At 57.6% G+C, this 104,839-nt stretch carries 97 protein-coding genes, 1 tRNA gene, 1 rRNA gene and 1 pseudogene (1 of these 100 running past the window's edge); 54 read left to right on the forward strand and 46 right to left on the reverse strand.

Annotated elements, in window-relative coordinates; genetic code table 11:
- A protein-coding gene (gene tauD, locus EE949_RS21735) for a taurine dioxygenase (RefSeq protein WP_122666194.1) crosses the window boundary here: on the forward strand, window positions 1-32 show its final stretch. The gene continues 802 nt to the left of window position 1, outside the view; 32 of the gene's 834 nt are visible here — the last part of the coding sequence; the start codon falls outside the window, past its left edge; it ends in the stop codon at window positions 30-32.
- A 1-nt stretch (window position 33) separates the two neighbouring features.
- Here tauD and EE949_RS21740 read toward each other — a convergent pair whose 3' ends face one another.
- From EE949_RS21740 to EE949_RS21750, 3 genes are all read right to left on the reverse strand, one after another.
- Window positions 34-705, reverse strand: a complete 672-nt coding sequence (locus EE949_RS21740) for an RraA family protein (RefSeq protein ID WP_122666195.1) — start codon at window positions 703-705, stop codon at window positions 34-36.
- A gap of 170 nt (window positions 706-875) precedes the next feature.
- Window positions 876-1,694 carry a transporter substrate-binding domain-containing protein gene (locus EE949_RS21745; protein ID WP_122666196.1) on the reverse strand — a complete coding sequence of 273 codons (819 nt, stop codon included), beginning with the start codon at window positions 1,692-1,694 and terminating at the stop codon, window positions 876-878.
- 19 nt (window positions 1,695-1,713) lie between these two features.
- Window positions 1,714-3,030: an OprD family porin gene (locus EE949_RS21750; RefSeq protein ID WP_122666197.1), complete on the reverse strand. Its 1,317-nt coding sequence runs from the start codon at window positions 3,028-3,030 to the stop codon at window positions 1,714-1,716.
- A 344-nt stretch (window positions 3,031-3,374) separates the two neighbouring features.
- Here EE949_RS21750 and EE949_RS21755 point away from each other — a divergent pair, with 344 nt between their 5' ends.
- The 6 genes from EE949_RS21755 (at window position 3,375) to EE949_RS21780 (ending at window position 10,130) form a co-directional block, all read left to right on the forward strand.
- Window positions 3,375-4,616, forward strand: a complete 1,242-nt coding sequence (locus EE949_RS21755) for an alpha-hydroxy acid oxidase (protein WP_122666198.1) — start codon at window positions 3,375-3,377, stop codon at window positions 4,614-4,616.
- 184 nt (window positions 4,617-4,800) lie between these two features.
- On the forward strand, window positions 4,801-5,889 hold the full coding sequence (locus EE949_RS21760; RefSeq protein WP_122666199.1) for an LLM class flavin-dependent oxidoreductase: 1,089 nt from the start codon (window positions 4,801-4,803) through the stop codon (window positions 5,887-5,889).
- A 78-nt stretch (window positions 5,890-5,967) separates the two neighbouring features.
- Window positions 5,968-6,936, forward strand: a complete 969-nt coding sequence (locus EE949_RS21765) for an aliphatic sulfonate ABC transporter substrate-binding protein (RefSeq protein ID WP_122666200.1) — start codon at window positions 5,968-5,970, stop codon at window positions 6,934-6,936.
- Window positions 6,937-7,483: 547 nt separating this feature from the next.
- Window positions 7,484-8,479 carry an aliphatic sulfonate ABC transporter substrate-binding protein gene (locus tag EE949_RS21770; protein ID WP_122666201.1) on the forward strand — a complete coding sequence of 332 codons (996 nt, stop codon included), beginning with the start codon at window positions 7,484-7,486 and terminating at the stop codon, window positions 8,477-8,479.
- Window positions 8,480-8,581: 102 nt separating this feature from the next.
- On the forward strand, window positions 8,582-9,415 hold the full coding sequence (locus EE949_RS21775) for an ABC transporter permease (protein ID WP_122666202.1): 834 nt from the start codon (window positions 8,582-8,584) through the stop codon (window positions 9,413-9,415).
- Between the two features lies 1 nt (window position 9,416).
- Window positions 9,417-10,130 (forward strand): ABC transporter ATP-binding protein, encoded by a 714-nt coding sequence (locus tag EE949_RS21780; RefSeq protein WP_122666203.1) that lies wholly within the window; start codon window positions 9,417-9,419, stop codon window positions 10,128-10,130.
- Window positions 10,131-10,261: 131 nt separating this feature from the next.
- On the opposite strand, the gene EE949_RS21785 is transcribed toward EE949_RS21780, so the two are convergent.
- The 3 genes from EE949_RS21785 to EE949_RS21795 all read right to left on the reverse strand — a co-directional run bounded on the left by EE949_RS21785 (window position 10,262) and on the right by EE949_RS21795 (window position 12,920).
- A complete protein-coding gene (locus EE949_RS21785; protein WP_122666204.1) occupies window positions 10,262-11,077 on the reverse strand; it encodes an ABC transporter ATP-binding protein in 816 nt (271 codons plus the stop codon).
- A 2-nt stretch (window positions 11,078-11,079) separates the two neighbouring features.
- Window positions 11,080-11,940, reverse strand: coding sequence for an ABC transporter permease (locus EE949_RS21790; protein WP_122666205.1), 861 nt, complete (start codon window positions 11,938-11,940; stop codon window positions 11,080-11,082).
- Window positions 11,941-12,110: 170 nt separating this feature from the next.
- Window positions 12,111-12,920: a class II aldolase/adducin family protein gene (locus EE949_RS21795; RefSeq protein WP_122666206.1), complete on the reverse strand. Its 810-nt coding sequence runs from the start codon at window positions 12,918-12,920 to the stop codon at window positions 12,111-12,113.
- A 320-nt stretch (window positions 12,921-13,240) separates the two neighbouring features.
- Here EE949_RS21795 and EE949_RS21800 point away from each other — a divergent pair, with 320 nt between their 5' ends.
- Together EE949_RS21800 and EE949_RS21805 are read left to right on the forward strand one after the other, a co-directional pair.
- On the forward strand, window positions 13,241-14,137 hold the full coding sequence (locus tag EE949_RS21800) for a TauD/TfdA dioxygenase family protein (RefSeq protein WP_122666207.1): 897 nt from the start codon (window positions 13,241-13,243) through the stop codon (window positions 14,135-14,137).
- A 215-nt stretch (window positions 14,138-14,352) separates the two neighbouring features.
- Window positions 14,353-15,039, forward strand: coding sequence for a peroxiredoxin-like family protein (locus EE949_RS21805; protein ID WP_122666208.1), 687 nt, complete (start codon window positions 14,353-14,355; stop codon window positions 15,037-15,039).
- A gap of 158 nt (window positions 15,040-15,197) precedes the next feature.
- Here EE949_RS21805 and EE949_RS21810 read toward each other — a convergent pair whose 3' ends face one another.
- On the reverse strand, window positions 15,198-16,148 hold the full coding sequence (locus EE949_RS21810; protein WP_122666278.1) for a D-isomer specific 2-hydroxyacid dehydrogenase family protein: 951 nt from the start codon (window positions 16,146-16,148) through the stop codon (window positions 15,198-15,200).
- Between the two features lie 395 nt (window positions 16,149-16,543).
- Window positions 16,544-17,851: an LLM class flavin-dependent oxidoreductase gene (locus EE949_RS21815; RefSeq protein WP_122666209.1), complete on the reverse strand. Its 1,308-nt coding sequence runs from the start codon at window positions 17,849-17,851 to the stop codon at window positions 16,544-16,546.
- A gap of 356 nt (window positions 17,852-18,207) precedes the next feature.
- On the opposite strand from EE949_RS21815, the gene EE949_RS21820 reads away from it, so the two are divergent.
- On the forward strand, window positions 18,208-19,107 hold the full coding sequence (locus EE949_RS21820) for an AEC family transporter (protein ID WP_122666279.1): 900 nt from the start codon (window positions 18,208-18,210) through the stop codon (window positions 19,105-19,107).
- Window positions 19,108-19,158: 51 nt separating this feature from the next.
- Here EE949_RS21820 and nanR read toward each other — a convergent pair whose 3' ends face one another.
- The 3 genes from nanR to EE949_RS21835 form a co-directional block, all read right to left on the reverse strand.
- On the reverse strand, window positions 19,159-19,851 hold the full coding sequence (gene nanR, locus EE949_RS21825; protein ID WP_122666210.1) for a transcriptional regulator NanR: 693 nt from the start codon (window positions 19,849-19,851) through the stop codon (window positions 19,159-19,161).
- Between the two features lie 65 nt (window positions 19,852-19,916).
- On the reverse strand, window positions 19,917-21,125 hold the full coding sequence (locus EE949_RS21830; RefSeq protein ID WP_122666211.1) for a hypothetical protein: 1,209 nt from the start codon (window positions 21,123-21,125) through the stop codon (window positions 19,917-19,919).
- A complete protein-coding gene (locus tag EE949_RS21835; RefSeq protein ID WP_122666212.1) occupies window positions 21,122-21,850 on the reverse strand; it encodes a hypothetical protein in 729 nt (242 codons plus the stop codon). The genes EE949_RS21830 and EE949_RS21835 overlap by 4 nt, the downstream gene beginning before the upstream one ends.
- A 162-nt stretch (window positions 21,851-22,012) precedes the next feature.
- On the opposite strand from EE949_RS21835, the gene EE949_RS21840 reads away from it, so the two are divergent.
- From EE949_RS21840 to EE949_RS21855, 4 genes are read left to right on the forward strand one after another with little or no spacing between them, the layout of a single operon-like run.
- Window positions 22,013-22,762 carry a DUF2291 family protein gene (locus tag EE949_RS21840; RefSeq protein WP_122666213.1) on the forward strand — a complete coding sequence of 250 codons (750 nt, stop codon included), beginning with the start codon at window positions 22,013-22,015 and terminating at the stop codon, window positions 22,760-22,762.
- A gap of 3 nt (window positions 22,763-22,765) precedes the next feature.
- Window positions 22,766-24,364 carry a sugar ABC transporter ATP-binding protein gene (locus EE949_RS21845; RefSeq protein ID WP_122666214.1) on the forward strand — a complete coding sequence of 533 codons (1,599 nt, stop codon included), beginning with the start codon at window positions 22,766-22,768 and terminating at the stop codon, window positions 24,362-24,364.
- Entirely contained in the window at window positions 24,364-25,464 is a 1,101-nt protein-coding gene (locus EE949_RS21850; protein WP_122666215.1) for an ABC transporter permease, read from the forward strand. Before EE949_RS21845 ends, EE949_RS21850 begins: the two co-directional genes overlap by 1 nt.
- A 22-nt stretch (window positions 25,465-25,486) precedes the next feature.
- Window positions 25,487-26,452 carry a D-ribose ABC transporter substrate-binding protein gene (locus tag EE949_RS21855; RefSeq protein ID WP_122666216.1) on the forward strand — a complete coding sequence of 322 codons (966 nt, stop codon included), beginning with the start codon at window positions 25,487-25,489 and terminating at the stop codon, window positions 26,450-26,452.
- 840 nt (window positions 26,453-27,292) lie between these two features.
- Here EE949_RS21855 and EE949_RS21860 read toward each other — a convergent pair.
- The 9 genes from EE949_RS21860 to ptrR form a co-directional block, all read right to left on the reverse strand.
- Window positions 27,293-28,333 carry a Gfo/Idh/MocA family protein gene (locus EE949_RS21860; RefSeq protein WP_122666217.1) on the reverse strand — a complete coding sequence of 347 codons (1,041 nt, stop codon included), beginning with the start codon at window positions 28,331-28,333 and terminating at the stop codon, window positions 27,293-27,295.
- A gap of 89 nt (window positions 28,334-28,422) precedes the next feature.
- Complete coding sequence (locus tag EE949_RS21865; protein WP_122666218.1) at window positions 28,423-29,292, reverse strand: phosphogluconate dehydrogenase C-terminal domain-containing protein; 870 nt, start codon at window positions 29,290-29,292, stop codon at window positions 28,423-28,425.
- A 4-nt stretch (window positions 29,293-29,296) separates the two neighbouring features.
- Window positions 29,297-30,103, reverse strand: coding sequence for a sugar phosphate isomerase/epimerase family protein (locus tag EE949_RS21870; RefSeq protein ID WP_122666219.1), 807 nt, complete (start codon window positions 30,101-30,103; stop codon window positions 29,297-29,299).
- A complete protein-coding gene (locus EE949_RS21875) occupies window positions 30,088-30,912 on the reverse strand; it encodes a triose-phosphate isomerase family protein (protein ID WP_122666220.1) in 825 nt (274 codons plus the stop codon). The genes EE949_RS21870 and EE949_RS21875 overlap by 16 nt, the downstream gene beginning before the upstream one ends.
- Window positions 30,909-31,379 (reverse strand): ribose-5-phosphate isomerase, encoded by a 471-nt coding sequence (locus EE949_RS21880; RefSeq protein WP_122666221.1) that lies wholly within the window; start codon window positions 31,377-31,379, stop codon window positions 30,909-30,911. Before EE949_RS21880 ends, EE949_RS21875 begins: the two co-directional genes overlap by 4 nt.
- Window positions 31,372-33,135, reverse strand: a complete 1,764-nt coding sequence (locus tag EE949_RS21885) for a dihydroxyacetone kinase family protein (protein ID WP_122666222.1) — start codon at window positions 33,133-33,135, stop codon at window positions 31,372-31,374. The genes EE949_RS21880 and EE949_RS21885 overlap by 8 nt, the downstream gene beginning before the upstream one ends.
- A gap of 3 nt (window positions 33,136-33,138) precedes the next feature.
- Complete coding sequence (locus tag EE949_RS21890) at window positions 33,139-34,497, reverse strand: MFS transporter (protein WP_122666223.1); 1,359 nt, start codon at window positions 34,495-34,497, stop codon at window positions 33,139-33,141.
- A gap of 343 nt (window positions 34,498-34,840) precedes the next feature.
- A complete protein-coding gene (locus tag EE949_RS21895; RefSeq protein WP_122666224.1) occupies window positions 34,841-35,182 on the reverse strand; it encodes a hypothetical protein in 342 nt (113 codons plus the stop codon).
- Between the two features lie 370 nt (window positions 35,183-35,552).
- Entirely contained in the window at window positions 35,553-36,428 is an 876-nt protein-coding gene (gene ptrR, locus EE949_RS21905) for a putrescine utilization regulator PtrR (RefSeq protein ID WP_122666225.1), read from the reverse strand.
- A 101-nt stretch (window positions 36,429-36,529) separates the two neighbouring features.
- Here ptrR and EE949_RS21910 point away from each other — a divergent pair, with 101 nt between their 5' ends.
- The 3 genes from EE949_RS21910 (at window position 36,530) to EE949_RS21920 (ending at window position 40,922) form a co-directional block, all read left to right on the forward strand.
- The gene (locus tag EE949_RS21910) at window positions 36,530-37,921 is read left to right on the forward strand and encodes an aldehyde dehydrogenase family protein (protein ID WP_122666226.1); all 1,392 of its coding nucleotides are present in this window, start codon (window positions 36,530-36,532) and stop codon (window positions 37,919-37,921) included.
- A gap of 349 nt (window positions 37,922-38,270) precedes the next feature.
- On the forward strand, window positions 38,271-39,830 hold the full coding sequence (locus EE949_RS21915) for a sensor domain-containing diguanylate cyclase (RefSeq protein WP_122666227.1): 1,560 nt from the start codon (window positions 38,271-38,273) through the stop codon (window positions 39,828-39,830).
- Between the two features lie 222 nt (window positions 39,831-40,052).
- Entirely contained in the window at window positions 40,053-40,922 is an 870-nt protein-coding gene (locus tag EE949_RS21920) for an isocitrate lyase/PEP mutase family protein (RefSeq protein ID WP_122666228.1), read from the forward strand.
- A 31-nt stretch (window positions 40,923-40,953) separates the two neighbouring features.
- Here the strand turns inward: EE949_RS21920 and EE949_RS21925 are convergent, their stop codons facing one another.
- The gene (locus tag EE949_RS21925) at window positions 40,954-41,544 is read right to left on the reverse strand and encodes an NAD(P)H-dependent oxidoreductase (RefSeq protein WP_122666229.1); all 591 of its coding nucleotides are present in this window, start codon (window positions 41,542-41,544) and stop codon (window positions 40,954-40,956) included.
- Between the two features lie 90 nt (window positions 41,545-41,634).
- Here EE949_RS21925 and EE949_RS21930 point away from each other — a divergent pair, with 90 nt between their 5' ends.
- Together EE949_RS21930 and EE949_RS21935 are read left to right on the forward strand one after the other, a co-directional pair.
- Window positions 41,635-42,237 (forward strand): TetR/AcrR family transcriptional regulator, encoded by a 603-nt coding sequence (locus EE949_RS21930; RefSeq protein WP_122666230.1) that lies wholly within the window; start codon window positions 41,635-41,637, stop codon window positions 42,235-42,237.
- Window positions 42,238-42,248: 11 nt separating this feature from the next.
- Window positions 42,249-43,958: an amidase gene (locus EE949_RS21935; RefSeq protein WP_122666231.1), complete on the forward strand. Its 1,710-nt coding sequence runs from the start codon at window positions 42,249-42,251 to the stop codon at window positions 43,956-43,958.
- Between the two features lie 258 nt (window positions 43,959-44,216).
- On the opposite strand, the gene EE949_RS21940 is transcribed toward EE949_RS21935, so the two are convergent.
- The 5 genes from EE949_RS21940 to EE949_RS21960 all read right to left on the reverse strand — a co-directional run bounded on the left by EE949_RS21940 (window position 44,217) and on the right by EE949_RS21960 (window position 49,781).
- Window positions 44,217-44,849 carry a response regulator transcription factor gene (locus tag EE949_RS21940; protein WP_122666232.1) on the reverse strand — a complete coding sequence of 211 codons (633 nt, stop codon included), beginning with the start codon at window positions 44,847-44,849 and terminating at the stop codon, window positions 44,217-44,219.
- A complete protein-coding gene (locus EE949_RS21945) occupies window positions 44,842-45,864 on the reverse strand; it encodes a sensor histidine kinase (RefSeq protein WP_122666233.1) in 1,023 nt (340 codons plus the stop codon). The genes EE949_RS21940 and EE949_RS21945 overlap by 8 nt, the downstream gene beginning before the upstream one ends.
- Window positions 45,865-45,986: 122 nt before the next feature.
- Window positions 45,987-47,291, reverse strand: coding sequence for an ABC transporter ATP-binding protein (locus EE949_RS21950; protein WP_122666234.1), 1,305 nt, complete (start codon window positions 47,289-47,291; stop codon window positions 45,987-45,989).
- A 10-nt stretch (window positions 47,292-47,301) separates the two neighbouring features.
- Window positions 47,302-49,056 (reverse strand): ABC transporter permease, encoded by a 1,755-nt coding sequence (locus EE949_RS21955; RefSeq protein WP_122666235.1) that lies wholly within the window; start codon window positions 49,054-49,056, stop codon window positions 47,302-47,304.
- Between the two features lie 233 nt (window positions 49,057-49,289).
- The gene (locus EE949_RS21960) at window positions 49,290-49,781 is read right to left on the reverse strand and encodes an Lrp/AsnC family transcriptional regulator (RefSeq protein ID WP_122666236.1); all 492 of its coding nucleotides are present in this window, start codon (window positions 49,779-49,781) and stop codon (window positions 49,290-49,292) included.
- 130 nt (window positions 49,782-49,911) lie between these two features.
- On the opposite strand from EE949_RS21960, the gene EE949_RS21965 reads away from it, so the two are divergent.
- Window positions 49,912-51,375 carry an L-lactate permease gene (locus EE949_RS21965; protein WP_122666237.1) on the forward strand — a complete coding sequence of 488 codons (1,464 nt, stop codon included), beginning with the start codon at window positions 49,912-49,914 and terminating at the stop codon, window positions 51,373-51,375.
- Between the two features lie 85 nt (window positions 51,376-51,460).
- On the opposite strand, the gene EE949_RS21970 is transcribed toward EE949_RS21965, so the two are convergent.
- From EE949_RS21970 to EE949_RS21985, 4 genes are all read right to left on the reverse strand, one after another.
- Window positions 51,461-52,444 carry a 5'-nucleotidase gene (locus tag EE949_RS21970; RefSeq protein WP_122666238.1) on the reverse strand — a complete coding sequence of 328 codons (984 nt, stop codon included), beginning with the start codon at window positions 52,442-52,444 and terminating at the stop codon, window positions 51,461-51,463.
- An 80-nt stretch (window positions 52,445-52,524) separates the two neighbouring features.
- Entirely contained in the window at window positions 52,525-52,806 is a 282-nt protein-coding gene (locus EE949_RS21975; protein ID WP_122666239.1) for a HigA family addiction module antitoxin, read from the reverse strand.
- Between the two features lie 14 nt (window positions 52,807-52,820).
- The gene (locus EE949_RS21980; protein WP_122666240.1) at window positions 52,821-53,099 is read right to left on the reverse strand and encodes a type II toxin-antitoxin system RelE/ParE family toxin; all 279 of its coding nucleotides are present in this window, start codon (window positions 53,097-53,099) and stop codon (window positions 52,821-52,823) included.
- 660 nt (window positions 53,100-53,759) lie between these two features.
- A tRNA-Ser gene (locus EE949_RS21985) sits at window positions 53,760-53,847 on the reverse strand.
- A gap of 122 nt (window positions 53,848-53,969) precedes the next feature.
- Between EE949_RS21985 and EE949_RS21990 the strand changes: the two genes are divergently transcribed.
- The 7 genes from EE949_RS21990 (at window position 53,970) to EE949_RS22020 (ending at window position 58,229) form a co-directional block, all read left to right on the forward strand.
- Entirely contained in the window at window positions 53,970-54,641 is a 672-nt protein-coding gene (locus EE949_RS21990; protein ID WP_087265237.1) for a Bax inhibitor-1/YccA family protein, read from the forward strand.
- Window positions 54,642-54,743: 102 nt separating this feature from the next.
- Window positions 54,744-55,136, forward strand: a complete 393-nt coding sequence (gene tusD, locus EE949_RS21995; protein WP_122666241.1) for a sulfurtransferase complex subunit TusD — start codon at window positions 54,744-54,746, stop codon at window positions 55,134-55,136.
- A 1-nt stretch (window position 55,137) separates the two neighbouring features.
- Window positions 55,138-55,500 carry a sulfurtransferase complex subunit TusC gene (gene tusC / locus EE949_RS22000; protein ID WP_122666242.1) on the forward strand — a complete coding sequence of 121 codons (363 nt, stop codon included), beginning with the start codon at window positions 55,138-55,140 and terminating at the stop codon, window positions 55,498-55,500.
- Entirely contained in the window at window positions 55,500-55,796 is a 297-nt protein-coding gene (gene tusB / locus EE949_RS22005) for a sulfurtransferase complex subunit TusB (protein ID WP_122666243.1), read from the forward strand. Before tusC ends, tusB begins: the two co-directional genes overlap by 1 nt.
- Window positions 55,793-56,128, forward strand: coding sequence for a TusE/DsrC/DsvC family sulfur relay protein (locus tag EE949_RS22010; protein WP_122666244.1), 336 nt, complete (start codon window positions 55,793-55,795; stop codon window positions 56,126-56,128). The genes tusB and EE949_RS22010 overlap by 4 nt, the downstream gene beginning before the upstream one ends.
- Window positions 56,125-57,126 carry a glycosyl transferase family protein gene (locus tag EE949_RS22015; protein ID WP_122666245.1) on the forward strand — a complete coding sequence of 334 codons (1,002 nt, stop codon included), beginning with the start codon at window positions 56,125-56,127 and terminating at the stop codon, window positions 57,124-57,126. Before EE949_RS22010 ends, EE949_RS22015 begins: the two co-directional genes overlap by 4 nt.
- A gap of 95 nt (window positions 57,127-57,221) precedes the next feature.
- Complete coding sequence (locus EE949_RS22020) at window positions 57,222-58,229, forward strand: glutathione S-transferase family protein (protein ID WP_122666246.1); 1,008 nt, start codon at window positions 57,222-57,224, stop codon at window positions 58,227-58,229.
- Between the two features lie 112 nt (window positions 58,230-58,341).
- Here the strand turns inward: EE949_RS22020 and cysG are convergent, their stop codons facing one another.
- The 6 genes from cysG to ftsK form a co-directional block, all read right to left on the reverse strand.
- Entirely contained in the window at window positions 58,342-59,736 is a 1,395-nt protein-coding gene (gene cysG / locus EE949_RS22025; protein ID WP_122666247.1) for a siroheme synthase CysG, read from the reverse strand.
- Window positions 59,737-61,017: a serine--tRNA ligase gene (gene serS, locus EE949_RS22030; protein ID WP_122666248.1), complete on the reverse strand. Its 1,281-nt coding sequence runs from the start codon at window positions 61,015-61,017 to the stop codon at window positions 59,737-59,739.
- A gap of 16 nt (window positions 61,018-61,033) precedes the next feature.
- Window positions 61,034-61,408, reverse strand: a complete 375-nt coding sequence (gene crcB, locus EE949_RS22035) for a fluoride efflux transporter CrcB (RefSeq protein WP_122666249.1) — start codon at window positions 61,406-61,408, stop codon at window positions 61,034-61,036.
- Window positions 61,408-62,730: a replication-associated recombination protein A gene (locus tag EE949_RS22040; protein WP_122666250.1), complete on the reverse strand. Its 1,323-nt coding sequence runs from the start codon at window positions 62,728-62,730 to the stop codon at window positions 61,408-61,410. Before EE949_RS22040 ends, crcB begins: the two co-directional genes overlap by 1 nt.
- 19 nt (window positions 62,731-62,749) lie before the next feature.
- Window positions 62,750-63,373: an outer membrane lipoprotein chaperone LolA gene (gene lolA / locus EE949_RS22045; protein ID WP_087265247.1), complete on the reverse strand. Its 624-nt coding sequence runs from the start codon at window positions 63,371-63,373 to the stop codon at window positions 62,750-62,752.
- Window positions 63,374-63,446: 73 nt separating this feature from the next.
- Window positions 63,447-65,849 carry a DNA translocase FtsK gene (gene ftsK, locus EE949_RS22050; RefSeq protein ID WP_122666251.1) on the reverse strand — a complete coding sequence of 801 codons (2,403 nt, stop codon included), beginning with the start codon at window positions 65,847-65,849 and terminating at the stop codon, window positions 63,447-63,449.
- Window positions 65,850-66,387: 538 nt separating this feature from the next.
- Here ftsK and aat point away from each other — a divergent pair.
- The 3 genes from aat to infA all read left to right on the forward strand — a co-directional run bounded on the left by aat (window position 66,388) and on the right by infA (window position 68,159).
- Window positions 66,388-67,101, forward strand: coding sequence for a leucyl/phenylalanyl-tRNA--protein transferase (aat, locus tag EE949_RS22055; RefSeq protein ID WP_122666252.1), 714 nt, complete (start codon window positions 66,388-66,390; stop codon window positions 67,099-67,101).
- Between the two features lie 31 nt (window positions 67,102-67,132).
- Window positions 67,133-67,840, forward strand: coding sequence for an arginyltransferase (locus EE949_RS22060; RefSeq protein ID WP_122666253.1), 708 nt, complete (start codon window positions 67,133-67,135; stop codon window positions 67,838-67,840).
- 100 nt (window positions 67,841-67,940) lie between these two features.
- Window positions 67,941-68,159, forward strand: a complete 219-nt coding sequence (infA, locus tag EE949_RS22065) for a translation initiation factor IF-1 (RefSeq protein WP_002553999.1) — start codon at window positions 67,941-67,943, stop codon at window positions 68,157-68,159.
- 258 nt (window positions 68,160-68,417) lie between these two features.
- Here the strand turns inward: infA and clpA are convergent, their stop codons facing one another.
- Both clpA and clpS read right to left on the reverse strand, forming a co-directional pair.
- Entirely contained in the window at window positions 68,418-70,688 is a 2,271-nt protein-coding gene (clpA, locus tag EE949_RS22070) for an ATP-dependent Clp protease ATP-binding subunit ClpA (protein WP_122666254.1), read from the reverse strand.
- A gap of 30 nt (window positions 70,689-70,718) precedes the next feature.
- Window positions 70,719-71,081 carry an ATP-dependent Clp protease adapter ClpS gene (clpS, locus tag EE949_RS22075; protein WP_122666255.1) on the reverse strand — a complete coding sequence of 121 codons (363 nt, stop codon included), beginning with the start codon at window positions 71,079-71,081 and terminating at the stop codon, window positions 70,719-70,721.
- A gap of 221 nt (window positions 71,082-71,302) precedes the next feature.
- Here clpS and cspD point away from each other — a divergent pair, with 221 nt between their 5' ends.
- The 23 genes from cspD to nuoN all read left to right on the forward strand — a co-directional run bounded on the left by cspD (window position 71,303) and on the right by nuoN (window position 97,972).
- Window positions 71,303-71,578 carry a cold shock domain-containing protein CspD gene (gene cspD, locus EE949_RS22080; protein WP_122666256.1) on the forward strand — a complete coding sequence of 92 codons (276 nt, stop codon included), beginning with the start codon at window positions 71,303-71,305 and terminating at the stop codon, window positions 71,576-71,578.
- Window positions 71,579-72,020: 442 nt separating this feature from the next.
- The gene (locus tag EE949_RS22085) at window positions 72,021-74,249 is read left to right on the forward strand and encodes an NADP-dependent isocitrate dehydrogenase (protein ID WP_122666280.1); all 2,229 of its coding nucleotides are present in this window, start codon (window positions 72,021-72,023) and stop codon (window positions 74,247-74,249) included.
- A 171-nt stretch (window positions 74,250-74,420) separates the two neighbouring features.
- Window positions 74,421-74,867 carry an NUDIX hydrolase gene (locus EE949_RS22090; protein WP_122666257.1) on the forward strand — a complete coding sequence of 149 codons (447 nt, stop codon included), beginning with the start codon at window positions 74,421-74,423 and terminating at the stop codon, window positions 74,865-74,867.
- 60 nt (window positions 74,868-74,927) lie between these two features.
- The gene (gene mnmA / locus EE949_RS22095) at window positions 74,928-76,058 is read left to right on the forward strand and encodes a tRNA 2-thiouridine(34) synthase MnmA (protein WP_122666258.1); all 1,131 of its coding nucleotides are present in this window, start codon (window positions 74,928-74,930) and stop codon (window positions 76,056-76,058) included.
- Window positions 76,058-76,678: a high frequency lysogenization protein HflD gene (hflD, locus tag EE949_RS22100; protein ID WP_122666259.1), complete on the forward strand. Its 621-nt coding sequence runs from the start codon at window positions 76,058-76,060 to the stop codon at window positions 76,676-76,678. Before mnmA ends, hflD begins: the two co-directional genes overlap by 1 nt.
- Before the next feature lie 130 nt (window positions 76,679-76,808).
- Window positions 76,809-78,179, forward strand: a complete 1,371-nt coding sequence (purB, locus tag EE949_RS22105; protein WP_122666260.1) for an adenylosuccinate lyase — start codon at window positions 76,809-76,811, stop codon at window positions 78,177-78,179.
- Window positions 78,180-78,263: 84 nt separating this feature from the next.
- Window positions 78,264-79,430, forward strand: a complete 1,167-nt coding sequence (locus EE949_RS22110; RefSeq protein ID WP_122666261.1) for a cupin domain-containing protein — start codon at window positions 78,264-78,266, stop codon at window positions 79,428-79,430.
- Window positions 79,423-79,848 (forward strand): GNAT family N-acetyltransferase, encoded by a 426-nt coding sequence (locus EE949_RS22115; RefSeq protein WP_122666262.1) that lies wholly within the window; start codon window positions 79,423-79,425, stop codon window positions 79,846-79,848. Before EE949_RS22110 ends, EE949_RS22115 begins: the two co-directional genes overlap by 8 nt.
- 154 nt (window positions 79,849-80,002) lie before the next feature.
- Window positions 80,003-80,743, forward strand: a complete 741-nt coding sequence (locus tag EE949_RS22120) for a secretin N-terminal domain-containing protein (protein ID WP_122666263.1) — start codon at window positions 80,003-80,005, stop codon at window positions 80,741-80,743.
- Between the two features lie 518 nt (window positions 80,744-81,261).
- Window positions 81,262-82,587: an isocitrate lyase gene (aceA, locus tag EE949_RS22125; protein WP_027899399.1), complete on the forward strand. Its 1,326-nt coding sequence runs from the start codon at window positions 81,262-81,264 to the stop codon at window positions 82,585-82,587.
- Window positions 82,588-83,032: 445 nt separating this feature from the next.
- Complete coding sequence (locus tag EE949_RS22130; protein ID WP_027899398.1) at window positions 83,033-83,446, forward strand: NADH-quinone oxidoreductase subunit A; 414 nt, start codon at window positions 83,033-83,035, stop codon at window positions 83,444-83,446.
- A gap of 10 nt (window positions 83,447-83,456) precedes the next feature.
- Entirely contained in the window at window positions 83,457-84,131 is a 675-nt protein-coding gene (locus EE949_RS22135; protein ID WP_032627858.1) for a NuoB/complex I 20 kDa subunit family protein, read from the forward strand.
- A 72-nt stretch (window positions 84,132-84,203) separates the two neighbouring features.
- Window positions 84,204-85,985: an NADH-quinone oxidoreductase subunit C/D gene (gene nuoC / locus EE949_RS22140; RefSeq protein WP_122666264.1), complete on the forward strand. Its 1,782-nt coding sequence runs from the start codon at window positions 84,204-84,206 to the stop codon at window positions 85,983-85,985.
- An 8-nt stretch (window positions 85,986-85,993) separates the two neighbouring features.
- On the forward strand, window positions 85,994-86,491 hold the full coding sequence (nuoE, locus tag EE949_RS22145) for an NADH-quinone oxidoreductase subunit NuoE (protein ID WP_032627860.1): 498 nt from the start codon (window positions 85,994-85,996) through the stop codon (window positions 86,489-86,491).
- Complete coding sequence (gene nuoF / locus EE949_RS22150) at window positions 86,488-87,843, forward strand: NADH-quinone oxidoreductase subunit NuoF (protein ID WP_122666265.1); 1,356 nt, start codon at window positions 86,488-86,490, stop codon at window positions 87,841-87,843. Before nuoE ends, nuoF begins: the two co-directional genes overlap by 4 nt.
- 132 nt (window positions 87,844-87,975) lie before the next feature.
- A complete protein-coding gene (nuoG, locus tag EE949_RS22155; protein ID WP_122666266.1) occupies window positions 87,976-90,690 on the forward strand; it encodes an NADH-quinone oxidoreductase subunit NuoG in 2,715 nt (904 codons plus the stop codon).
- On the forward strand, window positions 90,687-91,694 hold the full coding sequence (gene nuoH / locus EE949_RS22160; protein WP_095097525.1) for an NADH-quinone oxidoreductase subunit NuoH: 1,008 nt from the start codon (window positions 90,687-90,689) through the stop codon (window positions 91,692-91,694). Before nuoG ends, nuoH begins: the two co-directional genes overlap by 4 nt.
- Before the next feature lie 11 nt (window positions 91,695-91,705).
- On the forward strand, window positions 91,706-92,254 hold the full coding sequence (gene nuoI, locus EE949_RS22165) for an NADH-quinone oxidoreductase subunit NuoI (protein ID WP_017123831.1): 549 nt from the start codon (window positions 91,706-91,708) through the stop codon (window positions 92,252-92,254).
- A 10-nt stretch (window positions 92,255-92,264) separates the two neighbouring features.
- Window positions 92,265-92,774, forward strand: coding sequence for an NADH-quinone oxidoreductase subunit J (nuoJ, locus tag EE949_RS22170; protein ID WP_027899391.1), 510 nt, complete (start codon window positions 92,265-92,267; stop codon window positions 92,772-92,774).
- On the forward strand, window positions 92,771-93,079 hold the full coding sequence (nuoK, locus tag EE949_RS22175; RefSeq protein ID WP_027899390.1) for an NADH-quinone oxidoreductase subunit NuoK: 309 nt from the start codon (window positions 92,771-92,773) through the stop codon (window positions 93,077-93,079). The genes nuoJ and nuoK overlap by 4 nt, the downstream gene beginning before the upstream one ends.
- Window positions 93,076-94,929 carry an NADH-quinone oxidoreductase subunit L gene (gene nuoL / locus EE949_RS22180; protein WP_122666267.1) on the forward strand — a complete coding sequence of 618 codons (1,854 nt, stop codon included), beginning with the start codon at window positions 93,076-93,078 and terminating at the stop codon, window positions 94,927-94,929. The genes nuoK and nuoL overlap by 4 nt, the downstream gene beginning before the upstream one ends.
- Window positions 94,930-94,968: 39 nt before the next feature.
- The gene (gene nuoM, locus EE949_RS22185) at window positions 94,969-96,501 is read left to right on the forward strand and encodes an NADH-quinone oxidoreductase subunit M (protein ID WP_099271223.1); all 1,533 of its coding nucleotides are present in this window, start codon (window positions 94,969-94,971) and stop codon (window positions 96,499-96,501) included.
- Window positions 96,502-96,508: 7 nt separating this feature from the next.
- Window positions 96,509-97,972: an NADH-quinone oxidoreductase subunit NuoN gene (nuoN, locus tag EE949_RS22190; RefSeq protein ID WP_122666268.1), complete on the forward strand. Its 1,464-nt coding sequence runs from the start codon at window positions 96,509-96,511 to the stop codon at window positions 97,970-97,972.
- A 71-nt stretch (window positions 97,973-98,043) separates the two neighbouring features.
- Here the strand turns inward: nuoN and EE949_RS22195 are convergent, their stop codons facing one another.
- From EE949_RS22195 to EE949_RS22220, 7 genes and pseudogenes are all read right to left on the reverse strand, one after another.
- On the reverse strand, window positions 98,044-99,108 hold the full coding sequence (locus EE949_RS22195) for an AI-2E family transporter (protein WP_122666269.1): 1,065 nt from the start codon (window positions 99,106-99,108) through the stop codon (window positions 98,044-98,046).
- 293 nt (window positions 99,109-99,401) lie between these two features.
- Window positions 99,402-100,223, reverse strand: coding sequence for a methyl-accepting chemotaxis protein (locus EE949_RS30335; RefSeq protein ID WP_430735932.1), 822 nt, complete (start codon window positions 100,221-100,223; stop codon window positions 99,402-99,404).
- Between the two features lie 36 nt (window positions 100,224-100,259).
- Window positions 100,260-101,081 (reverse strand): annotated as a pseudogene (locus EE949_RS30340) (cache domain-containing protein); the annotation flags it as partial.
- A gap of 175 nt (window positions 101,082-101,256) precedes the next feature.
- On the reverse strand, window positions 101,257-102,582 hold the full coding sequence (locus tag EE949_RS22205) for a sensor histidine kinase (RefSeq protein ID WP_122666271.1): 1,326 nt from the start codon (window positions 102,580-102,582) through the stop codon (window positions 101,257-101,259).
- Window positions 102,579-103,250 carry a response regulator transcription factor gene (locus tag EE949_RS22210; RefSeq protein WP_122666272.1) on the reverse strand — a complete coding sequence of 224 codons (672 nt, stop codon included), beginning with the start codon at window positions 103,248-103,250 and terminating at the stop codon, window positions 102,579-102,581. Before EE949_RS22210 ends, EE949_RS22205 begins: the two co-directional genes overlap by 4 nt.
- Window positions 103,250-103,555: a PepSY domain-containing protein gene (locus EE949_RS22215; RefSeq protein ID WP_122666273.1), complete on the reverse strand. Its 306-nt coding sequence runs from the start codon at window positions 103,553-103,555 to the stop codon at window positions 103,250-103,252. Before EE949_RS22215 ends, EE949_RS22210 begins: the two co-directional genes overlap by 1 nt.
- Window positions 103,555-103,863, reverse strand: coding sequence for a PepSY domain-containing protein (locus EE949_RS22220; RefSeq protein WP_122666274.1), 309 nt, complete (start codon window positions 103,861-103,863; stop codon window positions 103,555-103,557). Before EE949_RS22220 ends, EE949_RS22215 begins: the two co-directional genes overlap by 1 nt.
- Before the next feature lie 198 nt (window positions 103,864-104,061).
- Here EE949_RS22220 and queD point away from each other — a divergent pair, with 198 nt between their 5' ends.
- Window positions 104,062-104,418 (forward strand): 6-carboxytetrahydropterin synthase QueD, encoded by a 357-nt coding sequence (queD, locus tag EE949_RS22225; protein ID WP_080238016.1) that lies wholly within the window; start codon window positions 104,062-104,064, stop codon window positions 104,416-104,418.
- Window positions 104,419-104,759: 341 nt separating this feature from the next.
- Here queD and rrf read toward each other — a convergent pair.
- A 5S ribosomal RNA gene (gene rrf / locus EE949_RS30345) occupies window positions 104,760-104,839 on the reverse strand; the annotation flags it as partial.

Here is a 104,839-nt window from a genome sequence, read left to right on the forward strand (position 1 = left end):
GGGCGACGATTCTGGGTGATGTGCCGGTTTGATTCAGAGGTCGCAACCGGCGGCTAGCAGAGCATTGATTACCCAACTGCGATCATTGCGCTCTTCGGCAATGGCTTGCAGTTTTGCCTGCTCGGCAAGGTGCCTGGCATTGGCTAACTCATACACGGCATCAACCTGATCGAACGGCACGCACAGCACGCCGTCCGCGTCACCAACGATCAGGTCTCCAGGTTCAACCACCATGCCGTCGATTGCGATTGGCACGTTGATTTCGCCCGGACCGTTCTTGTACGGCCCTCGGTGAGTCACACCTCGGGCATACACCGGAAAATCTTTGGCCGCAATGCTGCCCGTGTCACGCACAGCACCGTTGATGACCACGCCGGCGAGCTGTTTTTTTTGAGCGAAGGTGAGCATCAGCTCGCCGATCAACGCGTTGGTCAAATCGCCTCCGCCGTCGACCACAATCACGTCACCGGGCTCGGCGATGTTCAGCGCATGGTGCAGCATCAGGTTATCGCCCGGCCTGCATTTAACCGTCAGCGCCACGCCCAGCAAGGCTGCGCCGCGATGATAGGGCCGTAACCCGGCACCGCCTGCGGTCATGCGCTGCATTGAATCGCTGATATTGGCCACCGGCAGATTCCGGTAACGCTCGACCTGCTCTGCCGTCACCGCACGCTGACGGTTGAGGACTCTGAAGCCTATGGGCATGTTGGGGTTTCCTGTCCGTTCCTGTCATTGCGTCCTGACACCACACTATCGCGCAGTGAACAGGATCGTTGTAGGTGCTGCCGAAGGCTGCGATGGCGGTGTATCAGAATGAATGCCTTCGCAGCCTTCGGCAGCTCCTACAAAATCGTGTCTATTCAGTAGGTGATGTTTTATTCACCCCGATATTTCTCATGCAACGCCAACAGCCCCGGCGACGGAATCATGCCGTTGCGCTTGCCGGTTTCGATCAGCCAGCCACTGCGGTGCCAGTCACGGACAATGGCGTCGATTCTGCCCTGAATATCGTGCTCGCCCTTGCGCACCCAGATCACCGATTGCAGTGGGTCACGGTCTGCTGGCAACGGGATTTCGTAGTCGGCCCACTCCGGGTTGGCCAACAGTGCCTGCAGGGTCGGGCTGACATGCACCGCTGCCACACAGCCATTGCCCCGCAGGGACAACAGCGACTCGGACTGGCTGCGGAACGCCTTGATTTCAGCGCCATAGGTGCCCCGCAGCCAGTTGATGAAGTTGCTTCCCTGAGACACGCACACCGGCTTGCCGCGCAGGTCTTCCCAACGCTTGATACCCGCGTCCTTGCGCATCAACGCGGCTGCGGCGATTTCCTCATAAGGCGTCGGCACGTAATCAAGCATTTGGGCCCGATCCGGCGTTAGGTTCATGTTGGCGATCAGGATGTCGACCTTGCCTTGCTGCAGGAACTGCACACGGCTCGGTGCCAATACCGGGACCATGTCTACTTTCACCCCCAGACCATCAGCCACCCCCTGGGCCAGTTCGACGTTATAACCCTTGGGTTCGCCGGTTGTGGGATCCAGGGTGCCAAACGGCAAACCACTGACCATGATCCCGACGCTGATGACATGGCGCTGCTGGATTTTGTCCAGCGTCGCATCGGCGTGAGCGACACCGATGCCTGCCAGAAGCGCGGCGCCGAGCAACAACGAACTAACGTTTTTTTTGTACATGACAGGTCACCTCAAGGGATTAAAACAACGCCAGGGAATAACTGACGATGACGCGGTTCTGGTCCTGATCACGCTGACTGGTGACGCCGGAACGCAAGGCTGCGTTGCGCCAGGTAAGACCCAGCCCTTTGAACGTACCGGTCGGCACTACATAGCTGACGCTCAGGTCACGTTCCCACTCATGCCCTGCCCCAGCCGCTTTGATGTTGCTGCCACGCAGATATGAAACAGAACTCTTCAGGCCCGGCACGCCGATTTCGGCGAAGTCGTAGCCGTACTGGCTGACCCAGGTTTGCTCGCCAGCACGCTGAAACTTGCCGATCTGCTTATTGGTGATCAGATACGCCGTCGCCCCGTCGCCCTGATTCAGGAAAGGAAAGTCACTGTTGCCGTTGACCTGCTGATAGCCCGCACTGAGTGCATGCCCGGCCAGGCTGTAGGTAAACAAAGCGCTCCAGGTCCGGTTATCCACCTCACCTGAAGTACCTGGGCGGCCAGACGCGCGATAACCTGCCAGCCGTCCTTCCTGACTGGCGTTCTTGCCGTCTGAATCACTGAGGAAGTAACGCAGATCGGTTTTCAACTTGCCCGCTGGCAACTCAAGGTTGTGAGTCAGGCCAAAGAAGTGCTGGGTATAGAAGTCTTGCAGATTGCCGTAGTAATACTGCGCCAGCAGGTCCTTGCTGATCCGGTAATCCGCGCCGCCGTAATAAAAGGCATTGCTGCGCTGACCGGTACGGCTGTTGGAGCCGGAAATAGACAGCGAATCCGCGCTGGTGGAGTTGCGCCCCTTGGCGTATTCAAGCTTGCCGCCGATCAGCGTCAGGTTGTCGAATTCCTTGCTGGTGATCTGCCCGCCTTCGAATGTCTGCGGTAACAGGCGACCGTCGTTGTAGGTCACGACCGGCAACTTGGGTTGCAAGGTGCCCAGGCGCAGTTCGGTTTTCGAAAGTCGAACTTTGCCGGTCAACCCCAGACTGCCGAACTGGTCGACCGCACGATTATCGCTGTCACTTGGAAACACTGCGCCACCGGAAGAACTGCCAGAGTTGTAAGCCGTGCCTTTACCCGAATCCAGTTTTATCCCGACCAGCCCCAACGCATCGACACCCACACCGACAACACCCTGAGTAAAACCGGAGGTGTAATCAATAATAAAGCCCTGCCCCCACTCTTCCTGCTTTGAAGGTTCGGCCGCACCGTCTCTGTTATCACCATTGAAATAATAATGTCGGGCCGTCACCGTCGCTTTACTGTCCTCGATAAAACCCGCCGCGGCGGCCTGTTGTGCAAACAGGCCCGCCGCCACAGCGGCCGTGAGTGTTGACTTGAACATTTAACATTCCTTGATAACCCGGACACATCGGGAGCGCCCGTGCAGACAAACCAGCCTGAACACCCCGACCTTGAGGCCCCGCACGCTAAGGACACGATCTTGCAAAACGAAATACTCAGATCACATAAGTTTATAACCCGGTTCGTTATAAGCGTCTGTCAAACGCCTATAAGCAGTGAAATTACGGACTGCGTAACAGGCGCTGAAACTTCATTCCATTAATTGATTAACAAGCGTGATATATCGCGGTGGATCGGTAATATAAGTTCACCCGCGGACAACCGCATACTGTTTGCCGAGTTCAATGCGTTGCTTCTTTAAAGTCATCTGGATAATCAACTCTCATGTCGACCCTGCCCACCACCACTGCCCCCTCACCATCGAGTTCAACTGCGGCACCTCGCAAAGTACTGAAAAAACTGCTGCGTCTCGATGACTTCGAAGCAGCCGCCCGGAAACACCTGCCGCGACCGATCTTCGGTTATGTGGCCGGTGCGGTTGAGGACAATGTTTCGCTGAAATGGAACCGTGCCGCGTTTCAGGACTATGGTTTCGTGCCGCGTGCGCTGGTGGACATTTCCCGACGCACACTGACGACAGAACTCTTCGGCCACCGCTACGCAGCACCGTTCGGCATAGCCCCCATGGGCATCAGCGCTTTGTACGCCTATCGCGGTGACGTGATCCTGACCCAGGCCGCAGCAGCCGCCAACCTGCCGATGATCATGAGCGGTTCGTCGCTGATACCGCTGGAAGAGGTGATAAAGGCTAACCCACACGCCTGGTTCCAGGCTTATCTGCCAGGTGACGAAGCAAGCATCGTGGCGCTGATCAAACGCGTCGAAAAAGCCGGTTTCAAAACTCTGGTGATCACCGTCGACGTCCCCGCTCCGGCCAATCGCGAAAACAATCTGCGCGCTGGTTTCTCTACGCCGCTACGGCCAGGCCTGCGCCTCGCCTGGGACGGCCTCAGTCATCCCGAATGGCTGTTCGGTACATTCTTCAAGACGCTGCTGAAACACGGCATGCCGCACTTCGAAAATAATTACGCCCACCGTGGTGTACCGATTGTCTCGTCACATGTGGCCCGGGATTTCGCGCCGCGAGGTCATTTGAACTGGGAGCATTTCAAGCTGATCCGCGCGCTGTGGTCCGGCACGCTGATCATCAAGGGCATCCTGCACAAAGCTGATGCGATCAAAGCCCGTGAGCACGGTGCCGACGGCATCATTGTCTCCAACCACGGCGGCCGCCAGCTGGATGGCGCAGTCGCCCCGCTGCACGTCTTGCCGGCAATCGTTGAAGCCTGCCCCGGCATACCGGTCATGCTCGACAGCGGGGTGCGACGCGGTACGGATGTGATCAAGGCGCTGGCACTGGGGGCGCGTTTCGTCTTTGTCGGTCGGCCCTTTGCCTTCGCCGGGTCAGTGGCCGGGCAAGCCGGTGTCGAGCATGCGATCAAGCTGCTCCGCGAAGAGGTGTCGCGCGACATGGCGATGCTCGGGGTCTGCTCTATTCCGGAAATCGGGCGGCACTTGCTGATGCGCAGGCAGTCGTCCGGGTTTACGCCAGTTGATCCACGTTAGAAAAATTCAGAACGCGGATCCTGAGGCATGCAATACATGCAATATTTTTATAATAACCTTAGTTCAAAATAGAATTTCACAGCTCACTTCTATAGCCATATGTTGCAGGTACGGATTCAGTTTTCGGGATAAACCAACCCGAGCGTTCCCCCCTATACGTTATGAATACAAGAAGGAGCTGTTCATGAGCATCGAATTCATCGGCTACATTGCTACCCAGCCCGGCTCGGAAATCCACCCGCGCAGCGGCCCGACGATCCAGCCCGAGTACGTGGCGAAAGTTGCCAAGGCCCATGAAGATGCTGGTTTTGACCGTGCGCTGGTGGCTTACCACTCCAACAGCCCGGACAGTGCTTTTGTTGCAGCCCACGCCTCCAGCGTCACGACAACACTCAAATTCCTGATTGCCCACCGGCCTGGCTTCATTTCGCCAACCGTGGCGGCGCGTCAGTTTGCAACGCTTGACGTGTTCAACGGCGGGCGCACCGCGATCCATATCATCACCGGTGGTGACGACAAGGAACTGCGCGCCGACGGCAGCCATATCGGCAAGGACGAGCGTTACGCCCGTACCGATGAATACCTGGGCGTTGTTCGCCAGGAATGGACCAGCGAAAAGCCGTTCGATCACAAAGGCGAGTACTACCAGTTTGAAGGCGCACACTCGCTGGTGAAATCCCCGCAACAGCCACACATCCCGGTGTATTTCGGAGGTTCCTCGCCTGCGGCCATCGCCGTGGCGGGCAAGCACGCCGATGTCTATGCGCTGTGGGGCGAGACTTACGAGCAGGTCCGTGCGGTCGTCAAAGAAGTCCGCGCCGAAGCGGCCAAGCATGGTCGGACGGTGCGCTTCAGCCTGTCCCTTCGCCCTATCCTGGCGGAAACCGAAGAGAAAGCCTGGGCCCGTGCCGACAGCATTCTGGAACGCGCCAAAGCCATCGCCGAAGGGAATGGCTTTGTGCGTCGCGAGCCGCCGAACGAAGGCTCTCGCCGCCTCCTGGCTGCTGCTGCGCAGGGTTCACGCCTGGACAAACGCCTATGGACAGGCATCGCCGGATTGCTGGGCGCGCAGGGCAACTCGACGTCACTGGTCGGCACGCCAGAGCAGGTCGCCGAGGCACTGCTCGATTACTACGACCTGGGCATCACCACCTTCCTGATTCGCGGTTTTGATCCGCTGGACGACGCTATCGACTACGGCAAGAAACTCATCCCGCTGACCCGCGAACTGGTGGCCAAGCGTGAGCGTGAGGCTCAGGAAAAAGTCGCCTGATGACGCTGCAAAATTTCCAGAGGGCGCAATAGCGCCCTCTTCTTCGTCTGCAATTACTTATCTGTTTTCGAGAGTGCCATGCCGAAACCGCTATTGAATATTCGCCTGCGTCGCCCGCTGCTTGCAGGCCTGGCCATTGCCGCCGCGTGGACGCTGGTGCTGCCAGCCCAGGCCCGGGAAACCGTGCGCATCGGTTATCAGAAATCCTCGACGCTGATCACCGTATTGAAAACCCAGGGCACGCTGGAAAAGGCCCTGAACGATGCGAACATCGACGTCAGTTGGCATGAATTCCCCAGCGGTTTGCCGCTGCTGGAATCGTTGAATATCGGCAACGTCGATATCAGCGCCGATGTCGCCGATACCGTGCCGATCTTTGCTCAGGCAGCTCAGGCCCGACTCACCTACTTCGCCGAAGAGACCCCGTCGCCTTCTGCTCAGGCCATCGTGGTGCCCAAGGATTCACCCATCAAGGAGCTGGCCGACCTGAAAGGCAAGAAAGTCGCCGTGACCAAAGCAGCCGGCACGCATTACTTGCTGATCGCAGCCTTGGCCAAGGGCGGTCTGAAGTTCTCTGACATCCAGCCAGCTTACCTGACGCCTGCAGATGGCCGTGCCGCGTTCGAAAACAACAAGGTTGATGCCTGGGTGACCTGGGAACCCTTCCTGACCAGTGTGCAGCGCCAGTTGCCCACCCGGACTCTGGCGGACGGCACCGGCCTGGCCAGTTACAAGCGCTACTACCTGACCAGTACGCCGTACGCAAAGGCCCATCCGGAGGTGCTCAAGCTGGTGTTCGATCAATTGCAGAAAGCCGGTCACTGGGTCAAAGGCAACCCGAAAGAAGCCGCTGCCCTGCTCGGCCCGCTGTGGGGCAACCTTGATCCGGCCACGGTAGAAATCGCCAACAGCCACCGCACGTATGAAGTGCGCCCGGTGAAGGCAGACCAACTGGGCGAACAACAGAAAATCGCCGACGCGTTCTTTGCAGCAGGCTTGCTGCCAAAAGCAGTGGATGCCAAGGATGTGGAGATCTGGAAGCCTTAATTACCAAACTCATGCAGGAGCAGTGCTTGTGTGGGAGCGGTGCTTGCCCGCGATAAACGATAACGCGGTGTGTCTTATGACCGCGTCTCATGCATCGCGGGCAAGCACCGCTCCCACACAGACTGTGTGAAAACTACTGCAGGCTGGGCACCTTCGGTGCTACGCGCACAATACTGCGTTAAAAACAGGCGAAAAATGCTCATTTAGAACACTAGAGTCGGACGCGACCCCGGCCGTTTTTCGCCTGTTTTTGCCTTGTCTTGCCGTCGCTCGCTACGTTTTCACACAGTCTGCACAGGTCCTACGCCAGCCCATAGATTTTCGATGGTCCGCCTGACAACTGTTGCCCCAGCAACAGTCGCTCAACAGACTGTTCCTCCACCGACAGCAAACCCGTGCTGCGCCCCTTCCCAGCCCCTGTATTTCAACTCCCGCCCCTTTGGCACAGAGCCTGCAATATTCCTTTTAAGCAGGAAGCCGATCAGCTGACTGCCATTTTTATGAATAAGAAAAACCTTTGATATCGCCTTGCCTGGAGCTGTTCCAAATGAACGCTAAAACCTTGTTTTCCTTTACTCGCGTAAAGCTGTTGATCGGCGCCGGTGTGCTGGCTCTGGGCATGAATCCCTTGGCCTTCGCAGCAGAAACTGCCCCGGCGGAAGTGAAGCTCGATTACGCCTATTACTCACCAGTGAGCCTGGTGCTCAAGCATTTCGGCTGGCTGGAAAAAGCCTTGCCGGATAGCAAAGTGGGTTGGGTGTTAAGCCAGGGCAGTAATCGCTCGCTTGAATACCTGAACAGCGGCGGCGTGGATTTCGCTTCCTCGGCCAGCCTGGCAGCCGTACTCAGCCGCGCCAATGGCAGCCCGATCAAGTCGGTGTACGTCTACAGTCGCGCTGAGTGGACCGCGTTGCTGGTGCGCAAGGATTCGCCATACAAGACCATAGCCGACCTCAAAGGCAAGAAAATCGCTGCCACCAAGGGCACTGATCCTTACCTGTTCACCTTGCGCGCCCTGCAGCAGGCAGGCCTGAAAAAGGACGACGTGGAGCTGGTGCACTTGCAGCATCCGGATGGCCGCACCGCGCTGGAGAAAGGTGATGTCGACGCGTGGGCCGGTCTTGATCCACACATGGCTGCCAGCGAAGTCCAGGCGGGTTCGCGCCTGCTGTATCGCAACAAGGACTTCAACAGCTATGGCGTGCTGAGCGTTACCGAGAAGTTTGCCAAGGAACATCCGCAGACCATCGAAACGGTGCTGAGCGCTTACGAAAAAGCCCGTGAATGGTCGGTCAAGCACCCGGATGAACTGGCCGAATTGCTGGCCAAGGAATCCGGCCTGCCGCTGGACGTTGCCAAGCTGCAACTGACCCGCACCGACCTGAGCACCCCGCAGTTGAGCGGCAAGGATGTCGCGTCCTCCAAGGGAGCAGCGCCGATTCTGGTGTCTGAAGAACTGGTTCGCCGTGGTGTGAATGTTGACCAGGTCATTGATCAACTCATTGATCCCGGCTTCAGCAAGACCTTGACGGCGAGTAAGTAAAACCCAGAGCTGCTTCATTCCCCTTGTGGGAGCCGGGCTTGCCCGGCTCCCACAGGAGTAATGCATTTCAGTTCAGATGGATATGTTTAGTTAGAGCCCTCCATGAACAGCAAAAGCAAAGACCTGCCAGCGCCTCTCGCGCTGCCCCCTCCGACATCCGGCGCTGCATGGAAGCGACGTGGCAAAGGCCTGGTGCTGCCGCTCCTGATCATCGTTTTTCTGGAGATTATCGTGCGCATCGGCTGGCTGCCGTCGTATCAGATGCCTGCGCCCAGCGAGATCGCTCTGACCCTTGGCGACCTGGCTGACGGGCCGTTGTGGAAGCACATCAGCGCCAGCCTGTTGCGGGTGTTGATCGGCTTCGCTATCGGCACCAGCCTTGCGTTGATTTTCGCCGCGTGGGTCGGTTTGAGCCGTGAGGCTGAAGCCTATCTGGAACCTACGTTTGCAGGCCTGCGCTCGATCCCCAGCCTGGCCTGGGTGCCGCTGCTGCTGTTGTGGCTGGGCATCGACGAAACCTCAAAAATCGTCCTGATTGCCATTGGCGCCTTCTTTCCGGTGTACCTCAACGGCGTGGCAGCGATTCGCAATATCGACCGCAAGCTGGTCGAAGTCGGCCAGATGTATGGCTTCAGCCGTGGTCGCCTGACCCGCCGCATTCTGTTGCCGGCCGCCCTGCCCGGCCTGTTTACCGGCTTGCGCAGCGGCATGAGTCTGGCGTGGATGTTTCTCGTCGCAGCAGAGCTGATCGCCGCCACCAAAGGCCTCGGCTACCTGCTCAGCGACGGCCGGGAAACCTCACGGCCTGACATCGTGCTGGCAGCCATCATCGTATTGGCCGTACTCGGCAAAATTAGCGATGGCGTTCTGGCAGGTCTAGAAAAACGCTTCCTGGCCTGGCGCGACACGTTCAGTGGTCAGGGCACCGGAGATTGAGATGACTGAAGTACTTTTGGATATCAACGTTCAACGCAAATCGTTCGGCAGCACCACGGTGCTGCACAACGTGCATGTAAAACTGCACGAACGGGAAGTCATCAGCCTGCTGGGCCCCAGTGGCTGCGGCAAGAGCACACTTTTACGGATCGTCGCCGGACTGGAAAAAGACTATCAGGGTGAGTTGAACCGCACCGCTGAAGAAGTAGCGTTCGTGTTCCAGGAGCCGCGTCTGATGCCGTGGCTGACGGTTGAGCAGAACATCGGCTTCAGCGACGACAAGCACTACGACAAGGAATGGGTCGCGCAGTTGATCGAAGAGGTGGGTCTGAATGGGTTTGCCGACGCGCTGCCAAAAGCGCTGTCCGGTGGCATGGCGCAACGGGTGGCCATTGCCCGCGGGCTTTACTCACATCCCAAGGTCTTGTTGCTGGACGAACCTTTCAGCGCGGTAGATGCCTTTACCCGCATGAAGTTACAGGACCTGCTACTCCAGCTTGCCCAGCGGCATGCGATTGCCCTGTTGTTGGTGACCCATGACGTGGACGAGGCGCTGTATCTGAGTGATCGGGTGCTGGTGATGGGCAACCGGCCAAGCAATATCCGTCAGGAGCTGGCCGTGGAACTGGCCCACCCGAGGGATCGACGCGATGCCGTATTGGCGAGCCTCAAGGCCCTGTCGCTGACAGAATTGCAGCAGGCGCATGTGATTTGAGGAATGCAATGTCCCGCTGAAATGCAATTCTCTGTGGGAGCGAGGCTTGCCCGCGATTGGGTTTACAGATTATCGCGGGCAAGCCTCGCTCCCACAGGGGTCATGTATTCACAAGTACAGCCTTAAGAGGCTCACCGGACATTCGCAAACCGGCGCAGATTATCCTGCACCGCAGGCGCCTCTACAGCCTCGTGAGCCGCTGCGCTGTCCACACCCAGCAAGCCCAGCAACCGCGCACGAATCGCCTGAAACCCGGCCTGTCCGGTACTGCGCTGGCGCTGAAGGTCGATGCGCACTTCTGCGGCGATCTTACCCTGTTCCAGCACGATAACCCGATCAGCCAGCAGAATCGCTTCGTCCACGTCATGTGTGACCAGCAACACCGCCGGGGTGTGTTTGCGCCAGAGCTCGACGATCAACTGATGCATGCGGATACGGGTCAGCGCATCCAGCGCGGCGAATGGTTCATCGAGCAACAACAACTTGGGTTCACGCACCAGGCCTCGGGCCAACGCGACGCGCTGCGCTTCGCCACCCGACAAGGTCGCCGGGTAGGCGTTGACCCGATGGGCCAGGCCTACCTCAGTCAACGCCTCCAGCGCTCGGGCATGCGGGTTCTTGATATCCAGCCCCAGCACGACGTTTTTCCAGGCGTTTTTCCAGGGCATCAACCGTGGTTCCTGAAACACCGCAGCCCGTGCCAAAGGCACCCGTAACTGACCGCTGTCGATAGAGTCCAGTCCCGCCAGGGCACGCAGCAAGGTGGTTTTACCCGAGCCGCTGGCCCCCAGCAACGCGACGAACTCACCGGGTGCGATGTCCAGATTCAGCTCGTCGATCACCTTCTGCCGACCAAACTGGCGAACCACATTTCGCAGTTGCACCGGCGCAGCTTCCGCTGACGGCACAGGATTCGAATGAGGGTGTAAAACGTCCAGAGCAGCCATGGTCAATTCCTTGCGAAAGTGGGACGCCAGGCCAGCGCATAGCGCTCCAGCGTGCGAATGATTGCATCGATGACCAGCCCCAGAATGCTGTAGATCAACAGGCAGATCACGATCACGTCGGTGCGCATGAAGTCACGGGCATCGCTGGCCAGATAGCCGATCCCGGCCGTGGTGTTGATTTGCTCGACGAACACCAGCGCCAGCCAGGAAATGCCGAGGGAGTAACGCAGCCCGACGAAAAACGACGGCAGAGAGCCGGGCAGGATCACGTGCCAGATCAGCTGACGCCGGTTCAGGCCCAGGGTGTTGGCCGCCTCGATCAACTTGGGGTCGATGTTGCGAATACCGGAGTACAGATTGAGGTACACCGGGAATGTGGTGCCGGTGACAATCAGGGCGATTTTGGTGAACTCGCCGATGCCGAACCAGAGGATGAACAGCGGTACCAATGCCAGCGAAGGGATGGTGCGCAGCATTTGCATCGGCGAGTCGAGAATCACTTCGCCCTTCTTCGACAGGCCGGTAATCAAAGCGGCCACGACGCCGATGGCAACGCCAATGCTCAGCCCCAACAGCGCCCGTTGCAGCGATACCCACAAATGAGTGCCTAACTCGCCTGACTCGATCATCGCCCACAACGTGCCGCCAATTTGCGACGGTGCGGCGATCACCCGACTGGGCAGCAGACCGAGTTGCGAGGCCAGCTCCCAGAGCAACAGCAAGGCAATGGGGCTCAGCAGACGCACAGCAAAGTCGGGCGCTTTCCAGCGTCCCCGACGTGACGAAGCCTCAACTCGCGGGGCTTTATCGACGATCAGAAAACCGCCTTCCGAAGCGTGTGAATCCAGCGTTTTTTCGGACATGGTTTTCTTCCTGGGACGAGCGTTACGTCAAACCTCACATCAAGTGCGGATTTGAAACAAATACTCTGTAGGAGTTGCCGAAGGCTGCGAAGTATTCATCCTGACATACCGCGATCGCAGCCTCCGGCAGCTCCTACAGGTTCAATATTTGCCGAGAGATAGCACGCGCATCACTCCTTGTAAGAGGTATCGCTGCGCTCCAGTTCACGAATCAGGGCATTCCAGTGACGGGCTACGCCAGGGCCATGACCATCAGCGAAGACCTTGGCCTGTTCTTCGACCCGGGCCACAACTTCAGCCGGTGGATAGATCAGTTCGTCATTGCCCGCCGATTGCGCCGCCACCTGAATATTGCAGGCATATTCGAGACGATGCAGTTGCTGGAAAGCGTGCTCGACACTCACACCGCCGGTCAGCAGCCCGTGGTTACGCAAGATCATCACGCTCTTGTCGCCCAGATCCGCCACCAGTCTTTCGCGCTCATCCAGGTCCAGCGCCACGCCCTCATAGCCGTGATAAGCGATACGACCCGAGAAGCCCAGCGAGTGTTGAGAGATAGGCAGCAAACCGCTTTTTTGTGCAGAAACAGCAATGCCGTCACGGGTATGAGTATGCAAAACCGCGACCAGATCATGGCGGGCGGCGTGAATCGCACTGTGGATCACGTAACCGGCGTAGTTGATGCCCAGGCCGGTAGGGTCATCGACAATGGTCCCGTCGAGATCAACCTTGACCAGATTCGATGCACTGATTTCGTCGAAGAGCAGACCGAAGGCGTTGATCAGGAAGTGCTCTTCCTTACCCGGTACACGAGCAGAAAAATGCGTGTAGATATGGTCAGTCCAGCGCTTCTGCGCAGCCAGCCGGTAAGCCGCTGCCAGTTTGACCCGTACCTCCCACTCCTCCGGCGATACGCGCTCACGGACACTGCCGGAGCCAGACTGTTGGGATTGAAGAGGCAAGGAACTGACATTGCTCATGGGGCTGCTCCGTAAAAATGCGGGACCGACAGATGCGGTACGTGTGGGAGCAGCCTAAACGCACAAGAAAGCATTTAAAAAGCACATTTTAATCTAAGCTAATTATTAAATTTACTGATTTTGAAACGCACGTCGCGTCGCTGGACTGAAATCAGTAAATGCATTTTTGTTCTATGTTAATCATAAAAAAATAGCATATTAAAAATAATCATTATGCTTACATAGCCCTAAGCTGTTTTGACATTCACAGCAACGTCCTTACCCGACCCCTCTCCAGGCGGAGGTTAACCCTTAACAACAAAAGAGAGGTCCCACCCGCCATGTCCGCGATTCTTGAACAGCCGACCCCAGCCCCAGCTCGTCAGCAACCGCCGCTCCAGATCGTAAGATCCCTGCAAGTCACCCGCCTGGAACCGAGCATCGGTGCCGAGATTAGCGGGGTCGACCTGACCCAGCCGCTCACTGCTGCCCAACGCGACGAAATTCGCGCGCTGCTGCTGGAACACAAGGTGATTTTCTTCCGTGATCAGAACATCAGCACCGAGCAACAGATCGCCTTTGCCAAGGCCTTCGGCGAGCTGTACGAGCACCCGACCACGGAAAAGAACGATGCCAGCAAACCCTATGCACACCTGATTCAGGCTCAGGATGCACGCGAGCTGTACGGTCCGAAAACCACGGGGCGTTGGCACACCGACACCAGTTGGCTACTGAAACCTACATTCGGTGCGGTACTGCGGGCGGTGGATCTGCCGGAGGTCGGTGGCGATACGGTCTGGGCCGATGCGGGTGCGGTATATCGGGCGCTGCCGGACGCGCTGCGCGAAGAAATCGACACGTTGTTCGTGGTTCATGACTTCAAGAAATCTCTGGACGCCGTGGGCTACGACTATCCGATCCTCGCCCATCCACTGGTGCGTACCCACCCGGAAACGGGCGAAGACAGCCTGTTCATCAACTTCTCGCAAAACCCTTCGGTGATCGGCTGGGAACCTGAGCGCAGCAAGCGGTTGATTGAACGCCTGCATCAGGAATTCAACAAGCCCGAGCATCACGTGCGCTTCAAATGGCGCGAACATTCCATCGCCTTCTGGGACAACCGCTCGACCCTGCATTACCCGGTCTACAACTACGGCGACTATCCGCGACGCATGGAGCGCGTGCTGATTGCCGACGATGACATCCCGCATCGGGTGCGGCGTGCGGCTAACGCCTGAACCAAACATTCAAGCCAGGTGACTCCTTGTGGGGGCGCGGCTTGCCGGCGATAAGGCTGGACGCGGTTCACTTCAGACCGCGGTGAACTTATCGCAGGCAAGCCATGCTCTCACAGAAGTGCGCGCAAGCAACATCTGCATGCCCCAAGGAAGCCGCTGTCATGCATAAAAGCAACCCCCTTCCCCAGTAAAAACTGACATCAGGAGCATCGACCATGAGCGAATCATTGAACCAACTGTTGGCAGACCTGCATGCCGAACGCCTCGCCAGCTGGGCGCCGGAAGCCTTGCAGGTCAACATCAACCAGCGTCAGACCCTGGTGGATGCCGCACAGCATGCACGCTTTGTGCAACGCGGCGATCCAGTTCCGGATTTTCAGCTACTGAACGTCGAGGGCGGCACCCTGACGCGTGAAAAGCTCAGCGCCTACGGCCCCGCAGTGCTGATTTTCTTTCGCTTCGCGGGGTGCCCGGCGTGCAACATTGCCCTGCCGTATTACCAGCGCCAGTTGTTCCCGAAACTGCAGGCCTTGGGTGTGCCGCTCGTGGCCGTCAGCCCGCAAATACCGGCGCGGCTGATCGAGATCAAGCAGCGTCATGATTTGCAGTTTCAGGTCGCCACCGACAAGGACAATACCCTGGCGCGACAGCTGGGCATTCTCTACAGCTTCGACGAAGCTTCGCGCAAGGCAGCATTGAGCAAGGGTGGTGGCGGTATCGGTGAAGTCACGGGGACAGGCACCTGGGAGCTGCCGCAACCGGCGGTGGTGGTGATTGGTCAGCACGGTGAGGTGATCTTTGCTGAAGTCAGCCCGGACTGGCTGGTCCGTACCGAAGCCGAGGTGATCGTACAGGCGGTCAGCGAAGCGCTGGGTGAACGCGAGGTACAGATCGCGGTTTGAAATTGAATGCGGTTCTGTTTGTAGAAAACGCTGATCCCTGTAGGAGCTGCCGAAGGCTGCGATGGCGGTGGGTCAGGATAAATGCTTCGCAGCCTTCGGCAGCTCCTACAGAAAGTGCATTTCAATTCAATGATTTGCATTTTTTTGAGGAGCTCGCCTCAATACCCCCGCTTGAAATCCACCTGCTCAGCCAATGGCTCGCCTTTGTGAAAGCGCAACAGGTTACTCACAAACTGATCAATCACATTGCCCCACAGGTCGCCGGTGGCCGGAGAAACGTGCGGCGACAGCCTGATTTTCGGGTGGCTGTAGAACGGATGATCAGCTGGCGACGGTTCCTTCTGCGCGACATCCAGCGTTGCCCGACTCAACTGCCCCGCATCCAGTGCTGCCACCAGAGCCTCCTCGTCCACCAGGCTACCCCGCGCGATGTTGATCAGGTGCAGGCCCGGCTTGGCGTGACTCAACAGCTCGGCGTTGACCAGATGCCGCGTATCCTCCGTAGCGGGGGCCGCGACGACCACATGATCAGACGCCGCAAACAATGCCTGAAGACTCTTCGCGCGCTCGACGCCCGGTACATAAAACGGCTTGCCTGAATGATTGGTCGCAATCACTTTCACGCCCAATGCCTGGGCCCGAATAGCCAGCGCACTGCCAATCGCACCAAAGCCGACAATCCCCAACACGCTGCCACTGACCAACTGCAGGGAATGTCGCTGCCACTGCGCAGCCTCGGAGATCCACACTTCAGGGAAACGCTTGGCGCTGGCAAGAATCGCCGCCAACGCAAACTCCGCTACCGCCACCGCAGACGTGCCACGGGCCGACGTGACCTGCGGCACTTCGAACAGCCATTCCGGGTAAGTATCGATGCCGGACGAAGACAGATGAATCCATTGCAGGTTGAACGGCCAGCCCTCAGGGCGTGGTGGTTTCTCGCCGCTGCCCGCACGGAACACCGGGCGTGCCAGCAAAATAGTTGCTTCGGCAGGAATGGAGTCGGGCGTACCGGTGCCAATCGGCACGAATGTGTACTCAGGCAAACGCTGGCGCAGCAGCTCGTTGACCTCTTCGTCATGCTGAGTGGCGATTACGATCTGTGTCATGAAAACCTCGTGACTAAAACGCGAGGTGGCACGCACGGCCACCCGTTCATGGTCGACGGCCATGAGGCCGGACTGAGCATGAACATAAGCGTTGAATACGGGCCTGTGAAATGCCAATGCGATCTAAACTAATATTATTTTTTGTTATCACTTTATTTTTTTATATCAACATATGGCATTAATATGCCTCTTCCGAGATGAACCCGGTCCTGTAGGAGTGAGCTTGATCTGGGCCGCATCCGGACGATGCGGTGCGTCAGCGAAAATGTGCTGCCTGACCCGATGCAATCGCGGGCAAGCGCGCTCCTACAGCTGAAAAGCATCCCAGTCCGGGTAGTTTTTCCTGTTTGATGAGAGCTCGCGGACTCCTACAGAATCGGCCTCAACCTCGAAGACTACCCGTGCCGATTAGCCGGAATGGGCAAACCAAGGTGTTCGCGCAGGGTGCTGCCGGTGTACTCCTCGCGGAACAACTTGTGCTTGCGCAGAATCGGCAGCACGCCGTCGATGAAATGCTCCAGGCCTTCCGGGAAGTAAGCCGGCATCAGGTTGAAACCGTCAGCGGCCTCCCCTTCAAACCAGGCGATCAATTCGTCGGCCACGGTTTGCGGCGTACCGACCACAATTTTGTGGCCGCGGGCACCGGCCGCCAAATTGCAGATCTGTCTGAGGGTCAGGCCATCGCGATGGGAAAGATCCAGCAGCAACTGAGCACGGCTTTTCATGTTTTGTGGCAGCGGCAAGTCGGGTAAAGGCTGATCAAGGTCGAAACCGGACAGGTCGTGGCCGAGACGATCAGCAACCATCAACAGTGCGGCTTCCTGGTCAGTCCAGCTTTGCAACTGATCAAAGCGTGCCTGCGCCTCAGCGGCCGTCGCGCCAAGGATCGGCATCACGCCCGGCATCACCAGACAATGCTCCGGCCTGCGACCATGAGCGACGACCTGGCCTTTGAGGTCGCGATAGAACTCCTGAGCCTCTGGCAGGCCCTGCTGAGCGGTGAAGACCACTTCACCGATCCGTGCGGCCAATGCCATGCCTGGCCCGGACGAACCGGCCTGAATCAATACCGGATGACCTTGCGGCCCGCGCGTTACGTTCAGCGGCCCGGCGATGGAGAAGTACTCGCCCTTGTGATCAAGCCCGTGCAGTTTGGCCGGATCGAGAAACACGCCGGAATCCCGGTCCTGTACATAGGCGTCATCTTCCCAGCTGTCCCACAGCCCCCGCACCACATCGACAAATTCTTCGGCGACGGCGTAGCGCTGGGCGTGGTCCGGATGGGTCGCGCGGGTGAAGTTGGCGGCACTGTCATAGCCGGTGGTCACGACGTTCCAGGCAGCTCTCCCGGCGGATAAATGATCCAGCGTGGCGAACTGCCGGGCGATGGTGTAAGGCTCGCTGTAAGTGGTGGAGGCCGTCGCCGCCAAACCGATTTTCTCGGTAATCGACGCCAGCGCGCCAAGCAGAGCGACCGGCTCCAGGCGCACGATCATCGAAGGATGTTCCTTGCCGTTGGTGACCAGTTTGTCGCCAAAAAAAACCATGTCGAATTTGGCTCGCTCAGCCGCCAGGGTCAGTTGACGGATCAACGGGAAGTTCTCACTGCCCGCCTGAGCACCAGGGTATCGCCAGCCAGCGGAATGGTGACCGGCAGCCTGAATGAACAGGCCCAGACGCATGTGTCGATCTTGCTTGCTCATGGAAATCGGCTCAGCAAAAGAGTAATGGAAGTGGTTTTATGCATAGAACAAAAAGGAATAAAAAGCAAACACAACAACAGCTTTTATAATAAAAACAAATGATCGCGACTGTCCATGCCCTCTGCCGGACTCGCACAGTAGACAAAGCCTTATGCGGGGCCGAATTTCTGTAGGAGCTGCCGAAGGCTGCGAAGCATTTCATCCTGGACTACCGCGATCGCAGCCTTCGGCAGCTCCTACAGTTCCTGCGTTTGCCGCGCGACAATGTGGTGACAGGATCAATCGCACCCTCAAGGTAGGAAACCAGACCATCCGCGGTAATAATGCCCGCACACTTTCTGCCGGAGCCTTCTGCCGTGGCTGTTCCGCAAGCTATTTTGCCGATCTTTCTGTTGATTGTTCTGGGCTACTTCCTGCGTCGTCGTGGCACGTTGTCGGCGGAGAGCAACAAGGCCTTCGGCGAACTGGCATTCAAGCTTTTCATGCCGATGGTGCTGTTCATCGGCATGGCCAAGGCGCCGCTGCATGAAGGCTTGAACACCACGATTCTGGCGGCCTATTTCATACCGGCGCTGATCGTCTTTGCCGGGGTCAATCTGGTTGCTCACTGGCGCATCGGGCATCCGACGCCCTTTGGTCTGACCGCAGCGTTCGGCAATAACGGCTTGATGGGCATCGCGCTGGTGGCCAGTCTGTTTGGCAACCCCGGTCTGGTGCTGCTGTTCACTATCCTGGCGGTGCATAGCCTGTTGTTGTTCAGCTTTCAAAGCCTCTACAACAGCCTCGCCGGTGATGAACCGTTCAGCGTCAAAACCCTGGTGGGCAGTCTGGCAAACCCAATGATCATCGGATTATTGCTCGGCGTGCTGCTCAATCTGTCGGGCCTGACGATGCCGCTGTGGGCCGAGCACCTCACCACCTGGCTGGCCCAGGCAGCCCTGCCCTGCGCCCTGATCGTGCTCGGCGGCAATCTTGCGGGTTACCGCCTGCGACCCAGCATCGAGGCCGTCGGTATTACCGTTGCCAAATTGCTGATCATGCCGGTGCTGGTGTTGGTGACCTGCATGATCATCGGCATCAGCGGTACGCCGCGAGCGGTGTTGATGCTGATGGCAGCAACACCTTGCGGTTTGAACGTGCTGGGCTTTTCACGCACGCAGGAAGACGTGCAAAAAACCAGTTCGGCGATTTGCCTGTCGACGCTGGTGTCGGCGGTGACCATGCCGGTCTGGATGTGGATCGAGAGCTGGGTTTGATTGACGGGAGGCAGACCGGGACGCCTGAAGAAGCTGCGTCCCGGGAAGGGCTTACTCTTCGGCGCGCTTGACCAGATGATCATGCATGGCGCGCTCGGCGCCTGCAGGATCATTGGTTTTGATGAAACCGAGAATGACTTCGTGTTCCTTGATGGTCATTTCCCGGCCTTTGAAACGCAGCATGTCCTGACGGTAATCCGCCATCCATTCGAGAATTGCCCGAGAGATGGCGACGTAGATCGGGTTGCCGGAAATTTTCGCGATTTCGCCGTGGAATTCCATGTCGGCCGGAATAAACTCATCGGTCTCACGGTGCTTGTGCATTTTTGCCAGCGCCGACTCCAGCCGGGCGACATCAGCAGGCGTGGCCTTTTCAGCGGCCATTTTGACCAGTCCGGTCTCGAAGAAGGTACGCGCCTGTCGGAGATGATCAACGTTTTTCGCCGAACTCGACAACAAATGACGCGCTGCCAGATCAATCTGGCTGATCATCGAATGCATGTCCACACGACCGACTTTGGCTCGCTCGCCATGCTGAATACTGATCATGCCCATGCCGGCCAGGCGCTGCATGGCTTCGCGAACGACCGGGCGGCCCACGCCGAAGGTTTCCATCAGTTCGCGCTCAGCAGGCATCTGATCGCCCGGCTGAAGGTTTTCCTCTTCAATGAGACCGATCAGTTGCTCAAAGACGATGTCGGAAAGCTTCTTGCGTTGAATCAGGCGTTTCTTGATCTCTGGCATTACTGAAGGTGGCTCCATGGAATGCATCACGTGAAATGCATAAAAAAACGGCAACGATGACGCGATTATAATCCAGGCTCGCGGGCGAGGTGGCAGTCGATTAACGCCACCGCCCATGGCCTCAGCACCAACGCTGCTTCGTTATCGATCGGTTGCAACGCACTGAAAAAGTCGGGATCGGACAGTGCCTGTTGGCAGGTCTGTTCATCCAGCAACCTTGAACCCGTCACTCGCATCGCGTCCAGCGTAACCTCCTGAGGTTTCGCGCTCAGATTGGCCAGCCATAGTCGCACGTTACCCTGCGCGCCCTGCAACCAGCCGAAGGCAATAACCTGCGCAACGGATGCGTGAAAGCTCAGGGCCTGTTTGCCCCGCGCCCGAGCGAGACCTTTGAGCACGTGAAACACCGGCCAGTATTGATGCGTGTGTGCGACCGCGAATGGCTCATTGACCGCCCATAAGGCAATTGCGTTCACTGCGCTGACGTGTGCGGCGTGATAATGCGCCAGTGTCCAGGCGGCAGCGAGCAAGCTGGTTTGTCGGGGATCCTGATTGCTCAGGGTCAATCGTTCGCGCTTCGGGTTAGGGGTGAGTTGCCCGCCATAAGGATTGCGCCAGGCACCGATAGCACTGGTGGTGATGCGATAGGGCTTGCCTGATGCCAATTGCAAACCGGAGCGGAATACGTCGGGCAATGCCTCCAGTGACTGCACCAGTGAATAGTCGTCAGCAGCATGTACCAACGGCGAGGTGGCGTGGGTCAGGTAGTCAAAACTGTCGCTGGCCGGTCGGCAGCGGTTGAGCTCCGTGAAGAACGTCGGGAAGCCACCACCGATCAGCATCTCCGGCAAATACTCCCGCGCCAGTACCGCGACCTGATTCGGCGTCAGGCCCTCTGGCCAGCGTCCGTCAGGTTGATAGCTCTCAAGATACGCCGCAGGCGTGAGCAGAATGCCGCGCACCGCTGCCGAGCTGCCGCGGATCCGCTCAGCCAGCGTCGAAAGCTGCGCGTGCGGCCGTTGATCGTCAACGACCACCAATAGCCACACGTCTGTAGCTGCATTGGCGCACAACTCCAAGGCGCCACGCAGTTGATCAAAAGCAGCGGCGTCACGCAGGTCCACCAGCAACTCCAGATGCGCACTATGAAGTTGCTCGATCAGCTTTACTGCGCCGTCTGTATCGTCCAGACGATTGTTGACCCACAGCCCCTGCCCTAACGCCGGAAATGGATGGTCGGCGTGGCCTGCGTAACGAACAGAAACCGCATTCATGCGTACACCCCGGAGTGGTCCAGCAATGACAGGCTGATGCTTTGTTCGATAAGCTCGCCTTTGCCTAATCGATAAGGACAAGGCCACGTCAGCGGCCGGTTATAGGTCTTGAAAGAGGCGTCACACCAATTGCGCTGATCCTCCATCTCGAATACGTCACCACTGAAATCCCATTGCAGCTTAAGGCCCGACGCCGGCGAGTGAACCAGCCGCCGGATATCAAGGAACGGCTGGCCGGGCGCAATCAGGTCGGGGAACGTACCGTGCTCAATGCTCCCGTCGCTATGGGTCACACTGACCGGGGAGTTCACTACGCCCTTCAGCGGGTGCAGCAGCATCAGACCTGCTCGACACGTCACGAAGTTCTCCAGGGCCTGCAAGCGCGCGCGCACCCAGATGCCCCGCAAGCCGACATTCATATCGACCCACCACTCCAGCAAGGGAACGCCATCGATACCGGCTACGCATCCGTCGACGATCTGTCGCCAGCCCTGATCGTCGGCAAAGGTTTCGCAAGCACGCTGATGCAAGGAATGAGTGCCCCAGAACTCGTCACGGATCACCAGGCCGACGCTGCGCAAAACTTCCGTATCACCCAGCATCACGCCACGTAATTGGGGGCCTTGCACGCGAAAGCGAAAAGCAGCCGCTGACGTTTCCATACTCTCGACATCAGGCTGATCCGTGCCATACAGACGCAGGGAGAGCGAACTTGATGCTGCCATCGGGGGCACTCCGTAGGTTCTTGTTATAGGTGCACACCGACAGATTCACGGTGGTCGGAGGCGCTCAAATTAGACTAGCAGCACTGGTATGATGATGATATATAGTGATGACAGAACCTCCTGACAAATACAAAAAAATCGCTATAAAGCGAGGAGCGTTGCATGAGCTTAGTGTCGTCTGGCAAAAACCCGACTGTATCTACGCGCAACCTGTCGGCCATCATTCTGTTGGTTACGGCGGTCGCCATATTGCTGACGACGTCGGTCCTCAATGGACCGCTGCTCAGCGTCCGCCCTCTTGACCCGCTCACCGGCAAAGTCATCTTCAACGATGCCCGCTCTGCCAACGCGCAGGGGCAAAATCAGAAATTCGCCCTCGCGAGCTTTGACGCCGAACACTACGTGGCCGAGCAATGGTCGCCTGATGTCGAAAGCGTCGTGGCAAAAAATACGGCAGATCTGGCTGAGGTACTGAACGCGATCAATCAGAACGCGAGCGAAGCCAGTAACCGTTATGCGGTGCCCCACAAGGCTCAATCAAAAAATTACATCGTCAGTGGTCGCGCTCGCGTTACAGAGGTGAACACCAAGTCGCCCATGGGGCTGCTGAGCCTGGAATTAGTCGATAGCTCACTGACCAGCACGGCAAAAATCCAGTTGCTGACCGGGCCCTTGGTCATCAGCACCGCGTTGCGCGATGTGGCCAACAATATGTCGCTGAACAACTTCACCAATCAGACGCAATATGCGGATGTGGCCGCGGCACTCAACAAGAAGGCCCTGGCACAGGCTTATGCAGCAGCCCCGGTCGCCGGGCTGGCGGGTAAAACCATCGAATTCACCGGCGTGTTCAACCTGCAGTCGCCCTCTTCGGTACGCATCGTGCCGATCAGCCTCAAGGTGGAGGAGTAGATCATGCTGATCGCTTCTCAGATTCAATCTGCTCCGGCGTTGCGTCTGGAAATGCACGCGCGGCAAATCAGCAAGGTCTATCAAGGCACGACCGCGCTCAAGGCTGTGGACTTCGACGTGGTGCATGGCGCAGTCAATGTGCTGATCGGCGAAAACGGAGCGGGCAAGTCAACGCTGATGAAGATTCTGGCCGGTATCGAAAAACCCACCTCCGGCCAACTGTTCAGTGGTGATCAGCCACTGACACTGAGCGATCCACGCCAGGCCATGGCGTTGGGCATCGGCATCGTGCATCAGGAACTGAACCTGTGCCCGAACCTTAGCGTGGCGGAAAACATGTTTATCGGCAAAGAGCTGCGAGCCAGCTTTGGCCGGGTTCGCCATACCGAACAACGCCAGCTGGCTCACGCCACTTTGAAACGTATGGGCCAGGACATTGATGTCGATGCGCTGGTGCAGAACCTGAGTATCGGCAAACGGCAGATCGTCGAGATCGCCAAGGTGCTGGTCAGTGACGTGCGCGTGTTGATTCTGGATGAGCCGACTTCTTCGTTGAGCGAAGCCGAGGTCGAGATTCTGTTCTCGCTGATCAGTGAGCTGAAGCAGCAAGGCGTGTCGATCATCTACATCTCGCACCGCCTCGAAGAGCTGATCGAAATCGGCGATTACTTCACCGTGCTGCGTGACGGCGCGCTGGTCGGCACGGGTACCCGCGACGAGGTCACCGTTGACTGGTTGGTGGAGCGCATGATTGGCCGCCAGATGACCACCGAATTACGCGCAGGCTGTGGGCCCGAGGTTCACGAAAATCAGCCGGAAATGCTGCGGGTCAGCGACCTTGAGGTGGCCAGCGAACGAGGTTCATTGCTGCTCAACAAGGTTTCATTCAGCGTCAAACGCGGCGAAATCGTCGCGTTTTATGGACTGATGGGCGCCGGACGCACCGAACTGTTCGAAACCCTGATCGGCTTGCGCAAGGCCATTGGTGGCCAGATTCAGGTCAACGGTCACAGCCTGCCGCTGGTTCAGGACATTGCCGGGCGGATCAAGGCCGGGATTGCTCTGGTCCCGGAAGACCGCCAGAAGCTGGGCCTGGTCAGCGGTGCTTCAGTGCGCGACAACCTGTTGCTGGCCAATCTCTCCCGATATAGCCGCTTCGACGGTCTGGCAAACCCGCCCATGGATGCTGACGTCGCCCACATGATCAGCGAGCTGCACATCAAGACCGAGAACGCTGGCGTGGCCATTTCTTCACTGTCCGGAGGCAACCAGCAGAAAGTTGTAGTGGGCAAGAATCTGCTGACCGAACCCCATGTGCTGCTGCTTGATGAGCCAACCCGCGGCATTGATATCAAGGCCCGTCGCGAGCTGTTCGACGTGCTGGACCGATTGGCAAAAAGCGGTCTGACGATCCTTTACGCGTCCAGTGATCTGAAAGAAATCCTCGGCGGCGCCGATCGCGTTCTGGTGATGTGCCAGGGCCGGATCACCGCCAACCTGCCCCGCGGACAGCTGTGCGAAGCAAGCCTTGTCGCGTTCTCACAAGTGGTACGCAAAGATTCCGCGGCGGCGCCCAACCCGAATAAGAAGGAGATCGCCTGATGGCCGAGTCACTGTCACTGCATGCCCGCAAACCTCACGCGCTGAGTCTGCGTTCGCTGCCATTGCTGTTGCTCAAGCTACGCGCCTATCTGGCGTTGATGCTCCTGGTGATTCTGTTCGCCTCGATTGCGCCATCGTTTCTTTCCGCGCGCAACCTGGTGATTGTTGCCGAACAGGTCGCCGTGTTTGCCATCCTCGGTATCGGCATGACCTTCGTCATTCTGGCAGCCGGTATCGACCTGTCAGTGGGTGCAATCGCCGGGCTGGCGGCGATGGTTGCCGGTAGCCTGATCGCCGAAGGCTTGCGTCTTCCATGGCTGGGGGTCGCGGTGTTTGGCAGCATCCCGGTGGTGTGCATGGTGACTCTCGCGCTTGGCACATTGGTAGGCGCCGTCAATGGCTGGTTCATCACCCGCCTCAAAGTCACGCCGTTCATCATGACCCTGGGCATGCTCTACATGGCACGCGGTGCTGCACAACTGGTGTCCGGCGGTGCGACTTACGGCGACCTGGGCGGTCAGGCTGAGTTGAACAACACCGGCTTTCTGCTGCTGGGCACGGCACGAGTGCTGTCGGTGCCGGTATCGATCTGGCTGATGATCATCCTGACGCTGGTCGCGGTTTACGTCAGCCGCAAAACGGTATTCGGTCGCCAGGTGTTCGCCATTGGCGGCAATGAACGCACTGCCGAGTTATCTGGCGTGCGGGTCAACCGGGTCAAACTGGGCACCTACGCAATTTCCGGCTTCTGCGCCGCGCTGGCCGGTTTGATCATTGCTTCGCGTCTCGGTGCAGCCAACCCGGCTATCGCCACGTCTTATGAACTCAACGCTATTGCCGTCGTAGTGCTGGGCGGCGCGTCGCTGTTCGGCGGGGTCGGCACCATTGGCGGCACCATCATCGGAGCATTTGTGCTCGGGGTGCTAAGCAACGGCATGGTGTTGGTAGGGATTTCCGATTTCTGGCAAACGGTCATCACCGGCGCGGTCATTGTGCTGGCGGTGGTCGTCGACCAGTTGCAGCGGCGCGTGGAGAAATCCAGCGCTGAACGCGAGGCCAAGGCCCAGGAAGACAGGGGGAAGGCAGTCGCTAACCTTTAATCAGCAAGGGATGACAATAACAATGAAAATCCGCTTCTCTCGTCAGATGTTTTCACTGGCTGCGCTGTCGCTTTCGATCTGCGCCGCCCACGCCACTGCCGCCGACTTCAAGCCTGCCGAGCATTTGATCGTGATCATCACGCCCTCGCCCAGTAACGCGTTTTACAAGGCAGAGTCGGACACGGCAGAGGCCGCCGCGAAAAAACTCGGCTATCGGACCAAAGCCCTGGTGCATCAGGATGATCCGGATATCCAGCTGCGGCTGGTGCAAACCGCCATCGGTGACAACGCCAGCGCGATCATCCTCGACAACGCTGGCTCCGACGCGTCCATTGCGGCGGTGAAACGTGCTCAAGAGGCAAAAATCCCGACGTTCCTGATCGACCGTGAGATCAACGCCAATGGCGTGGCAACTGCGCAGATTGTTTCCAACAATTCTCAATGTGCGACGTCGGTGGCCGAGTTTTTCGCTGATCAGGTGGGCTTCAAAGGTGAGTATGTGGAATTGACCGGGCGCACTTCGGACGTCAACGCTCACGTACGTTCCGAAGGGTTTCACCGTGTGCTGGATCAGATCCCTGACCTGAAAATGGTTTCGCAGCAATCGGCTAACTGGGACCAGACTCAGGGTTACAACGTGATGCAAACCATCATTCAGGGCAATCCGAATATCGTCGGTGTGCTGGCGGGTAACGACACTATGGCGTTGGGGGCGGCGGCCGCGTTGAAAAATGCGGGCAAGAGTGAGGTGATCGTGGTGGGCATCGACGGTAACCCGGATGTGGTACGTCAGATCGCTGCGGATGGCCCGATCGTTGCGACCGGGCTGCAGCAGGCGACGCAAATGGCAGCCATGGCTGTGGAGCAGGCCGATCAGTTTCTGCGCACGGGTAAGACTGATAAACCCGAGAAGCAATCGGTGGATTGTGTGTTGGTGACCAAAGAGAACAGCAAGCAGGTGCGTGATGGCGGGTTCGGGATGCGGTGACTGCTTCTACCCCGCCATCGGCATAGGTATTACATACCGTTGATTTGAAGGTTGGGTACATATCCGTTGCAGCGGTAGTGGCTGATATTGGTTGCGCCCTTACGGCGCGTCACTTTTGGGGCCGGAAGCCGGCCCAGCCAAAAGTAACCAAAAGGCCTTTTCCCCACCACTCGGCACCTCGCTGTCGCTCGGTGTACCCGCCCGCAGATCCTGAACCGTGGGCCGCCGCAATGGGCCATCCATGGCCCGGTGCGGCTAACCCGGCGTCCTTGCCCCTCTTCAACTCAAGAGCGCCCCACGCTTCAGAATCTGCGTTCGGCCAGCGTGGTTTAACGGGGCGCCCAAAATCAAAAGCGCGGCGGCCTGACAGCCAACCTGATTTGTGAACTTACCTATCTTCTTCTGGAGCTGCCGAAGGCTGCGAAGCGTTGTGTCAGACAAGGCCTGTGTTGGCTGTGCTGACGTCTCGCGAACAAGTTCGCTCCTACCGGTCCGAGGCGATCCTGCTGCTTTTGATCTGCTTTTGATTTTGACCTTAGGCGCCCCGTTAAACCACGCCGGCCGGAATTCGACATTGCTGCGTGGGGCAAACCGGCAGGGATGCCGGTTTAGCCGCCTCAGGCCATGGATGGCCGGTGGCGGCGACCCCGCGCAGCAATGTCGGATTACGGGTATGCCGAGCGACAGCGAGGCACCCAGTGGTGGGGCAAGAGCGTTTTGCTTACTTTTGCGCTCCATCAAAAGTGAGGCGCCGTAAGGGCGCAACCAATACCAGCCGTTACCGAAGAGATGGATATGCACACAATGAAAGATGCGCCACTCAGAACACGAAGATAAAAATCACCCCCAACGCTGCGGCCTAACGGTAGTGCCCTTTGCCGCCGACTCATACGCCGCCTCCACCAACGCCTGGGTATTGAAATTGTCACTGCCACAGGTTTCAGCGGGTGTCCCGGACCGCTGATTCACTAACCACTCCCGCTGCAGACGCAAGACACTTTCCTGAATCGCAAACCACGGCGCCTCAGCCCAGCCCGGGATGCTCGGCGTAACATCAAGCAAACGCGTCACACCCTCGGCGTGTATTTGCAGACTGAAATCGGCCAGCAACCGCAGCGAGCCTTTCTCGCCATCGATCTCCAGCAGACTCTGCGGAAACGGGTCTTTTTCAACACGCGTGGCATAGCTGAGATCCACCACACTGGTGACACCGGAATCATGGGCCAACAACAACGTGGCGACGTCCTCGCCGTTGATGACCGGATTGACCCGTCGGGTTTCGCAGGTCAGACGGCTGACATCGCCGAACAGCGCACGGGAGATATCCAGCACATGGACCCCCAGGTCTTCGATGATGAAGCGCGGAGTCTGGGCCAGATAAGGTTGCAGGCGATACACATCGAACCCGCTACGAAAACTGATGCGACCAAAAAACGGCGTGCCGATCACACCCGAGCGCAGCTGTTCGATAGTCGCGCGGATCGCCGCCTGCCAACGGAAATTCTCATGCACGGTGAGGCTGACCCCGTGCTCGGCACAGGTATTGATCATCACTCGGGCGTCATCAAGGGTCAGCGCGAATGGCTTTTGGCAAATCACCTGAACACCGGCCAGAGCCGCCATCAACACCAGCGGTTTATGGGCAACCGGCGGTGTCACGATGTCGACGAAATCGAGTTGCAACTCATTGAGCATGACTTGCGCATCGGTGAACTGCGCTGCGCCGGGATGATGGCTGGCAAAAGCAGCCAACCGTTCGGCATCGTTGTCGCACAAAGCAACTATTTCCACGCCCTCCAGTTCCTGCCAGGCGCGCAACTGGTTAAGCGCAAAAAATCCGCAGCCGATCAAAGCGCCACGCAACGGTTTAGCGTTCGGCATAAAAACTCCTGTTCAGCCGGATAGACAGAAACAAAAACGCCCGGAGGTATGAGCCCCCGAGCGCAACGTTAGCGGTTAACCCGGGTTTATCAAGCAGCGTCGGCCTTGCGCACCGCATCGATCTTGAGCATGCGGGCGATGATCAGATCCAGCTCCTTCTCATCGAAGATCTTTTTCCAGTCCGGCTTGATGATTTGCTCACGGCCGTAATCGATGGCGATCAGACAGGCATCCGAAAATGGATTGGTGCTGCGGAAAGCCACCGCCAAGGCGATCTGGATGTGCCCGTACAGCATGGCTTTGGCCGCGGCTTCCGGCACGCCAATGCGGTTAATGGTTTCGTCCAGCGCTTCCTTCATGAAGCTGCCAACCATGCACGCCACGGTTTCGACCAGCGTCGGTTCGAGGTAAGCCAATTGCTTGACCGTGACCCAGTGCACTTCCCCCACTGGCCCGTACATCACGGCGATGATGTTGGCCAACTCGGAACGCTGTTTGTCATTGCCGGTTTCGAAGGCAGCACACACGTCCTGAATCGCGGCGGTGCCACCAAAGGCGTCGGCGTGCTCTTCTTTGGTGGTGCGCTCCAGGAAAACCGAGGGGTGGCACGGATGAGCCACAGCCTGGTGAATCCCGTCACGCTGGGCCAACAGCCCGGCATAGGAAGCAGCAGGGTCGAGTGTCAACAAGATCGCGCCGTTTTTCATCTGCGGTACCACCAGCCCGGAGACGGTTTCCAGCGCGACATCTGGCACAGCGAGGATAACCACATCAGCGTGAGGCACCACTTCCTCGGTCACCGACAACTGCCGTCCGGAGGCCAGAATCTGCTCCTGCGCCCGGGGCGAGTTTTCACAGTAGGTCACACTGTAATGGCTGCCTTGCAGGTTCTTGGAAATGCGCATGCCCATCTTTCCGCCAGCGCCCACAATTGCAATTTTTTTGAGTTCGTATGTCATGGGGTCACTCCTCGCTTTGCTTAGCATTCAGGTAGTTCAGGTTGTGTCGGGTCCACTGATCTTCGAGCGCGCAGGTTGTCGCGGCATCTGATTGCCATGGCAGCCAATGCTCGATGATCTGGTTGATGTTGTTTTGTTCAGGATTCACTTTCGCCCGCATGTAGTCGTAATCCAGCAGGCCCTCACCCATCGGGCAGCCCGCGAAGGTGAACCCCACCCAGCCATCGCGCCGGGAGAAATTGAAGTCCTTCACGTGCAGGTTCAGCACTCGCTGAGCGGTCATGTCGATGACGTCTTTCGGGTGTTCCAGCGCTGCCACGCAGTTGCCTGGGTCCAGGCAGATGCCGAGCCACGGACTGTCGACACGCTCGACCGCATCGAGAATGGTCCGCGTCGGTACCTGCTCGTAGGTTTCCAGGGCGAGCTTCACGTCCTGCTCGACAAAGCGTGGCATTACCGCTTCCAGCAAACCGAACGCTTGGTCCGGGCTCGGCTTATAGCTATTGCTGTTGAACATGCTGCGCAGCAAGCGAACATCGAGCACCTGGGCGATTTGCAGATATTTGATCAAGTGCGCGGTTTCCAGCCCGCGAGTGCCCAGTTCCAGAACGATCCCAAGCTGATCAGCCTGGGATTTAAGGGCCTGAAGCTGCTCCGTCGAGAACGCTTCAATGCCCCGGTAATCGCAGATCTGGAATACACCGGCGCCGAGTTCAGCGGTGTGTTGCAGCATTGCCGACAGGTCCATCGGGCACGGTACCCGCTCGGAACCGCGCCAGAAAAACGAATAAGTACTCAGGCCGATTGCCATTGCTTAGCCTCCTGCGAGGTCGCCACGCTGCGTTCACACACGCGCACCGCCTCTTCGAGAATCGATTTGAAAGCTGCGGGGTCGTGGGCAAAACGGCCGAGAAAAAGACCGTCGACCTGAGCGCCCAACTGGCTGAGCAGCCCCGGTCCGGCACTGCCGCCGTAGATCACCCGCGCGTTACTCAGGCCCTCACCGGCAAGGCGACTTTTCAGTTGCGCGCAGACGCTGCCAATGTAATCCGGCGAAGCAGCCTGACTGGCGCCAATGGCCCATTGCGGCTCGTAGGCAAGAATCAGATCACCCAGCAGACCTGCATGCCTTGCAGCGCTCAACGACGCTTGCAGTTGTTGCATGCAGACCTGCACGGCATGCTCGATCCCCCTGTTATCTGCCTCGCCCAGACACAGCACCGGGGTTAGAAAATTGCGCCAGGCAGCAGCTGTTTTGTCAGCGATGTTCTGATCAGTTTCTGCGAAATAGCGGCGTCGTTCGGCGTGACCGATCTCCACCACCTGACAGCCCATTTCCTTGAGCACCGCCGGGCTGACTTCACCGGTGTAGGCGCCCTCGTCTTCCCAGAAAACGTTCTGCGCGCCGACCTGAGCACTGCCCGCGAAAATTTGCAGAGCGGGCGCCAGCATTGGAAAGCTCGGGATAATGAATATCTCGACCGCGCCACTGCGCACGTGCGCCTGTTGCTCAATGTGCGCGGCAAGGGCTGCGCACCAGTCCAGCGTGCGCTGGTAGCCGAAATACATCTTCAGGCTGACGCCGAGCGTCACCACCGGGGCGCGTGTAGAGGCATTCATCTGGCGCTCACTCGCTCGTAATCGCTCAAGGTCTTGACCTTAAGAGCCGATGCCGAAGTTTCGTCAAAGTGATAGGTCAGCCACTCCTTGAGCAGACGCCGGGCCAGTTCCAGGCCAATCACACGCTGACCGAATGTCAGCACTTGAGCGTTGTTGCTAAGGATCGCGCGCTCGACTGAAAAACTGTCATGTGCGGTGACTGCGCGGATGCCGGGCACTTTATTGGCAGCAATCGCCACGCCCAGCCCGGTGCCGCAAATCAACAGTGCCCGATCGGCGAGCCCTGCCGCGACTTTCTCGGCAGCTGCGATAGCCACCAAGGGATAAGACGTGTGGCTTTGGGCATCAACACCAACGTCCTCGATAAACTCCACCAGTGGATTGGCCAGTAAATCGCGTTTGAGGGCTTCCTTGTATTCGTAACCGGCATCATCGCAACCGATAACGATGCGTATTTTGTCACTCATGGACTGTCTCCTCGGAACGGCTGGACGCGCGAATGCCAGCCAGCAGCACCGGCTCGATCGCATTGATAATCAGGGAAAGGGAAACCGCACCGGCATCCGGAGTACCGAGGCTTTTTTCAGCCAGCGGCCGCGCACGACCGATCCGTGGCCGCAGCTCAGCCGTGGCGGCAGCGGCCTCTTCGGCGACCCGTGCAGCGACGCTCCACGCTTCGCCCAGCTCAAGACCGCGCTGTGCTGCTTCGCACAGCGCCAGGCTGAATGGCACCAACACATCCACCATGGTTTTATCGCCAGGCTGGGCCTTGCCGAAATGCATGATGCCCTCGCTGGCTTTGCGTATCCCTTCGGCCACCAGATCTGCATCCGGATCAAGCCGGTCACCGAGTGTGGTACCCAACGCTGTCAAGGCAACGCCCCACAGTGCACCGGAGGTGCCACCGGCTTTATCGGCCCAAGCGTCTGCCGCACAGCGCAGCAACGTGCCTGCGCCGCAGTCGAGGGCCAGGATTTCCCGCGCCTTGGCGACCGCAGCCATGACCCCGCGCTGCATGCCAATCCCGTGGTCGCCGTCACCGGCTACGGCGTCGATGCGACCGAGTTCGTCTGCATGTTCCAGCACAGTGGCTTCGGCCCTTTCCAGAGCCTGCAACACGCATTTGGCCGAGCGGCGGGATTTCATGCTGGCGGGAGGAATGACCTGTTGCTCGACCAGTTGCAGGTCGAGAACATCCGACTGTTTAGCCAGTAATACCGAGCCTTTCCGGTAGGCAGGCGTCGAGACTGGCGCACGCCAGAAAAGCTCCAGCTCTTCATCCAGCCAGCACAGGGTCAGGGACACTCCGGCCATGTCGAAACTGGTCACCAGCTCGCCGACCTCGGGCTCAACCACTGTCAAACCTGCAGTGTTCAGCAACTGTGCAACGCGCCGGTAAACCACAAACAGCTCTTCATACTTCACGCTGCCCAGACCGTTGAGAATCACCGCAACGCGCTGACCTTGCGCCTTGTCGATGCCGTTCGGCAGCTCATCAAGCAACGCGGCGACCAGTAATTGAGCCAGTTCGTCAGCCGTCGGCACCGGACCCTCATCGATACCCGGCTCGCCGTGGATACCCATGCCCAGCGCCATTTTGCCGTGAGGCACGTTGAACAGAGGCTGATCGGCCCCCGGCAGCGTACAGCCGGAAAAAGCCACGCCCAGTGAGCGAGTGCGATGGTTGGCATGCCGCGCTACACGCACAACTTCGTCGAATTCATAACCGGCTTCAGCAGCCGCGGAAGCGGCCTTGAAAACCACCAGATCACCGGCAATACCCCGGCGTTTATGCAACTCTGCGACAGATGCACTGGAGATGTCGTCGGTGACGGCAATCACTTCGCAAGGGATGCCTTCCGCGTTGAGACGATCTCTGGCCAAACCGAAATGCAGCACGTCTCCGGCATAGTTGCCGTAGCCCAGCAATACGCCGCCACCTTTGTGCGCAATGCGCGACACGTTGTAGATCTGCTGCGCCGAGGGCGAAGCAAACAGGTTGCCCATGACCGCCGCATGGGCGAGCCCCTGCCCCACCAGCCCGGCAAACGCCGGGTAGTGCCCGGAACCGCCGCCAATCACCACCGCGACCGAACCTGCCGGGGTATCTGTGCTACGCACTACCCCTCCTGGAACCTGACGAACCTTGTCGCCGTGTACCGCAACAAAGCCCTCCACCAGTTCACCGGCAAAGGCTGAAGGCTGATTGAATAAACGCGTCATTTATTATTCTCCCTGTGTGACAGGTTGAGGCCCGGCCATATTCGCGGCCGGAGCGACTCTTCGTTGGCTACCGAGCGCGACCATGAGAATCGCCGACATCAGCATCAACCCACCGACGACAAACATCGGCACGGTATAGCCGCCGGTACTTTCCTTGAGCATCCCGGTGACAAAACCTGCGGAGAAGCCAGCAACGTTGCCCACCGTGTTGATCAGCGCCACCGCAGCAGCGGCGGAGGCACCGGTGAGAAACTGAGTCGGCAAGGTCCAGAAGTTGGGCAGCGCAGCGAAGATCGAGCAGGCGGTGATGGTCACCACTGCAACCGTCGTGGCGGGCGAACCCATGGCCAGCGCCAGAGGGATGCTGACTGCGCCGGTCAGCGCCGGCAGTGCAACGTGCCAGGTACGGCAGCCACGTTTGGTCGCGTCACGTGACCAGAAGTACAAGGCCACTGCAGCGGGCAGATAAGGAATAGCGGTGATCAGCCCCTTCTCGAAGACGGTGAAGGTGGTGCCGAACTGCGCCTGGAACCCACCAATAATCGTGGGCAGGAAGAACGACAACGCATACAGGCCGTAGATGAAACCAAAGTAGATCAGGCACAGCACCCATACGCGGCCGTTCAACATTGCGCGGCCTACGCTCAGGTGACCCTGGCTGGATTGGGTCTGCTGCTGTTCACGCTCAAGCTCACCTTCCAGCCAGGCCTTTTCTTCGCTGCTCAGCCATTTGGCATCGGAAGGCTTGTCCACCAAGTAGTACCAGGCGATGAAGCCGACCAGAATCGCGGGCAACGACACCCCGAGGAACATCACTCGCCAGCCCGCCAGACCGAACAGCCCGTCATGCCCGATGAACCAGGCCGCCAGCGGCGCGCCAATCACCACGGTGAGCGGCTGCGCCAGATAAAACAGCGAGAGGATTTTGCTGCGGTAGCGCGACGGCACCCACAGGCTCAAATAGAGAATCGCACCGGGGAAGAAGCCCGCTTCGGCCACGCCCAGCAGCAAGCGCAAGCCGTACAGCCCTTCAATGCTGCTGACCCAGGTGAAAAGCAGCGACACGATGCCCCAGGACACCATGATCCGCGCCAGCCATTTGCGGGCACCGAAGCGATGTAGCGCCAGGTTGCTGGGCACTTCAAGAAGGATGTAGCCAATGAAAAAAATCCCGGAAGCAAGGCCGAACTGCGCGATGGTCAAGCCCAAGTCCTGGGTCATGCCATTAGGGCCTGCAAAAGAGATGGCCGTGCGGTCCAGGAAGTTGATGAAAAACATCAACCCCACGAACGGTACCAGCCGGAGTGAAATCTTGCGGATGGCCGATTTCTCGACGCTTTGGGATGCGGAGACAGTTGACATGTCGTTTCTCCGACTCATCTACGGCGAGCGCTAGCACGCTTGCTGATGTGATGAGGTGATTTCTTATTTTGATCGCTGTAAGGCAGCGATTTCACCTAAGCCAGGGCGCTTGGCGAAGCGACTGACCTGGCTAAAGGTTTAGCATGCACATTTTCATTTGTATACTGTGATGATGGTATGATCTCTATACCTCGACCACAAAACGCTTTCTCTTGGCTTCGAAACCATTGAGTTTGAGCGGCCGCGACTAAATCGAACCGCTTGTCAAAAAATGAAAAGGAGTGAGGATCAATCAGCAGGCAGGAAGCTTACGTCTATGTCGCGGGCAACACTGAGTCCGCCGTTACAGGCACTCCTGCGCCGCCTGCTCGAAACTGGAAGGCGTGAAACTGGAAGCCAGCGGTCGACGCTCGTACAAGAACACCTTTCCTCCTGTCGGGGCTTTGTAAGCCTCGATCACGTTGTCTGCTGCAATAGCGCTGGAGACCACAATTCGATAGTGGCGCTGGCTTTGTGACAACGTCGGCGTGAACTTGCGTTCCTGTAACTTGGGCACCAGGCAGTCCGTGTATTGCTCGGGTGACTTGGCCGTTTGCAATACGCGGGTCGGCTGATTGGGCGCAGAAGCACAGCCAGTCAGAAGAGAAACGGCAAGTGCTGAAGTACAAAAGAGAGAGAGACGCATTAACGAAATCCTGAATAACAAATCTGCCAAAGGGCAGGGTTTCCAATGCCGGGTATTTTCCGGATTTATTCAGGAAACAGAAGTTTTAAGTTGTGATGTTGAATATTGTTTAGAACGATAGTTTGAAACAGGCCTGTAAAAGCCAACTTATTGGCGAGACCCAATATCTGAGTCCGCCTGTTTGATGTTTCGCCAACAAGTTGGCTCCTACACAGACTGTGTGAAAACGTAGCGAGCGACGGCAAGACAAGGCAAAAACAGGCGAAAAAGCGGAGTCTAGGTGTTCTAAATGAGCATTTTTCGCCTGTTTTTAACGCAGTATTGCCGAGCGCAGTAGTTTTCACACAGTCTGTACAGGTCATGCATTTAATTACTCTTGCTGAACCACGCCCCGCTCCTCCAGCATCCGCACGAACATGGTCAGGCTGCGCGATACGGTGCCTTTGCGCCATACCAGCCAGGTGCGTAAAAACCGGAACGCTTCTGCCATCGGCCAGACGCTGACGGTGGTGCAGCCCGGCATGCTCTGCAACATGCTGCGCGGCATCAACGCCAGGCCGGCACCGGCGCTGACGCAGGCAAGCATCCCGTGGTACGACTCCATTTCGAATATTTTGCCGGGCACCGCTGCGTCAGCGGCGAACCACTGCTCGAAGTGATGGCGGTAAGAGCAGTTGGAACGAAAGGCGTAAATATTTTCGCCGCTAACGTCCAGCGCTCTGCCGATCGGTGCATGGTTGAGTGGCGCAATCAGCACCATCTCCTCCTCGAACGCGGGTACACCTTCAAGTGCCGGGTGCAAAACCGGGCCATCGACAAAGGCCGCCACCAGCCTGCCCGCCAGTACGGCATCAATCATGGTGCCAGACGGGCCCGTGGACAGATCGAGTTCAACCTTCGAGTACTGCTGGTTATAGGCGGCCAGCAATTCGGGAATCCGCACCGCCGCCGTGCTCTCAAGCGAGCCAAGGGCAAATGATCCCTGGGGTTCTTCACCGGCAACCGTGGCGCGAGCCTCTCCCACAAGGTCGAGAATACGTCGCGCGTAATCGAGAAAGCTCCAGCCTGCTGGCGAAAGACGCAAGCGGCTTTTTTCCCGGATAAACAGATCCACGCCCAGATCCTGCTCCAGCTGTTTGATCCGGGTGGTCAGGTTGGAAGGCACGCGATGGATGTGTTGCGCCGCAGCGCTGATGCTGCCCTGCTCGGCAACAGCCTTGAACATTTCCAGCTGGACCAGATCCACACCATTCTCCTTTTGTGAAAGATACGCTCAGTATTATTCAGTTTTCATAAAAACTACAGCACCGTAATCTGAACGCATTCCCCACCCAACAGGACGGTGCAATGACTACTATCTCCAGCGTTACCCATGCCATCTCGGTCAACCCCGCCAACGGCGAGCAGATCGGCCATTATCCTTTTGAATCCGATGCGGCCCTCGGCGGCGCCTTGTCCCGGGCGTCCAGCAGTTATGCCACATGGCGCAAAACAGCCGTTCCAGATCGCGCTCAGTTGATGATCGCTCTGGCCAAAGCCTTGCGGGACAACGCCGCCAGCATGGCAAACATGATCACCCAGGAAATGGGCAAACCGATTACCCAGGCTCGGGGCGAAATTGAAAAATGCGCACAACTGTGTGAGTGGTACGCCGAACACGGCCCGGCCATGCTTAGCGCCGAACCGACTCTGGTTGAGGGCGGTAAAGCACAGATCGAGTACCGCCCTCTCGGCCCGATCCTCGCGGTGATGCCGTGGAATTTCCCTGTCTGGCAGGTGCTGCGTGGCGCGGTTCCGGTGCTGCTTGCCGGCAATACCTATGTCTTGAAGCATGCACCCAATGTAATGGGCAGCGCCTACCTGCTGCAGGACGCGTTCAAGCGTGCAGGTTTTGCAGACGGTATTTTTGAAGTCATCAACGTGACGCCAGAGGGTGTTTCCAAAGCGATCGCCGACCCGCGTATCGCCGCTGTCACCCTGACGGGCAGCGTACGTGCCGGTATGGCGATCGGGGCTCAGGCCGGGGCTGCGCTGAAAAAATGCGTGCTGGAACTGGGCGGCTCCGACCCGTTCATTGTGCTCAATGATGCGGATCTGGACGAAGCGGTTAACGCCGCCGTTGTCGGACGTTTCCAGAACAGCGGGCAGGTCTGCGCAGCAGCCAAACGCCTGATTATCGAGGAAGGTGTGGTGGAGGAATTCACCCGCAAATTCGTCGAGGCGACACGTCGGCTTTCAGTGGGCGATCCACTACTGGCAGACACCTACGTCGGCCCGATGGCCCGTTTCGACTTGCGTGACGAGCTGGACGGCCAGGTGCAGGCCACTCTTGGTGAAGGCGCAACGTTGTTAATCGGTGGCAAAAAAACAGAAGGCTCTGGCAATTTTTACGAGCCGACGGTTTTGGCCAACGTTACCGACCAGATGACCTCTTTCAAAGAAGAGTTGTTCGGCCCGGTCGCATCGATCATCACCGCCCGTGACGCTGCCCATGCATTGTCACTGGCCAATGACAGCGAGTTCGGCCTCACCGCGACTGTCTACACTCGCAACATTGATCAGGCTCGCAAAATGGCTGATGAACTGGAAACCGGAGGCGTATTCATCAACGGTTACAGCGGCAGCGACCCCCGGGTAGCCTTTGGCGGCGTGAAGAAAAGCGGTTTTGGCCGCGAGCTATCACACTTTGGCCTGCGCGAATTCTGCAACGCACAGACCGTGTGGCTGGATCGTCGCTAAGCGCCTGGTGATTTGTTCTACCCCGAGCAGCGCCTATCAGGTTTGCAATGACCTGAACCCATGAACTGCCCCCCAAAGGCTGGACGAGGTGTCCAGATTCTGGGGGGCAGTTCAGTTGCACCTTCCCCTCGCTCAAATCTGTTTGAGGCATTACTGGTAAACCGTGAAAGGCAGTTGCATGATGCGCGGGCCAAAACACCCGGTCTACGGACATTCGTTCAGCCCCTTCCAATGATTAAGGAGGTTAAACGCAAAATGCACCATCCGCAGGCCCCCTTGTCCTAATCGAACAACGTTCATTTCAAGTCAACCACGCCGTTGCATGTCTGCAGGTTTGAAGGAGATGTTAATGCTCGGACGCAGCTCGCCAGAGCACGAGTCAGCAAGCCCTGTCGAAATTTATGCGGCGAAAGCAATGCGAACCGGAGCGACATTTCGGCTCACGGTCATCTTCATGCTGGTTGTGATCCTCGCCTTTCTGAGCGTTGAAGGTTGGCGCACATGGCGAGACTATCGTTCCGCCTTCGCCTCTGCGCAGGACTCAGTCACCAACCTTGCACGCGCAACCGCACAGCACGCCGAAGATGCCATACGGCAAGTCGACGTGTTGACAGCGGCCCTTAGCGAACGAGTGGAAGGCGACGGGTTAGAGCATATCGATGTCCCGCGTATCCATAAGCTGCTGGTTCAGCAATCCAGAATCATGCCGCAACTGCATGGCCTTTTTATCTATGGCCCTGACGGACAATGGGTAGTGACAGACAAAGAGGTGACGCCTGAAACCGCAAACAATGCTGACCGGGATTATTTTCAATATCACCGCACTCACAATGATCGCAGCGTTCGTATCAGCGCCGTCGTGCGAAGTAAATCAACCAACGACCTGATCATCCCTATCTCTCGTCGCCTGAATAACAGTGACGGCTCTTTTGCCGGAGTGCTGCTGGGGACAATCAAGGTCAGCTATTTCGTCGATTATTACGGCGACTTCAAAATTGATGACAAGGGAGCACTGGTTCTGGCCATGCGCAACGGAACCATTCTGGTCAGGCGTCCCTTTGTTGCATCCGTGGTCGGGCAAAGCCTGGCGAACAGCGAGATTTTCAAATCCTACCTGCCCAACTCCAACGAAGGCATCGCCGCCGTCAAAGCCGTGGTGGACGATACCGAGCGCCTTTACGGCTACAGAGCACTGAGTACTTATCCGTTAGTGGTGGAGGCAGGTCTTTCGCGGGAGTCGATTGTTGCGCCCTGGCGGCTTGATCTGCTGAAAAGTGGATTGATTCTGCTGTCGTTAATTATCGTGCTGTCGATCTTTGCGCTCATTGTCTTGATCCAGTTGCGTCAGAGAATGGCCATGGAACGGGAGATCCGGGATGCTCACCAGACCATGCGGGATATGGCGCTAACCGACAGCATGACCGGGCTTGGAAATCGCAGGCGACTGGACAGTGCATTACTGGATGAGATTCGTCTGGCCAAACGGCAGAACACGTCTCTGGCGCTGATCATGCTCGATGTCGATTACTTCAAACGCTACAACGATCAGTACGGACATGCCGCTGGCGATGATTGCCTGACCGCTGTAGGTGGCGCTATCCAGCAAGCCGTTCAGAGGCCAGGGGACCTTGCCGTCAGGTACGGCGGCGAAGAGTTCACCGTGTTGCTGCCCAACACCGACAAGGCAGGCGCAACACGGGTGGCGGAAGCAATTCTGGAATCGATCAGGGCGTTGAATATCGAACATGTCTCACACCCTTTTGGCAAGGTGACGGCCAGCGCGGGTGTAACGGCCAGTCAGCCAGGCCGCGAAGAGGTAACACCCGCCAGTTTGCTGAAGGCAGCGGACGGCTGTCTTTATCAGGCGAAACAACAGGGGCGCAACTGCTGGTGTTCCGCCGTAGGCTGATCATTCATATTGAAAGTCGAGCGCGGCAATATTTGTCTTGATGCCTGGATCACGTTAGGCGGAGGATATGAAGCAAGGCTTCTCCCTACCGGTAGAACCCCTGCCAGGCCTGCATCATGCATTTGGCGCATAGGGCATTCTCAAACGTCATAACCCTATATTTTCCTGCATGGTAGTCTCGCGCCACTACGAATATGAAGAAGCCTAGAATCAGGAAACGTCATGCCCAGAATGTCCCACTTGGCGCTGCGCCAAAATTTTCGAGCGCTGCTCGCCTCACAAACCTGCTTCGAAACCGCTTCAGTCTTTGATCCGATGTCTGCACGCATCGCCGGAGATCTGGGTTTTGAAGTCGGGATACTGGGAGGTTCAGTGGCGTCGCTGCAGGTATTGGCAGCCCCGGACTTTGCGCTTATTACGTTGACTGAGTTCGCTGAACAAGCCACCCGAATTGGCCGTGTTGCACAGCTTCCCTTTATTGCCGATGCCGACCACGGCTACGGCAACGCCCTGAACGTGATGCGCACTGTTGAAGAGCTTGAGCGCGCGGGCGTGGCGGCTCTGACAATTGAAGACACGCTTCTGCCCGCGCAGTTCGGTCGTAAATCGACAGACCTGATCACCATCGAAGAAGGTATCGGCAAGGTCAAAGCGGCGCTGGAAGCACGCATTGATCCCGAACTGTCGATCATTGCCAGAACGAACGCCGGTGTCCTGCCGGTCAAAGACATCATCGAACGCACCCTGGCTTATGAGAAAGCTGGTGCCGACGGGATTTGCATCGTCGGTATCAATGATTTCGAACACCTGGAACAGATCTCGGAACACCTCTCCGTGCCGCTGATGCTGGTGACCTACGGCAACCCGCAGCTCAATGACATGCAACGCCTGGCCAGTCTGGGCGTCCGCATAATCGTCAAGGGCCATGCTGCCTACTTCGCAGCAATCAAGGCGACTTACGATTCACTGCGCGCCCAGCGTCAGGTGACCCACAGCACCTCGAACCTGAGCGCTACGGAACTGACTCACACTTACACGCAGCCTGAGAACTACGTGGCCTGGGCGAAAGAGTTCATGGACGTCAAAGAGTAATCCAGACCCGGAACGGCCCCAGGGGGAACCCTCACCCTGAGAAGATAGCGCTGCCTTTCTGATAGGCAGCGTTCAGGTGGACGGCCGGATCCTGGGTTTCGGAGTCCAGCATTAGCCCGGAGGTCACGACCTTCGCCCCGCAATAATCAAAGATACCGTGATCAATCTGCGTTCTGATCGCCGAGGCGTAGCCATGACGCTCATAGGTGCCGGCATCAGCGCCCCCTACTCCCACCAGATGCACCCTGAGACCGCCCAGCTTCTTGATCAGCTTTGCATCTGAGCTGAAGTCAAACGCCCAGCCGTTGGAAAAGACCCGGTCTATCCAGCCTTTAAGCAGCGCAGGCATGGACCACCAGTAAACCGGGTAAACGAGGATCAAGGCGTCTGCCGCGTCGATCCGTGCCTGCTCGGCAATGACATCTGCGGGTGCAGGCCCTTCCCTTCGGTGGACGGCACTGTCAGCAGCGGTGAAGCGAGGGTCGAATCCCGAGGCCGACAGATCAACTACTTCCGCAGTGTTTTGCGAATCAGCGTCGGTGATGCCCTTTGCAATATGCCTGGCGATGCTGTGAGTCAAAGAGCTCGTATCAGGGTGGCTGACGACAATGAGTGCGTGCATGCGGAAGCTCCAATGCAGATGATTGCTGATGAGTGCTGATAGCTATATACTTTTCGTACATTAACTTTAAGTTACCTTTGGTATATAAGCATGTCAAGCCAACCTTCAGCCTCGAAACCGCGCCAACGGATGTCTCGGGAAGGTCGCTTGAGCCAGTTACTGGAAGTCGCGTGGCAGATCGTTCGCGAAGAAGGCACTGAAAGCCTGACGCTTGGCCACCTCGCTCAAACAGCCGGTGTCACCAAGCCCGTCGTCTATGATCATTTCCCGACTCGCCCACTGCTGCTGGCGCGGCTCTATCAGGATTTCGATGCGCGCCAAACCGCCCTGTTTGACGAAGCACTGTGCAACGGCGACGCGAACGTGCAAGCCCGCGCCAGAGTGATTGCCGACTGTTATGTCGATTGTGTGCTGCTACAAGGTCGCGAGATTCCCGGGGTGATTGCAGCGCTGAGCAGCTCCCCTGAGCTTGAGAAAATCAAGCGTGATTACGAGCAGATCTTTATGAATAAGTGTCGCGCGGCCTTGGCCAACGACAGCAAGAACAGTCAGATTACGAATGCTCAAATGCGCGCCATGCTCGGCGCTGCCGATGCGCTGTCGAATGCCGCCGCCATGGACGAGATTTCCGCGGAAGAGGCTAAGTCAGAACTTTTCGAGATCATTCTGGCCATGACTAAAAGAGTTCATTAAGTGAGAACCCAATGATCAACGTCACAGAAGTTTCCATCGCAGCCCTGCGTACTGCGCTTGAGTCAGGACAGACCACCGCCGTCGAACTGGTCGGTGCCTACCTTGCAAGGATTGACGCCTACGATGGCCCGGACACGGCCACCGCACTGAACGCCGTTGTGGTTCGCAATCCAGAGGCAATGGCGGAGGCCCAAGCGTCGGATGCGCGTCGGGCAAAAGGTCAGACGCTGGGGCCGCTCGATGGTATTCCCTACACCGCCAAAGACAGTTATCTGGTCAAGGGCCTCACCGCCGCTTCAGGCAGCCCGGCATTTGCCAGCCTGATTGCCCAACACGATGCGTTCACCATTGGCCGCCTTCGTGCAGCGGGAGCCATTTGCCTGGGCAAGACCAATATGCCGCCGATGGCCAATGGCGGCATGCAGCGCGGTGTGTATGGCCGCGCCGAGAGCCCGTATAACGCTGACTACCTCACGGCACCGTTTGCTTCCGGCTCATCGAACGGCGCAGGCACTGCTACTGCCGCGAGCTTCGCCGCATTCGGCATGGCAGAGGAAACCTGGTCGAGCGGCCGAGGCCCTGCCTCCAACAATGGTCTGTGCGCCTACACGCCTTCGCGCGGAGTCATATCGGTACGCGGTAACTGGCCATTGACGCCAACCATGGACGTGGTCGTGCCTTATGCGAGGACCATGGCGGACCTGCTGGAAGTGCTCGATGTCATCGTCGCAGAAGATCCCGATACGCGTGGCGATCTCTGGCGTTTGCAGCCTTGGGTAACGATCCCCAGCGTTGCTTCGGTACGTCCGGCGTCTTATGCCGAGCTAGCGGCGGACACGAAGATCCTTGCGGGCAAACGTTTCGGCGTCCCCCGCATGTACATCAATGCTGACCCAGAAGCAGGCACCTCAGAAAAACCGGGTATTGGCGGCCCGACCGGCCAGCGCATCATCACTCGCCCGTCAGTCATCGATCTGTGGCAAGAGGCACGCAAGACGCTTGAAGCGGCCGGAGCGGAAGTGCTTGAGGTGGATTTCCCGCTGGTGTCGAACTGCGAAGGTGATCGTCCAGGTGCGCCGACGGTGTTTACCCGCGGGCTGGTCTCCAAGGAGTTTCTCCACCATGAACTGTGGGATTTGTCAGCCTGGGCTTTTGATGAATTCCTGCGTGCCAATGCCGACCCTGCATTGAACCGGCTGGCCGATGTCGACGGTGCGAAAATTTTCCCCCATGACCCCGGCACCCTGCCCAACCGCGAAGACGATCTGGCCGCCGGCATGGACGAATATGTGCGCATGGCCGAGCGAGGGATTACCCCGTGGAATGAGATCCCTACCCTGCCTGACGGGCTTAGGGGGCTGGAGCAGACGCGTCGCATCGACCTGGAGGACTGGATGGCAGGCTTGAAGCTTGATGCCGTGTTATTCCCGACGGTGGCGGATGTAGGTCCGGCGAATGCCGATGTCGACCCGCACTCCGCCGACATTGCCTGGAGCAACGGCGTGTGGGTTGCCAACGGCAATCTCGCCATTCGCCACCTCGGGGTGCCGACCGTTACCGTTCCCATGGGCGTAATGGCAGACATCGGGATGCCTGTGGGCCTCACCTTTGCGGGGCGCGCATACGACGACTCGAACCTGCTGCGCTTTGCCTCGGCCTTTGAGTCGACCGGCAGCAAACGACTGATCCCGCCGCGGACACCGGCATTGAACGAAGAGTGACCCTGTGAGACCAGCGTTGCGCCCCACCCCGGTCACTTCTACAGGAAAAAGCGCTCCAAGTCGGGTCGCTATATTTTGTTCGACAGGAGGTTGCCGGGTGTCACTGACACCACGCTGTCGCGCAGCAAACGGGTGACCTTGTAGGAGCTGCCGAAGGCTGCGATGGCGGTATGTCAGGAGAAATGCTTCGCAGCCTTCGGCAGCTCCTACATAAAGCGCATTTCAGCGTTTTGCCTGATAAAAGCCGCCTTAAGGCAGTCAACTATCGGCTTTCAAACGCTCCGACATTTTGACCAGCGTCGCCAGCGAATCAGCGTCCATTTTGCGCATCAGTGCGCCCCGTCTGACTTTCACGGTGATTTCGCTGACACCCAAGCGGGCAGCCACCTGCTTGTTAAGCAGGCCTGAAACGACCAGCGCCATGACCTCACGCTCGCCGTCAGTCAGGCTGGAATGACGCAGCTTCAATTGAGAGACCAAGGCCGCGGCCTCTCGCGCTTGCTTATCCTGACTCAGGCCAAGACTGATGGCGTCGAGCAGATCCTGCTCACGGAACGGCTTGGTCAGAAACTCGATAGCACCCGCCTTCATGGCTTTCACAGACATAGGGATATCACCGTGACCGGTGATGAACACCACAGGAATCGAAATCCCCAGACGCACCAGCTCCCGCTGAAAATCCAGACCGCTCATGCCCGGCATACGGACATCCAGCACCAGGCAGGCTGGCACATCCGGCAGTGTCGCCTCCAGGAACTCGCGTGCCGAGCCGAACGCCATGCAGGCCAGGCCGGTAGAGGCCAGCAAGTCCTCCAGTGACTCACGCACCGAGCGATCATCATCGACGATGTAAATCATCTCGGCGGTGCTTTGAGCGGCAGTTTCAGGCATCGGATTCCCTGGCAACAGTTGGCAGTGTGAAATGAACAGTAGCGCCCCAAGGCAAATTACTCGAGGCCCAGATACGACCGTCATGCGCCTCGATGATGGAGCGACTGATGGCCAGGCCCATTCCCATCCCTTCAGGGCGGGTCGTGTAAAAAGCATCGAAAACCCGCTCGCAGTCATCCGGCAACACACCGTTGCCTTGATCAACGACGGAGAACCGCAACTGGTGAGGCGAGTCGAGCACGACCTGGCAGTCCAGCCTTCGCCGCTCAGGCCCCACTTGACGCATCGCGTCCACAGCATTCATGGCGAGATTAAGGATGACCTGCTGAATTTGCACTTCATCGGCAAGCACCGGAGGCAGGCCTTCTTCAACCTCTACGTGCAACGCAATGTCGTGCTCCGCCAACTCTCCAGCCATCAGTCGCAGCGCCCCGTTGAGCGTGTCCTCGACGTTAAGCCATTGTTTGGCAGGCGCCTGATGCCTTGCCATGCTACGCAACCGGGTAATAATTTCGCTGGCCCGGTGCGTGTCAGTGATCACGCGCTCAATCGCCTGCCGGGCTTTCGGCAGATTGGGTGGGTCCGCTGCAATCCAGCGCAGACAAGCGCTGCAACTGTTAGCCGTGGCAGCCAAAGGCTGATTCAGTTCGTGTGCGATAGAGGCGGCAAGTTCGCCCAGCACGTTGACCCGCGCAACATGCGCCAGGTGCGTGCGTGTTTCGTGCACTGTGCGAATGGCAGTCGACAAGCGCAGCGCCAGGTACGTGGTGCAGGCAATGGCCGCGAGACTGATCAGCACATTGATCAGCCCTGCCTCGGTATCACCAAAACGAGTGAAACGGTAACTCACAATCGTCAGCGCCATACAGACGACAGATACTCCCGCCACCGCGCGCGCAGGCAAAAACCTTACCGCGATCAGCACCACGATGGTTTGAAAAACCCCGACCGCAATTTCAAGGTCAGTCACCGTGTCGATTGCAGCAATACCTGATGCCAGCGCAAGTAGCAGCATCAAACGAAGCGTCAACCGGGTTCGTTTCACTGGATTACCATCGTGTGTCACCGTTATCTGGAGGCCAAAGGCAGAGTGTATAGCGCCCGCCGGGGACTGTTTACCGAAGAAGATGAATCCAGTCAGGAAGGGTTGTCGAGGCTGAATTGATCCGCCACATCATCGTAAGCAAAAAGCTCGGCATAGCGCCCCCACTGCGTGACACAGTCCAGCGTCACGGCTGCATCGCTTTGTGACATGAAATCTTCAAGCTCGTCACGAAAACGTCTCGCCGGTGCTGTCCGCCCAGGACGATCATCAAGCACCCTGCGTATATGGCTAACCAGCGGCACATACTTGAGCAGGTGCTGGGCAAACAGCTGCTTACGCTCATCCACATCCGATTGAGCGTAACGTCGCCCGGCCGCCAGAAGCGTGATATCGCCTTCCTGCATTTCAGCGAAACGCATTAACTGCAGCACTTCGGCGACGGGCAAAAGGTCTCCCGAGGTGTAACGCAACGCCGTTGCCAACTCGCGTAAATCGGCCTGGCCATTAAAGGGAGAGTTGTCGACCGCCTCGATCAACCCCGCCAACGCGTTGGTCGAAGTCAGCGGCAAGACCATGCCGATACCGTTGCCGGCAAAGGGGCTTTCGCGCAGTGAATGCACAGTATTACCGCCTGCCATGCGTGCATAAATACTTTCGACCAAGGCCTGAAAGCCAGGGTCTGCGCGGTTACGGGGCTGAGCCAGAGCGACCTCAACCTCACACACGATCCGCCCTGGATTGGAGGACAGAATCAGTATCCGGTCGCACATCAACACGGCTTCTTCGATGTTGTGGGTGACCATTAATATTGACTTGATCGGCATCCGGCCCTCGCTCCAAAGGTCGAGCAAATCAGTGCGCAGCGTTTCAGCGGTCAACACGTCCAGTGCCGAGAACGGCTCATCCATCAGCAGGATATCGGGGTCGACCACCAGCGCACGCGCCAGCCCCACGCGTTGGCGCATGCCCCCTGACAACTCTTTCGGGTAGGCACTCTCGAACCCGTCGAGGCCGATCATATCGATCGCGGCCAGTGCCCGACGGCGTCGCTCCGGCGCTGCAACGCTCAACGCCTCAAGACCGATTTCCACGTTCTGCAGCACTGTCAGCCAAGGGAATAACGCGAAGCTCTGGAACACCATGCGTACTGAAGTCGAGACTCCCGGCGCGTTTGCCGGAAATGCGACCAGCCCCGAGGTCGGCGAAACCAGCCCTGCAATGGAGCGCAGCAAGGTGGACTTACCCGACCCGGAGCGCCCCAGTAACCCGATGACCTCGCCATCGTTCAGGCGCATGGCCACATCGTCCAGCACGACTCGCCGGGTACCGCCTGCAGTACCGTAGACATGACCTAGCCCCTGCACGTCTACCAGACAACGTTTGTCGATCACTTCCATTGGATTGCCCTCAATCAATTCGAAGCCGGCGTTCGGCGAAGCGGTACAACGGTCGCCATAGCAGGCTGTTAAAACCGACCACAAAAGCAGACATCACTACAATGCCCAGCGCCACCCGCTGGAAATCACCGGCGGCAGTCGCCTGAGCGATGAACGACCCCAGGCCCGACGCATACAGATGGTCATCACCCCATGACACGGCTTCGGCGACGATACTGGCGTTCCACGAGCCGCCTGCTGCCGTCAGCGCGCCGGTCACGTAGTAGGGAAACACACCCGGCAGCGCGACTTTTCGCCACCATTGCCAGCCACGCACACGAAACACCTTCGAGGCTTCGAGCAAGTCGGTCGGCAAGGCGCTGGCACCGGCAATAACGTTGAAAAGGATGTACCACTGAGTGCCCAGTATCATCAGCGGCGATAGCCAGATATCGGGGTTAAGCTTCAGGGCGACAATCGTGACCACTGCAAACGGAAACAGGATATTCGCCGGAAACGCTGCCATTAATTGCGCGATGGGCTGCAAGCGTTCCGCCCTGCGTGGATTCAGGCCGATCCATACACCGACGGGTACCCAGACCAAGCTGGCAAGCACAATAAGCACCGCCACTCGCGCCAGCGTAGCGAGCCCGAGGCCAAACACATTGATCACCTCATCCACGCCCAGCATGCTGCCAATAAAACCTGTCAGTTGATAGATGCCGGTCAGGCCTGCAGCAACCACCAGCGCTATCCAGGCGATATCAGTGAGGCGGCGAAACCGGGCGTCGAGCTTTAAAGCGAGCCTGAAACGACCTTGTCCGAACATCCGTCCTGCAGGCAGCCAGTCGCGGATGCTTTGCAGAATCGCAAACAAAAACGGCACTAGGCGTGTCGACCTGAGCAGGTCATAGACCTTGGAACGGGGGCGCTTGTGTGAGGCGGTCTGCTCGAATCGAAACTTGTCCGCCCAAGCCACGATCGGCCGGAAAAACAGCACGTCATACAGCACGATGACCGCAACCATGGCCACCACCGCCCAACTGATCGCCGCTAGGTCTTTGTGCTGGATTGCGAGCGCCAGCCATGAACCGATGCCCGGTAAATTGACGGTGCTGTCGCCAACGGTGATGGACTCGGAAGCGACGACGAAAAACCAGCCTCCCGACATCGACATCATCATGTTCCACACCAGCCCCGGCGTCCCGAAAGGCAGTTCTACCTTGATGAACCGTTGCCACGCGGAAAATGAAAACTGTCGGCTCACATCATAAAGATCGTTGGGCACTGTCCTGAGCGACTGGTAGAAACTGAACGTCATGTTCCAGACCTGGCTGGTGAATATGGCAAAAACAGCTGCGCACTCCAGCCCCCATTGCTGGCCAGGAAACATGCCCATGAAGAACACGACCGTAAATGTCAGAAAACCAAGAACGGGCACCGACTGAAGAATGTCCAGCGCCGGAAGAATCACCATCGCGGCCTTGCGGCTTTTAGCGGCCAGCGTGGCGATAACCACCGAAAAGATCACCGATGCAAACAACGCCGCAAACATGCGCAAAGTGGTGCGTAAGGTGTACGCAGGCAAGTGCGCCAGATCGAGCGACATTGGCACTGACTCAAGCACACTGATGGGCTGATTCATTTGAATCGCGCTGTAAAAGACAAACGTCGTCAGCAGCACGATGGCAGCAACGACGGTACCTTCCGCGAACAGTGATACGGAGCGCTTTTGCAGCGGATTACGGACCGGCGCTCTCGGAGATAAGGGCAGGGAAAAACGCATAAATAAAGCCTCTGTCGCGCTGTCCCGGCGTGCTGCATCTGCCACGTGGAGATGCAGAGCGCCCGGCACAACTCAGTCAACTATGCAGGGTTGCTCAGTCCGGCAAAGCTTAAGCAATGGCTTTGACCTGATCGACAGAAACTAAGGACGTAAAAATATACGTTGGTATAGCGAGGAGGACGTCGTGCTTTCACACTCAACAATGACGAATCGCGCCAATAGGGTTCAAGAAACTAATCATTTGAACAAGGCACTTCCAGCCCCACTTTCAAACGATCCAGTGCAACCATGGTTTTGAACCATCTGACATTCGGATTCTCGGCAAACAGCCGCCGTGAAAGCGACTGGTATTCCTGCATGTTCGCAACATTAACAATCAACACAAAATCTGCTTCGCCCGTGACGTAATAACACTGTTGCACTTCGGGCACCGCGAATGACTTCTTCATCGCCTCCAGCACGCTGATGTTGGTGCTGTCAGTCATCACCTCGACAACGATAGTGATGGGCTTGCCGACACGCACAGGATCAACAACGGCTACGTACCCCGTGATCACGCCATTTTCTTCCAGACGCTTGAGGCGCCGCTGCACTGAGGCTGGGGAAAGATTGACGTGTTCTGACAGCACGCGCAAAGGCGTGGTGTTGTCACGCTGGACGATTTCAAGAATCGCACGATCAAATCCATCGAGAACGTGGGGCACGGCAGTAGTCAGTCTGGACATGATTTCGACGGCGAGAAAATTTCCCGAAAACTACCATAAACCAACAAAAAGTTATCCACGCCAAAGAAATATTATCTCGCTCGCTCCTGCTGCTCAGGAGAGGCCGGAAATACTTAAAGGATAATTTGGCATGTGGACACTGGTGCACCTCTCCCCTGTATTGCTGGTGATGATTACGCTCATGGTTTTGCGCCGCCCACCGGTTCAGGCGGCAATTGCGGGAACCGTACTGGTCGCCGTTCTTTGGCTCGCGGGTGCGGCGGATACATTGCAGGCCGACACCCTGGTTGCAGCATGTCGGGATACAACGGTGCTGTTTCTCAGTACCGCGTTCGTCATCGTGCCGGGTATGGCCTTCGTGATACTTATCGAAAGGTTGGGCGTCAATCGGGTTCTCAGCCAATGGGTGCAGTCCCTGGGATTAAACCGTACTCAGCAAATCGTATTTATTGTCCTAGGGTTAGCACCACTGCTTGAAGCTATGACTGGCTTCGGCGTATCGCTGATCGCGACGGTGCCCTTGCTGCTCAGCCTTTTCGAACGTCGCGCTGCGTTGCGCATTGCCCTGACAGGCATGGCAATCATGCCGTGGGGAACACTCGGCCTTGCGACGGTGATCGGTGCTTCGCTGGCTCATCTGGATACGGCAGCACTTGCGTCCACTTCGGCGCTGACCAGCTCGCTGGTGTTCATGACCCTGGGTGCCGTCGCGCTGACGCTGGCCGGTGCGAAAGGAGTACGGGCCTTCGCAGCGCTGGGCATATACTCGGTGCTGTTTGTCGGCGTGTTGTATGGCGCGAGCCGCTTGTTGGGACCAGAAGTCGCCGGTATCAGTGCGGGTTTCACCGTGGCGTTGACGCTGCTGCTGTGGGCCTTATACCGCACGCATTCCGAGGGTGGTGAAATCAAAGGGATGCGCTGGCCGCGAGAGGCGTGGCCGTATCTGGCGCTGATCGTCTGCATCGTGACATTGAAGTTGATAAGCGCCGCCACACACTGGGAAGAACACTGGCGGGTGCAAGGGGCGCAAGTGATGTGGAAGCCGCTGGCCTCCCCGGGCGTCGCCCTGACGTTGGTCGTGATCTGCCTGATGCTTCGCACCCAGCAATCACACGCCGTGACAATGAGTGAAAGTAGACTGCTTCGCGGACTGGCAGCACGTACCAAGCGCCCATTGCTGACCATTTTCTTCTTTCTTGCCATGTCCCAGATGATGGTCAAAGCGGGGTTTCTGACCGGTCTGATAAACATGCTGACGGGCCTGACGCCCTCGGCAGTCATGCCGCTGATTGCAGGCTTCGGCGCGCTGTCTGGCTACATGACGGGTTCCAACGTAGGTGGCAACGCCATCTTCATGCCTGCTATCGCGCTACTGCCCGATTCGTCCCGCTTGCTGATGGCAGCGGTACAGAACAGTGCGGCCGGTCATGCAGCGTTAGGTTCCCTGTCGATCGTGATGCTGGTGCTCGGCCTCGCGAAGACCAACCCACAGGAGGAAGGCGAACTGGTGAGATTCGGCTTCGGACTGGTCTGCCTCAATACTGCGATGGTTCTACTGGCTGCGCTGTTTCTATCTACCTTGGTGCTGGATTAAGCCCACTCACGTCAAAGCCCTGACAGGTTCAGGGCTTTTACGTACTCCGAAAGCTGCGAGGCAATAGCTGCGCCGGACAGAAGCTTCAAATAACGTCTTCAATCGCCTGACTGTTACTCGCCACAGGCAACTCGGCAGGCCCCTGATTGGTAATCCCAAACGGAATGTGAACCGAAGGTGCCACCGCACTCGCCGACTTCAGGTGCCCGGACTGGTCATCAAAGAAGATGTGTGGCTTCAGTACTGCAAGCACCTTGCCCTTTTCGATACCGCCCAGGAAGAACGCATCGTTGGCCATCACGCCCCAACTCTTCAGGGTGTTCAGCGCACGCTCATGTGACGGCGCATTGCGGGCCGTCACGATGGAGACCCTGATGCGGTTTTCATAATCAGGATTGAGTTTTTTGTGTTGTTCTTCAACCGACTGGATCCTGGCCATCCGGACCATGAACTCCTTCAGAGGGCCAGGGTTGTGTGGCTCCATCACGTTCTTCACTTCGTGTGCATGGAATTCCACCAGGCCGGACGACTGCATGACCGTCTCAGCCTCATCCCCCGCCAGCACGCCATCAAAGTCGAAAGCGATACGCAGTGTTTTGTCGTCCTCATCGTCATCAAACTGCGAGTCCAGAACCTGACCTGCGGGATGCCCGGCCTTGATCGCAGCCTCCACATCAGCTTTGTTGCCTGACAGAAACAGCGCAATGTTCAACGCCGGAATGTATTCATACGGCGAGCGCCCCTGCATGAAAATAGCGCGCGTCATCCCCAACCCGTAATGCTCGATGGTCTTCATCACCCGCAAGCCCGTGTCCGGATCGTTGCGGGACAACAGCACCACCTCGACCAGTGGATCAGACGGATCACTGCTCAAGTCATTCAGCGACAGCAAACGCTTGATGAACGGAAAGGCGATCCCCTTGGGGAGCGGATTGTTCAGGTTCTGCTCCTGAAACTTTCGATACTCCTCTTCGCCCTGACTTCGAAACACTGCGTCCGAATCCAGCAGATCAAAAACGGCGCTGGAGGCAACGCCGATGACCAATCGATTGTCCAGCTCGTAGGGCATTGGGGTTCTCTTTGGTGGGTTCGGTGAGGGAATGAGGAACTCAGGATACTCTGACTTCTTTCGATTCAATATCACCTACTTCAGGCTGCAACAAGCCGATCTACATCAGGCTGCTGACGATGCTCCGCCTGCCACAAATCGTAGTTGAGCTGAAGACCTAACCAAAAACGTGCAGTACTCAAACCTGCGCGCTCTAGCCGGACCGCAAGATCCGGGCTGATTGGAGACCTCCCATTCACAACTCGCGAAAGCATTTCCCGAGAGAAATGCAGACGCCGGGCCATTTCGGCGATCTTGATATTCAACTCCGGCAGCATCTCATGAAGCATTTCGCCGGGATGGGGTGGATTGTGCATGGCCATGGTGGCCCTCCTTATTAGTGGTAGTCGAGGTAATCGACCAGTTCGACGTCCGTGTCGATGAATCTGAAAATCACCCGCCAATTGCCACTTACCGTCATCGACCAGAATCCGGCCAATTGGCCCTTAAGCGGATGCAGGCGGTAGCCTGGCAACATCAGCTCAGAAGAACTGCTGGCCTCATCCAAAGCACCGAGCACCAAGCGCAGACGCTTTACATGATCAAGCTGAATGCCCTTTGTCCTACCTGTTTCGTAGAAAGCCTTCAGGCCCTTGTGTTGAAAGCTTCTTATCATCGTCCGAGCCTAGAGTGTGAAACGATCATTCACGGTTTGCAAGCATTGATACCTTCAGCCTGGATTGAGCCGAGTCGGTGATGGAGACCCTTGGCATGCAGGGTGGATGGCAAAGAAATCACCGTGCAGCATTAAATTGAGTGGTGTTTTGGGAGCAGGAAGCACAACCTCTGCACCGCGCAAAAGGTAGCCTAAATCAGGCTCGGACAAGTCTCGGAATGCCGTGAGAAAACTCTGCTTTCGAAGGTAAATCAAACCGCACACTTTGAAGACGGGGAGAAGGCCATCCCTGATTAGCTCTCAAGGGGGCTACGCGTTCAGCGTCGACAATGCGCGGCAAAAAGCAGCGGAGCAGGCCATCAACGTTCCGGGTCGTGAATGGGTAGAAAGCATCTGAAGGTCTCCGCCCCAAGGCGGCCAGGGTGATTCACTACATTGCTGAAGCCAGCAAGCTCTGAGGGCGTACTGAAAAACGCTCCGCTGAGACGTTTTGCCTACGGGCAGAAAAATCGTCAAGTCGACGAGATAGTCGCGAGATTAGAGGCCTGATGTGTGACGCAGCTTATAAATGCGGAACGACTACGTGGATTACCAGCCTTGCACCACCAAACCCCACAAACGAAAAAGCCCTGAATAATCAGGGCTTTGACGTATCTAAGATGGCGGAAGCATAGAGATTCGAACTCTAGGACCTGTTACAGTCGGCAGTTTTCAAGACTGCTGCCTTAAACCACTCGGCCATACTTCCGTTTGCATTGCGGGCGCCATAATACCGGAATGAAACAAGCTGTCAAACTCTCTGTATGGCCGTTTGCAGGCTGTCTGTTATGATCTTTGCAACTCAACATTTCAACCACTAGGAGTTTCGCCATGCGCGAACAGGATTACGCAGTTAATAACGGCGTGCAGGCCGATCAGCTAGAGGTTAGCCGCGTCCTGCGCAACACATACGGCCTTTTGGCTCTGACCCTTGCTTTCAGCGGTGTCATGGCTTTTGTAGCGCAGCAGATGCGCGTTGGCTATCCGAACATTTTCGTGGTGCTGATCGGTTTCTACGGTCTGTTCTTCCTCACCAATAAACTGCGCGACTCAGCGTGGGGCCTGGTGTCGGCATTCGCGTTGACCGGTTTCATGGGTTTCATCCTTGGCCCGATCCTCAACCGTTACCTGGGCATGCAAGGCGGCGCTGAAGTTGTCAGCTCGGCATTTGCCATGACAGCACTGGTGTTCGGTGGTCTGTCGGCCTACGTGCTGATTACCCGCAAGGATATGAGCTTCCTCGGTGGTTTCATCACCGCTGGCTTCTTCGTCCTGCTGGCAGCGGTACTCGCGAGCATTTTCTTCCAGATCAGTGGTCTGCAGTTGGCGATCAGCGCTGGCTTCGTGCTGTTCTCGTCGGCCTGCATTCTGTTCCAGACCAGCGCGATCATTCAGGGTGGTGAGCGTAACTACATCATGGCGACCATCAGCCTGTATGTTTCGATCTACAACCTGTTTGTCAGCCTGTTGCAGATCTTCGGCATCATGAGCCGCGACGACTGATCAGTTGCTCTGCTTTAACAAAAAGCCCGCCTAGCGGGCTTTTTGCTGTCTAGTGCTCGTGAATTCTTTATCATTGGCCAAGTTTTCCGTTCAGAGCCTGTCATGAAGTTCGCGATCAATCTTTTCAGCGCAGCCCATGCGCCCTCCTCGCGCCGCGCACTGCTGTTTGCTCAGGCGGCGCTGGCCGGGGGGCATGAGATTGTACGGCTGTTTTTCTATCAGGACGGCGTCCACAGCGCTTCGGCCAATGTCGTGACGCCTCAGGATGAACACGACCTGCCCTCCCAATGGCGTGACTTCATCACGCAGCATCAACTGGATGGCGTGGTGTGTATTGCCGCCGCGCTGCGTCGTGGTGTGCTCAATGAAGAAGAAGCGCAGCGCTATCAACGCCCCGCTGCCAACCTGCTTGCCCCGTGGGAATTATCCGGGCTCGGCCAGTTACACGATGCGGCGCAAACTGCTGACCGTGTGATTTGTTTCGGAGGGCCTTGAAATGGCTAAATCAATGTTGATCATCAGCCGCCAGGCGCCATGGTCCGGGCCTGGTGCGCGTGAGGCGCTGGATATCGTGCTGGCCGGTGGCGCCTATGATTTACCGGTTGGACTGTTGTTTCTGGATGACGGCGTCTTTCAGCTGTTGCCGGATCAGAATGCCAAAGCTCTGCAGCAGAAAGACCTGACCGCCAACCTCAAGGCGCTGTCGATGTTTGGTGTCGAAGATATCTACGCCTGCGGCACCAGCCTTGCCGAGCGTGGCATCCTGCAGGAAGCGTTGGATGAGGAAATCATTCAGTTGCCGCAATCCGCTGAAATCTCCGCACTCATTGACCGCTACGACCACGTGATCACTATCTGATGTCGACTCTGCACGTTTTATCTCATTCGCCCTTCACTGATACTCGCCTGACCAGTTGCCTGCGCCTGCTCGGCCCGGCAGACGCTGTGCTGCTGTGCGGCGACGCCACTTACGCGCTGACCGACTCGACCGCTCCGCTTCAAGCCTTGCAAGCGCTAAGCGACAACGCAGTGTTTGTGCTTGAGGAAGATATTCACGCGCGAAGCATGGCCGCGCCAGACTGGGTCAACGTCGTCGACTATCCAGGCTTCGTCGAACTCTCGATTCGCTTCGACAAGGTCAATACGTGGCTATGAACGAGCTGAACGTGGCCGGGCAAATCATTGCTCTGGATAAAGATGGATTTCTGCAAAACCTTGATGACTGGTCAATGGAGGCTGCTCAGGCCTTGGCCAGCGTTGAAGGTATTGAAATGAGTCCCGAGCATGTCGAAGTACTGCTGTTGCTAAGAGATTTTTACAGCGAATTCCAGCTGTCACCCGCGACCCGGCCGTTGATCAAATACACCGCTCTGAAACTCGGTCCGGAAAAAGGCAACAGCATGCACCTGAACCGCCTGTTCAACGGCACTCCCGCCAAACTCGCCGCCAAGCTGGCGGGCCTGCCCAAGCCGACTAATTGCATATGAACGACTACGCCCCTCTCGTCCTTGAAACACCCACCGAGCATCCATTCGCCCAATTCGTCCGTATTCTGGGCAAAGGCAAGCGTGGAGCGCGCAATCTGACCCGCGAAGAAGCGCGAGAGGCCATGGGCATGCTCCTCGACGAAAAGGTCGAAGACAGCCAGCTGGGTGCCTTTCTGATGCTGCTGCGCCACAAGGAAGAAAGTGCAGAGGAACTGGCAGGCTTCACTGAGGCACTGCGCGAGCGATTGAACGCCCCGCCATTGCAGGTCGATATCGACTGGCCTACTTATGCGGGCAAGAAGCGCCACCTACCCTGGTACCTGCTGGCGGCCAAGTGCCTGGCACAGAACGGGGTGCGGATCTTGATGCACGGCGGCGGCGCACACACGGCCGGACGTCTTTACACCGAACAATTGCTGGATCTGCTGGGTATTCCGCTGTGCCGTAACTGGCAAGCTGTGGATGAGGCGTTGCAACAACACAACATAGCGTTTTTTCCGCTGGGCGACTGGGCGCCACAGCTGCAGCGCATGATTGATCTGCGTAACACGCTTGGGCTGCGTTCGCCGATTCACTCCCTGGCCCGCATCCTCAACCCCCTGGATGCCCGCTGCGGCCTGCAAAGCATCTTCCACCCCGGTTATCAGAGCGTCCATCGCGATGCCAGCGGCTTGCTGGGCAATCACACGATTGTGATCAAGGGCGATGGCGGTGAGGTGGAGATCAACCCGGACACTATCAGCCACCTCTACGGCACCACGGCAGGTGAGCCATGGGATGAGGAATGGCCTGCACTTTCTGATCGCCGCCATGTAAAGCCGGCGACTCTGGATCCGCAGCAGCTCGTGGCGCTCTGGAAAGGCGAAATCGAAGACAGCTATCCGCAGCTGGCATTGATTTCAACCATGGCGCTGGCCCTGCGAGGGCTGGGATTGCCTCGTTCAGAAGCCTTCGCTCAGGCTGAATTGTTCTGGAAAAACCGGAACACATCGATTTAACCGATCATTACTGCCCAACCTTTGCGCTATTTGTTCGAACGAATCGGCCTAGACTCTTCTCCAAAGCATGTAAGTACATTATTTTGGAGTTTGATATGGGCCTTCTTGTCGAAGGACGCTGGCAAGACCAGTGGTACGAAAGCAGCAAAGATGGGGCGTTTCAACGCGAACAGGCGCAACGCCGTAACTGGATCACCGCAGACGGCCGACCTGGGCCTTCAGGCGAAGGCGGCTTTCAGGCCGAAGCCGGGCGCTATCATCTGTACGTATCGCTGGCCTGCCCTTGGGCTCACCGCACGCTGATTTATCGCAAGCTCAAAGGGCTGGAAAGCCTGATCGACGTTTCCGTGGTCAGCTGGCTGATGCGCGAACACGGCTGGACCTTCGATACAGAGAAAGGCTCAACCGGCGATCCGCTCGACGGCCATGAGTTTCTCTATCAGCGTTACCTCGCCGATACGCCGGACTATACCGGCCGGGTCACCGTGCCTCTGCTGTGGGACAAAAAACTGCAACGCATCGTCAGCAACGAGTCCGCGGAAATCATCCGCATGTTCAACAGCGCGTTTGACAACCTGACCGGCAATCGTCTGGACCTCTACCCGGGCGCTTTGCAGTCGCCGATTAATCAGCTGAATGAGCGAATTTATCCAGCGGTCAACAATGGCGTGTACCGCGCAGGCTTTGCGACCTCTCAAGCTGCGTACGAAGAAGCGTTTGATGACGTATTTGCCGAACTCGATGTGCTGGAGAAGCTGCTGGGCGAGAAGCGCTACTTGACTGGCGAATACCTGACGGAAGCAGACGTGCGCCTTTTCACCACTATCGTGCGCTTCGACCCGGTGTATCACGGCCACTTCAAGTGCAATCTGCGGCGGATTTCGGACTATCCGAATCTGAGCAACTGGATGCTGGAGTTGTATCAGTGGCCCGGCATCACCGAAACGGTGGACTTCACGCACATCAAGCATCACTACTACGAGAGCCACGGCACCATCAACCCTACCGCTGTCGTGCCAAAGGGCCCGTTGCAGGACTTGAGCAGAGCGCATGATCGTGAGCGACTGACCGGGCGCGGTATCTGGCATAAAACCGGCGCGTAAACCCGGCGTTAAGCGTGCCAAATCACTGTAGGAGCTGCCGAAGGCTGCGAAGCATTCATCCTGGCATACCGCAATCGCAGCCTGCGGCAGCTCCTACAGGCAAGGCATTAAATCAGACCGTCGCCTGAGCACCTTCAAACCACGCGAGTTTTTCGCGCAACTGGACTACTTCACCCACGATCACCAGCGTCGGCGCATGGACCTCATGCTCCGCCACCATCCGCGGCAAATCAGCCAAAGTACCTGTAAACACCCGCTGGCTGGAGGTGGTGCCCTGCTGAATCAATGCTGCCGGGGTATCAGCGGATCGACCGTGCTTGATCAGTTGCTCACAGATGATCGGCAGACCGATCAGCCCCATATAGAACACCAGAGTTTGCGCGGGTGCGACCAGATCGCTCCACGGCAAATCACTGGTGCCGTTTTTCAAGTGTCCGGTGATGAAACGCACGGACTGTGCGTGATCACGATGGGTCAGCGGAATACCGGCATACGCCGCACAGCCACTGGCCGCGGTGATACCCGGTACGACCTGGAATGGAATGCCGTGAGCTGCCAGTTCCTCGATCTCTTCACCGCCACGGCCGAAGATGAACGGATCACCGCCCTTCAAACGTAGAACGCGCTTGCCCTGCTTGGCCAGATCAACCAGTTGCTGGTTGATCTGGTCTTGCGGAACTGCATGATCAGCACGGCGCTTGCCCACATAGACACGCTCGGCATCGCGTCGGCACAGATCGAGAATCGCCGGAGCCACAAGACGGTCATACAGCACCACATCGGCTTGCTGCATGAGGCGCAGTGCACGGAAAGTCAGCAAATCCGGATCACCCGGTCCCGCCCCCACCAGATAGACCTCACCCGGCGCATGCGGCGCATCACCTTCGATCTTGGCGATCAGCAGACGCTCGGCTTCAGCGCCCTGCCCGGCCAACTGCCGGTCAGCAATCGGCCCCTGGAAAACCTCTTCCCAGAAGGCACGACGCTGAGTGACGTCCGGAAACAGGTTTTTAACCTGAGTCCGGAAACGTGCAGCCAGACCGGCCAATTGACCGTAAGTGGAAGGAATCCAGGTTTCCAGCTTGGCGCGAATCAAGCGCGCCAGCACCGGAGCGTCGCCGCCACTGGACACGGCAATGACCAATGGAGAGCGATCAACGATCGCCGGGAAGATCACGCTGCACAGTGCAGGAGCATCGACCACGTTGACAGGCACACAACGCTGCTTGGCGTCCTGAGACACCTGAGCGTTGAGAGGCTCGTCGTCGGTGGCAGCAATGATCAGCACGCAGCCGTCCAGATCACTGACGTTGTAGCCACGCAGAATCAGATGCCCGCCACTTGTCTCAACCAACTCGCGCAATTGCGGCTCGATCTCTGGCGCAACAACGCGCAACACAGCACCGGCTTCGGCAATGAGGCGGGATTTGCGCAATGCAATCTCGCCACCGCCCACAACCAACACTTGGCTGCCACGCAGGTTATGGAACAGCGGCAGAAATTCCATTTAGCCGATGACCTCAAGCCCGCCCATGTAAGGCTTGAGCACTTCTGGAACACGGATGGAACCGTCGGCCTGCTGGTAGTTTTCCAGCACGGCGACCAGCGTCCGGCCAACTGCCAGGCCCGAGCCGTTCAGGGTATGAACCAGCTCAGGTTTGCCGGTTTCCGGGTTACGCCAGCGAGCCTGCATGCGGCGCGCCTGGAAATCACCGCAGTTGGAACACGACGAAATTTCGCGGAACTTGTCCTGGCTCGGGATCCAGACCTCAAGATCGTAGGTCTTGACCGCACTGAAACCCATGTCGCCGGTGCACAGAGCCAATACGCGATAAGGCAACTCCAGCAACTGCAGAACACGCTCGGCGTTGGCGGTCAGGCCTTCCAGGGCTTCCATGGATTTTTCCGGCTCGACGATCTGCACCATCTCGACTTTGTCGAACTGGTGCTGACGGATCATGCCGCGGGTATCACGCCCCGACGCGCCCGCTTCGCTACGGAAGCAAGGCGTGTGGGCGACGAACTTCATCGGCATCTGTTTGGCGTCGATGATTTCACCGGAAACGATGTTGGTCAGCGACACTTCCGCGGTCGGGATCAGATACAGGTCTGCCTCGCCTTCACGGGAAATCTTGAACAAGTCTTCTTCGAACTTCGGCAACTGACCAGTGCCCTGCAACGCAGGCGCCTGAACCAGATAAGGCGTGTAAGCCTCTTCGTAGCCATGCTCGTTGATGTGCAGGTTGATCATGAACTGCGCCAGCGCACGGTGCAGACGCGCGATAGGGCCACGCAACAAGGCGAAACGCGCGCCGGACAGCTTGGCGGCGGTTTCAAAATCCAGCCAGCCGTATTTCTCGCCCAGCGCAACGTGATCCTGTACCTGAAAGTCGAACGAGGCAGGCGTGCCCCAGGCACGAACTTCAACGTTGCCGTCTTCGTCTGCGCCAACCGGCACCGATTCGTGAGGCAGGTTCGGCATGCTCAGCAGCATCGAGTCCAGTTCGGCCTGAATACCGTCCAGCTCTTTTTTACCGGTGTTGAGCTCTTCGGCCATACGGTCGATATCAGCCATCAGCGGTGCGATGTCTTCGCCGCGTTGCTTGGCCTGACCGATGGACTTGGAACGGGCATTACGCTCGGCCTGTAGCTGTTCAGTACGGGTCTGAACGGTCTTGCGCTGAGCTTCCAGCGCTTCGATGCGGGCAACGTCCAGTGTAAAGCCACGGGAAGCCAGGCGATCCGCTACGTCCTGAAGTTGGGTACGTAACAGTTTGGAATCGAGCATATCGTTCTCTCGTTTATCAAAGTCTGGTCAGGGACAGGCCAACCCACGTCGCGAGCAGCCCGCCGAACACGCTGATACCGGCATAGCCAAGGGCTAACGGCATTTGCCCGCTTTCAAGCAGGCGCAGTGTATCCAGTGAAAAGGATGAAAAGGTCGTAAGACCACCAACAAAGCCGACTATAAGGCCGGCGCGAATCTCGATCGGTACTTCCGGGCGCAATAGAAAAAGGCCATAGAGGACACCGATAATCAGGCAACCGACGAGATTGACCGCCAGGGTTGCCGTGTAAAAATGCTTTGGCCAGTTCGCACTAACCCAAGTGCCAGCAGCGAAGCGCAATAATGTACCAGCGATACCGGCAATCGACACCGCAAGAATGGTTTTGAGCACTACTTTCTCCGCTGACGAGGGCTGGCAGCATCCAGAGCAGCCAGATGCTTGAGCTTTTCACCGATTTTCAGCTCCAGGCCACGGGGCACCGGCTGGTAATAATGGCGCGGTTCAAGGTCATCAGGGAAGTAATCCTCACCCGCAGCGTAAGCATCCGGCTCGTCATGGGCATACCGGTACTCTTCACCATACCCCAGTTGCTTCATGAGCTTGGTAGGCGCGTTGCGCAAATGCAGCGGGACTTCCAGAGAGCCATGTTCGGTCGCTTCGCGCATCGCAGCCTTGAACCCCATGTACACCGCATTGCTTTTTGGCGCGCAAGCCAGATAAACAATGGCCTGAGCCACCGCCAGTTCGCCTTCCGGACTGCCCAGACGCTCCTGAACATCCCAGGCAGACATGCACAGCGGCAGCGCGCGTGGATCCGCATTGCCAATATCTTCACTGGCCATGCGCACTACGCGCCTGGCCAGGTACAAGGGGTCGCAACCGCCATCAATCATCCGCGCAAACCAGTACAAAGCTGCGTCAGGGTTGGAGCCGCGAATGGATTTATGCAAGGCAGATATCTGGTCGTAAAACGCTTCGCCGCCCTTATCGAACCGACGCCGACTGTCGCCCATCAGGCTTTGCAGCAGCTCCAGACTGATCTCCGAGCCGTCTTCAGCCAGGTCCGACGCATTTTCCAGCAGATTCAGCATGCGCCGACCGTCACCGTCGGCAGCTGCCATGAGCATGGCGAAACCTTCATCGCTCAGACTCAACTGATGCTTGCCCAGACCGCGCTCTTCGGTCAGCGCCCGACTCACCAGCTTGCGCAGCGCTGCCTCATCAAGGCTCTTGAGGACATAGACCCGGGCCCGCGACAGCAAAGCATTGTTGAGTTCGAACGACGGGTTTTCAGTAGTGGCGCCAATGAAGATCAGCGTGCCGTCTTCGACGTACGGCAGGAATGCGTCCTGCTGGGACTTGTTGAAGCGGTGCACTTCGTCGACAAACAAGATAGTGCGACGGCCGTATTGCCCGGCCTGTTGCTTGGCGACTTCTACCGCCTGACGAATTTCTTTAACGCCGGCGAGCACAGCAGATACCGTCTCAAAGTGCGCATCCGAGACTTTCGCCAGAAGCCGGGCCAGCGTGGTCTTACCCACACCGGGAGGCCCCCAGAAAATCATCGAATGCAGAGCCCCCTGCTCCAGCGCCTCACGCAGAGGTTTGCCGTGAGCTAACAAGTGCTCCTGACCGACGTACTCATCCAGATTGGTCGCACGCAAACGTGCGGCCAGCGGCTGAGCAATCGGTTCACTTCGAAACAGGTCCATGGACAACCGTTAAAACCTCTTATTCCTGAATGACGTCAGCGCCTTTCGGAATCTGGAACTGGAATTTGCTCGCCGGGATCGCCTCATTGGCTTTCACGCCGGTGAACAGGATATTGGTGCGCTGGCCCACGCTGTCGATCAACTGCATGTCATTGATGACGCCGTTGCGGAACGACAGGCGCAGGCTGTCGAACAACGTGTCCTTGGTTTTTGGCTTGAGGGTGAAGTCAATCACGCCGCCTGCTTCTTTGGCTGTGATATCGAAACTTTCGCTGATCTTCGACACATCACCGGACAACAAAAGTGCTGGCGTCTGCGTCAGGCGCTGGTCGAGGGTCTTGATGGTGACCTGCTCCAGGTCCGGATCCCACAGGGAGACCTTCTTGCCGTCGGAGACCATCAATTGCTCCTGAGGAGCATCGGTGTGCCAGTTGAACAAACCCGGACGCTGCAAAGCCATCTCACCGGACGTTTCCTGTAACTGCGTGCCGCCGCCATCCAGGGTCAACTGGGAGAAGCGCGCGGTCAGGGTTTTGGACGTTTCCAGCAACTGGGTCAGGCGTGCGACGTCCTTGCTGTCGGCATGTGCCGGAATCGCGGAGAAAGTCAGTGCTGTTACCAACAACATGCGGATTAGACGCATGGGAGCCCTCATAGAGTTCGGTGGAGTCCCGCCAGCGTTGAAACGCTGGCGAGGCATTGATGGGACAGCGCGATCAGTCGCGCATCGGGCCCGGCGCGATCACTTCACGCGAGCCGTTGGTGTTCATGGAGGTTACGACGCCAGCCATTTCCATCGCCTCGATCATCCGGGCGGCACGGTTGTAACCGATCTTCAGTTTACGCTGCACGGCAGAAATCGATGCCCGGCGGCTTTCCAGTACGAACTTGACCGCCTCGTCATAGAGCGCATCACTTTCGCTGTCTTCGCCCCCTTCACCGCTACCGCCGTCGAAGCCGCTACCGGCCTCCTCGACACCTGCAAGAATATCGTCGTTGTAATCCGGAGTGCCACGCAGCTTCCAGGCTTCCACCACGCGGTGTACTTCATCATCGGAAACAAACGCGCCATGGACTCGAATCGGCAAGCTGGTGCCCGGCGGCATGTACAGCATGTCACCGTGGCCCAACAGTTGTTCCGCGCCGCCTTGGTCGATGATGGTCCGCGAGTCGATCTTGCTCGACACCTGGAACGCCATACGCGTCGGGATGTTCGCCTTGATCAAGCCCGTGATCACATCGACCGAAGGACGCTGGGTGGCAAGAATCAGGTGGATGCCTGCCGCACGTGCCTTCTGGGCAATACGCGCAATCAACTCTTCGACCTTCTTGCCGACGATCATCATCATGTCGGCAAACTCATCCACAACCACGACGATGGTCGGCAGTTTGGTCAACAGCGGTGCTTCGTCATGAATACTTTCGCGCTTGTAGAGCGGGTCTGCCAGCGGCGTACCTGCGTCCTGAGCTTCCTTGACCTTCTGGTTGAAGCCGGACAGGTTACGCACGCCCATCTTCGCCATCAGCTTGTAACGACGCTCCATCTCGGCAACGCTCCAGCGCAATGCGTTGGCAGCGTCTTTCATGTCGGTTACAACCGGGCAAAGCAGATGTGGAATGCCTTCGTAAATCGACAGCTCAAGCATTTTCGGGTCGATCATGATCAGTTTGGCGTCTTCCGGGCCGGACTTGAACAGAATCGACAGGATCATCGCGTTCACGCCCACGGACTTACCGGAACCGGTTGTACCGGCCACCAGCAAGTGCGGCATTTTGGCCAGATCGGTGATCACCGGCTTGCCGCCGATGTCGTGCCCCAGAGCCAATGTGACGGGTGACTTGGCGTTGTCGTACTCGGGCGTCGACAGTACTTCAGAGAAACGCACGATCTGCCGGTCTTCGTTGGGGATCTCGATACCGACGGTGGTCTTGCCCGGGATAACTTCAACGACTCGAACGCTGGTTACCGCGAGCGAACGCGCCAAGTCCTTGGCCAGGTTGGCGATACGGCTGACCTTGACCCCTGCTGCTGGCTGAATTTCATAGCGGGTAATGACCGGGCCGGGATGGATCGAGTCCACCGACACTTCGACGCCGAACTCCTTGAGCTTGATTTCCAGCAAATGGCCAACTGCGGCCAGTGATTCGGGTGAATAGTTGAGCTGTTTCTTTTCTGCCGGATCGAGGATCGATATCGGTGGCAGCGTTCCTTCTACGGCGCTATCCACGAACAACGGCGCCTGTTTTTCCTTCATGACGCGCTTGCTGGGCTCGGGTGCCTTGGGCGGCGCTGGGGCGATAACCGCAGGTATATGCGTCTCACGCGCGGTCATGTGCTTGCTCAGCGCCTGTTCGCGCTCAATCAATCGCTCTTTGGCTTTGGCTTGCTCGCGACGATCAGTGGTGGCTGGTGCAACCACTTCGTTGACGCGCTCATCCACTTCACGCAGTTGCGCAACCATCTGCTTGCGCTCGTTACGCGCCGCCCACCAATTGTTGACGGCGTCGTAGAACAACTCGAACAAGTCGAGCGTGATCTTGCCCGTCACGTCCATGACCTTGAACCAGGACAGGTCGGTAAACACCGTGAGGCCAAACAGGAACAAGGCGATGAACAGCAGCGTACTGCCCTGGATGTTCAGGGCTTTCTTGGCCATATCACCGAGAACTTCCCCCAGTACGCCACCTGCCGAACCCGGGAAACCTGCCGCGAAATGAAAGTGGATATGCGCCAGTGCGGCACCGGCAAGTACCAGAAATACCAGGCCGATCAACCGCCAGGAGAACAACCAGCCGCTCCATTGCCACGGCTCATGGCGATGGCGGAACACCTGATACGCCTTGACCGCCAGCAACAGTGGAAAAATATAGGCAAAGTAACCCAGCACCATGAACAGAATGTCGGCACAGAAGGCGCCAGCACGACCGGCCGCGTTCTGAACCTCGACCGAACTGCTGGTATGACTCCAGCCGGGATCGTTCTGATCGTAAGTCAGCAACGCCATCATCAAATACAGGCACAGCGCGCCAAAGGCGATCAACGCACCTTCCTTGAGCCGGTAGTGCAATTGCTGCCGCCAAAGCGGAACGGTGCTGGATACTGCGGTGGATTTCTTCAAAACGCTTTTATTCCTGCGCTAGAGCGCGAACATCTGGTGATTGACTACCAACGACTGCAGTTGTGAAACCATTTGCCAAGCCATATAGCTTGAACGGCCGACTGCAAAGCGGGCATTGTACGGGTTTGTACGCCTGATGCCACGATAGCGTCCTGCCTTGTAAACCACTGGCTAGCCGGGTAGTTTCAGCCTGAATCGCCGGACTGAACTCACCCGTGGCCATTGAGCAAACCGGTACAAGCGACAAAACACTAGTCTGGCGTGGGCGAAGCCCTTCTTCAAGCACCGTCGCAAACGCTCAATTTGAGCATGCATTTTCTTTCGTGACAAAGACTTATGCCGCATTTTTAACCGAACGATCAGTTTTCGAAAGCAACCTCAGGCACTGCCCCGGCACAGAACCGCTGCATGACGTGCCACCGGTTCAAACCCTGGGTGACAGTTGCCTGTGACGGACGACCGATTATGACCACGAGTGCCGCAGGGAGTTGCAGTAGCGCGACGCCCCTGCCCTCCCCTTCTGCAAAGTACCGACCTTATGCTGACCTGGCTAAACCGTGAAAACCTGAGCTTCCCGCCATTGGAAAAAGCCTTGCGCGAACCCGACGGCCTGCTTGCTGCGGGCGGCGACCTTTCTCCCGAGCGGCTGGTTCAAGCCTATCGCCATGGCTGCTTCCCGTGGTTTCAGGATGAGCAGCCCATTCTCTGGTGGTCGCCAGACCCCAGAACCGTGATCTTCCCCGATGAACTCCACGTTTCGCGCAGCCTGGCCAAGGTGATGCGTCAGGAACGTTTTCGCGTGACCTTCGATCAGGACTTCGCAGCAGTGATTCGCGCCTGCGCCGGACCACGCGCCTATGCAGACGGAACCTGGATTACCGGCTCCATACAGGCCGCGTACATGGAATTGCACCAGCGCGGCTATGCTCACAGCGTTGAAGTCTGGGAGAACGACGTATTGGCAGGCGGGCTTTACGGACTGGCAATGGGCAAACTTTTTTTCGGTGAATCAATGTTCAGTCGGGCCGACAACGCCTCCAAAGTCGGCTTCGCCACACTGGTCGAACGCTTGAAAGCCTGGGGCTTTGTTTTGATTGACTGCCAGATGCATACCAGCCACTTACAGAGCTTTGGTGCCCGTCCTATTTCGCGCAAGGAATTCTCCGACTACCTGCGTCAGCATCTGGACCAGCCTAATGACGCCGACTGGCTGCCTAGGCGAGTTCAGCAGGCTGACATACACTCTTACTAAGGATTTATTTTTTGGCTACAGGGGGGCAATCATGACAGAGCTGGCACGGCTGAAGTTTTATGCCACTCAACCCCACTCGTGCAGCTACCTGCCGGAAGAGCAGGCTACGACGCTTTTTCTGGATCCCAGCCAGCCGATGGATGTGCAGGTTTACGCGGATCTTTCGGACATGGGATTCCGCCGTAGCGGTGATCACCTTTACCGGCCGCACTGCCAGAATTGCAGCGCCTGTGTGCCCGCGCGCATCCCTGTCGATCTTTTTACACCCAACCGGCAGCAGAAACGCATCTTCAAACGCAATGCGGACATCGAAGTGCGCAGCGCCAAGCCGCGCTTCACTGAAGAATATTTTGACCTTTACCAGCGCTATATCGAACAAAGGCATGCCGATGGCGACATGTTTCCACCCAGTCGCGATCAATTTTCGACTTTTCTGGTGCGCGACCTTCCCTTCTGCAGATTCTATGAGTTCCGCGTAGATAAACGCCTGCTGGCGGTGGCCGTTACCGACATGCTACCCAACGGACTTTCGGCCGTTTATACGTTCTATGAACCCGCCGAAGAGCGCCGCAGTCTGGGGCGCTACGCCATTTTGTGGCAGATCGCCGAAGCGGCACGCCTGCAACTGCATGCGGTGTACTTGGGCTACTGGATAAAGAACTGCCAAAAGATGAATTACAAGACCCAATATCGGCCCATCGAGCTGCTCACAAACCAAAGATGGATCACTCTTTATTGAAGACCTTGGCTTAACCGGCATTTTTCGGGCACAATGCACGCCGCTTTTGCCTGGCGCCACTTGCACCGGGCCACTCATTAGATACCGAGGGCTTTACTGCATGTCGAAAGAAGACAGCTTCGAAATGGAAGGCACTGTCGTCGACACCCTGCCCAACACCATGTTCCGTGTGGAGTTGGAAAACGGGCACGTCGTAACCGCGCATATCTCCGGCAAGATGCGCAAGAACTACATTCGTATTCTTACCGGTGACAAGGTGCGTGTTGAACTGACGCCCTACGACTTGAGCAAAGGGCGCATTACTTACCGCGCCCGTTAAGCAGGTCTTAACAAAAACGCCCGGCACCTGCCGGGCGTTTTTGTGTGCCCGGGTTTTGTGGAAAACTCGTCACTCAGCAGGTGCTGCCGAAGGCTGCGAAGCATTCATCCTGATACATTGCCATCGCAGCCTTCGGCAGCTCCTACAGACGTCAGACTTACCGCAAGACAGCGCGGCGCCATCGACACCACCAATATGAACTCAACAAAAAACCCCGCACCTCTTTCGAGATGCGGGGCTTTTCATGAAGCGTGAGACTTAAGCCATTTCTGCTGTGGTTTCGAAGTCAAAGGTGATTTCACCATCCTTGAAGTCGATATGTACCACGCCACCATGCTCGGAGAGTTCGCCGAAGAGAATCTCTTCCGCCAGCGGACGCTTGATCTTGTCCTGAATCAAGCGCGCCATTGGACGGGCGCCCATTGCGGCATCGTAACCACTCTCGGCCAGATAACCTCTGGCGGCGTCGGTCACCTCCAGCAGCACGCGCTTGTCTTCCAACTGCGCCTGAAGCTCGGTGAGGAACTTGTCCACCACACTTTTGATAACCTCATGGCTGAGGCGACCAAATTGAATGATGGTGTCCAGACGGTTGCGGAACTCAGGCGTGAAGCTCTTCTTGATGACTTCCATTGCATCAGACGAGTGGTCCTGATGCGTGAAGCCGATCGAAGCCCGAGCCGCCGACTCAGCACCCGCGTTAGTGGTCATGATCACGATCACGTTGCGGAAGTCCGCTTTACGCCCGTTGTTATCAGTCAGCGTACCGTGATCCATTACCTGCAACAGCAGGTTGAAGACTTCCGGATGCGCTTTCTCGATTTCATCGAGCAACAGCACGCAATGTGGCTGCTTGGTGATTGCTTCGGTCAGCAGACCGCCCTGATCAAAGCCTACATAACCTGGCGGGGCACCAATCAAGCGTGAAACAGTATGCCGCTCCATGTACTCGGACATGTCGAAGCGCACCAGTTCAATACCCAGAGCCTTGGCCAACTGACGAGCGGCTTCGGTCTTGCCGACGCCGGTAGGACCGGCGAACAGGAAGGAACCCACAGGCTTGTCAGGCGACTTCAAACCAGCACGGGACAGTTTGATCGCAGTGGACAGCGAATCGATCGCTGCATCCTGGCCAAACACCGTCAGCTTCAGGTCACGCTCCAGATTTCTCAGCAACTCCTTGTCGGAGCTGTTGACGTGCTTAGGTGGAATCCGCGCGATTTTCGCCACGATGTCTTCAACCTGCGCCACCTCAATCCGTTTGACGCGTTTCTCGACAGGCTGCAGGCGCTGGTAAGCGCCCGCCTCGTCAATCACGTCAATGGCTTTATCCGGCATGTGACGGTCGTTGATATAGCGTGACGCCAGCTCAGCCGCAGCGCGCAGGGCCTCATCACTGTATTCAATACTGTGATGCTGCTCAAAGCGGCCTTTCAGGCCTCTGAGAATACCGATGGTGTCTTCAACGGACGGCTCCGACACGTCAACCTTCTGGAAACGACGGGCGAGAGCCCGATCTTTCTCGAAGATGCCGCGGAATTCCTGGAAAGTTGTCGAACCGATGCAACGAATATCGCCCGACGACAGCAGCGGTTTGAGCAGATTCGAAGCATCCATCACGCCACCGGAGGCAGCACCGGCACCGATAATAGTGTGGATCTCGTCAATGAACAGGATCGCATGCGGACGTTTTTTCAGCTCATTGAGCAGCGCCTTGAAGCGCTTTTCAAAATCGCCGCGGTATTTGGTACCTGCCAGCAACGCTCCCAGATCGAGAGAGTAAACAACGCTGCTGGCCAACAGATCAGGCACCTGATTATCGACGATACGCTTGGCCAGACCCTCGGCAATGGCGGTCTTGCCGACGCCTGCCTCGCCCACCAGAAGCGGGTTGTTCTTGCGACGACGGGCCAGAATCTGAGCAACCCTTTCAACTTCCTGCTCACGCCCGACAAGCGGATCTATACGCCCCTGGCGTGCCAGTTCGTTCAGATTGCTGGCATAGGCATCCAGAGGATTACCTGAAGCAGAAGACTCACCACCCTCGTCGTCCTGCATATCTTGCTCACCTTCAGAGTGATCGCCGTGCCCAGGCACCTTGGATATGCCATGAGCAATGTAGTTGACGACATCTATGCGGGCCACGCTCTGCTGCTTGAGCAGAAACACTGCCTGGCTTTCTTGCTCACTGAAAATAGCAACCAGCACGTTGGCGCCGGTCACTTCACGTTTGCCCGAGCTCTGTACATGGAAAACTGCACGTTGCAGAACGCGCTGAAAGCCCAGCGTTGGCTGGGTCTCGCGATCCTCGTCATGAACGGGGATCAACGGCGTGGTGGAGTCGATGAACTCCTGCAGATCATGCTTGAGCTTATCGAGGTTTGCGCCGCAGGCACGCAGAACAGTGGCGGCAGCCTCATTGTCCAATAAGGCCAGCAGGAGGTGCTCGACAGTCATGAACTCATGACGTTTCGAACGAGCCTCCTTGAAGGCCAGATTGAGGGTGACTTCGAGCTCACGGTTTAACATAGCTTCACCTCATACCCAAGTGGTCGGCGTTTAACCGTCCTTCTCGATCTCACAGAGTAGCGGATGCTGGCTTTCCCTGGCGTATTGGTTGACCTGCATTGCCTTGGTCTCGGCGATGTCGCGGGTAAACAATCCACATACTGCACGTCCCTCTGTATGGACGGCCAGCATGACCTTGGTCGCCAGCTCACGATTCAGGTTAAAGAACACCTCGAGCACTTCGACGACGAAATCCATCGGTGTGTAATCATCATTAAACAAAACCACCTTGTACATCGGTGGCGCCTGCAACGTCGGCTGGGCATCCTGAACCGCGATGCCTGCCGCGTCATCCTCATGGGAATCCGGATTGTCCTGACTTGATGTTAGTCGAATCTTGCTGATTGCATGCATGGAAAGAAAAGTTCGTAAAGGGGCGGATTGAATAATGAGTCGCAGTCTGACCGGTTTTCAAATGGACCGCCGCGTGACCTTGACTATCGGCTAAACGGTGTTACAAACAATAGAACCCACATTGGGTAAAAAGGGTCCGCGCAGTCAACCAAAATTTTTTTCGGTCCGGCGGATGAGGTGGATGATACTCCCAACGGAGTCCTTTGCAGAGGGATGTGACTATGCTCAGCGGTAAGGTCAAGTGGTTCAATAATGCAAAAGGTTATGGCTTTATCCTGGAAGATGGGAAAACCGAGGACCTGTTCGCCCATTTTTCTGCAATTAAAATGGACGGTTACAAGACCCTCAAGGCAGGCCAGCCGGTCACCTTCGAGATTATCCAGGGCCCTAAAGGCCTGCATGCTGTAAACATCAGCAATGCGACCACAGGGGACGTACGCGTGTCGAGTGAGGCTATCAAGGCTACGGTCAGCACTTCTGCCGATGTAACAGCCTGACGACAGGTGCTCCACCACAATGCGCCAACCTTGAAGAAATTGGCCGGTTCAGTGATTTGAACCGGCCAATTTTATTTGAAACACCTGCACACACACCTGCCCGTTTGCCGAAAACTCCGCCCCCCCTTGCCAACCTCGACCAACGGCGAATACCGCCAATGACTTAGAACGCTTAGCATTAATGCTTAGCGCCAAGGGTTTGATATACTCCCGCCGTGACTAACGGGTCATAGGGGCCGACCAGTCTGGAAAGAGACTTTGCGCCCTTGTATGTGTTGTGCAGCAACTGCCGCCCGACCGCTTGACGCTCGACTGATGCACCTACCATCATCATCGCGAATAAACCTCGACTCAGGCTCATGAAAGAGACTGCGAGCAAAGTGCATACCCTGCGCGCATCGAGATTTTGTGCATGCTCAGCAAAACAGAGAGTTCATACGAAATGTCCAACCGTTCGAAGATCATCTACACCTTTACCGACGAAGCTCCAGCCCTCGCCACCTACTCGCTTCTTCCTATCATCGAAGCCTTCACTGCCTCCTCTGATATCGACGTTGAAACGCGAGACATCTCTCTGGCGGGCCGCATTCTTTCCAGCTTCCCTGAATCCCTGAGCGCTGATCAGCAAATCGGCGACCACCTCGCCGAACTGGGCAAGCTGGCGACCACGCCAGAAGCCAACATCATCAAGCTGCCAAACATCAGCGCCTCGGTCCCTCAACTCAAGGCGACCATCAAAGAACTGCAAGACCTGGGCTTCAAGATTCCTGATTACCCTGAGTCGCCGAGCACTGACGCGGAAAAAGACGTCCGCGCACGCTACGACAAGACCAAAGGCAGCGCCGTGAACCCGGTTCTGCGTGAAGGCAACTCCGACCGCCGCGCGCCGCTGTCGGTCAAGAACTACGCCCGCAAGCACCCGCACAAGATGGGCGCCTGGGCTGCTGACTCCAAATCCCACATTGCCCACATGAGCAATGGCGACTTCTACGGCAGCGAAAAGGCCGCACTGATCGGCGCTGCTGGCAATGTGAAGATTGAATTGATCGCGAAGGACGGTACTGCGACCGTCCTGAAAGAAAAGACCGCCGTAAAAGAAGGCGAGATCATTGACTCGTCGGTCATGAGCACCAAAGCCCTGCGCAGCTTCATCGCATCGGCTATCGAAGATGCCAAGGCTCAAGGCGTGCTGCTTTCGGTTCACCTGAAAGCCACCATGATGAAGGTCTCCGACCCGATCATGTTCGGCCAGATCGTCGCTGAGTACTACAAGGACGCGCTGAACAAGCACGCCGATGCGCTCAAACAAGTCGGCTTCAACCTGAACAACGGTATCGGCGACCTGTACGACCGTATCAGCGCCCTGCCTGCCGAAAAGCAAGCTGAAATCAAGGCTGACATCCAGGCCGTGTACGCCGAGCGCGCCCCGCTGGCAATGGTCAACTCGGACAAAGGCATCACCAACCTGCACGTGCCAAGCGACGTCATCGTCGACGCATCGATGCCGGCCATGATCCGCGACTCGGGCAAAATGTGGAACGCTGCCGGCGAACTGCAGGACACCAAGGCCGTGATCCCGGATCGCTGCTATGCAACTATCTATCAAGCTGTGATCGAAGACTGCAAGAAACATGGCGCTTTCGATCCGACCACTATGGGCAGCGTGCCAAACGTCGGCCTGATGGCGCAAAAAGCTGAAGAGTACGGCTCCCACGACAAGACGTTCCAGATCACGACACCTGGCGTTGTCCGCGTAACCGACAGCGACGGCAAAGTGCTGATGGAACAGAACGTCGAAGAAGGCGATATCTGGCGCATGTGTCAGGCCAAGGACGCGCCGATTCAGGACTGGGTCAAACTGGCCGTCAACCGCGCTCGTGCCAGCGACACCCCTGCAGTGTTCTGGCTGGACCCGGCTCGCGCCCATGACGCCGAGATGATCAAGAAGGTCAACAAGTACCTGGCCGATCACGACACTGCCGGCCTGGACATCCGCGTTCTGTCGCCTGTTGAAGCCATGGCGTTCACCCTGGAGCGCACCCGCGCTGGCAAGGACACCATTTCGGTGACCGGCAACGTACTGCGCGATTACCTGACCGACCTGTTCCCGATCATGGAACTGGGTACAAGCGCCAAGATGCTGTCCATCGTGCCATTGATGAACGGTGGTGGCCTGTTCGAAACTGGCGCAGGTGGTTCGGCGCCAAAGCACGTTCAGCAGTTGGTTGAGGAAAACTTCCTGCGCTGGGATTCCCTGGGTGAGTTCCTGGCTCTGGCCGCTTCCCTGGAGCACCTGGGCAACACCTACAACAACCCGAAAGCACTGGTTCTGTCCAAGACTCTTGATCAGGCTACCGGTGAGTTCCTGGACCGCAACAAGTCGCCTTCGCGCAAAGTCGGCAACATCGACAACCGCGGTAGCCACTTCTATCTGGCACTGTTCTGGGCTCAGGCTCTGGCGGCCCAGAATGACGATGCGGCACTCAAGGCGCAGTTCAGCCCAGTGGCTAAAACCCTGGCCGACAACGAAGAAAAAATCGTTGCCGAACTGAACGCCGTACAAGGCAAGCCAGCGGAAATCGGCGGTTACTACTACCCGAACCCTGAGCTGACCAGCAAAGTCATGCGCCCAAGCGCAACCCTGAACGCAGCGATTGCTTCGCTGAACTAAGGTTTTGTCCTGATCACAAACCCCGGCCCCGTGCCGGGGTTTGTGTTTCAGGCGCATCCCCTGTAGGAGCTGCCGAAGGCTGCGATGGCATTTCGCCTGACACACCGCTATTCGCAGCCTTCGGCAGCTCCTACAGGGGATTGCGCACCCAACCTACTGAGCACCCACCTTATGAACTGGCAAGCCCACGTCACCGTCGCCACGATCGTCGAAGATCAAGGCAAATTCCTTTTCGTAGAAGAACTCAAGGGCGGCAAGGCAGTACTCAACCAGCCTGCCGGGCATCTTGATCCAGACGAATCCCTGCAGCGCGCCGCTGTACGCGAAACCCTTGAAGAAACCGGCTGGGACGTGGAGCTGACAAGCGTCATCGGCATCTATCTCTATACCGCGCCAAGCAACGGCGTGACGTATCAGCGCATCTGCTTTGCCGCCAAACCACTGCGTCATCATCCCGACTATCAACTGGATGACGGCATTATCGGCCCGCAATGGCTGACCCGTGACGAACTCGTTGCCCAGCAGGACCGCTGGCGCAGCGAGCTGGTGCTGCGTTGCGTGGACGATTACCTGAACGGCGAACACTTCAGTCTCGACCTGCTACGCGACAAGGCGTGAGACTCCCGCCGCCGGGCCTGTTAGAATCGCGTCCTTTTCGAAGCTACCCATTGAATTCCTATGCCTGATTCAACCCTTTCCGATACTGCACAGAAGCGCGTCATCGTCGGCATGTCCGGCGGCGTAGACTCTTCGGTTTCTGCCGTTCTGCTCATGGAGCAGGGCTATCAGGTGGAAGGCCTGTTCATGAAGAACTGGGAAGAAGACGATGGAACGGAATACTGCACCGCCCGTGAAGACCTGGCCGACGCCCAGGCCGTGTGCGACAAGATCGGTATCAAACTGCATACCGCCAACTTCGCTGCTGAATACTGGGACAACGTGTTCGAGCATTTCCTGGCCGAGTACAAGGCCGGTCGCACGCCGAACCCGGACATCCTGTGTAACCGCGAAATCAAGTTCAAGGCGTTCCTCGACTACGCCCTGATGCTGGGCGCCGACCTGATCGCTACCGGGCATTACGTGCGTCGCCGGGACATCGACGGCCGCACTGAGCTGCTCAAAGGCCTGGACCCGAACAAGGACCAGAGCTACTTCCTGCACGCGGTGGGCGGCGATCAAATTGCCAGAACCCTGTTCCCGGTCGGCGAGCTGGAAAAGCCCGAAGTAAGGGCAATTGCCGAGAAGCACGGCCTCGCGACCGCCAAGAAAAAAGATTCCACGGGTATCTGCTTCATTGGCGAGCGTCGTTTCACCGACTTCCTGCGCCAGTATCTGCCCGCTCAGCCCGGCGAGATCAAAACCACCGAGGGTGAAGTCATTGGTCGTCACAGCGGCCTGATGTATCACACCATCGGTCAGCGTCAAGGCCTGGGCATTGGTGGACTGAAAGACGCCAGCGATGATCCGTGGTACGTGCTGGTCAAGGACCTCGAAAACAACGAACTAATCGTTGGCCAGGGTAATGACCATCCATGGTTGTTCTCACGCGCTCTCGTAGCCTCCCAGATCTATTGGGTCAACCCGATAGATCTGAGTGCCCCGCGCCGTCTGACCGCCAAAGTGCGCTATCGCCAAGGCGATCAGCAGTGCACGCTGGAACAGACCGCTGACGGCTATCGCGCCACCTTCGACGAACCGCAACGCGCCGTCACACCCGGCCAGTCCGTGGTGTTCTATGACGGCGAAATCTGCCTGGGCGGCGGCGTGATCGAAATTGCCGAAGCCTGGCACAGCAAGGACAAGCGTTGATGACCCCGATTCAGGAGCAACTGATCGCTCTGGCTGGCGTGTTCCAGGCCGCCGTGCTGGTGGACCGGATCGCCAAGACCGGTCAAAGCAGCGAAGCAGCGCTGGGCTGCATGCTCGGCAGCCTGCTGGTGCAGGACCCGAAAGATACGCTGGACGTTTATGGTGGCGACGACCTGAACTTGCGTGAAGGCTATCGCGCCCTGGCCAGCGCCCTTGAGCGTGATCCGTCGACACTGCAGCGAGAACCCCTGCGCTATGCCTTGTCGATGCTGGGCCTGGAACGACAACTGGCCAAGCGCGACGACATGCTGGAAACAGTGGGCAGGCGCCTGCCGCAAATCCAGTCTCAGGTCGAACACTTCGGCATCGCTCACGAAAACGTGATCGCAGCCTGCGGCGCACTGTATCAGGACACGCTAAGCACCCTGCGCCAACGTATCCAGGTGCACGGCGACATGCGCAACCTGCAGCAACCCAGCAATGCGTCGAAAATCCGCGCCCTGCTGTTGGCCGGCATTCGCTCTGCTCGCCTGTGGCGGCAAAATGGCGGCCATCGCTGGCAACTGGTCGTAAGCCGTCGCAAGCTATTGAAAGAACTGTACCCGCTGATGCATGGCTGATTCGCCACACATTTGCAGACACTGCTGACAAACGCCGCGTGACATACGCTGGTCAGACCGACCCGATTCGGCCTGGTTTTAATGTATGATACGCGCCCCTTTTCGTTGCCTGACTGTCCGAGAGCACCCCATGCAGCTTTCTTCGCTCACTGCGGTTTCCCCTGTTGACGGCCGCTACGCCGGTAAAACCGAGGCCTTGCGCCCAATTTTCAGCGAATACGGCCTGATCCGTTTTCGCGTCATGGTTGAAGTACGCTGGCTCCAGCGTCTGGCCGCACACCCTGAAATCATTGAAGTCCCAGCGTTTTCAGCTGAAGCCAACGCCATCCTCAACACCTTGGCGGAAGACTTCTCGATCACCCACGCCGAGCGCGTGAAAGAAATCGAGCGCACCACCAACCACGACGTCAAGGCCGTGGAATACCTGCTCAAGGAACAGGCTGCCAAGCTGCCTGAACTGGACAAGGTCAGTGAGTTCATCCACTTCGCCTGCACCAGCGAGGACATCAACAACCTGTCCCACGCCCTGATGCTGCGCGAAGGCCGCGACAACGTGATGCTGCCTTTGATGCGCAAGATCGCTGATTCGATCCGCGAGCTTGCCATCCGCTTTGCTGACGTTCCAATGCTGTCGCGCACCCACGGTCAACCAGCCTCCCCGACCACTCTGGGTAAAGAGCTGGCCAACGTTGTGTACCGTCTGGAGCGTCAAATCGCCCAGATCGCTGCGGTACCGCTGCTGGGCAAGATCAACGGTGCAGTCGGCAACTACAACGCACACATCTCGGCTTATCCGTCCATCGACTGGGAAGCCAACGCGCGCGCCTTCATCGAAGACGAGCTGGGTCTGGGCTTCAACCCGTACACCACGCAGATCGAACCGCACGACTACATCGCCGAGCTATTCGACGCCATCGCGCGCTTCAACACCATCCTGATCGACTTCGACCGTGATATCTGGGGCTACATCTCCCTCGGTTATTTCAAGCAGCGCACCATCGCCGGTGAAATCGGCTCGTCGACCATGCCGCACAAGGTCAACCCGATCGACTTCGAAAACTCCGAAGGCAACCTGGGTATCGCCAACGCACTGTTCCAGCATCTGGCGAGCAAACTGCCGATCTCCCGCTGGCAGCGTGACCTGACCGACTCCACCGTGCTGCGCAACCTGGGCGTCGGCTTTGCTCACAGCGTTATCGCTTACGAAGCCACCCTCAAGGGCATCAGCAAGCTGGAGCTCAACGAGCAGAAAATCGCCGCTGACCTGGACGCATGCTGGGAAGTCCTGGCTGAGCCGATCCAGACCGTGATGCGTCGCTACAACATCGAAAATCCGTATGAGAAGCTGAAAGAACTGACACGCGGCAAGGGCATCAGCCCTGAAGCCCTGCAGACGTTCATCGACACGCTGGACATGCCTGCCGAGGCCAAGGCCGAGTTGAATAAACTCACTCCGGCCAATTACATCGGTAATGCGGTAGCCCAAGCCAAGCGCATCTGACCGGCATCACATCAGTGCACACGCCCGGCAGTGCCGGGCGTTTTTATTGCAGTCTCGAAAAGACAAACTTTCAATAGGTTACACATGAATCCTGATATTCCTCTTCAACTTCTGGGCGGCATCAGCGCGCGCGTTTTCCTGCGTGACTACTGGCAGAAAAAGCCACTCCTGATCCGTCAGGCCCTGCCGGACTTTCAGAGCCCGATCGATCCTGACGAACTGGCTGGGCTGGCCCTGGAAGAAGAGGTCGAATCGCGACTGGTCATCGAGAACGGCGAGCGCCCATGGGAACTGCGTCGCGGCCCGTTCGCGGAAGACGAGTTCAGCAAGCTGCCGGAAAAAGACTGGACGCTGCTGGTACAGGCCGTTGACCAGTTCGTTCCGGAAGTCAGCGAACTGCTGGAAAACTTCCGCTTCCTGCCTAGCTGGCGCATCGATGACGTAATGGTCAGCTATGCCGCGCCGGGTGGCGGTGTCGGCCCGCACTTCGACAACTACGACGTGTTCCTGCTACAGGGCCACGGCAAGCGTCACTGGCAGATCGGCCAGATGTGCGACTCCGATAGCCCGCTGCTGCAACACGCCGACCTGCGCATCCTGTCTGACTTCCAGATGACTGAAGAATGGACGCTGGAACCGGGCGACATGCTTTACCTGCCGCCGCGCCTCGCCCACTGCGGCGTCGCCGTTGATGAGTGCCTGACGTACTCGGTCGGCTTCCGCGCCCCAAGCGCTGCCGAAGTGCTGACCCACTTCACCGACTTCCTCAGCCAGTTCACGCCTGATGAAGAGCGCTACACGGATGCAGATGCCCAACCGGCCAACGATCCTCATCAGATCCAGCACGACGCCTTGGACCGCCTGAAAGCCTTGCTGGCTGAACACATGGGCGACGAGCGCCTGCTGCTGACCTGGTTCGGCCAGTTCATGACAGAACCGCGCTACCCGGAACTGGTGACAGGCCCGGAACTTGAAGAAGAGGACCTGCTGAGTAGTCTGGAACAGGGCGCAGTTCTCATTCGTAACCCAAGCGCGCGCCTTGCATGGTCCGAAGTTGATGACGACCTGCTACTGTTCGCCAGTGGTCAAAGCCGTCTGCTGCCGGGCAGCCTGCGGGAACTGCTGAAAATGATCTGCGCTGCCGATGCCCTGCACAGTGACAACCTCGGCCAATGGTTGGCCGATGAAGAAGGACGCAACCTGCTCTGTGAGCTGGTAAAACAAGGAAGCCTGGGGTTTGCCGATGAATAGAACCAACGTGCGTGTCGCCGACTGGCACAAAGACAACGCTGACATCCGTCGTGTACGCGATGCTGTGTTTGTTGCTGAGCAGTCAGTACCGCCAGAGCTGGAATGGGACGCTGAGGACAGCGAAGCCATTCACTTCCTGGCGCTGGAGGGGGACTTTGCGATAGGCACAGCCCGCCTGCTGCCGGACGGTGAAATCGGTCGGTTGTCGGTACTCAAGGACTGGCGCGGCATGAAAGTCGGTGAAGCGCTGCTCAGCGCCGTCATCAATGAAGCCGAGCGACGTGATCTGAGGCAACAAAAACTCAGTGGCCAGGTACAAGCCGTGGAGTTTTACGAGCGCTTCGGTTTTACCGTCGTCAGCGAAGAGTTTCTGGAGGCAGGACTGCCTCACGTAAATATGACCCGCCACTCAGGCTGAAAGACCTGAACTGACGCCCTGCCCGCCTGCGCCAGCTGTCTATGCTGGTACAGGTCGGCAGGGCGTTTTGCGTTGGACGATTCAACTTGCGCGTCCGCAGGCCGACAAACTGGCAAACTCAGGTCTTTTTAGACGTTCCAGGAGATTTGGATTTATGTTCCTGCGCCCCCTGCTTACCTCGTTGCTGCTGATATGTAGTGTCGATGTCATGGCCGCTACCGAAGTGGTACCGCTCAACTACAGAACCAGCGATGACCTGTTGCCAGTGGCAAAATCCTTCCTCGGCCCGGACGGTACGGTCAGCGCTTATAACAACCAACTGATCGTCAATGCCGAGCCGCGCAAGATCGAAGAACTGCGAGCGTTGCTCTCACAACTTGATGTCGCCGCCAAACGCTTGCTGATCAGCGTCGATACCAGCGATAGCGCGTCACGCAGCAGCAATGGCGTCAATCAGAGCCGCGTTATCAGTTACGGCACCACCAGCCGCGAGGGTGGCGTACAGCAAGTGCAAGCCAGCGAAGGCACGCCGGCCTTGATTCAGGTAGGCCAGAGCGTACCTGTCACCACGTCGCGGACCGATAATTACGGATATGCCCAAAGCAACACCGAATATCGCAACGTGACTCAGGGGTTTTACGTCACGGCCAGCGTGACCGGTGACACCGTGCACCTGAACATCAGCACCAATCGGGATCGCGTCAGCCAGGAACGACCCGATGCCTTCAAGGTGCAAAGTACCGACAGCCAGGTCAGCGGTCGTCTGGGTGAATGGATCACGTTGGCGGGCGTGAGCGATCAGTCAGTTGCTGACCGTCAGGGCGATACTCAGCAGTATTCGACCCAAGGCCGCGAGGACATGACGTTACGTGTGATGGTGCAAACCCTTGAGTGAGAAGGCTCCCGCAAAATCGGGCACTACAGGGCCTTTTACTGACTGACCAGTCGCACCGAAACAAATATGTAGTGATAACAAAAATGCACTACAAAACGTTTGACGGGTCAAAAATGGCGAGGCATGATTGCCTCGCTCCCGCTAATCAGAGGCCCTGAAAAGAGCCTTCGGGTCGCGCTCAAATCCTACGAGCCGATTCGTGTCTGCACCGCCCACAAGGCAGTTTGATGAGGTTGCGACTGGAACGAAGTTGTCCTGAGGGACGGAAGCGTATTACGGTCCATCGGCAAAACTGCTGAGTGAAGCCACCGGGCACCCCAAATGTCCGATTGCACGCCACAGCCATGCCTTGCGCCAGCTCTTCCCCCTCCCGAACGACCGTCCCCGCCGCCATCGCTCAAACCAGGCTCACAGCCAGACATCTGATCAGCGAGCAGCCATCCATGTGCCTTCGATATCCGGGGCGTTTTGGCGGAGCAGGACATTCCAACAAAACCTATGTGAAAGGGGTTTCGCTCATGGCACTGACACGCGAACAACAAATAGCAGCTCTCGAGAAAGACTGGGCTGAAAATCCGCGCTGGAAAAATGTGACCCGTACCTATTCCGCCGCTGATGTCGTCCGCCTGCGTGGCTCGGTTCAACCTGAACACACGTTCGCCAGGAATGGCGCGGAGAAGCTCTGGAATCTGGTTACTCAAGGTGCCAAGCCTTCCTTCCGTCCTGACAAGGACTTCGTTAACTGCATGGGCGCCCTTACCGGCGGTCAGGCGGTACAGCAGGTCAAGGCCGGTATTCAGGCGATTTATCTGTCAGGTTGGCAGGTAGCAGCGGACAACAATTCCGCCGAGTCGATGTACCCCGATCAGTCGCTGTACCCAGTGGACTCCGTGCCGACCGTGGTCAAGCGCATCAATAACTCCTTCCGCCGTGCCGACCAGATCCAGTGGAAAGCCGGGAAAGGTCCAGGTGACGAAGGCTACATCGATTATTTCGCACCCATCGTAGCGGACGCCGAGGCCGGTTTTGGCGGCGTACTCAACGCCTACGAACTGATGAAGAGCATGATCGAAGCAGGTGCCGCCGGCGTGCACTTCGAGGATCAGCTGGCATCGGTCAAGAAATGCGGCCACATGGGCGGCAAGGTTCTGGTACCCACCCAGGAAGCCGTACAAAAACTGGTGGCCGCCCGCCTGGCGGCGGACGTTGCCGGTGTACCGACGATCATCCTGGCACGCACCGACGCAAACGCTGCTGATTTGCTGACATCCGACTGCGATCCGTATGACAAACCGTTCGTGACCGGTACCCGTACCCATGAAGGTTTCTACAAGGTACGGGCCGGGCTGGATCAGGCCATCGCTCGCGGTCTGGCCTACGCGCCTTATGCCGATCTGATCTGGTGCGAAACCGCCAAGCCGGATCTGGACGAAGCCCGTCGTTTTGCCGAGGCGATCAAGAAGGAGTACCCGGATCAGTTGCTGTCGTACAACTGCTCACCGTCCTTCAACTGGAAGAAGAATCTGGACGACGCGACCATTGCCAAATTCCAGCGCGAGCTTTCGGCCATGGGTTACAAGCACCAGTTCATTACCCTGGCGGGTATTCACAACATGTGGCACAGCATGTTCAACCTGGCGCACGACTACGCCCGCAACGACATGACCGCCTACGTGAAGCTGCAGGAGCAGGAATTCGCTGACGCAGCCAAGGGTTACACCTTTGTTGCGCACCAGCAGGAAGTGGGTACCGGTTACTTCGATGACGTGACGACCGTGATTCAGGGGGGCGTGTCTTCAGTAACGGCGCTGACGGGTTCGACAGAGGAAGAGCAGTTTCACTGATTGAAATGTGCGGCGCCCTTATCGCGGGCAAGCACCGCTCCCACAGGAAAAACTTGATCCCCTGTGGGAGCGGTGCTTGCCCGCGATAAGGTCAATAGAGAATTATCAGAAAACCGCCTAAAACAGCAACTACCTCACATTTAAAGCCATTAACCTCGCCCAACAACAAATGATACTTATTATCATTTAGAAAACAGTCCCTCTTCCGTAACTTTTTAGAACGAAACATAATTAGCTTAAACCCCGCCAACCCCCGCCCCGCCTGCTCCAAGCCCTCAACTGCGGCCCGTAAGTGATTAATTGCACAAATTAATTTGATATAGAAAATTTACTTGCCCTGTTTTTGCACATAAAATCACCGAAATTGATTTCGCTGCGACATATCGTCGCTGCATATACTATTTTCAAGCTCAGAGACCATTGATCTCTGTCAAGGAATGCCAGCATGTCCGAATCGACAGGTTTGATTGCCCACAACTGGGGCTTCGCCATTTTCCTTTTGGGTGTAGTCGGCCTGTGCGCCTTCATGCTCGGTGTTTCCAGCCTCCTGGGTAGCAAAGCCTGGGGCCGCAGCAAAAACGAACCGTTTGAGTCCGGCATGCTGCCAACCGGCAGTGCGCGCCTTCGCCTTTCGGCAAAATTCTATCTGGTCGCGATGCTTTTCGTGATCTTCGACATTGAAGCCCTATATCTCTTTGCCTGGTCTGTGTCCGTCCGCGAAAGCGGCTGGACCGGATTCGTCGAAGCACTCGTTTTCATAGCAATTCTGTTGGCAGGTCTTGTCTACCTATGGCGGGTTGGAGCGCTGGATTGGGCTCCTGAAGGTCGCCGTAATCGGCAAGCGAAGCTAAAACAATGAGGCTTTGGCGATGCAATACAATCTCACCAGGATCGACCCGGATGCTCCAAATGACGAGTATCCAATCGGCAAACGGGAAACTGTTTCCGACCCGCTAGAAGATCAAGTCCACAAAAACATCTACATGGGCAAGCTGGAAGACGTGCTGAACGGTGCGGTCAACTGGGGGCGTAAAAACTCCCTGTGGCCTTACAACTTCGGCTTGTCGTGCTGCTATGTGGAAATGACAACCGCCTTCACGGCGCCCCACGACATCGCCCGCTTCGGCGCCGAGGTTATCCGGGCATCGCCGCGTCAGGCGGATTTCATGGTTATTGCCGGTACTTGCTTCATCAAGATGGCGCCGATCATTCAGCGTCTCTACGAGCAAATGCTCGAACCTAAATGGGTTATTTCCATGGGTTCGTGTGCCAACTCCGGTGGTATGTACGACATTTATTCCGTGGTTCAGGGCGTGGACAAGTTCCTTCCTGTGGATGTCTATGTGCCCGGCTGCCCGCCCCGCCCCGAAGCGTTTCTGCAAGGCTTGATGCTGTTGCAGGAATCCATCGGCCAGGAGCGTCGCCCTCTTTCCTGGGTCGTCGGTGACCAAGGCGTGTATCGCGCCGAGATGCCGTCGCAAAAGGAACAGCGCCGCGAACAGCGAATCGCAGTCACCAATCTGCGCAGCCCCGACGAAGTCTGATCCAGAACTGTTCCTTTTAAAGAACGAATAGCTGGCTTCATTCTTTACGTTGACCGAAAGCGATAAAAAACCATGACTACAGGCAGTGCTCTGTACATCCCGCCTTACAAGGCAGACGACCAAGACGTCGTCGTAGAATTGAACAACCGTTTTGGCGCCGAAGCGTTCACCGCCCAATCGACCCGCACTGGCATGCCTGTGCTGTGGGTCGAGCGTGCGCGCCTGATCGAGGTGCTGACCTTCCTGCGTCAGTTGCCTAAACCTTACGTCATGCTTTACGACCTGCATGGCGTGGACGAACGTCTGCGTACCAAGCGCCACGGCTTGCCGGGTGCCGACTTCACTGTCTTCTATCACTTGCTGTCGATCGAACGTAACAGCGACGTGATGATTAAAGTCGCGCTGTCCGAAAGCGACCTCAGCCTGCCGACCGTGACCAGCATCTGGCCGAACGCCAATTGGTACGAGCGTGAAGTCTGGGACATGTTCGGCATCGACTTCCCGGGCCACCCACACCTGAGCCGCATCATGATGCCGCCGACCTGGGAAGGTCACCCGCTGCGCAAGGACTTCCCGGCGCGCGCCACCGAGTTCGATCCGTTCAGCCTGACACTGGCCAAACAGCAACTGGAAGAAGAAGCCGCGCGCTTCAATCCGGAAGACTGGGGCATGAAGCGCTCCGGAACGAACGAGGACTACATGTTCCTCAATCTGGGCCCGAACCACCCTTCGGCTCACGGTGCGTTCCGCATCATTCTGCAACTGGACGGTGAAGAGATCGTCGATTGCGTTCCGGACATTGGCTACCACCACCGTGGTGCCGAGAAAATGGCCGAGCGTCAGTCGTGGCACAGCTTCATTCCGTACACCGACCGGATCGATTATCTGGGCGGCGTGATGAACAACCTGCCGTACGTGCTCTCGGTCGAGAAACTGGCCGGCATCAAGGTGCCGGAGAAGGTCGACACCATCCGCATCATGATGGCCGAGTTCTTCCGTATCACCAGCCACTTGCTGTTCCTGGGTACTTACATTCAGGACGTGGGCGCGATGACCCCGGTGTTCTTCACCTTCACCGACCGTCAGCGCGCCTACACCGTGATCGAAGCCATCACCGGTTTCCGTCTGCACCCGGCCTGGTATCGCATCGGTGGCGTTGCCCACGACCTGCCGCGTGGTTGGGAAAAACTGGTCAAGGATTTCGTGGACTGGCTGCCGAAGCGTCTCGACGAGTACACCAAAGCGGCTTTGCAAAACAGCATCCTCAAAGGTCGGACCATCGGTGTCGCTGCCTATAACACCAAAGAGGCCCTCGAATGGGGTGTCACCGGTGCAGGCCTGCGTTCCACCGGTTGCGATTTCGACCTGCGTAAAGCACGTCCTTACTCCGGCTACGAGAACTTCGAGTTTGAAGTCCCGCTGGCGGCCAATGGCGATGCCTACGACCGCTGCATGGTTCGCGTCGAAGAGATGCGTCAGAGCATCAAGATCATCGACCAGTGCATGCGCAACATGCCGGAAGGCCCGTACAAAGCGGATCACCCGCTGACTACCCCGCCACCGAAAGAGCGCACGCTGCAGCACATCGAGACCTTGATCACGCACTTCCTGCAAGTTTCGTGGGGCCCGGTCATGCCGGCCAACGAATCCTTCCAGATGATCGAAGCGACCAAGGGCATCAACAGTTATTACCTGACGAGCGACGGCGGCACCATGAGCTACCGTACCCGGATCCGCACCCCAAGCTTCCCGCATCTGCAACAGATCCCTTCGGTGATCAAAGGCAGCATGGTCGCGGACTTGATTGCGTACCTGGGTAGTATCGATTTCGTTATGGCCGACGTGGACCGCTAAGCATGAGCATGAACAGCACGCTTATCCAGACAGACCGTTTCGCCCTGAGCGAAACAGAGCGCTCGGCCATCGAGCACGAGCTGCATCACTACGAGGACCCGCGCGCGGCGTCCATCGAAGCCCTGAAGATCGTTCAGAAGGAACGCGGCTGGGTGCCGGACGGCGCGATCTACGCCATCGGCGAACTGATCGGCATCCCTGCCAGCGACGTGGAAGGTGTGGCGACGTTCTACAGCCAGATCTTCCGTCAGCCGGTCGGCCGCCACATCATTCGCGTCTGCAACAGCATGGTCTGCTTCATCGCCGGTCACGAATCAGTGGTCGAAGAAATCCAGAGCTCGCTGGGCATCGCCCCGGGCCAGACTACGGCCGACGGGCGCTTCACCCTGCTGCCAGTCTGCTGCCTGGGCAACTGCGACAAAGCCCCGGCCGTGATGGTCGACGATGACACCTTTGGCGACGTGCAACCCGGCACTGTGGCCAAGATGCTGGAGGGTTACCCATGACCATCACTTCCTTCGGCCCTGCCAACCGCATTGCGCGCACGGCAGAAACCCACCCGCTGACCTGGCGTCTGCGTGACGACGGCGAGCCGGTCTGGCTCGACGAATATCAGGCCAAAGACGGTTATGCGGCGGCGCGCAAGGCGCTCACCCAGCAATCGCCTGACGATATTGTCCAGTCCGTCAAAGACTCCGGCCTTAAAGGTCGCGGCGGCGCGGGCTTCCCCACTGGCGTTAAGTGGGGCCTGATGCCCAAAGACGAATCCATGAACATCCGCTACCTGCTGTGCAACGCGGATGAAATGGAACCCAACACCTGGAAAGACCGGATGTTGATGGAACAGCTGCCACACCTGTTGGTGGAAGGCATGCTGATCAGTGCTCGAGCCCTGAAAGCCTATCGCGGCTATATCTTCCTGCGCGGCGAATACGTCACGGCGGCCAAGCACTTGAACCGCGCCGTGGCAGAAGCCAAAGCAGCAGGTCTGCTGGGCAAGAACATTCTGGGCACCGGCTTTGATTTCGAGCTGTTCGTGCACACCGGCGCCGGGCGTTACATCTGCGGTGAAGAAACCGCATTGATCAACTCCCTGGAAGGCCGTCGCGCCAACCCGCGCTCCAAGCCGCCCTTCCCGGCCGCCGTTGGTGTGTGGGGCAAGCCGACTTGCGTGAACAACGTCGAGACGCTGTGCAACGTGCCTGCCATCGTTGGCAATGGTAACGACTGGTACAAATCCATCGCCCGCGAAGGCAGCGAAGACCACGGCACCAAGCTGATGGGTTTCTCCGGCAAGGTGAAAAACCCTGGCCTGTGGGAACTGCCATTCGGCGTGCAGGCCCGTGAGTTGTTCGAAGACTACGCAGGCGGCATGCGCGACGGTTACAAGCTCAAGTGCTGGCAGCCAGGCGGCGCCGGTACTGGCTTCCTGCTGCCGGAACATCTGGATGCGCAAATGTATGCTGGTGGCATCGCCAAAGTAGGCACCCGGATGGGTACCGGTCTGGCCATGGCCGTTGACGACAAGGTCAACATGGTCTCGCTGCTGCGCAACATGGAAGAGTTCTTCGCTCAGGAATCCTGCGGTTTCTGCACCCCTTGCCGTGACGGTTTGCCATGGAGCGTGAAGATTTTGCGCGCCCTGGAAAAAGGTGTCGGCCAGACGGGTGATATCGAAACCCTGCTGGGACTCGTTGGCTTCCTTGGCCCGGGCAAGACCTTCTGTGCTCACGCACCGGGTGCCGTGGAGCCGCTGGGCAGTGCGATCAAATATTTCCGCCCGGAGTTCGAGGCCGGTATCGCGCCCACCAGCGCAGCCGTTCCCCCTCTGGCAAGACCGATCATCGTCGGCGCGTAACCGTTTGCAAGGCCGGGGGACATCCCCCGGCTCATCGCACGATGACGCCGTAAAGGCTGTTTAGAGTCGTGCGAATAACAAGATTCCATTAGCCACGCCCGCTGACACCGGGCCAACGAAGACCTTTGAACCATGGCCACTATCCACGTAGACGGCAAAGCGCTCGAAGTCGATGGGGCAGACAACCTGTTACAGGCATGTCTGTCGCTAGGCCTCGACATCCCGTATTTCTGCTGGCATCCCGCCCTTGGCAGCGTTGGCGCCTGTCGCCAATGTGCGGTCAAGCAGTACACGGACGAGAACGACACCCGTGGTCGTATCGTCATGTCCTGCATGACTCCAGCCACCGATAACACCTGGATTTCCATCGAAGATGAAGAATCCAAGGCCTTCCGGGCCAGTGTCGTCGAATGGCTGATGACCAACCACCCCCACGACTGCCCGGTCTGTGAGGAAGGCGGTCACTGCCACCTGCAAGACATGACCGTGATGACTGGCCACAACGAGCGCCGTTATCGCTTCACTAAACGCACCCACCAGAACCAGGAACTCGGCCCGTTCATCGCTCACGAGATGAACCGCTGCATCGCCTGCTACCGTTGCGTACGTTTTTATAAAGATTATGCGGGCGGCACTGACCTCGGTGTGTTCGGTGCTCACGACAACGTGTACTTCGGTCGCGTTGAAGACGGCGTTCTGGAAAGCGAGTTCTCCGGCAACCTCACCGAGGTCTGCCCGACCGGTGTGTTCACCGACAAGACTCACTCCGAGCGTTACAACCGTAAGTGGGACATGCAGTTCTCGCCAAGCATCTGCCATGGCTGCTCCAGCGGTTGCAACATCAGCCCTGGCGAGCGTTACGGTGAAATCCGTCGCATCGAGAACCGCTACAACGGTTCGGTGAACCAGTATTTCCTCTGCGACCGTGGCCGTTTCGGTTATGGCTACACCAACCGCGAAGACCGCCCACGCCAGCCGCATCTGGCCGATGGCAGCAAGCTGAGCCTGGATCAGGCACTGGATAACGCTGCTGATCTGCTGCGCGGTCGCAACATCGTCGGTATCGGTTCGCCGCGTGCCAGCCTGGAAAGCAACTACGCCCTGCGCGAACTGGTGGGTGCCGAGCACTTCTATTCAGGTATCGAAGCCTCAGAGCTTGAGCGTATCCGTCTGGTCACTCAGGTGCTGAAAGACAGCCCGCTGCCGATCCCGACCCTGCGTGACATCGAAGACCACGACGCGATTTTCGTCCTTGGTGAAGACCTGACCCAGACAGCTGCTCGTCTGGCTCTGGGCCTGCGTCAAGCGGTCAAAGGCAAGGCCGAAGACATGGCTGCGGCGATGAAAGTCCAGCCATGGCTCGACGCGGCCGTAAAGAACATTGGTCAGCACGAGCTGAACCCGCTGTTCATCGCCAGCCTGGCTGAAACCAAGCTGGATGACGTTGCCGAAGAATGCGTTCACGCAGCACCGGACGATCTGGCGCGAATCGGTTTCGCCGTCGCTCACGCGCTGGATGCCAGTGCGCCAGCCGTTGAAGGCCTGGACACTGAAGCTCTGGAATTGGCACAACGCATTGCCGATGCTTTGCTGGCCGCCAAGCGTCCGTTGATCATTGCCGGTACTTCGCTGGGCTCCAAAGCGTTGATCGAAGCCGCGGCGAACATTGCCAAGGCTCTGAAACTGCGCGACAAAGCAGGCTCCATCAGCCTGATCGTGCCAGAAGCCAACAGCATGGGCCTGGCGCTGCTGGGTGGTGAGTCTGTCGACGCGGCGCTGCAAGCCGTGATCGACGGCAAGGCCGACGCCATCGTCGTGCTGGAAAACGATCTTTACACCCGCACCGATGCTGCCAAGGTCGATGCAGCCCTGAGCGCGGCGAAAGTCGTGATCGTGGCTGATCATCAGAAAACCCCGACCGGTGATCGTGCTCATCTGGTGCTGCCTGCTGCCAGTTTTGCTGAGGGCGACGGTACTCTGGTCAGTCAGGAAGGCCGCGCTCAGCGCTTCTTCCAGGTGTTCGACCCGACGTATCTGGACGCCAGCATTCTGGTTCACGAAGGCTGGCGCTGGCTGCACGCCCTGCGCGCTACCCTGCTGAACAAGCCGGTGGACTGGACATTGCTCGATCACGTGACGGCTGCTGTCGCGGCAAGCAACCCGCAACTGGCCGCCATCGTTAACGCTGCTCCGTCCGCGGCATTCCGTATCAAAGGCCTGAAGCTGGCTCGCGAACCGCTGCGTTATAGCGGCCGTACGGCTATGCGCGCCAACATCAGCGTGCACGAGCCGCGTACTTCACAAGACAACGACACCGCGTTCTCCTTCTCCATGGAAGGTTACTCGGGTTCGGTTGAACCACGTCAGCAAGTACCATTTGCCTGGTCACCGGGCTGGAACTCGCCACAAGCGTGGAACAAGTTCCAGGACGAAGTCGGCGGTCATTTGCGTGCTGGTGATCCGGGGACCCGCCTGATCGAAACCCAGGGCGATAACCTGAGCTGGTTTGCCAGCGCACCTCGCGCCTTCTCCCCTGCTCAAGGAACCTGGCAAGTGGTGCCGTTCTATCACCTGTTCGGCAGTGAAGAGAACTCTTCGAAAGCCGGCCCGGTTCAAGAACGTATTCCTGCTGCTTACGTTGCTCTGGCCAAGTCGGAAGCTGATCGCCTGGGTGTCAACGACGGTGCCCTGCTCTCCTTGAACGTTGCGGGTCAGACCCTGCGTCTACCGCTGCGTATCAACGAAGAGCTGGGCGCAGGTCTCGTGGCGTTGCCTGCCGGTCTGGCCGGTATTCCGCCAGCGATTTTCGGCAAGTCCGTTGATGGTCTGCAGGAGGCAGCGCAATGAGTTGGTTCACCCCTGATGTGATCGACGCAATCATTGCTGTCGTCAAGGCCATCGTCGTGCTGCTGGCCGTTGTGGTCTGCGGCGCGCTGCTGAGCTTTGTGGAACGTCGTCTGCTGGGCTGGTGGCAGGACCGTTACGGTCCGAACCGCGTTGGCCCGTTCGGCATGTTCCAGATTGCTGCCGACATGCTGAAAATGTTCTTCAAGGAAGACTGGACCCCGCCGTTTGCCGACAAGGTGATCTTCACCCTGGCCCCGGTAGTTGCCATGAGCGCCTTGCTGATCGCGTTCTCGATTATCCCGATCACCCCAAGCTGGGGCGTGGCGGACCTGAACATCGGTCTGCTGTTCTTCTTCGCCATGGCCGGGCTGTCGGTTTACGCCGTTCTGTTTGCCGGTTGGTCGAGTAACAACAAGTTCGCCCTGCTCGGTGCGCTACGTGCTTCGGCACAAACCGTGTCCTATGAAGTGTTCATGGGCCTGGCATTGATGGGCATCGTGGTACAGGTTGGCTCGTTCAACATGCGTGACATCGTTGAATACCAGGCGCAGAACCTGTGGTTCATCATTCCGCAGTTCTTCGGCTTCTGTACGTTCTTCATTGCTGGCGTCGCCGTGACTCACCGTCACCCGTTCGACCAGCCGGAAGCGGAACAGGAACTGGCTGACGGTTACCACATTGAATATGCAGGCATGAAGTGGGGCATGTTCTTCGTCGGCGAATACATCGGCATCATTCTGATCTCTGCATTGCTGGTAACGCTGTTCTTCGGTGGCTGGCACGGTCCGTTCGATATCCTGCCTTCGCTGTCGTTCTTCTGGTTCGCCATCAAGACTGCATTCTTCATCATGCTGTTCATCCTGCTGCGTGCATCCATCCCGCGCCCACGCTATGACCAGGTCATGGATTTCAGCTGGAAGTTCTGTCTGCCGCTGACCCTGATCAATTTGCTGGTGACCGCTGCGGTTGTGTTGTTGAACACGCCAGCCGGCTCGGTTCAGTGAGGATTTGACCCATGTTCAAATATATTGGCGACATCGTTAAGGGTACTGGTACCCAACTGCGAAGCCTGGTGATGGTATTCGGTCACGGCTTCCGCAAACGCGACACCCTGCAATACCCGGAAGAAGCGGTCTACCTGCCACCGCGCTATCGCGGTCGTATCGTGCTGACTCGCGACCCTGATGGTGAAGAGCGCTGCGTAGCCTGCAACCTGTGCGCCGTGGCTTGCCCGGTTGGTTGCATCTCGCTGCAGAAAGCCGAAACCGATGACGGCCGTTGGTATCCAGAGTTCTTCCGCATCAACTTCTCGCGTTGCATTTTCTGCGGCCTGTGCGAAGAAGCCTGCCCGACCACCGCGATCCAGCTGACACCGGATTTCGAAATGGCCGAGTTCAAGCGTCAGGATCTGGTTTACGAGAAAGAAGATCTGCTGATCTCCGGCCCCGGCAAGAACCCTGACTACAACTTCTATCGCGTCGCCGGTATGGCCGTCGCTGGCAAGCCCAAGGGCTCTGCACAGAACGAAGCCGAACCGATCAACGTCAAGAGCTTGCTGCCTTAAGGAAGTAAAGATGGAATTCGCTTTCTATTTCGCATCCGGCATCGCTGTAGTGTCCACCCTGCGGGTGATCACCAACACGAACCCGGTGCACGCCCTGCTCTACCTGATCATTTCGCTGATCGCCGTAGCGATGACTTTTTTCAGCCTTGGCGCTCCGTTCGCCGGGGTTCTGGAAGTTATCGCTTACGCGGGCGCGATCATGGTCCTGTTCGTTTTCGTGGTGATGATGCTCAACCTTGGCCCGGCCTCGGTTCAGCAGGAACGCACCTGGCTCACACCCGGTATCTGGGTCGGCCCGGTGATTCTGGGCGCCCTGCTGTTGGCTGAATTGCTGTACGTGCTGTTCGCCAACCAGACAGGCGCCGCTATCGGTCACACCACCGTCGACGCCAAGGCAGTCGGCATCAGCCTGTTCGGACCTTACTTGCTGGTAGTCGAACTGGCCTCGATGCTATTGCTGGCGGCAGCGGTGACGGCATTCCATCTGGGCCGCAACGAAGCGAAGGAGCCAAGCCAATGAATGCTATCCCTCTGGAGCACGGTCTGGCGGTTGCCGGGGTCCTGTTCGTTCTCGGCCTGGTCGGTCTGATAGTGCGCCGTAACATTCTTTTTGTGTTGATGAGCCTGGAGATCATGATGAACGCATCGGCTCTGGCGTTCGTCGTTGCCGGTAGCCGCTGGGCTCAGCCGGATGGACAGGTGATGTTCATCCTGGTGATCACCCTGGCTGCTGCCGAGGCCAGTATTGGCCTGGCGATCCTGATGCAGCTGTATCGCCGCTTCCACACTCTCGATATCGACGCTGCCAGCGAGATGCGCGGATGAACCTACTCTTTCTGACTTTCGTATTCCCCCTGATCGGTTTTCTGCTGCTGTCGTTCTCCCGTGGACGCATCTCGGAAAACCTCGCGGCACTGATCGGCGTCGGCTCTATCGGCCTGTCGGCCATCGTTACTGCCTGGGTTATCTGGCAGTTCAACGTTGCGCCGCCTGAAGGCGGTCACTACACCCAGGTGTTGTGGCGCTGGATGGCCGTAGACGGTTTCGAACCCAACTTCGCCCTGTATCTGGACGGCCTGTCCGTGACGATGCTGGGTGTCGTGGTTGGCGTCGGCTTCCTGATCCACCTGTTCGCCTCCTGGTACATGCGTGGTGAGGCCGGTTACTCGCGCTTCTTCGCGTACACCAACCTGTTTATCGCCAGCATGCTGTTTCTGGTGCTCGGCGATAACCTGTTGTTCCTGTACTTCGGCTGGGAAGGTGTAGGCCTGTGCAGTTACTTGCTGATCGGTTTCTACTACAGCAACCGCAACAACGGTAACGCGGCACTCAAAGCCTTTATCGTGACCCGTATCGGCGACGTGTTCATGGCCATCGGCCTGTTCATCCTGTTCCAGCAACTGGGTACGCTGAATATCCAGGAGTTGCTGGTGCGTGCGCCTGAGCACTTCAAGGTCGGCGACTTCTGGATCGTGCTGGCCACTCTGCTGTTGCTCGGTGGTGCCGTCGGTAAATCCGCGCAACTGCCGCTGCAAACCTGGCTGGCGGACGCGATGGCTGGCCCGACGCCGGTTTCGGCACTGATCCACGCCGCAACCATGGTGACCGCAGGTGTTTACCTGATCGCCCGAACTCACGGCCTGTTTGCTCTGGCCCCGGACATTCTGCATCTGGTAGGTATCGTCGGCGGAGTGACACTGGTTCTGGCCGGTTTCGCAGCGCTGGTACAGACCGACATCAAACGTATCCTCGCCTACTCGACCATGAGCCAGATCGGCTACATGTTCCTGGCGCTGGGCGTCGGTGCCTGGGAAGGCGCGATCTTCCACCTGATGACTCACGCCTTCTTCAAGGCGCTGCTGTTCCTCGCATCCGGTGCGGTGATCGTTGCCTGCCACCACGAGCAGAACATCTTCAAGATGGGCGGGCTGTGGAAGAAACTGCCACTGGCCTACGCCAGCTTCATCGTCGGCGGCTCGGCCCTTGCGGCCTTGCCATTGCTGACGGCGGGTTTCTACTCCAAAGACGAAATTCTTTGGGAGGCTTTCGCCAGCGGCAACAACGGTCTGCTGTATGCAGGTCTGGTCGGCGCATTCATGACTTCGCTGTACACCTTCCGCCTGATCTTCATCACCTTCCACGGTGAAGCGAAAACGGAAGCGCACGCAGGTCACGGTATTGCCCACTGGTTGCCATTGAGTGTGCTGATCGTGCTGTCGACCTTCATCGGCGCACTGATCACCCCGCCGCTGGCGGGTGTGCTGCCGCAAAGCGTCGGCCACGCCGGTGGCGATGCCAAGCACAGTCTGGAAATCGCCTCGGGTGCTATCGCTCTGGCCGGTATCCTGCTGGCTGCCTTGCTGTTCCTCGGCAAGCGCCGATTCGTCACCTCCATCGCCAACAGTGCACCGGGTCGTTTCCTGTCGGCCTGGTGGTTCGCGGCGTGGGGCTTCGATTGGGTGTACGACAAGCTGTTCGTCAAGCCGTATCTGGCTATCTGCCAGTTGCTGCGTAGCGACCCACTGGACCACACCATTGGTTTGATCCCACGTCTGGTCAAGGCAGGTCATGGCAGCATGACCCGTACCGAAACCGGTCAACTGCGCTGGTATGCCGCTTCGATCGCTGTAGGTGCCGTACTGGTACTCGGCGCCGTCGTCGTGGTTGCGGTCTGACATGAACCTTGCGAATTTGCGAAAGGAATTGAGCCCGTCATGATTCTGCCTTGGCTAATCCTGATCCCCTTTATCGGTGGCCTGCTGTGCTGGCAAGGTGAGCGCTTCGGCCCTACCCTGCCGCGCTGGATCGCGCTGCTGACCATGTCCCTCGAACTGGCCCTGGGCCTCTGGTTGTGGAGTACTGGCAACTACAGTTACGCACCAGCGCCCGGCGTCGACCCGACCTGGGCCATCGAATTCAAGCACTTGTGGATTGCCCGCTTCGGCATCAGCGTCCACCTGGCCCTCGATGGTCTTTCGTTGCTGATGATCCTGCTGACCGGCCTGCTCGGTGTGCTGTCGGTGTTGTGTTCGTGGAAAGAGATCCAGCGTAACGTTGGCTTCTTCCACCTCAACCTGATGTGGATCCTCGGTGGCGTGATTGGCGTGTTCCTGGCCATCGACCTGTTCATGTTCTTCTTCTTCTGGGAAATGATGCTGGTGCCGATGTATTTCCTCATCGCGCTCTGGGGTCACAGCTCGGCGGACGGCAAGAAGACACGAATCTACGCCGCGACCAAGTTCTTCATCTTCACTCAGGCCAGCGGCCTGATCATGTTGGTGGCGATCCTCGGTCTGGTCCTGGTCAACTTCAATCAGACCGGAGTGATCACGTTCGATTACGCCACGCTGCTGAAGACCCAACTGGCACCGGGCACCGAATACATCCTGATGCTGGGCTTCTTCATTGCCTTCGCGGTGAAGCTGCCAGTGGTGCCCTTCCACTCCTGGCTGCCGGATGCTCACGCCCAGGCGCCAACAGCGGGTTCGGTCGACCTGGCCGGTATCCTGTTGAAAACCGCTGCGTATGGTCTGCTGCGTTTTGCACTGCCGCTGTTCCCGAACGCGTCTGCCGAGTTCGCGCCTATCGCGATGATTCTGGGTCTGATCGGCATTTTCTACGGCGCTTTCCTCGCGTTCGCACAGACCGACATCAAGCGCCTGATCGCGTTTTCCAGCGTCTCGCACATGGGCTTCGTGCTGATCGGTATCTATTCCGGCAGCCAGCAAGCGCTGCAAGGCGTTGTGATTCAGATGCTTGCTCACGGTCTGTCGGCTGCCGCACTGTTTATCCTCAGCGGTCAGTTGTACGAACGTCTGCATACGCGTGACATGCGTGAAATGGGTGGTTTGTGGTCGCGTATCGCCTACCTGCCAGCGATCAGCCTGTTCTTCGCGGCGGCCTCGCTGGGTCTGCCGGGTACCGGTAACTTCGTCGGTGAGTTCCTGATCCTGCTGGGCAGCTTTGTCAGCGCGCCATGGATCACTGCAATCGCCACGTCCGGTCTGGTGTTTGGCTCTGTCTACTCGCTGATCATGATCCACCGCGCCTACTTCGGCCCGGCCAAATCCGACGAGCCTCTCAAGGGCATGGACGGACGGGAAATGATCATGGTGCTCGGTCTGGCCGTATTGCTGGTATTGGTCGGGGTTTACCCGCAGCCATTCCTCGATACGTCTGCAGCGACCATGCACGGCGTGCAGCAATGGCTCGGCACCGCCTTCACTCAACTCGCTTCGGCCCGGTAAGAGCGCTATGGACCTGACGATTCAACATTTTATTGCGCTTGCCCCACTGCTGATTACCAGCCTCACCATTGTTGTGGTGATGCTGGCGATCGCATGGCGCCGCAATCACTCGCAAACCTTCCTGCTCAGCGTGGCGGGGCTTAACCTGGCCCTGCTGTCGATCTACCCGGCACTGAAAGTCGCTCCGCTGGTAGTGACGCCACTGTTGCAGATCGACAGTTTCGCTTGCCTGTACATGGCATTGATCCTGGCCTCGACTCTGGCCTGTGTGACGATGGCACACGCCTATCTTGGCGATGGCAAAGCGGGCTACCCCGGTAATCGTGAAGAACTTTACCTGCTGATCCTGCTGGCGGCTGCTGGCGGCCTGGTATTGGTCAGCGCTCAACACCTGGCAGGCCTGTTTATCGGCCTGGAGCTGCTGTCGGTGCCGGTCTACGGTCTGGTTGCGTACGCCTTCTTCAACAAGCGCTCGCTGGAAGCCGGTATCAAATACATGGTGCTGTCGGCAGCAGGCTCCGCTTTCCTGCTGTTCGGCATGGCGCTGCTGTATGCCGAGGCCGGCACGCTGGGCTTTGATGGCATCGGTAAAGCACTGGCCGCAAGCGGTCTGCCAAGCCCGATCGCCAGTCTGGGTCTGGGGATGATGCTGGTGGGTCTGGCGTTCAAGCTGTCGCTGGTGCCGTTCCACCTGTGGACGCCGGACGTCTACGAAGGCGCACCTGCCCCGGTAGCGGCTTTCCTGGCCACCGCCAGCAAGGTTGCTGTGTTCGCAGTACTGGTGCGTCTGTTCCAGATTTCCCCCGCTGCCAGCAGCGGTGTACTGCATGACGTACTGGCGGTCATCGCCGTTGCGTCAATCATCGTCGGTAACCTGTTGGCGCTGATGCAGAACAACTTGAAGCGTCTGCTGGGTTACTCGTCCATCGCGCACTTCGGCTACCTGATGATCGCCCTGGTGGCGAGCAAAGGCATGGCGGTTGAGGCTATTGGCGTGTATCTGGCCACCTATGTGCTGACCAGCCTGGGCAGCTTCGGTGTAATCACCATGATGTCGTCGCCGTACAGCGGTCGTGATACCGATGCGATGTTCGAGTACCGTGGTCTGTTCTGGCGTCGTCCGTACCTGACGGCTGTGATGACCCTGATGATGCTGTCCCTGGCGGGCATCCCGCTGACGGCTGGCTTCATCGGCAAGTTCTACATCATCGCAACCGGTGTTGAATCGAAGCTGTGGTGGTTGATCGGTGCACTGATCATCGGTAGTGCCATCGGCGTGTTCTACTACCTGCGCGTGATGGTCACCCTGTATCTGGTGGACTCCAAACTGCCACGCCACGATGCGGCCTTCAACTGGGCGCAACGTACCGGCGGCGTGATGCTGTTGGCGATTGCCATTCTGACCTTCGTACTGGGTGTCTATCCGCAGCCGCTGCTGGATCTGGTTCAGCATGCTGGTCTGATGGGCTGATCTTTCAAGGATCAGGCATGACGCATAAAAAAACCTGCTCAGTTGAGCAGGTTTTTTTTCGCCTGAAGAATCTAGCCGGGCAAACGTACCGTCTTCTTGGCACTGACGAACAAGCCCCAGGTGGACATGAACAGCGCAGCGACCATCGGACCAATTACAAAGCCATTAAGGCCGAACACCGACATCCCACCTAACGTAGAGATCAGGATCAGGTAGTCGGGCATCTTCGTGTCTTTGCCGACCAGAACAGGCCGCAACACGTTGTCCACCAGACCGATCACAAACACGCCGAACAATGCGAGCACAACGCCCTGCCAGATCATCCCGCTCAACAGGAAATAGACCGCCACGGGCGCCCAGACGATCCCCGCCCCTACTGCTGGCAGCAGCGACAGGAAAGCCATGATGACCGCCCAGAGCAGCGCACTGGGGATGTCCAGACACCAGAAAATGAAACCGCCCAGAGCGCCTTGAGTGATCGCGACCACAATGTTGCCCTTGACCGTGGCGCGTACAACCCGCGTGAACTTCAACTGCAAACGACGCTTCTGCGGCTCAGCGAGTGGCACCGCGATACGCATCTTGCGCACCAGTTCCTGGCCATCGCGCAGGAAGAAGAACAACAGGTACAGCATGATGAAGAAGCCGACCACGAAGTCGAAGGTGCCCTGACCAAAGCTGAATGCCTGCGTTGCCAGGTACTGACTGCCCTGCATCGCGCCTTTGGCGATCTTGTCGCGCAGGCCGTTCAGGTCGCCCATGCCCAGGCGGTCCAGCCAGCCCTGGACATAGGGCGGCAACAAGCCTTTGAACTCGGCCAGATAGCTGGCGATATCGAGCTGACCGCTTTCCACGTTTTTGTACAGCGTGGCTCCTTCCTGAACCAGCAATGCACTGATGACAATCACCGGCAGAATCGCGATCACCAGACAGATGACCAAGGTGCAGAGCGACGTCAGATTACGTGTCCAGCCAAAGCGCAGCAGCAAGCGACGCTGGACCGGGGCGAAGATGATGCCGAGGATCACCGCCCAGAAAACCGCGCCGTAGAACGGCAACAGAATCCATATGAACGCGATGGTCACCAGCACCAACAGCATGATCAGGGTTTTGTATTGCAGCGTGGTTTCGTTCATGTCCTTTCCATGTCAGCAGGCAAGCAACTCGCTTGACCTGATCCTTAGTCAGCCAATCGCCGGACGAGTGCCATCATTCTGTTTTTCATGCAGAGGATGGCTCTGGAAAGGGAAGTACAGCAGAGAATGTGGCTGGCCGTAGGGTTGCAGGAAATCGCACAGGGTCGCTAACACCGTGCTGTCTGACGGCAGACATTTGATCTGTAGGAGCTGCCGAAGGCTGCGATAGCGGTGTGTCAGGGTGAATGCTTCGCAGCCTTCGGCAGCTCCTACAGGTCAATCCCTCAGATGAGTTAAACCCGGAATTGCCCAACCAGTGCGCCGAGGCGTTGGCCAAGATCGTTCAGGCTGCGTGTGGTCTGCGCGCTCTGCCGGGTTTCGTCTGCAACGGTGTCCACGGCAGAAGCAATCTGGTGCACGCTGCGGTTGATCTCCTCGGCAACAGCGGTTTGCTCTTCCGCCGCGCTGGCGATCTGCGCGTTCATGGTGTTGATCGTGGTGATCAGTTCGCCAATGGCATCCAGCGAAGACCCGGCCTGATTGGCCTGCACAGAGGTGCCATCGCCTGCCTCGCTGGAGCGACGCATGGCGTCCACAGCGGTCTGCGTACCTTTCTGCAGACGATCGATCATGCCCTGAATCTCCTGAGTACTCTGCTGAGTACGACTGGCCAGAGCGCGGACCTCATCGGCTACGACTGCGAAACCACGACCAGCCTCCCCGGCCCGGGCAGCCTCAATAGCAGCGTTGAGTGCCAGCAGGTTGGTCTGCTCAGCGATGGAGCGAATTACCCCAAGCACGCTGACAATCGAAGAGACGTCCTGCTGCAGGCTGTCCAGCGACGAGCCGCTGTTGCGAATATCTTCAACCAACGCGTGAATCAGTTTGATGCTGCCATCGACGACACGTTTGGCCGACTGGCCCTCTTCGTCCGTCTTCTGTGCAGCAACCGAGGCACCCTGGGCGCTCTTCGCGACTTCCTGAGCAGCAGCAGACATCTCGTTGATCGCAGTGGCAACCTGATCGGTCTCGTGACGTTGACGCTCCATGGCTTGCTCGGAGCGTTGCGCCTGACTGGAGACTTCGCCGACAAGGCCGGTCAGTTGCCCGGTCATTCCGGATATCTGGCTGACCAGGCTATGGATCTTGTCGACAAAGCGGTTGAAGGAACCGGCCAAGTCGCCCAGTTCGTCTTGGCTGGTCACGGTCAGGCGACGGGTCAGATCACCCTCACCGGCAGCAATGTCGTCCAGGTTGTCTTTCATCAGGCGCAGCGGGCGAAGCAAGGTGCCGGCCAGCACCACACCGATGATGCTGATCAGTACCAACACCAGCAGCGCAACACCAATGATGCTCAGCAGCATCTCTTCCAGGCGCGCGTCGACACTTTGCTGAACCGCCGCGACCTGCGCGTCGATGCCGTCGATATTCACCGCAGTACCGAACGCCAGATCCCACTTGGGCAGGTACTCGGTGTAGCCCATTTTAGGGACCAACTCTGTTTTGCCCGGCAGGGTTGAGGAGTAAAGCAGGAAGTGAGTGCCAGCCTTGGCGACAGCGACCAGTTCGGTATTGACCATGACTCCGTTCGGGTCTTTGGCATCTTTGAAGCTTTTGCCCACACCATCGGGATTGGTGGAGCGAAACAGCCGAATAACCTGGGAATCGTAGCCGAAGAAATACCCGTCTTTGCCAAAGCTGATGCTGGAAAGCAGCTTGATGACCTGAGCGCGAGGGGCATCATCGCCGGGGGCTGCAGCATCGTAAATAGGTTTGATGGTGGTCAGGGCAATCGTCACCTGATCTTTGAGCGTGGCCTTCGCCTCCTGCAAAAGACGCTCACGGGTCTCACTGACCTCTCGTTTGGCCTGCTCGCGGAGCATGATGACGGTAGTCGCGCTAATGATCAGCGCGAATATCAGCACCGGCAGAATCGCCAGCGAAAGTACTTTGGCTTTCAGGCTAATGCGCATAGAACCCCAGATATCAATTTGTTGTTTTTAAATTTTGATCTTGGTTCTGTAACGGCAATTGGGCTGAAAAGTTGAGAGGGATGTACCTTTTTAGTCAGTAAAACAGGAGCGAAACTCAGAAATCTCGATAACGTAGTTACGGACTTGGCGACTAACGCAATCGCTTGCTCAAGGGTTACTCGCCAATAGAACGGTCAGGCAGGTCGATACGCACTCGAAGTCCACCTGAGTGGCTAGCCTCAAGTTGCAGATTGCCGCCCCACGCCTGGACGATATCGCGAACGATGCCGAGGCCCAATCCGTGACCGGTAATTTGCTCATCCAGACGCGCGCCGCGGCTGAAGACCTCCTCGCGCATAGCCTCTGGTATACCGGGTCCATCGTCTTCTACTACGAGACAAAAGCTGGTTTCCTGCCGGGTAATGATCAGCAGTACATCGCTATCAGCCCATTTGCAGGCGTTATCCAGCAAGTTACCCAATAGCTCCAGAATATCTTCACGATCCCACGGCAGAGACAACCCCGGCGGGACCTGCATCTCAAGGTTTAGATGCTCACCGTGGATCATGCGTAAGGTAGCGAACAGTCCACTCAACTCGGCGTCGCAGTCAAAATGCGCACCGGGCAGCGCATCACCCGACAGCCGCGCGCGATTCAACTCGCGCGCAAGGCGCTGCTGAATTTGCTCAAGCTGTTCACGGAGAATATTGCGCAGCTCTGGATGGGCATCAAACTGGGGACTGGCGATAGCGCTGAAGAGGACAGCCAGCGGAGTTTTCAGCGCGTGACCAAGATTGCCGAGAGCGTTGCGTGAGCGCCTCAAGCTGTCTTCGGTATGCTCCAATAGATGATTGATTTGCGAAACGAGGGGTTCCAGCTCTACGGGTACCTGCTCATCAAGCTGGGAGCGCTTGCCCTGTTGAAGCTGAACCAGCTGTTCACGGGCACGATCCAGTGGACGCAAGGCCCGGCGAACCGTAACCCGCTGCAATGCCAGAATCAGCAACAGAGCGGCCACGCCCAGACCGAGACCAATCTGCTGTACCCGAAGAAAACTTGCCCTGACAGGCGTGTAGTCCTGAGCGATGGTGATTGAGATGTCCTGACCAAATTTACGGTAATCGGCTTTGTACAACAGCAAGGATTGCCCGGTCTGGCCTAACTCGTAACTGGAGTGTAGCCCGCTTGAACCGGGATCCGGAATCTCCAGATCCCATAACGATCTTGAGCGCCAGTGGCCTTCAGGAAAATCAATGCGAAAGTAATGCCCGGAATACGGCCGCTGATAGGCCGGTGACAGGCGATGTTCGTCCAGTTGCACGCCACCTTTGCCCCGGACCAGAGCAACCAGCAAGCTTTCGCTTTCATTGCGCAGCCCGGCTTCCAGATAGCGCTGCAAGCCCAGTTCAAACAGCCATAGGCTGGTTTGCGCCAGAACTACGCATACCAGCACCATCACACTGATAAGCCCCAGACTCAGGCGTCGCTGTATAGACTTCAAGCAGCAGGCTCTCCACCAAACCGATAGCCCTGGCCCCTTCGAGTCTCGACAACGGCTTTACCCAGCTTGCGTCGGAGGTGATTCACATGCACTTCAATAACGTTGGAATCACGCTCGTTTTCCCCATCGTAGAGGTGCTCGGCCAGATGGCTTTTTGAAAGGATTTGCTCCGGGTGCAGCATGAAGTAACGCAGCAACCTGAATTCAGCGGAAGTCAGCTGGATATCAACACCATCCTGATTAACACATTGCCTACCCTCGTCCAGGTGCAAACCTGCGGACTCAAGTCGTGGCTGGTTGGCCAGCCCTTTGGAGCGACGTAGTAGAGCTTGAATGCGCAGTTGCAATTCTTCCGGGTGAAATGGCTTGGTCAGGTAATCGTCAGCCCCGGCCTTGAGTCCTTCGATACGCTCGGACCAGGAGCCTCGTGCCGTCAGCACAAGAACCGGAGTCGCCAATCCGGCTGTACGCCATTGCTCCAATACCTCAAGGCCCGGAAGCCCAGGCAAGCCGAGGTCGAGAATAATCAAATCGTAAGGTTCGGTTACCCCTTGGTGTACAGCGTCACGACCGTCCGCAAGCCAATCAACAGCGTAGCCCTGCCTGCCCAGCCCCGCGAGTAACTCATCAGCAAGCGGAACATGGTCCTCTACCAATAACAGCCGCATCAGTCTTCCTCATCCTTCAATAATCGACTGTCCCGAGCGTCATACTTCAACTCGCGAACGACCCCTTCCGAGGTCAGAATCTCAAACTCATAGACGTACACGCCATGCTTCTCTTCAAGTTCAGCCTCAAGCAGTTTGGCACCGGGGTGTCGAGCCAAAGCCATCTCCATTAACTGCTCAAGAGGAAGAATTGTGCCTAGCTGACGCAAGCTCAGCGCTTCATCCTGATCCAGGTCCCTTGCCTGCACAGTGACGCACACCAGCACTAGGCAGAGAAGAGTGCCACGACGTTTATGTAAGTTCATTATCGGTCCTGATGGTCCTTGAGCACTTTCCCGGTTGCTGCATCAACATCCACGTCCCATTCAATGCCTTGAGTGTCTGTAAGCTCAACCTGATAAATATGTTTACCGTATTTTTCATCAAGCTCGGTATCGTTGATGGTTGCCCCAGGGTGTCGGGCTAATGCAGCGGCATCGAGCTGCCCTGAACGTTGAATAATGCCAGCGGCGCGCAATGTAGCAGCTTCGTCGGCAGAGATGTCACGAGCGCTGACTACACCACTGGTCAACATCAGTAAGGCAGAGGCGAAAAGTGCAGTCAGGCGGTTCACAATCAATCTCCGTTGAAAATGTTTATTTCCTACTGACTCAGGATAAACAACCGAACTTAACTCAAGCTGAATCTGTCTGGCTAGATGCCATCAGTGCAAACGATCTGACTGCTTTTAGCGCAAAGGCCAAACCATTACTGATAAACTCCTGACCTGTATGCGTCGCCGCGACGATCGCCATTTTTAGAGTTGAAGATTGTGGAAATTTTTAAAGAATTTACGTTTGAGTCGGCCCACTTCCTACCTCATGTTCCAGAGGGTCATAAATGTGGACGGCTGCACGGCCATTCCTTCCGCATCGCTATCCACCTTGAAGGCGAGGTCGATCCCCATATCGGCTGGATCCGTGATTTCTCAGAAATCAAAGCGATCTTCAAGCCCTTGTATGAAAGACTCGATCACCACTACCTGAATGACATTCCAGGACTGGAAAATCCTACCAGCGAAAACCTCGCCAAATGGATCTTTGCTGAGCTCAAGCCGCTGCTGCCAGAACTGTCCGCTATTCGCATCCATGAGACCTGCACAAGCGGATGCATCTATCGCGGTGAATAGTCGCTGATACTGAAAAAGCCCTTCTTGTTCGCAAGAAGGGCTTTTTTGTGTCTGACCGGCAGTAAACGGATGGCGGCTTTGCATCTGGGATGCGAATTGATTCGCAAGGGGGCGGTACATCCATCGCTTGTGTATTGCCTGCCATACAGCTTTCCCGAATGAATTCGGTCCTGCCTGGTAGCGGTGAACCGGTAGGAGCTGCCGAAGGCTGCGAGGCGGTGTGTCAGACAGAACGCGGAGTCGCCTATTGCGGGCAAGCGCGCACCTACAGCTAATCCTTTTTTCTTCGCGCATAAACAAAACCCCTGAACGCGTAAGCGATCAGGGGTTCTGGAATTTAATCTTGACGATGACCTACTCTCACATGGGGAAACCCCACACTACCATCGGCGATACATCGTTTCACTACTGAGTTCGGGAT

The organism is Pseudomonas viridiflava (assembly GCF_900602065.1).
Lineage (GTDB): Bacteria > Pseudomonadota > Gammaproteobacteria > Pseudomonadales > Pseudomonadaceae > Aquipseudomonas.

What these genes read in the sequence shown, in the direction of transcription:
- EE949_RS21740 (WP_122666195.1), bottom strand. Translation starts at nt 705, where the DNA reads ATGCCCATAGGCTTCAGAGTCCTCAACCGTCAGCGTGCGGTGACGGCA.
- EE949_RS21745 (WP_122666196.1), bottom strand. Translation starts at nt 1,694, where the DNA reads ATGTACAAAAAAAACGTTAGTTCGTTGTTGCTCGGCGCCGCGCTTCTG.
- EE949_RS21750 (WP_122666197.1), bottom strand. Translation starts at nt 3,030, where the DNA reads ATGTTCAAGTCAACACTCACGGCCGCTGTGGCGGCGGGCCTGTTTGCA.
- EE949_RS21755 (WP_122666198.1), top strand. Translation starts at nt 3,375, where the DNA reads ATGTCGACCCTGCCCACCACCACTGCCCCCTCACCATCGAGTTCAACT.
- EE949_RS21760 (WP_122666199.1), top strand. Translation starts at nt 4,801, where the DNA reads ATGAGCATCGAATTCATCGGCTACATTGCTACCCAGCCCGGCTCGGAA.
- EE949_RS21765 (WP_122666200.1), top strand. Translation starts at nt 5,968, where the DNA reads ATGCCGAAACCGCTATTGAATATTCGCCTGCGTCGCCCGCTGCTTGCA.
- EE949_RS21770 (WP_122666201.1), top strand. Translation starts at nt 7,484, where the DNA reads ATGAACGCTAAAACCTTGTTTTCCTTTACTCGCGTAAAGCTGTTGATC.
- EE949_RS21775 (WP_122666202.1), top strand. Translation starts at nt 8,582, where the DNA reads ATGAACAGCAAAAGCAAAGACCTGCCAGCGCCTCTCGCGCTGCCCCCT.
- EE949_RS21780 (WP_122666203.1), top strand. Translation starts at nt 9,417, where the DNA reads ATGACTGAAGTACTTTTGGATATCAACGTTCAACGCAAATCGTTCGGC.
- EE949_RS21785 (WP_122666204.1), bottom strand. Translation starts at nt 11,077, where the DNA reads ATGGCTGCTCTGGACGTTTTACACCCTCATTCGAATCCTGTGCCGTCA.
- EE949_RS21790 (WP_122666205.1), bottom strand. Translation starts at nt 11,940, where the DNA reads ATGTCCGAAAAAACGCTGGATTCACACGCTTCGGAAGGCGGTTTTCTG.
- EE949_RS21795 (WP_122666206.1), bottom strand. Translation starts at nt 12,920, where the DNA reads ATGAGCAATGTCAGTTCCTTGCCTCTTCAATCCCAACAGTCTGGCTCC.
- EE949_RS21800 (WP_122666207.1), top strand. Translation starts at nt 13,241, where the DNA reads ATGTCCGCGATTCTTGAACAGCCGACCCCAGCCCCAGCTCGTCAGCAA.
- EE949_RS21805 (WP_122666208.1), top strand. Translation starts at nt 14,353, where the DNA reads ATGAGCGAATCATTGAACCAACTGTTGGCAGACCTGCATGCCGAACGC.
- EE949_RS21810 (WP_122666278.1), bottom strand. Translation starts at nt 16,148, where the DNA reads ATGACACAGATCGTAATCGCCACTCAGCATGACGAAGAGGTCAACGAG.
- EE949_RS21815 (WP_122666209.1), bottom strand. Translation starts at nt 17,851, where the DNA reads ATGAGCAAGCAAGATCGACACATGCGTCTGGGCCTGTTCATTCAGGCT.
- nanR (WP_122666210.1), bottom strand. Translation starts at nt 19,851, where the DNA reads ATGCCAGAGATCAAGAAACGCCTGATTCAACGCAAGAAGCTTTCCGAC.
- EE949_RS21830 (WP_122666211.1), bottom strand. Translation starts at nt 21,125, where the DNA reads ATGAATGCGGTTTCTGTTCGTTACGCAGGCCACGCCGACCATCCATTT.
- EE949_RS21835 (WP_122666212.1), bottom strand. Translation starts at nt 21,850, where the DNA reads ATGGCAGCATCAAGTTCGCTCTCCCTGCGTCTGTATGGCACGGATCAG.
- EE949_RS21840 (WP_122666213.1), top strand. Translation starts at nt 22,013, where the DNA reads ATGAGCTTAGTGTCGTCTGGCAAAAACCCGACTGTATCTACGCGCAAC.
- EE949_RS21845 (WP_122666214.1), top strand. Translation starts at nt 22,766, where the DNA reads ATGCTGATCGCTTCTCAGATTCAATCTGCTCCGGCGTTGCGTCTGGAA.
- EE949_RS21850 (WP_122666215.1), top strand. Translation starts at nt 24,364, where the DNA reads ATGGCCGAGTCACTGTCACTGCATGCCCGCAAACCTCACGCGCTGAGT.
- EE949_RS21855 (WP_122666216.1), top strand. Translation starts at nt 25,487, where the DNA reads ATGAAAATCCGCTTCTCTCGTCAGATGTTTTCACTGGCTGCGCTGTCG.
- EE949_RS21860 (WP_122666217.1), bottom strand. Translation starts at nt 28,333, where the DNA reads ATGCCGAACGCTAAACCGTTGCGTGGCGCTTTGATCGGCTGCGGATTT.
- EE949_RS21865 (WP_122666218.1), bottom strand. Translation starts at nt 29,292, where the DNA reads ATGACATACGAACTCAAAAAAATTGCAATTGTGGGCGCTGGCGGAAAG.
- EE949_RS21870 (WP_122666219.1), bottom strand. Translation starts at nt 30,103, where the DNA reads ATGGCAATCGGCCTGAGTACTTATTCGTTTTTCTGGCGCGGTTCCGAG.
- EE949_RS21875 (WP_122666220.1), bottom strand. Translation starts at nt 30,912, where the DNA reads ATGAATGCCTCTACACGCGCCCCGGTGGTGACGCTCGGCGTCAGCCTG.
- EE949_RS21880 (WP_122666221.1), bottom strand. Translation starts at nt 31,379, where the DNA reads ATGAGTGACAAAATACGCATCGTTATCGGTTGCGATGATGCCGGTTAC.
- EE949_RS21885 (WP_122666222.1), bottom strand. Translation starts at nt 33,135, where the DNA reads ATGACGCGTTTATTCAATCAGCCTTCAGCCTTTGCCGGTGAACTGGTG.
- EE949_RS21890 (WP_122666223.1), bottom strand. Translation starts at nt 34,497, where the DNA reads ATGTCAACTGTCTCCGCATCCCAAAGCGTCGAGAAATCGGCCATCCGC.
- EE949_RS21895 (WP_122666224.1), bottom strand. Translation starts at nt 35,182, where the DNA reads ATGCGTCTCTCTCTCTTTTGTACTTCAGCACTTGCCGTTTCTCTTCTG.
- EE949_RS21910 (WP_122666226.1), top strand. Translation starts at nt 36,530, where the DNA reads ATGACTACTATCTCCAGCGTTACCCATGCCATCTCGGTCAACCCCGCC.
- EE949_RS21915 (WP_122666227.1), top strand. Translation starts at nt 38,271, where the DNA reads ATGCTCGGACGCAGCTCGCCAGAGCACGAGTCAGCAAGCCCTGTCGAA.
- EE949_RS21920 (WP_122666228.1), top strand. Translation starts at nt 40,053, where the DNA reads ATGCCCAGAATGTCCCACTTGGCGCTGCGCCAAAATTTTCGAGCGCTG.
- EE949_RS21925 (WP_122666229.1), bottom strand. Translation starts at nt 41,544, where the DNA reads ATGCACGCACTCATTGTCGTCAGCCACCCTGATACGAGCTCTTTGACT.
- EE949_RS21930 (WP_122666230.1), top strand. Translation starts at nt 41,635, where the DNA reads ATGTCAAGCCAACCTTCAGCCTCGAAACCGCGCCAACGGATGTCTCGG.
- EE949_RS21935 (WP_122666231.1), top strand. Translation starts at nt 42,249, where the DNA reads ATGATCAACGTCACAGAAGTTTCCATCGCAGCCCTGCGTACTGCGCTT.
- EE949_RS21940 (WP_122666232.1), bottom strand. Translation starts at nt 44,849, where the DNA reads ATGCCTGAAACTGCCGCTCAAAGCACCGCCGAGATGATTTACATCGTC.
- EE949_RS21945 (WP_122666233.1), bottom strand. Translation starts at nt 45,864, where the DNA reads ATGCTGCTACTTGCGCTGGCATCAGGTATTGCTGCAATCGACACGGTG.
- EE949_RS21950 (WP_122666234.1), bottom strand. Translation starts at nt 47,291, where the DNA reads ATGGAAGTGATCGACAAACGTTGTCTGGTAGACGTGCAGGGGCTAGGT.
- EE949_RS21955 (WP_122666235.1), bottom strand. Translation starts at nt 49,056, where the DNA reads ATGCGTTTTTCCCTGCCCTTATCTCCGAGAGCGCCGGTCCGTAATCCG.
- EE949_RS21960 (WP_122666236.1), bottom strand. Translation starts at nt 49,781, where the DNA reads ATGTCCAGACTGACTACTGCCGTGCCCCACGTTCTCGATGGATTTGAT.
- EE949_RS21965 (WP_122666237.1), top strand. Translation starts at nt 49,912, where the DNA reads ATGTGGACACTGGTGCACCTCTCCCCTGTATTGCTGGTGATGATTACG.
- EE949_RS21970 (WP_122666238.1), bottom strand. Translation starts at nt 52,444, where the DNA reads ATGCCCTACGAGCTGGACAATCGATTGGTCATCGGCGTTGCCTCCAGC.
- EE949_RS21975 (WP_122666239.1), bottom strand. Translation starts at nt 52,806, where the DNA reads ATGGCCATGCACAATCCACCCCATCCCGGCGAAATGCTTCATGAGATG.
- EE949_RS21980 (WP_122666240.1), bottom strand. Translation starts at nt 53,099, where the DNA reads ATGATAAGAAGCTTTCAACACAAGGGCCTGAAGGCTTTCTACGAAACA.
- EE949_RS21990 (WP_087265237.1), top strand. Translation starts at nt 53,970, where the DNA reads ATGCGCGAACAGGATTACGCAGTTAATAACGGCGTGCAGGCCGATCAG.
- tusD (WP_122666241.1), top strand. Translation starts at nt 54,744, where the DNA reads ATGAAGTTCGCGATCAATCTTTTCAGCGCAGCCCATGCGCCCTCCTCG.
- tusC (WP_122666242.1), top strand. Translation starts at nt 55,138, where the DNA reads ATGGCTAAATCAATGTTGATCATCAGCCGCCAGGCGCCATGGTCCGGG.
- tusB (WP_122666243.1), top strand. Translation starts at nt 55,500, where the DNA reads ATGTCGACTCTGCACGTTTTATCTCATTCGCCCTTCACTGATACTCGC.
- EE949_RS22010 (WP_122666244.1), top strand. Translation starts at nt 55,793, where the DNA reads ATGAACGAGCTGAACGTGGCCGGGCAAATCATTGCTCTGGATAAAGAT.
- EE949_RS22015 (WP_122666245.1), top strand. Translation starts at nt 56,125, where the DNA reads ATGAACGACTACGCCCCTCTCGTCCTTGAAACACCCACCGAGCATCCA.
- EE949_RS22020 (WP_122666246.1), top strand. Translation starts at nt 57,222, where the DNA reads ATGGGCCTTCTTGTCGAAGGACGCTGGCAAGACCAGTGGTACGAAAGC.
- cysG (WP_122666247.1), bottom strand. Translation starts at nt 59,736, where the DNA reads ATGGAATTTCTGCCGCTGTTCCATAACCTGCGTGGCAGCCAAGTGTTG.
- serS (WP_122666248.1), bottom strand. Translation starts at nt 61,017, where the DNA reads ATGCTCGATTCCAAACTGTTACGTACCCAACTTCAGGACGTAGCGGAT.
- EE949_RS22040 (WP_122666250.1), bottom strand. Translation starts at nt 62,730, where the DNA reads ATGGACCTGTTTCGAAGTGAACCGATTGCTCAGCCGCTGGCCGCACGT.
- lolA (WP_087265247.1), bottom strand. Translation starts at nt 63,373, where the DNA reads ATGCGTCTAATCCGCATGTTGTTGGTAACAGCACTGACTTTCTCCGCG.
- aat (WP_122666252.1), top strand. Translation starts at nt 66,388, where the DNA reads ATGCTGACCTGGCTAAACCGTGAAAACCTGAGCTTCCCGCCATTGGAA.
- EE949_RS22060 (WP_122666253.1), top strand. Translation starts at nt 67,133, where the DNA reads ATGACAGAGCTGGCACGGCTGAAGTTTTATGCCACTCAACCCCACTCG.
- infA (WP_002553999.1), top strand. Translation starts at nt 67,941, where the DNA reads ATGTCGAAAGAAGACAGCTTCGAAATGGAAGGCACTGTCGTCGACACC.
- clpA (WP_122666254.1), bottom strand. Translation starts at nt 70,688, where the DNA reads ATGTTAAACCGTGAGCTCGAAGTCACCCTCAATCTGGCCTTCAAGGAG.
- clpS (WP_122666255.1), bottom strand. Translation starts at nt 71,081, where the DNA reads ATGCATGCAATCAGCAAGATTCGACTAACATCAAGTCAGGACAATCCG.
- cspD (WP_122666256.1), top strand. Translation starts at nt 71,303, where the DNA reads ATGCTCAGCGGTAAGGTCAAGTGGTTCAATAATGCAAAAGGTTATGGC.
- EE949_RS22085 (WP_122666280.1), top strand. Translation starts at nt 72,021, where the DNA reads ATGTCCAACCGTTCGAAGATCATCTACACCTTTACCGACGAAGCTCCA.
- EE949_RS22090 (WP_122666257.1), top strand. Translation starts at nt 74,421, where the DNA reads ATGAACTGGCAAGCCCACGTCACCGTCGCCACGATCGTCGAAGATCAA.
- mnmA (WP_122666258.1), top strand. Translation starts at nt 74,928, where the DNA reads ATGCCTGATTCAACCCTTTCCGATACTGCACAGAAGCGCGTCATCGTC.
- hflD (WP_122666259.1), top strand. Translation starts at nt 76,058, where the DNA reads ATGACCCCGATTCAGGAGCAACTGATCGCTCTGGCTGGCGTGTTCCAG.
- purB (WP_122666260.1), top strand. Translation starts at nt 76,809, where the DNA reads ATGCAGCTTTCTTCGCTCACTGCGGTTTCCCCTGTTGACGGCCGCTAC.
- EE949_RS22110 (WP_122666261.1), top strand. Translation starts at nt 78,264, where the DNA reads ATGAATCCTGATATTCCTCTTCAACTTCTGGGCGGCATCAGCGCGCGC.
- EE949_RS22115 (WP_122666262.1), top strand. Translation starts at nt 79,423, where the DNA reads ATGAATAGAACCAACGTGCGTGTCGCCGACTGGCACAAAGACAACGCT.
- EE949_RS22120 (WP_122666263.1), top strand. Translation starts at nt 80,003, where the DNA reads ATGTTCCTGCGCCCCCTGCTTACCTCGTTGCTGCTGATATGTAGTGTC.
- aceA (WP_027899399.1), top strand. Translation starts at nt 81,262, where the DNA reads ATGGCACTGACACGCGAACAACAAATAGCAGCTCTCGAGAAAGACTGG.
- EE949_RS22130 (WP_027899398.1), top strand. Translation starts at nt 83,033, where the DNA reads ATGTCCGAATCGACAGGTTTGATTGCCCACAACTGGGGCTTCGCCATT.
- EE949_RS22135 (WP_032627858.1), top strand. Translation starts at nt 83,457, where the DNA reads ATGCAATACAATCTCACCAGGATCGACCCGGATGCTCCAAATGACGAG.
- nuoC (WP_122666264.1), top strand. Translation starts at nt 84,204, where the DNA reads ATGACTACAGGCAGTGCTCTGTACATCCCGCCTTACAAGGCAGACGAC.
- nuoE (WP_032627860.1), top strand. Translation starts at nt 85,994, where the DNA reads ATGAACAGCACGCTTATCCAGACAGACCGTTTCGCCCTGAGCGAAACA.
- nuoF (WP_122666265.1), top strand. Translation starts at nt 86,488, where the DNA reads ATGACCATCACTTCCTTCGGCCCTGCCAACCGCATTGCGCGCACGGCA.
- nuoG (WP_122666266.1), top strand. Translation starts at nt 87,976, where the DNA reads ATGGCCACTATCCACGTAGACGGCAAAGCGCTCGAAGTCGATGGGGCA.
- nuoH (WP_095097525.1), top strand. Translation starts at nt 90,687, where the DNA reads ATGAGTTGGTTCACCCCTGATGTGATCGACGCAATCATTGCTGTCGTC.
- nuoI (WP_017123831.1), top strand. Translation starts at nt 91,706, where the DNA reads ATGTTCAAATATATTGGCGACATCGTTAAGGGTACTGGTACCCAACTG.
- nuoJ (WP_027899391.1), top strand. Translation starts at nt 92,265, where the DNA reads ATGGAATTCGCTTTCTATTTCGCATCCGGCATCGCTGTAGTGTCCACC.
- nuoK (WP_027899390.1), top strand. Translation starts at nt 92,771, where the DNA reads ATGAATGCTATCCCTCTGGAGCACGGTCTGGCGGTTGCCGGGGTCCTG.
- nuoL (WP_122666267.1), top strand. Translation starts at nt 93,076, where the DNA reads ATGAACCTACTCTTTCTGACTTTCGTATTCCCCCTGATCGGTTTTCTG.
- nuoM (WP_099271223.1), top strand. Translation starts at nt 94,969, where the DNA reads ATGATTCTGCCTTGGCTAATCCTGATCCCCTTTATCGGTGGCCTGCTG.
- nuoN (WP_122666268.1), top strand. Translation starts at nt 96,509, where the DNA reads ATGGACCTGACGATTCAACATTTTATTGCGCTTGCCCCACTGCTGATT.
- EE949_RS22195 (WP_122666269.1), bottom strand. Translation starts at nt 99,108, where the DNA reads ATGAACGAAACCACGCTGCAATACAAAACCCTGATCATGCTGTTGGTG.
- EE949_RS30335 (WP_430735932.1), bottom strand. Translation starts at nt 100,223, where the DNA reads ATGACCGGGCAACTGACCGGCCTTGTCGGCGAAGTCTCCAGTCAGGCG.
- EE949_RS22210 (WP_122666272.1), bottom strand. Translation starts at nt 103,250, where the DNA reads ATGCGGCTGTTATTGGTAGAGGACCATGTTCCGCTTGCTGATGAGTTA.
- EE949_RS22215 (WP_122666273.1), bottom strand. Translation starts at nt 103,555, where the DNA reads ATGAACTTACATAAACGTCGTGGCACTCTTCTCTGCCTAGTGCTGGTG.